The organism is Pseudundibacterium arcticum (assembly GCF_042646465.1).
In the GTDB taxonomy this organism is placed as follows: domain Bacteria; phylum Pseudomonadota; class Gammaproteobacteria; order Burkholderiales; family Burkholderiaceae_D; genus Undibacterium_A; species Undibacterium_A arcticum.
The window spans coordinates 57,672-165,288 of the sequence record NZ_JBHRTP010000040.1 but is presented as its reverse complement, the minus strand read 5'-3'; the positions used below and the strand labels follow the sequence as shown (position 1 = coordinate 165,288).

Here is a 107,617-nt window from a genome sequence, read left to right as displayed (position 1 = left end):
AGTGATTCGCGCAAACAGCCGGTTAAGCGGCAAACAGAATGCAACACTACACTAGCGATCCCTGACGCTCGTGGCAGTGGGAGCGTCGGCACTCACCGAATTAAGGCGCGCAGCGGCGGAATTAAGGGGAGTATTGCCTTAAACTTGGCATTATCCGCCTGAATTGATTGGCTCTTGAAATATACTGGGTCTAGTATATTTTCAGCCCGGCGCCCGCAATTTGCGCCAGAGCGTCGTGCGGCTGATGCCCAGATGCCGGGCCGCCGCTTCCCGGTTGCCGTCGAAACGGGCCAGTACCTGTGCCGGTGTTTCGGGCGCTGGCGCGACTGCAGGAGCAGGTGCGGGTGCGGGCGGCTCGCGTAGTGACATCGACAGTGACGGCGGCAATGACGCCGGCAGTGAGGTGGCCAGTGAGGTGGCCAGTGACGTCGGCGCGGTACCGGCCAACTCCGGTGCCAGCGCCATCACGAAACTCGGCGACAAGGCCTGCAGTGGTTCTGCCGCCAGATACAGCGCCAGCCTTTCCATCAGGTTGCGCAATTCACGCACATTGCCGGGCCAGGCATAGCTGCCCAGGAGCGGCGCGCAGGCCAGCACTTCGGCGTGCAGATTCGGATGTGGGCGGGCGCCGAGTGCGGCCAGCGCATTTTTCAGGCACCATTCGGCCAGCGGCACCAGGTCTTCGCTGCGATCGCGCAGCGGCGGCAGTGACAGGCGCAACACGCCCAGCCGGTAAAACAGGTCGGCCCGAAAACGGCGTTCGCGCACGCGGGCGTCGAGGTCGCAATGGGTGGCGCTGATGATGCGCACATCGACTGGGATCGGGCGCGTGCCGCCGACCCGCACCACTTCACGCTCTTCCAGCACCCGCAGCAGCCGGGTTTGCAGCGGCAGCGGCATTTCGCCGATTTCATCGAGAAACAGCGTGCCGCGATGGGCCGCCTCGAACAGGCCGGCGTGGCCGCCGCGGCGTGAACCGGTGAACGCGCCTTCTTCGTAGCCGAACAGTTCGGACTCCAGCAGGGACTCGGCGATGGCGCCGCAATTGACCGCGACAAAGGGCCGGTTGCCGGCCACCATGCGCGGGTTTTCGCGATGGATCGCTTGCGCCACCAGTTCTTTGCCGCTGCCGGTTTCGCCCTGGATCAGCACGGTGGCGGGGGATTTCGCATACAACACGATCGATTGCCGCAGCGACTCCATGGCCGCCGAATCGCCGCGCAAGTCGTGCAAGCCATGGCGCGCGCGCAAGGTATCGGGGACCGGCGCGCTGCGGTCACGGCGCGCTTCCAACTGCGTGATGCGCGCGATCTCCAGCGCATCGTCGAACGCTTGGCGGATCGACGCCGCGGAATAGACGAAGACGGCGGTCAGGCCGGCTTCCTCGGCCAGATCGGTAATCAGACCGGCGCCGACGATCACCTTGATGCCGGCAGCCTTGAGTTCGTTGATCTGGGCCCGTGCGTCTTCTTCGGTGGCATAGGTGCGCTGGGCGATGCGGAAGTCGAAGGTGGCGCAGAATTGCGCCAGCTCCGGCATGGTGGTCTGATAGGTGATGATGCCGATCTCGGGCGCAATCTGGCGTGCGCGCGCCAGCGCTTGCATCACGTCGAAGCCGCTGGCCTTGGCGATGACGACCGGCACCGACAGCCGGCTCTTGAGGTAGGCGCCATTCGAGCCGGCGGCGATCACCGCGTCGCAGTGCTCGGTCGCCATGCGTTCGCGGATATGGCGCGCGGCGGCGTCGAAGCCGAGATGGATCGGCTCAATCGTGGCGTGGTCGTCATATTCCAGCGTGATGTCGCGCAACAGGTCGGACAGGCGCGAGACCGAGACGGTCCAGATCACCGGCTTGTCGGCGCTGTCACGCTGAGGGAAGAGGGGTTTGCGCATGGCGTTACGGTCGTTTCATGGTGTAAGTATGAAACATACCATGAAACACATCTGCAACGAATCTGCAACATACGTGAAACGAATTTGAAACATATTTGAAACAATATGAGCCGCCACGAATTTTGCGCGATACTGATGACGACAAGGCAATATCCCAAGTGCTTGATTTTAAATAGTTAAATTATTTTCATCGTCGCTGCTGCGCCAATCGTCGCGAAAAACAGGCTGTTGGCACGCGCATTGCAATACAGGTGCGAACCCGCAATAATTTTCAAGCTTGAAACAGCTTGCAATCGATAAGGTGAACACATGAGCCAAACCTCAGCAGGCGCTGCTTTCCGCCGCGCGGTACAAGAAGAATCCCCATTGCAGGTGGTCGGCGCGATCAATGCCAACCACGCCCTGCTGGCCAAGCGCGCCGGTTTCAGGGCGATTTACCTGTCCGGCGGCGGCGTCGCGGCCGGTTCGCTCGGCTTGCCCGATCTCGGCATCTCCAATCTGGACGACGTCTTGACCGACGTGCGGCGCATCACCGACGTCTGCGACCTGCCGCTGCTGGTGGATGTCGATACCGGCTTCGGCTCGTCCGCCTTCAACGTGGCGCGCACCGTCAAGTCGATGATCAAGTTCGGCGCCGCCGCGATCCATATCGAGGATCAGGTTGGCGCCAAGCGCTGTGGCCATCGGCCCGGCAAGGAAATCGTCAGCAAGCAGGAAATGGTCGATCGCATCAAGGCCGCGGTCGATGCCCGCACCGACGACAACTTCGTGATCATGGCGCGCACCGACGCACTGGCGGTCGAAGGCCTGGAAGCCGCGCTGGAGCGCGCGCTGGCCTGCGTCGAAGCCGGCGCCGATATGATCTTCCCGGAAGCGATCACAGAATTGGCGATGTACCAGCAGTTTGCCGCCGCCGTCAAGGTGCCGGTGCTGGCGAACATCACCGAATTCGGCGCCACCCCGCTGTACACGGTGGAAGAACTGAAATCAGCCGATGTCGGCCTGGTACTGTACCCGCTGTCGGCCTTCCGCGCGATGAACAAGGCGGCCGAAAACGTCTACGGCGCGATCCGGCGCGACGGCAGCCAAAAGAATGTGATCGATACCATGCAGACCCGGATGGAGCTGTATGAACGCATCAACTACCACGAGTTTGAGCAGAAGCTCGATGCATTGTTTGCGCAGCAGAAGGGGAAGTGATTAACCGTAACGTTAGTACCGTCGTTCCTGCGAAGGCAGGAACCCAGCGTCTTTGGTTGATCAACGAACGGTGCGAGGACTCCTCGCACGGATCCCCCCCTTACCGGGCGCATCTGCGCTTGCACGCGCAGATCGTTTCGCAGGCGGACAGCGGGCTGTCCGAATTCCCTGCTACACATTGCGCGGGAATGACGGTGCTTGGTTTTACAGCGCTTGGGGCGATGTTGAAACTACATACTCCCGGCACAATTTATTAGAATTCATAAAATGCGCACGTCTTTATTGCGCCGTTAAAAAATACTGGTAACCAGTATATTAAATTTGCAACAAGGAGAACACGATGTCCGAAGTCCCAACTTTCAAACCCAAAAAGTCGGTCGCGCTATCCGGCGTCACTGCCGGCAACACGGCGCTGTGCTCGGTCGGCAAGACCGGCAACGACTTGCACTATCGCGGCTACGACATCCTGGACGTCGCCGACAGCTGCGAATTCGAAGAAATCGCCTATCTGCTGGTGCATGGCAAGCTGCCGAACGCGGCCGAGCTGTCCGCCTACAAGGCCAAGCTGAAATCGCTGCGCGGATTGCCCGCTGCAGTCAAGGCCGCGCTGGAAGCATTGCCGGCATCGGCGCATCCGATGGACGTGATGCGCACTGGCGCGTCGGTGCTTGGCTGCGTGTTGCCGGAAAAGGACGACCACAGCAGCCCCGGCGCGCGCGACATCGCCGACCGCCTGATGGCCTCGTTCGGCTCGATACTGCTGTATTGGTATCACTACAGCCACAACGGCAAGCGGATCGAAGTCGAGACCGACGACGATTCGATCGGCGGTCATTTCCTGCATCTGCTGCATGGGAAAAAACCTTCGAAGTCCTGGGAACAAGCGATGCACACCTCGCTGATCCTGTACGCCGAACACGAATTCAACGCATCGACCTTCACCGGTCGCGTGATCGCCGGCACCGGTTCTGATATTTACTCCGCCATCACCGGCGCAATCGGTGCGCTGCGCGGCCCGAAACACGGCGGCGCCAACGAAGCCGCGTTTGAAATCCAGAAGCGTTACGACAACCCGGACGAGGCAGAAGCCGACATCAACAAGCGCGTCGAAAACAAGGAAGTCGTGATCGGCTTCGGTCATCCGGTCTACACTATCTCCGATCCGCGCAACAAGGTCATCAAGGAAGTCGCGCGCAACCTGTCCAAGGAGGCCGGTTCGACCAAGATGTTCGACATTGCCGAACGTCTGGAGACCGTAATGTGGGACATCAAGAAGATGTTCCCGAATCTCGACTGGTTCTCGGCCGTGTCGTATCACATGATGGGCGTACCGACCGCGATGTTCACGCCGCTGTTCGTGATCTCGCGCACCTCCGGCTGGTCCGCGCACGTGATCGAACAACGCATCGACAACAAGATCATCCGTCCGAGCGCCAACTATGTCGGGCCGGAAGATCTGAAATTTGTCCCGTTGAATGAACGTAAATAAATGCAAATGACAGCACGCAGGTCCCAATGAGCGTAAGCGAGGATCGAACGATGACATCCCAGCTACCCCTGTCCAAACTGAGTATCAGGCGGGCATTGAAATCGGATTTGCCGCGCTTACTGGAACTGATTGCTGACGATGACCTAGGTAAAAATCGCGAGGGCGTCGGTTCAGACGACGCCTGCTATGCGCACGCCTTTGATCAGATCGACCAGGATGAGTCCCAGTTTTTGATGGTGGGGGAGCTGGATGGCAATGTCGTCGCCATGTTGCAGCTCACTTTCATCCCCGGCCTGAGCAGAAAGGGAGCGTTGCGCGCCATGATAGAAAGTGTGCGGGTCGACGGCCATCTGCGAGGGCAGGGCATAGGCCACTGGATTATCCAGCAGGCGATACAGGTGGCACGGGACCGCGGCTGCAAGTTGGTGCAGCTGACTAGCGACAAGCAACGTCTGCAAGCCCATCGCTTCTATGGAAGTCTGGGATTTTCTGCCTCGCATGAAGGATTCAAGTTGCCACTGTAAAAGCAAATCAGGACTCGTCCGTCAGACCGGAAAATCCCCACTATTCTCAATATTTGACAAGCCATGAATACCTTACACCGCAAACCCCTGCCAGGCACCAAATTGGATTACTTCGACGCGCGCGCCGCGGTCGATGCGATCCTGCCCGGCGCCTATGCCAAGCTGCCCTACACCTCGCGTGTGCACGCCGAGAATCTCGTGCGTCGCTGCGATCCTGCCACGCTGACAGCTTCGCTGAAGCAGCTGATCGAGCGCAAGCGCGATCTCGACTTTCCATGGTTCCCGGCCCGCGTAGTGTGCCACGACATTCTCGGCCAGACCGCACTGGTCGACCTCGCCGGTCTGCGCGATGCCATCGCCGACATGGGCGGCGACCCGGCCAAAGTCAATCCGGTGGTGCCGGTGCAGCTGATCGTGGATCATTCGCTGGCGGTGGAGCACGGCGGCTTTGAGAAGGATGCGTTTGCGAAGAATCGCGCGGTCGAGGATCGCCGCAACGAGGATCGCTTCCACTTCATCGACTGGACCAAGAAGGCCTTCAAGAACGTCGAGGTGATCCCGCCGGGCAACGGCATCATGCACCAGATCAATCTGGAGCGGATGTCGCCGGTGATCTTTGCTGCGGACGGCGTGGCCTATCCGGATACGCTGGTCGGCACCGACAGCCACACCCCGCACGTCGATGCGCTGGGCGTGATCGCGATCGGCGTCGGTGGTCTGGAAGCCGAAAACGTGATGCTCGGCCGCGCCTCGTGGATGCGCCTGCCGGACATCATCGGCGTGGAGCTGAGTGGCAAGCCGCAACCCGGCATCACCGCGACCGACGTGGTGCTGGCGCTGACCGAGTTCCTGCGCAAGGAAAAGGTGGTCGGCGCCTACCTCGAGTTCTACGGCGAGGGCGCCTCGGCGCTGACCCTCGGTGACCGCGCGACCATCTCCAACATGGCTCCCGAGTATGGTGCCACCGCGGCGATGTTCTTCATCGACGACAACACCCTCGACTACCTGCGCCTCACCGGCCGTGAGGACGCGCAGGTCAAGCTGGTCGAGATCTACGCAAAGGAAGCCGGCCTGTGGGCTGACTCGCTCAAGACCGCCGAATACGAGCGCGTCCTGACATTCAACCTGTCTTCTGTGGTCCGCAATATGGCGGGCCCGTCCAACCCGCACAAGCGTCTGCCGACTTCCGATCTGGCGGCGCGCGGCATCGCCGGCAAATGGGAAGAGATTCCTGGCCAGATGCCAGACGGCGCCGTGATTATCGCCGCCATCACCAGCTGCACCAACACCAGCAATCCGCGCAACGTGATTGCCGCCGGCCTGCTGGCCCGCAACGCCAATGCGCGCGGCCTGACCCGCAAGCCTTGGGTGAAGTCGTCGCTCGCGCCTGGCTCCAAGACCGTTCAGCTGTATCTGGAAGAAGCCAAGCTGCTGGCGGAGCTGGAGCAGCTGGGTTTCGGCATCGTCGCCTTTGCCTGCACTACCTGCAACGGCATGAGCGGTGCGCTGGATCCGGCGATCCAGAAGGAAGTCATCGACCGCGACCTGTACGCCACGGCGGTGCTGTCCGGCAACCGCAATTTCGACGGCCGCATCCACCCCTACGCCAAGCAGGCCTTCCTCGCCTCGCCGCCGCTGGTCGTCGCCTACGCTATCGCGGGCACCGTCCGCTTCGACATCGAGAAGGATGTTCTGGGTATCGACCAGAACGGCAAGCCGGTAACCCTGAAGGACATCTGGCCGAGCGATGAAGAGATCGACGCCATCGTCGCCTCCAGCGTGAAGCCCGAGCAGTTCCGGCAGGTCTACGACCCGATGTTCACCTTCAAGGTGCTCGGCGATGAAAAGATCAGCCCGCTGTACGACTGGCGCCCACAGAGCACCTATATCCGCCGTCCGCCGTACTGGGAAGGCGCGCTGGCCGGCGAGCGCACGCTCAAGGGCTTGCGCCCGCTCGCGGTGCTGCCCGACAACATCACCACCGACCACTTGTCGCCATCGAATGCCATCATGCTCAACAGCGCGGCCGGCGAGTACCTGCACAAGATGGGCTTGCCGGAAGAGGACTTCAACTCCTACGCGACCCATCGTGGCGATCACCTCACCGCGCAGCGCGCGACCTTCGCGAATCCGCAGTTGGTGAACGAGATGGCGGTGGTCGATGGCGAGGTCAAGAAGGGTTCGCTGACGCGCATCGAGCCGGAAGGCAAGGTGACCCGCATGTGGGAAGCCATCGAGACCTACATGGAGCGCAAGCAGCCGCTGATCATCATCGCCGGTGCCGACTACGGTCAAGGTTCGTCGCGTGACTGGGCGGCCAAGGGCGTGCGTCTGGCGGGCGTGGAAGTCATCGCGGCCGAGGGCTTCGAGCGCATCCACCGCACCAACCTGATCGGCATGGGCGTACTGCCGCTGGAGTTCAAGCCGGGCGTCAACCGGCTGACTCTGGGCATCGACGGCACTGAAACTTTCGACGTGACCGGTGAGCGCAAGCCACGCACGACGTTGACGTTGGTGATCACGCGCAAGAACGGCGAGCGTGTTGAAGTGCCGATGACCTGCCGTCTGGATACCGCCGAAGAAGTGTCGATCTACGAGGCCGGCGGCGTGTTGCAGCGTTTCGCGCAGGACTTCCTCGAATCATCCAAGGCGGCCTAGGCACTCCTCCCCCTTCAAGGGGGAGGCTGGGAGGGGGATGGGTTTCAATAGTAATGTGAATAACCCAGCCCCACCCTAACCCTCCCCTTGAAGGGGAGGGGACGTATCACCCGACTTCATCAGGAAAAATATTCTCATGGCCCACGTACCCCAGATCAAAATCCCCGCCACCTACATGCGCGGCGGCACCAGCAAGGGCGTGTTCTTCCGCCTGCAGGATTTGCCCGAGCGTTGCCAGGTGCCCGGTGCGGCGCGCGATGCGCTGCTGCTGCGCGTCATCGGTAGCCCGGATCCTTACGGCAAGCAGATCGACGGCATGGGCGGGGCGACCTCCAGTACCAGCAAGACGGTCATCCTGTCGAAGAGCGCCAAGCCCGATCACGACGTCGATTACCTGTTCGGCCAGGTGTCCATCGACCAGGCATTTGTCGACTGGAGTGGCAACTGCGGCAATCTGTCCGCCGCCGTCGGGCCCTTCGCCGTCAGCAATGGCTTGGTCGACGCCAACCGCATTCCGAAGGACGGTGTGGCGACCGTGCGCATCTGGCAGGCCAACATCGGCAAGACCATCATCGCGCAGGTGCCGATCACCGGCGGCGCCGTGCAGGAGACCGGCGACTTCGAGCTCGACGGCGTGACGTTTCCCGCCGCGGAAGTGAAGCTTGAGTTCATGGATCCGGCCGCCGAGGAAGAGGGCGGGGGCGGCGCGATGTTCCCCACCGGCCACCTGGTCGACGATCTCGAGGTGCCGGGTATCGGTACGCTGAAAGTCACGATGATCAATGCCGGCATCCCGACCATCTTCGTCAATGCGGAAGCCATTGGCTACACGGGCACCGAGTTGCAGGACGCCATCAACAGCGATGCCAAGGCCTTGGCCATGTTTGAGACCATACGCGCCCATGGCGCGCTGCGTATGGGCCTGATCAAGCACATCGATGAAGCCGCCAAACGCCAGCACACGCCGAAGGTTGCCTTCGTCGCCAAGCCGGCCGGTTACGTCTCCTCCAGCGGCAAGCAGGTCGCCGCCGGCGACATCGATCTGCTGGTGCGCGCGCTGTCCATGGGCAAGCTGCATCACGCCATGATGGGCACGGCCGCCGTGGCCATCGGCACCGCCGCAGCGATCCCGGGCACATTGGTGAATCTCGCAGCGGGCGGCGGTGCGCATAATTCACAAAAGGCGGCAGTGCGCTTCGGCCATCCGTCGGGCACCTTGCGGGTTGGCGCGGAAGCCAGCCAAAATCCGGCTAGCGGCGAATGGAGCGTGACCAAGGCTATCATGAGCCGCAGTGCGCGGATCCTGATGGAAGGGTGGGTCCGCGTGCCAGGCGATACGTGCTGAGATAGCAGGAGGCGATGTTGGTAAACGGTTGCGTCGACATGGTCAGGATCTGATCATGAGTAATCAAAAAAAGGAAACACCATGTCATCCTATACCAGCAATGCCCGCACCGAATTTGATCAAGAGATCATCGACATCGTCGATTACGTGCGCAAATTCAAAGTCGAATCCAGCATCGCCTACACCACCGCGCGCAACTGCCTGATCGACACCCTTGGTTGCGGTCTGGAAGCGCTTGAATACCCGGCGTGCAAAAAGCTGATGGGACCGATCGTGCCAGGCACCTTGGTGCCGAATGGCGCCAAGGTGCCTGGCACCCAGTTTCAGCTCGACCCTGTGCAGGCCGCGTTCAACATCGGCGCGATGATACGCTGGCTGGATTTCAACGACACCTGGCTGGCAGCCGAATGGGGACATCCGTCGGACAACCTCGGTGGCATTTTGGCCGTGGCCGACTGGCTGTCGCGCAACAACGTCGCCGCCGGGAAAAAACCTTTGCCAATGAAAGACGTGCTGACCGCAATGATCAAGGCGCACGAAATCCAGGGTTGCATCGCGCTGGAAAATTCTTTTAACAAGGTCGGTCTTGATCACGTCGTGCTGGTCAAGGTCGCTTCGACCGCCGTGGTCGCCAACATGCTTGGCCTGACGCGTGATGAGATGCTGAACGCGGTGTCGTTGGCCTGGGTCGATGGCCAAGCACTGCGCACCTACCGCCATTCGCCCAATACCGGCTCGCGTAAATCCTGGGCCGCCGGCGACGCCACCTCGCGCGCCGTGCGCCTGGCCCTGATGGCCAAGACCGGCGAGATGGGCTATCCATCGGTACTGACCGCCAAGACCTGGGGTTTCTACGACGTGCTGTTCAAGGGCCAACCGTTCAAGTTCCAGCGCAAGTACGAGTCCTATGTAATGGAAAACGTGCTGTTCAAGATTTCCTTCCCGGCCGAATTCCATTCGCAGACCGCGGTTGAGGCGGCGATGACCATGCATGCGCAATTGGTCAAAGCTGGCAAGTCGGTCGATGACATCAAGCAGATCACGATCCGCACCCATGAAGCCTGCATCCGCATCATCGACAAGAAGGGCCCGCTGAACAATCCGGCCGACCGCGACCACTGCATCCAGTACATGGTGGCGGTGCCGCTGATTTTCGGCCGCCTGACCGCCGCCGATTACGAAGACAAAGTCGCCTCCGACAAGCGCATCGACGTACTGCGCGACAAGATCGTTTGCGTCGAAGATCCGGCCTTCACCAAGGATTATCATGATCCGAAGAAGCGTTCGATCGCCAATGCGATGACGGTCGAATTCAAGGACGGCAAGAAACTGAAGGAGATCGTGGTCGAATATCCGGTCGGCCACGCACGTCGCCGCAAGGAAGGGATCCCGCTGCTGGAAGCCAAGTTCAAGACCAATCTGGCACGCCAGTTCCCGATCAAGCAACAGCAAATCATCCTCGATGTATCGCTCGATCAGGCCATGCTCGAGAAGATGGCGGTGCACGAGTATGTTGATTTGTACGTGATCTGAACGGATCAGGACTGAATCGAAAAAAGCGCGGCGCCAGTTACTGTCACCGCGCTTTTTGTTTGGTGATCTTGTTGAGCGTTGTAAATGAAGTTGTAAAACGGATGATATTCAGCGGCGTCGTCCCAGCGAACGCTGGGACCCAGCGTCTTCCGTTGCGCCTCTTTGGCCGTATTGCGAAGAAACGACTGTTATTGGTTGCGCGACGTACGCCACTGGGCCCCAGCCTTCGCTGGGGCGACTGTAATTATTTTCGTTGTGTCTTTATCATTACCAAACAGGCCGCGACAACCGTGTCACGCTTGCCGCCAGGAGATAATATGAATTACGCAGAGCTCTATCAGCAATCGATACAAGACCCCCAGACTTGCTGGGCAGAAGAAGCCAGGCGCATCGACTGGCACGAGCCGTTTTCGCAAGTGCTGGATTATTCAAAAGCCCCATTCACCAAATGGTTTGTCGGCGGCAAGACCAACCTTTGCCACAACGCGGTCGATCGCTGGGTTGCCACGCAAGGCGAGCAGCCGGCGCTGATCGCGATTTCGACCGAGACCAATAGCGAAAAGGTCTATTCATTCAGCGAGTTGCAAGCGGAAGTGACGCGTTGCGCCGCCGTCATGCAAACGCTCGGTGTGGGCAAGGGCGACCGCGTGCTGATCTACATGCCGATGATCGCCGAAGCGGCATTTGCGATGCTGGCCTGCGCCCGGCTCGGCGCGATCCATTCGGTCGTGTTCGGCGGCTTCGCTTCGCACAGCCTCGCATCGCGCATCGACGATGCGCAGCCGAAGTTAATCGTATCGAGCGACGCCGGGTCCCGCGGCGGCAAACCGATCCCGTACAAGCCCTTGCTGGATGAAGCGATCACGCTGGCAACGCACAAGCCGGCCACGGTGTTATTGGTTAACCGCAACCTGGCGCCGATGCATCTGGTGGATGGACGCGATGTCGATTACGTGGCCCTGCGCGAACGGCATATGCAGGCTCAGGTTCCGATCACCTGGCTGGAATCGAACGAGCCGTCGTACATCCTGTACACCTCCGGCACCACCGGCAAGCCTAAAGGCGTGCAGCGCGACGTCGGTGGGTATGCGGTCGCGCTGGCATCCTCGATGCAGAACATATTCTGCGGCAAGCCAGGTGAGACCTACTTTGCCACCTCCGATATCGGCTGGGTGGTCGGTCATTCCTACATCGTCTATGGCCCGCTGATTGCCGGCATGGCGACCATCATGTACGAAGGTTTGCCGACCGCACCCGACGCCGGCATCTGGTGGAGCATCGTCGAAAAATACAAGGTCGCGCGCATGTTTTCCGCGCCGACGGCAGTGCGGGTGCTGAAGAAGCAGCCGCTGGAATACATACAGAGATATGACTTGTCTTCGCTCAAGGCGCTGTATCTGGCGGGCGAGCCGCTCGATGAAACCACCTCGGCTTGGATTGCCGACGCGCTGAAGGTGTCGATCATCGACAACTACTGGCAGACCGAAACCGGCTGGCCGATTTTATCGATCGCCAAAGGTATCGAAGACATGCCGACCAGACTCGGCAGCCCCGGCGTCGCAATGCCCGGCTTTAACGTCAAGCTGTTTAACGAGGGTACCGGGGAAGAATGCGGCCCGAATGAAAAAGGCGTGCTGATGCTGGAAGGCCCGCTGCCACCTGGCTGCATGCAGACTGTGTACGGCGACGATGCGCGCTGTGTCAGTACTTACTGGTCCAAGTTGAATGGCGCACACGTCTATTCCAGCTTTGACTGGGGTATCCGCGACGCCGACGGCTATTACTTCATCCTCGGGCGCACCGATGACGTGATCAACGTCGCCGGCCATCGCCTCGGCACGCGCGAAATCGAAGAAAGCATTTCCAGACACCCTAACGTGTCCGAAGTCGCGGTGGTCGGCGTCGAAGACAAGCTCAAGGGACAGGTTGCAGTCGCCTTCGTGATCCTGAAAAATCCGGCGGCGGCGGCCAGTTCTGATGCGCAGCAGGCGCTGGAAAAGGAAATCATGGGGGTGGTCGACCGCCAGCTTGGCGCAGTAGCACGACCGGCGCGCGTGCATTTCATCGCGCAGCTGCCAAAGACGCGTTCCGGCAAACTGTTACGCCGGGCGATACAGGCAATCTGCGAAGGGCGTGATCCGGGCGATATGTCGTCGATTGAGGATCCCGGTTCCTTGCAGCTGATCCGGGGCGTACTGACCGATCGAGGCTGACTGATTCGCGCCCGCGTTACCCATCAGCGCGCGTTATTTTGGCTGGTCGGCCAGCGCTTTGAGCAGAAGTTCCGCCACCACTTCGTTCATTCCGATTGCACGTGCCTGTGCCACGGCCTGCAGCTGGGCCACCAGATCGCTGTGGAGCTTGACCGCGAATGGCACCAGACCGGCCGCCTGATCCAGCTTGCGCTGGTCGCGCCGGTCCAGGGTGACAGCGGCATCCTGGCCGAACGGTGCGCCGGTGCCAGCCGGCCTCATATTGCCGGCCAGTTTCATTGCTTTCTTCTTTTCCATATCGGATTTTTTCATGACTTCATTCCTCGTTACATTGCAAGTGGCCCATTCTACGCAGTAGCGGCGGTGGCGATGAATTTAAAATGCTGCAGCCATTCGGCGAATGCCGTTGACGACCGACCCGAAATCGTCGACCAGAAGACGCGGCTGGGTGACTGGAATGGGATACGGTGATCGGCAAAGGCCAGCAAGGCCTACTGGTCAAATTGGACGGCGCTGTCGATCCACTGTGTGCGGCCGCAAGCAGCCACACGCCGGCCCCTGCATGAGCCGTGAATACTGAGGTAACATGAATTACGCATCAGTTATTCCCACGTTCACGGTGCAAGGTGCAAATGAAGACAGGCAAGCGTGTGCTCAATATCTTGTTCGCGGCCTCTGTCGGACTGGCAGCAGTGCCATGGGCCATGGCGGACCCAGAGATTTCCAGCTTCGCTTTCGTGCAGCAGGATGGCTCACTGAAAGTGGCCGGCTATCTCATTCACCTCTACGGCATTTACATTCCCCCGACGGAGCAGGCGTGCTACACGTTCATACGGCCGGTACCATGCGGAACAAGGACAGCATTGGCACTGGACTTCAAAATCTCGGGCGATTTCGTTCACTGCATACCCAGGGCGACAAATCCTGACGGCAGCATCACGGCTAGCTGCAGGTCCGGAAACGAAGACCTGAGTGCGTGGATGCTCCAAAGGGGATGGGCAGTCACGCTGCCTGACGCACCGGTCGAATATGTCACGATGGAAAGAATCGCCCAATCAAGGGGGATTGGTATTTGGGGAATCCCCATCGATGTCATCCGGCATAAGTGATGGCCATGGGGGTGAAATTGCAGCGTACACGAGGATGCGGGGTGCCAAGCGCATGAGTTCCCAGGAAACGTTTTGTTCTTGCAAGATTAAAGTCAACCGGCACTTGGAGCTGCTTGCGCACATCAGCGTGTCGGGCCAAAATGGTCTCATTCGGGGCAACTGACAAATGGCTAGATTACGGACGCAGACTGCGCGTCGCAGCAGCGGCGCGACAAAAAGTGTGGGGCCGACGTCGCACGGTCAGGTCGTGCTGGTACTGCAAGGCGGCGGTGCGCTGGGTGCCTACCAGGCCGGCGTCTACGAGGCGCTGCATGAAGCGGGGATTGAACCCGACTGGGTGATTGGGACCTCAATCGGCGCAATCAATGGTGCACTCATTGCAGGCAATCCGCCGGACAAGCGGCTCGAGCGTCTGGGCGCATTCTGGAACGGCGTCGAGCAGAACGCCGGTGCTAATGTGCCGGAGTTCTGTCTCTCGGCGCTCGGGAATGCGGTGGTGAATTTGATGACGATGGCGGCAGGCATTCCATCGTTCTTTACGCCGAATCCCATGGCTTTGTTTGGCCAGCACGCATTACTCGGCATCGAGAATGCAGCGTATTACACGACGGCGCCCTTGCGCCACACACTCGCCAGGCTGGTGGACCTCGACTATATCAACGGTCGGCACACACGGATCTCACTCGGCGCCGTCAAAATACGTAGCGGCGAAATGAGTTACTTCGACAGCCGCAATGAAACCATCGCGATGGAACATATCATGGCGTCAGGTGCGTTGCCACCAGCGTTTCCGGCCATCCGCGTCAAGGATGATTTCTACTGGGATGGCGGGATCTACTCGAACACCCCCCTCGAAGCGGTGCTAGACGATCATCCCCGCCACGATTCCCTGATCTTTACCGTGGACGTCTGGAACCCGGAAGGCCCGGTGCCCGAAACGCTGTGGCAAGTGGCGGGCAGAGAAAAGGACATTCAATATGCCAGCCGCGCCATTAGCCACATCGCGCGTCAAAAACAGATTCACCATCTACGGCACGTCATCCTAGAATTGGTAAAGACGATCCCGGACAAGGTGCGCGATTCCCCCGAAATCAAGGAACTCGCTTCGTGGGGTTGCAAAACGACGATGCACGTCGTCAGACTCGTCGCGTCGAGTGTCGCCAGCGAGGACCATATGAAGGACATCGACTTCACTCCGGCGCGCATCCGCGCCCGCTGGCAGGCGGGTTATGCCGATACGCGGCGCATGCTTGATCTCGCGCCGTGGACCCGGCCGGTGGATCCGATCGAAGGCATCATCATCCACGATGACTTGGCGGGCGCTGCAACACCACTGGCCGAGGGCGTCGATGGCTTCGAGGGAAAGACGAAATAGCACGGCGTTCTGCACCCGCCCCACCAGCGGTTCCCGGCACCAACTGTCATTCATTTCAATTGCACGCGGTTTGCGAAGTAAACAGACCCCTCGTGCCCTGATCAATCACTGCGTGTTCAGAACACCACCACGCTGCGGATCGACTCGCCACTGTGCATCAGCTCGATGGCCCGGTTAATGTCTTCGAGCGGCATGACGTGGGTAATCAGCGGATCGATCTCGATCTTGCCCTCCATGTACCAGTCGACGATCTTAGGGATATCGGTTCGGCCGCGCGCGCCCCCGAATGCGGTGCCTTTCCAGACCCGTCCGGTGACCAGCTGGAAGGGCCGGGTGGCGATTTCCTGGCCGGCACCTGCGACGCCCACCACCACCGATACTCCCCAGCCGCGATGGCAGCACTCAAGCGCCTGCCGCATCAGTTTGGTATTGCCGACACATTCGAAGCTATAGTCCGCTCCACCGCCAGTGAGCTCCACCAGATGCGGTACCAGATCAGCTTCCGCCATGTCTTTCGGATTGACGAAGTGTGTCATGCCGAAACGCCGCGCCAGTTCGACGCGACGCGGGTTGATATCGACACCGATGATCATGTTGGCACCGGCTATCCGGGCACCTTGAATCACATTGAGCCCGATGCCACCGAGGCCGAACACCACGACGTTCGCGCCCGGCTCAACCTTTGCCGTATTGATGACTGCGCCGATGCCAGTGGTAACGCCACAACCGATATAGCAAACCTTCTCGAACGGTGCATCGGACCGTATCTTCGCGAGCGCGATGGCAGGCATCACCGTAAAATTGGCGAAGGTGGAGCAACCCATATAATGGTGAATCTTGCGGCCATTGATCGAGAAGCGGCTGGTGCCGTCGGGCATCAGACCTTGGCCCTGGGTGTTACGGATCGCGGTGCACAGGTTGGACTTCTGCGACAGGCAGGTTTTGCATTCGCGGCACTCAGGTGTGTAAAGCGGGATGACGTGATCACCCGGTTTGAGCGAGGTCACGCCAGCCCCGACCTCGACCACGACACCAGCGCCTTCATGCCCGAAGATGGCCGGAAACAATCCTTCCGGGTCGGCGCCAGAACGGGTGAACTCGTCCGTATGGCAGACGCCGGTCGCCTTGATTTCCACCAAGACTTCTCCTGCTTTCGGACCTTCCAGATCGACCATTTCGATGACTAAGGGTTGCCCCGCCTGATAGGCGACTGCGGCTCTGACTTTCATGTGTATTCCTTTGTAATTGAGCGTAATAGATAATTGCTTACAGCAGCCTCTAAAAACCTACTGCGCGGCACAATTTCGGGGCTGCGATGCTCGCGGTACTTCAGTACGGCAGCGCTTCTTACCCCGACCTTGAGCCGCTCGCTACGGTTTTTAGAGGCGGCCTTATGTCACTGTGCCGTCAGGCAGCCAGGGACTCGGCAGGCAGCGATGCCGCCAAGTCTGCACGCAACTGCGCCTCCGTTTCACGGATCCAGAGGGCTAGAGCAACGCTGTGTTCGAACAGCGAATAGCGGGCGCCGTCGCCGTAGTCCGGCAGGTCGATGATCTCGGTGGTGAGGTAGCGCAGACGGCTGTTCTGATTTTGCAGATGCGCGCGCAAGACCTTTCGTACCACTTCCTTGCTGGGCTCGAGCTTGTAGGCAAACCAGTCGGAATGCCACTCGCCTGGGCGCGGCCGCAGGAACGGGTACTGGCAGGCGCGCCCGGGTCGCCCGTCCGGATGTTGCGCCCAGGCGTTGCGGGGGCCGTTGGGTGCGACCGGACGCACCGCGTGCCACAGTGTCATGTTCTCGGCAATCCACGCATCCACGATGTTGCCGGACTCGAATGGATCGAGAATCAACCGTCCGGCTTCGACATCTTCCCGGATTCCGCAGAGATCCTGTTCGTCGGGATTTTCGAGCTTGATCAGCACATGGCTGTGGTCTAGCAGGAAGTTGAACGGCATGCCGGCCGCGCGCACCTGCTGCGCCACCGGCAGGACCCGGCGCAGGTCTTCCGACCACATATAGATGTGCACCTCGAAGGTGATGTCGATGCCGAGGCGGACCGCCTCCTCGTAGGCAAGGCGATAGAACGCCACCACTTCGGCGTCGCTTAACGCGTGGCCATCGGCATGGTCGTGGAACAGCATGATGTTGTGACATTCGCCACCGGAATCCCGGGTCAACCGCAGGTTTGCCAGCAACAAGGCTTCATCGCGCCCAGCGGTATAGGTCCACAAACCTGTCAGCATCGGAAGCTCGTGTTTTTCCGATGCGCGCAGATATTCCAATTCCTCGCCAGGCTGCGGCAGGCGATCGAAAAAATCGAAGACGCCACTGGCCTTGACCATGCGGAACTGTTCATCGATCGAAGGTGGCGCTCCGGGAATGTGCTGGGCACCCCGCCCATTACATCCAAGTAGTAGTTTGTGCATAGTGGGTCTCCTGATCACGGATGGTTGCAGACGTCGTTAGTCCGGGGCGCAGTGGCCTCGGTGCCTGCCATGCGTTCGAGCGCTCTTCGCAATCGGATCGAGGCATTGTCGATCACTAGCCGTAATGGCGTCCCGAGCATGTCGTCGCAGTTGCGCTGGATGGCACCAAGCAGCGCACGGTCTTCGTCGAACGTCTCGATGTAGGCCTGCCGCATGTCTTTCGACACTTGCTCGTCGCCCAACGCGAAGCATCGGAGCACGAACCAGAAGTAATGCGTGGTGTCCGCGGTTTCCGGTGTCAGTGCAGCGTACGACAGCGTCCGATAGCGACCGTTGCGAGAAGATTCGTCGCGTGGGGTGCCGGCATCAACCGCACCCATGTCGACCAGAGAAATGTTCGGCAGGAACACGCTGTAGTACTGCCAGCGGTCGATCAGGCCCGGAAAATTTCCATACTTGCGCATGATGGGAACCGGCTCGGACTGTTCTATCCATCGACCGACCACAAGGGTGTCGCCGTTTTGCTCGACAGTGAGCGGCACATCACTCGCATCTGCACCGCCAATGGTTTTTTTATGCACAAAGGTGGTGTGGGCCGGATCGACCAGATTGTCCAGGATGTTTTCGATACTGGCAGGGAAGTGGGTGTACGGTCCCTGCAAAACTTCCCATTCCGGCGCACCGTAATGTTCGAAGTGGAATAGCAGCGCCGCGTCGGCTGCGGCAGGATCACCCGGCCAGAACCAGACGATGCCGTAGCGCTCCAGGCAAGGAAACGCCTTGACCTTCGCCGTCGGAGGGATCGCGCTCTGGCTGGGAATGCGCACGCATTTCCCCGAGCAGTCGAACTCCAGTCCGTGATAGGGACAGGCGACGACATCGCCCTTCAGCTCACCGAGGGATAGCGGCGCCCCTTTGTGCGGGCAGCGATCCAGCAGCATCGCAACTTCCCCGTTCTCCTTGCGGTAAAGCAGCGTCTTTTCTCCAAAAAAGGATCGCGACAGCATGTGTCGGCCGACCTCCTGGCCCCAAGCGGCCGCATACCAGCGGTTCCTGATGATTTCCATATTCTTGTCTCCTGTTAGTGATCAAATATCCAGCACGAGCCGTTGCGTTTTTGCGCGAGACACGCAAATGCACATGGTGCTGTTGTCCCGCTTCTGCGATTCCGACAAAGCATAGTCACGATGCTCTGGCACGCCTTCCAGTACGGGCACTGCACAGATGCCGCATTCACCACGCCGGCAGTCGTAGAGCAGGTCGCAGCCATGCTCGAGAAGCGCGTCGAGAATCGGCTTACCTGCCGGGACCTGCACCGTCTGGTGCGAGCGAGCAAGCGTCACCTCGATGGCGCTGTCGCTCGGATCCGTGGCCGGCGGAGCAAACAGTTCGAAGTGGATACTGTCGCCGCGCCAGCCTTGTAGTTGGGCATTAGCGAGAACGCTGTCGATCATTGGCTGTGGGCCGCACACATAGACATGCGTTCCATTTTCTGGACCCGCCAATATCCGCTGCAGCGGCATTCCCATCGAAGGGTCGCCATGATCGAAATAGACTTGCACCCGGTCGTCGAAGGCGGCCGCGATCTCGTCCCGGTACGCCATGGATTCAGGCGTTCTGGCAACGTAGTGGATCTCGAACGACTGATTGGCGGCAGCCAGCGCTTTCGCCATCGAAAAGATCGGCGTGATACCGATGCCGCCAGCCAGCAGCACGTGATGCCGGCCGCCTGATGTCAGCACAAAATCATTTTTTGGCGGACGCGCTCGGAGGCGGGTGCCGACCATGACGCTTTCGCACATGAAGGACGAACCGCCTTTGCTTTGTGCCGCACGATGTACCGCGATGCGATAGATCGCGTTTTGCTCGGAAGCGTTAATCAGAGAGTAGCAACGCTCCACTGCACCGGTTTCGACCGGCAGCATAAAGCGCAAGTGCGCGCCAGCGCGGAACGCAGGAAGGGCACTTTTATCCGGCGCACGCAATTCGAATTCCTTGACCGCAGACGTCAGTTCACGGATTCCGGTGACGTCGAGATCCAGCCATTCTTCGTACATAATTTTCTCCAGAGATACATTGCCGCAGTCGTTGGCTTGGAGGCCATCGCTGCAAGGCTTGCTCGAACTATACGTAGGCTCTGGCGTGAAAGCAGCGGCATGCTGTTGATTCCGGAAATCGTGAAATCGGATAACAAGGGTGAGACCAATTTTACGAATCGGTCCCGGCCATTCTTCGTCGATTCCCGAAATTACGAAAGCTGATAATGCGCATGATTGTTGCGTTTGCACATTTGGAAGCGCCGGCAGCTATGCGGCTGAAAGTGGCTTTGTATACAGGTAGTTACCGTTTTTAATATTGCATAGATCCGCAACTTCGGTAATTTTTGCTGCGACGCACAAACGCGCCTGGGCAGTTGCCCTCCGTGTTGAATAAGCACAATATGCATTCAACCACCGGACGATCCGGATTACAAAAAAGCAGGGAGGTGAGCCCCTCCACTGTCACCAAAGGAGACATCAACATGAATCATTCACAGACCCTGCACCCGGTCGATACCTGGCTACCGCCAGGGAAAAACCTGCTGTTGGCCATGCAACACTTGCTGGTAATGTATGCGGCTGCAGTCTCGATTCCGATTGTGGTTGGCAACGCCATCGGTCTCAGCCATGCGCAGCTTGTCATGCTGATCAATGCCGACCTGTTCGCCTGCGGCATCGCCACACTGATCCAGTCGGTCGGCTTCTGGAAGTTCGGTATTCGGCTGCCGCTGATTCAGGGATGCAGTTTTGTCGCGGTGACCCCGATGATCCTGATCGGCAAGGAACATGGCATGCCCGCGGAGTACGGTGCAACGATCGCGGCCGGGTTTTTCTGCATGCTGATTGCGCCGTTCTTCGGCAAGATCCGGCGCTTCTTTCCGCCGGTTGTCATGGGTACTACGATCCTGCTGATCGGACTATCGTTGTTGCCAGTCGCAGTGCGCTGGGCTGCCGGCGGCGCGCCAAAGGCGCCGGATTTTGGATCACCCACCAATCTGCTGCTCGCTGCAGTATCGCTGGGCACGGTACTGGTGACGTATGGCTTCGGCCGCGGCCTGCTGCGTAATGCTGCCGTACTCGTCGGTCTGTTGGCAGGGACGGCGGTGGCCATGGCGTTCGGCAAGGCGGATTTTTCAAAGGTGCCAGGTGAAGACTGGATTGGCGTCATCACACCGCTGGCGTTCGGTTTCCCGGTGTTCGATCCGCTTTCGATCTTGCTGATGTGCGTTGCTATGTTGGTCATCATCACCGAGGTGACCGCGGATTTTTTTGCCGTCGGTGAAATGGTCGACAAAGAGATCGGCGATGCAGAGATCGCCAAAGGACTCAGAGCCGATGGACTGTCCACGGTGATCGGCGGCATTCTCAACACCTTCCCGTACTGCGCCTACAACGCCAACGTCGGATTGGTGGCAATGTCGGGCGTGCGCAGCCGCTGGGTAGTGGCGACGACCGGTGTACTTTTACTGGCGCTGGGCCTGGTACCGAAGATGGCGGCAATCTTTGCCTCGATGCCGCTTGCTGTGCTGGGTGGTGCCGCAATTGTCATGTTCAGCATGATCGCCACTACCGGCCTGCGCATTCTTGCCAAAGTAGATCTCGGCAACGGCAACAATACACTGATTATCGCCGCCAGCCTGGGCATCGGCTTGATTACCGTGGCGGTGCCAGGCTTCTATGAAAAGATCGACGGCACCGTCAAGATCTTCCTGCATAGCGGCATCACCACTGGATGTATGACGGCGATCGTTCTGAATGCGGTCCTGAATCGTGGCGCCAGAAAGTCGGCGCAAGCGTCCGTGCTTGTGGCGTAAGCGGATCGTCCCGGCACCGGAGGCCTCATGAAACTAACCAGCGATCAGCTCGACGGCTTTTTGCTACGCGTACTTGTTGCGGTAGCGGAAGAGGAGAGCGTTTCACGCGCCGCGGCCAAGCTGAATCTACCGCAATCGACGGTGAGTGCAGGCCTGACTCGTCTGCGTACGATTTTCAATGACCCCTTGTTCGTTCGCGGGCGCAACAGTATGGTGCCGACCGCGCGGATGGCGGAACTCTATGGCCGCATCCGCAGCGTCGCCGCTGATCTGGAAGGGCTCTGCGTGCCGGAAGCGACACCGGCGCCTGCAGATATCAATCGCGAGTTTCATATCGGTACGCTCGATTACATCAGCCCACGCTTCATCCCGGACATCATTGCGCGCTTGTTGCAGAAAATGCCGCGCGCTTCGATCCAGGTGCACGCGCTGTCGCTCGATTTCGATTATCAGGAATCACTCGAGACCGGCGCGCTCGATCTGATGGTGGGAAACTGGGGTTCGCCGCCAGAACATCTGCACCTGTATCCGCTGTTCGAGGACGAGATCATCTGTCTGGCCCGGCAGAGCAATCCAGTGCTGAAGGGCGGCTTCAGCCAGGCCGATTACCTTGCCGCCGACCACCTGGGCCTGTTCCCTGTCAATGCCAACCAGTTGGGTGTAATTGACGCCTATCTTGCGCAGATGGGCCTGAGGCGCAATGTGAAAGTTGTATTACCCTACTTTAATAACGTTCCTAATTTGCTGGTCCAGTCGGACCTGATCTTTACGACCTGCAAGCGCTTCGCAGGTGAGTACAGCAAGGATCTTCCTCTGCAAATTATTCCGTCGCCGATTTCTTTTCCGGCAATGAGGTTTTACCTGCTGTGGCATGACCGGACCCACCGGTCGCCCGCCTGCAGGGAAATGCGCGAATGCGTAGTGGATGCCATCGCGCGCTCTGATACCTAGTTTTTTTCACACTCAACACTGGAACAAGCATGAATTTCATTCAAGGGGAAACTGTTGCCGCATGGGGAAGGGCGCCGGGCTTATCCACGCAACATCGTCAGATTACAACGTCCAGATTCCTCGCTGCTCACTACGTTCTGCGGCTCTGATAACCTTCGACTGGAAATATTTTTGGTATACCATTGTTTTAATTTGGAATACCATTTATATTGACTTTCGATACATGGCAAGCCTTGCCGCAACCGGTTCAAACGTCGCTCCTTAATTCATTTTTTGATTATCAACTTCTCTTTTGGAGATCAGCATCATGGCAAAGCAAGTGGCAATAAACATGGGCAAGCTCGTATCCTGCGTACTGACAGGAGTAACTGCACTGGCCAGTATCCAGCAGGCCAGTGCAGCCGACTGGAGTGATACATCGATCGGCTATCGCTACGGCACCCACTTTGCCGAACCGTTCAACGGGCAGGACATTACGAAGAACATTTTCAACCTGACTCACGCCAGCGGATACAAATATGGCTCGAACTATTTCAACGTGGACTTGCTGCAATCCGACAGCAAGGACGACAACGCGCAGGAAGCCTATGTCGTTTATCGCCACACCCTGGATCTGGGAAAAATTTCCGGAAAAAACCTAGCCTTCGGCCCGGTTCGCGGCCTTGGCCTGACAGCCGGGTTCGACTGGAACACCAAGAACGACACCGGTTACGCATCGAAAAAGCGCATGCTGCTGTTAGGGCCAACGTTAATGATGGACGTGCCGGGCTTTCTGAATATCAGTCTGCTGTTGATGCATGAAAGCAACCGGCCGGTTGGCATATCCAGCCGCTACACCTACGACCTGCACCCGATGCTCAATGCGGCATGGGGCATCCCAATCAGTTCCACCGGCCTGGCTTTCGAAGGTTACATGAACTACATTGCCGCCAAGGGGCGGAACGAATTCGGCGGCGGTACCGCTCCGGAACTAAATATCGATGCGCAGGTGATGTACGACCTTGGCACACCTCTGGGCCTCGGCAAAAACACGCTGCGGGCCGGCCTCGAGTATCAATACTGGCGTAACAAGTTCGGCAATCCTTCGTCCGTGCCCGGCTCCCTCGCCAAAACACCGATGGCACGCGTCGAATACCACTTCTGACGCACAAGCGCACGCACCGTCATCGGCGCCATGCCGATTGCATGTTCTTTGTCCGTACCGAGGGTGCTGTAGTTTTGGTGCGAACACGAAGGCGGCGCTGCTGATTCATCCGGAGATCATGTTCGATATCGGCGCGCTCGCCGCGCATAAGGGACTTGTTCGAGTGGGATTCGAGTTGGAGTGTTGGAAAAATAACTACGGCAATAACAGCAGCAAAGTCACCAGTGCATCGCAGCGCACGCCATTCGTCGTAACGGATGGGCATTTCTGATTCACCCGCGCGCATGGTGTAGTGCGAGATGACAGATGAATCTTGGAGGTTAACGGTTTGCCGGGCGACTGCGATGCAGTGGCCCGGTTTTTTTCAATCACAATACAACTCAATCATGCTTTCTTTAGTCGAACCTTACCTAACCCGTTCCTTTTCGGACGAGAATCACGCGAGCCTTGAAGTTATCTCAACCAGCGCCTGCCATGGCGGAGTTCAGGTCTTTCTCAAGCATTCCTCAGAAAAAATCGGCCTCCCCATGCGCTTTGGAATTTATCTTCCGCCGCAGGCTGCATACCGTCGCGTGCCGGTGCTCTACTATCTCGCAGGCCTCACATGTACCGAAGAAACGTTCTTCGCAAAAGGCCAGGCTGCGGCGTTGGCCGCGACACTGGGACTGGCGCTCGTTTCGCCAGACACGAGTCCGCGGACCGCGAACATTGCGGGTGAGGCGGACGACTGGACTTTCGGTCTTGGCGCGAGTTTTTATGTGGATGCTACCGAGTTACCTTGGTCTACCCATTTCAAGATGTACAGCTACGTGACCAGGGAGTTGCCTCAACTTGTGGCGTCACACTTCCGCGTAGATCCCGCACAGCAAGGCATTTTCGGTCACTCTATGGGCGGTCATGGCGCGCTGGTCTGCGCTGTGCGCAACCCAAAGACTTTCCGCTCGGTTTCCGCCTTCGCACCGGTGGCAAATCCGATGCGGTGCCCGTGGGGCCAGAACGCGTTCAAGCGCTATTTAGGGTCCAACCAGAGCGACTGGTGCCAGTACGATGCGACCGAATTGCTGCGTCAATGGGGCTATCCAGGGAGGATACTCATTGATCAGGGCGGCGCAGACAAATTTCTGCGGGAGCAGTTGCAGCCATCCGCTTTGGTGGCCGCCGCGAGTGAATTCAACCAGGCAGTCAACTTCCGGCTGCACGCCGGCTATGACCATAGCTACTACTTTGTGAGCTCATTTATGGAAGATCATCTCCGGCACCATTACGATGCATTGTCGGACAAGACGCATGACGCGGTAGTCGCGCTGACCTGAGCTCGATATCCGCATAAAAGGGGAAACACGTCGAAAGAAAAGCCAGCCTCTCAAAACGGTTGCCATGCGTTTTTTTCGACATCCTGCTTCCGGCTTGGCCAAGGCGGTCAGATAGTTGTTAGTCATGGCTACAAAACCAAAAAGTATTAGGCCAGCCGCTGCTGCGCTTTGATATGTCCCGCTGTCTACCTTCGACCTAAGCAGCCGGTCGTGCTTCAAGAAAGCGGACGTTTGACGCTAAAAATCAACGATGTCGTAAAGCGTCCGCTGGGTTGCTTCGTTGGGTATCAGTCGGTGAACGATGCGACCCTCAAAGCACCACGATGACCATCCACGACACGCCGAAGCGGTCAGCGACCATGCCGAAGCGCGGCGAATAAAAGGTCTTGGCGAGCGGCATCTGCACCTGCCCACCGTCGGCCAGAGCAGCGAATCGCCGCTCGGCCTCGGCCTCGTCAGGCACCGTCAGTGACAGCGCAAAGCCCTGGAAGCTCGGCTTCCCCAGGCATCGGCCGTCAGAGGCCATCACCGTTGTATCGCCGATGCGAAAACTCGCATGCATCACCTTGTCGTCGGCGCCAGGTGGACACATTTCGGGGTTATGAGGTTCTGGGCTTTCCTTGAAGCGCATCAGCATCGTCACCTCGGCGCCGAGCGCGCTGCGGTAGAACTCGAGCGCCTCATCGCAGCGGCCGTCGAAGAACAGGTAGGGTTGGACTAGCATGGCGTCTCCTTTTCAGGGGTTGGGGTTTTGGTTTCAGGTTGCGAGTCGGGCTTCCGGACTCGACCGGCTGAACTCGACTCTGCTTGTACGACGCACGAAGCTTTCCAGAATCGATACGTCGAACAATCTTTTTGCGCGATGCGAAGGACTATGGCTTGAGGTCGCGCATCGCCTTACCGGCCCGCTACACTCGGGAACGGCTCGCGCCAAGCCTCGTATTCGTTAAGGCGTGCGTGCCAGCGCCGGATCTCCGGGAAATTGTCGAGGGGTATTCGCGCCTCGTCCGCGTAGGGCAGCGTTATCGCCACGGCAAAATCCGCGACGGTCAACGTATCGCCCACGAGATACCTGCGTCCGCCCAGATGATCGTCCAGCACGCGAGCGTATCGATTAAAGCCCTTGGTCGCTGTTTCGATCACGGTCGGATCGGGCTGGCCCAAGCCGATCCGGGGCTTGATAATGTGTTCGAAGTACAGCGTCCCGGCCTGCGGCAAGAATTCTTTGGCATCCCAGCTAAGCCAGCGGATGACGTCGAACTGGCGTTTATCGCGTGGCCACAGGTCTGACCCGGCCTGGTCGGCGAGATAGCACATGATCGCGTTCGACTCCCACAATGTCCTACCTGCGTGCACCAGCACCGGCACCTTGGCATTGGGGTTGAGCGCACGGAACGCAGGAGTCAAGTGTTCGCCTTTCCCCAAGTCGACGGGGATATATTCCACGGGCGAATCCAGATACTTCGCGACTGCGCAGGCCTTGCGCGGATTCAAGGTTTCCGAATAGTAGAGCTTCATGGGGCCTCCATATGTGGCGATGGGAAGTCAGAGCTGCCGGGTTTCTGCAGATGGCGAGTCCCAGTTGCCGTTCCTGCCTTGTGGCTCTCGGGCTGAGTCGTCTCTGCCATGTTCGTTTCCTGAGGTGGTTGAAATGCCTGCGCCAGAAGCTGAGTTTGTGTACACTGTCCACAATAAGTTAGTACATGAAATTGCAAATGTCAATCTAGAGATGATGGCCGACAAAACAAGCAACCCACCGGCACGCGCCACCTATCGCCACGGCGATTTGCGGAAAGCGTTGCTGGAAGCGGGCATCACGCTTGCGCGTAGCGGCGGACCCGATGCGGTCGTGCTGCGCGAAGCCACCCGGCGTGCGGGCGTGGTCCCCAATGCGGCGTACCGGCATTTCGCCAGCCGCCAGGAGCTTTTGCAGGCGGTCCGTTCTGCAGCGCTGTCAGCGCTGGCCATCGCCATGGAGACCGAGTTGGCCGCGCTGCCCCGTGCAAGACGTCCCGCCGACTTCGCCCGTGCGAGCCTGCGCGCGGTCGGCACAGGTTATCTGCGATTCGCGCAGGCAGAAACGGGATTGTTCCGCACCGCGTTCGCGGCCCCGGACAAGGTTGAGGGCGACGTCGATCCGGCCAAGGCCGGGAACAGTGGCCTGAACCCTTTCCAGTTGTTGGGCGCCGCACTGGACAGACTCGTCGAAGCGGGCGTGCTGTCGCCCGAGCGTCGTCCAGGTGCGGAATACCTAGCTTGGTCCGCAGTGCACGGTCTGGCTTTGCTCGTCATCGACGGACCGCTGCGTAACCTCGCCCGCAAGCAGACGGATGTGATCGGGCAACGTCTGTTGGACATGGTCGAAAAGGGGCTGTAGCCAGGGTAGATATCCGGCAAATTGATGGCAGCCCAATCGGCTGTTCCCGACCTGAGTTCGCATCCCGAGGGCGGCATGGCACCGTCGGACGGCTTCCGGTCGATTATGCCGTCGAACGACCGCTTTCAGCTGCGTGACCGTACACTTGACAGCGGTCGTTCTAAGAAAAATTCAACACTGTAGTCGCGCCGCTCACTCCTTGTGTTAAGCGTTACAACACTCGCGAAATGTTTGGCGCGCTCGCCTGGTGCTGCTAAGTGATCTACCGCACTGTTGGCTTGTTGTGAAGAGCGTAGTATCGTGTCAGGAAAGGGAGCATGGTCGGGGCAACCCGAACCATCACAGAAGGAGCATACGATGACCCAGCTGAGATCCGCCACCGAGCTCGCAGCAGCAAGCAAGCCCTATCCGAATGACAGCGCCGAGTACCGCGCAGCGCGTATCGCATTGCTGGCGGAAGAAATCGAGCTCAGGCGCCACATCGAGCGCGTCGCCGTGCAGCGGCGCGCGTTGCCTCCCGGAGGTGAAGCGCGCGATTACGAATTCAACGACGAGGCCGGGAAGACGGTCCGCATGACGGACCTGTTCGGTATTCACGACACCCTGGTCACCTACTTCTGGATGTATGGCCCCGAGCGCGAACGGCCGTGCCCGATGTGCACCTCGTTCCTCGGCTCGATCGACATCCCTGCTCGCGATATTTCCCAGCGGATCGCCATCGCAGTGATCGGACGCTCTCCCGTCGAGCGACAGCTGGCATTCGCTCGCGAGCGCGGCTGGACCAACTTGAAATTCTACCAGACGGTCGGTGACGACTTCGCGCGCGATTACCGCGGCCTCGCGTCCGACGGCAGTGAATGGCCTGCACTCGACATCTGGGTCAGGCGCGATGGCTTGGTGCGGCACTTCTGGGGGGCGGAACTCTTCGGTACCGAGGACCCGGGCCAAGACCCGCGTGGTGCGCCCGATCCGACGCCCTTGTGGAACATCCTGGACCTGACCCCTGCAGGGCGCGGATCTGACTGGTATCCGAAGCTCGCATACGGGAATGCAGCCTGAGCAAGCGCTGTTTCATGGCGGCTGCCATTTTGGTGCAGTGGGGCTACGAAACGGGCATCATGTTTCCGCCGTCGTGACCGGTAGCGGAAATATAGCGCTCGTTGAATACCATTTGGGGCATTCCACCCTGCCATGTTCGTTTCGATCTGGGAGGAAATTCCACAAAAAATCCCGCTGGCTTTCTTCCAGCGGGCTGCGCATTCCTTAACCGGGAACATGGAGAACGCCAGCATATTGAGCAAGGCATGTGGTCGACGCTGGTTTCTCACACTGATCGATTCCAGTTACTGGGTTTTCTTCGTGCGCGCGATCGATCCCCGGCTGGCGTCTTCCTTGTAGGCATAGACCACTTTCCCGTTGCGGATTTCGCCCATGACGACCATGTTCAGCGCGATCGCTTCATGGTCGCTCGGCGAGAAGGGCAGGTAGTAGCGCGAGACGACGGTCGACGTCGTATGCTGCCGCAAGTTCTCCAGTGCGGCCTGGACCTTCGGACCTTCGGTCGAGTTGGCCTGGAACATCGCCAGCGCAACCAGGCGCAGCGCATCATAGGTTTGGGCGGCGGCCACGGCGGACGGAATGCGGTTGACATTGTTGATCTTGCGATAGACAAGCGAGAACTGGTTGCTGACCGAACTCAGTTCGTTTTCGATGAACGTCACCGCAGTACGCGCGCCTTCCGCGCCTTGGCCGGACTTGTCGATGAATGTCTGCTGCGACAGGGTCCACGGCCCGACCAGCGGTAGTTTCAGTTTCAGCTTTTCCGCGCTTTTTACGACCATCGCCGCGTCCGGGCCGAGGCAGTACATCACGATCGCCTGAGCGCCGCTCTCCTTTGCGCGCAGCAGTTGCGCCGTCATGTCTTGGTCGCCGACCTTGAAGCTCTCTACCAGGACCGGCTTGAGCTTGCGCCGTTCCAGCTCTGTGAGCATGCTTTGCTTTCCGAACTGGCCATAGGGGCTTTCGTCATGCAGTAGTGCGATCTTGTCGATCTTGCGGCGGTCGATCACATCGTTGAGGATCACGATCGGCTGCAGCGCGTCGCTGGCGGAAGTGCGGAATACATAGCTGACCGGATAGGCCGGTGGCATGAATGACTTGGTAAGCGTGGCGCCGGTGGCGCCGGTCACGATCAGTGGAATCTTCGCGTCCTGGAACACTTTAGCCGACGGCAGCGCGACGCCGGTATTACCGAAACCCACTACTGCAACCACTTTTTCCTGTTCGACCATTTCCTTGGCCATCGCAACGCCGACCTCCGGCTTGGCCTGGTCGTCACGCTCGACGAGTTCGACCCGTCGGCCCAAGATCCCGCCCATCTGGTTAATGTCGGCAAGGAACACCCTGGCGCCGCCGACAATGCTCTGTCCCATGTCTTCCGACGATTTTCCGGTGACAGGACCGATTACACCGATCTTGATGGGCGGCAATTCGGCAAATGCGCTTCCGCTCAAGCCTAGTGCTGTCAGACAAAACATGAAGCCAATCATTCTGCGTTTGTGCATCGCGATTTCCTTGTTAAGTAGCTTTTGTGGTGAGTATTTCCCCAGGGAAATATACTTCAATGTGATGAAACACACTGGATTTTGATGAATTGAAATCAAAAATTCATCGTGATTGTCTCAAATTGGACGAGTGTCGTCGGCAATCAGGTCTGCCGGATTGGTCAGAACGACTGGGTATTCTGGGCCGAACCAAGCATTGCGCGAATGTTGCAGTCCGCCCAATCTTTTGCGTTTGCTGAAGAAATCGGTAGTAGATCCATATCCCTACGGTAGACCAAGATTCACCCAAAGTGATTCTTATTAGCACCGTTCTTGCCAGTCCAACAGTTTTGTTGGACTATCGTAGACTTAAACTAATATGCCCGTTGCGGCAATTAAGCCTTCCAATGTTGCCAGCCAAGATCCGCCATCTGCTCCTCGCGCTTATCGTCCTTATCTTGATTGCGTCCGGCCTATGGTGGTTCAGCCAACCCAAACCCGTCACCGTGGCTCTCAAGGAGATCGATCGCGGCAAGGTCGAATCGAGCATCGCCAACACGCGCGCCGGCACGGTCGAAGCCTGTCTGCGCACCAGACTGTCGACCATCTTGGGCGGCCGCATCGAGATATTGGCGGTCAAGGAAGGCGACCGCGTGAAGAAGGGGCAGTTGTTGATCAAGCTCTGGAACGACGATCAGCAGGCGCAGAGGGTGCTGGCGTTGACCCAGGTCGAATCCGCGCGCAAGCACGTGGCCGAAGCCTGCGCGCTGGCAGTCAATGCGGAAAGCGAAGCGGAACGCCAAGCGTCGTTGCGCGCCCAAGGCTTCGTCTCCAAGTCCGCGGAAGAACAAGCGCGCGCCGCAGCACAATCCAAGCGTGCCAGTTGCGACGCGGTCAAAGCCGATGTCGCGCAAACTCAAGCCAGAGTCAGCGCGGCCCGAGTCGAGCTGGGCCGGACTGTGCTGTACGCGCCGTTCGACGGCACGATCGCCAAAATCGTCGGCGAAGTGGGTGAATACTCGACCCCTTCGCCGCCCGGCGTACCGACCCCGCCGGCGATCGACCTGATCGACGACTCCTGCCTGTATGTCAGGGCGCCGATGGATGAAGTCGATGCGCCGAAGATCAAAGCCGGACAACCGGTGCGGATCAGTCTCGACGCGCTGCCGAAACAGTCGTTCCCCGGCAAGGTGAGGCGGGTGGCGCCTTATGTTTCTGCGGTCGAGAAGCAAGCGCGCACAGTGGACATCGAAGCCACACTTGACCATCCTGAAGCACCCGGCAAGCTCCTGGTAGGGTACAGCGCCGACGTTGAAGTGATTCTAGCGGTGCGTGACAACGTGTTGCGCGTTCCCACTTCCGCGTTGCAGGAAGGCGGCCGCGTGCTGGTCGCCGGCACCGACGGCAAACTGCAGGAACGCAAGGTCAAGACCGGTTTGGCCAACTGGGAATACACGGAAGTGCAGAACGGTCTGGCCGCCGGCGAGCGCGTCGTCACCTCGCTCGAGCGCGAAGGAGTGAAAGCCGGCGCCCATTTCGTGGCGGAAGAAAAGTCGAAGTGATGAGCGCCGCCCTAATCGAGCTTTCCGGAATCGAACGTGTTTTCCACGTCGGCGACAGCGAGGTGCACGCGCTGCACAGCCTCGATCTTGCCATCGCTGCCGGCGAATATGTGGCGGTGATGGGGCCTTCCGGCTCGGGGAAATCGACACTGCTCAATTTGCTCGGCTTGCTCGACCGCCCCAATGCCGGCACCTACCGCCTCGAAGGGCAGGATGTTACGACCCTGTCGCAGGAAGAACAGGCACGGGTGCGCAGCGAACGGATCGGCTTCGTGTTTCAGAGCTTTCACTTAGTGCCGCGCTTGACTGCGGCCGAAAACATCGCGCTGCCGATGATGCTGGCCGGGATCGCACCCCAGCAGCGCGCCGCACGCGTGGCGCAGGCGCTCAAGGACTATGGCCTGGAGAACCGCGCCGACCACCGCCCGGACCAGCTCTCCGGCGGGCAGCGCCAGCGTGTCGCCATCGCACGCGCCACCATCATGCAGCCGGCGGTGATCCTGGCCGACGAGCCGACCGGCAACCTCGACCGCGCTACCGGCGACGAGGTGGTGCGTCTGCTCGAAGCACTGAACCACCGCGGGGTGACGCTGATTGTCGTCAGCCACGATGCCAGCATCGGCGGCCGCGCGCGACGCCAGTTGCTGATGGAAGACGGCGCGCTTCGACACGATTCCGGCATCGCCTCATGAATCCACAATCATGCGCAGCCCCGACCTGATCCGCTTCGCACGCGACGCGGCCACCGGCAACCCGCTGCGCACCGCGCTGCTGGTGCTGGCAATGGCGATCGGCGTGGCGGCCGTGGTGGTGCTGACGGCGCTCGGCGACGGCGCGCGGCGTTATGTGATGAACGAATTCTCGTCGCTCGGCAGCAACCTGGTAATCGTCCTGCCCGGCCGTTCGCAGACCGGCGGCTTCAACCCGGGCAACGCGATCACCAGCACACCGCGCGACCTGACCATCGACGATGCCCAGGCGCTTCAGCGCGCGAGTGCGGTGCACCGTGTAGCGCCACTCGCTATCGGCACCTCGGAAATTAGCGTCGGCGGCAAACTGCGCGAAGTCATGGTGGCCGGTACCACCGCCCAGTTTCTCGAAGTGCGCCGACTGACGCTGGCGCAGGGGCGGTTTCTTCCCGAAACGGATTGGCGACGTGGTGCTGCCGAAGCAATCATCGGCGCAAGAGTGCGCGACGAGATGTTCGGCAACACGCCGGCGCTCGGCCAGTTGGTGCGCATCGGCGACCGGCGCTTCCGCATCGTCGGCGTGCTCGCGTCCAGTGGCCAAGGCCTGGGCATGAATACCGACGAACTGGTGATTGTCCCGGTCGCGCTGGCGCAGGCCATGTTCAACAGCAACACGCTGTTCCGCATCCTGGTCGAAGCCACCAGCCGCGATTCGATCGAGCCGGCCAAGGCGCAGGTGGCGGAAATCATCAAGCTGCGCCACGAGGGGGAACAAGACGTGACCGTTATCACCCAGGACGCGGTGCTCGCCACCTTCGACCGCGTGCTCGGCGCACTGACTCTCGGCGCGGCCGGTATCGCCGCCATCAGCCTGGCGGTGGCGGGGATACTGGTGATGAACGTGATGCTGGTTTCGGTAACGCAGCGTACTGCTGAAATCGGCTTGCTGAAGGCGCTCGGAGCGACCGGCACCACGATCCGCCTGGTTTTTTTGACCGAAGCGACGATGCTGTCGTTGGTCGGTGCCGTGGTCGGCTTCGGTCTCGGTCACGCGGGCGCCGCCATCATTCGTCAGTTATATCCGACCTTCCCGGCTTTCCCGCCCGGCTGGGCGGTGCTCGCAGGACTGGGCACTGCACTCGTCACCGGCATGCTGTTCGGCGTGTTACCCGCGCGCCGCGCCGCGCAGCTTGATCCGGTACAGGCGCTGTCGAAGCGGTAAGCCTCGTGCTTCTACCAGACGCCACCCGACTTGCGCTACGCGCGATCACCGCGCAAAGGCTGCGCAGCTTCCTCACATTGCTCGGGATCGCGGTCGGCATCGCCGCCGTCATTTTGCTGACCTCGATCGGCGAAGGCATCCACCGCTTTGTGCTGGCTGAATTCACGCAGTTCGGCACCAATATCGCCAGCGTCTCACCGGGTAAGGTCAAGACTTCTGGCCCAGCCCCGACCGGGATCCCGACCTCGGTGCGGCTGTTGACATTGGAAGACGCGCGAGCGCTCGGACGTCTGCCGCATGTAACGGGGATGACGGCCATGGTGTGGGGCAATACCGAGGTAAACGCCAACGGCCGCCTGCGCCGCACCACCGTCAACGGTGTAGGCGCCGACATGCTGAAGGTGTATGGCGCCAAGGTGAAAACCGGCCAGTTCCTGCCGGCCGAGGACTTGGAAAACCCTCGTGCCTTCGTCGTGCTCGGTGCCAAACTCAAAGCCGAACTATTCGGCAGCGCCAACCCGCTTGGCGCACGCGTGCGCGTCGGCAACCTGCAGTTCCGCGTCATCGGCGTGCTCGAGGCCAAGGGGCAGTTCCTCGGCATCGACCTCGACGACGCGGCCTATATTCCCACCGCGCGGGCGCTCGAGCTCTACAACCTCGAAGGCATGATGAAGATCGACGTGGCCTATCAGGAAGGCGTCCCAGCGGCGCGCATCGCCGATGCCATCAAGGCCTTGCTGACGGCGCGCCACGGCCGCGAAGATTTCACCATCACGACCCAGGAAGACATGCTGCGCACACTGTCGAAAATCCTCGATATCCTGACCATGGCAGTCGGCGCACTAGGCAGTATTTCGCTGCTGGTTGGCGGAGTCGGGATCGGCACCATCATGACCATCACAGTCAGCGAACGCACCGGTGAAATCGGCCTGCTGGTGGCGCTCGGCGCGCCGCGCCGAACCATTCTCGGGCTCTTTCTCGGCGAAGCGGTCGCTCTTTCCGCTCTCGGCGGCTTGATAGGAATGCTGCTCGGGATCGGGCTGGCGCAGGTGATTCATTATGCCGTGCCCGCACTACCGGTGCACACGCCGATCACCTTTGTCATTCTGGCGGAAACCATCGCCATCGCCATCGGCCTCCTGGCCGGCGTGCTGCCGGCGCGCCGTGCCGCACGATTGGACCCAGTGGCAGCGCTACGGGCTGAATAGCAACAAGACATTGCGCGGTCCGAGGTCAGGCAAACGAATTTTGCCTGATTACTTCTGGAAAGATTGGCCACAACTCCGCAAAATCACACCTTTTTCACAAACTCCGATTTCAGACTCATGGCCCCAAAGCCATCAATTTTGCAGTCAATATCGTGATCACTATCGACCAGGCGAATGTTCTTGACCTTGGTACCCATTTTGACGACCCCCGCGGAGCCTTTCAATTTCAAGTCCTTGATTATTGTGACTGTATCGCCGTCCTGCAACACATTGCCGGCCGAGTCGCGGTAGATCTTGTTGCCCTCTTCAGCTGACTCGGCGCCAGCGTGCACATTCCACTCATGGGCACACCCGGGGCAAATATACAGGCCGCCGTCCTCGTACGTAAATTCGGAATTGCATTTTGGGCATGGTGGTAGAGCGCTCATGATGTTGTCCTTGTGGCTAAGGCCATCGCCTTAAAAAAGAGGGAAGTATACTGCGTGCCTGATCGAAGACATTCCAATTCACGAATTTCCCCCTGCTCACCCATGAGGAAGCCCGCAAACTGATGGAAACTCGCGACGCCGACCTCAAGGCCATGCAGGCTCTTCTCAAGGAAAAGGCCCAGCTGCAGCTACGATGCATCCAGGCAATGGGGGCGTATGCATCTGGCGCTACCACAACGCTCGCGAGACCACCTTCCTGGTAGTCGACGCCGTGCCTGAGCCCTCATACCGCAATAGCGCTACACTTAAAGCGAGACGAACCCCGGAGAAACACCATGCCCGACATTGACCCTAAAAGCACCTTCCGTGGGCTTCCCTTGACCGCGGAGCAAGACGCAGAAGTCAGACACTACATAAAAAAGAAAAAGCAGCATGGCGAGCCGTGGGATACACCGGAGTTGGCGGCCATGCTTAAAGACATGCTGGAGCCGCCAAGCGACGATGACGAAGGACTCGGCGCCTCCGCTGACGAAACGAAAGCGGCCGCGGAACGCGCGGCGGCTTCCATCGACGAGGAGATGGACCCCATTGAGGCCAGTGAAGAGCTGAAAGCTGCCATGGAATCCGAAGGTATGAAGGGACCCAAGCGTTGAATCCCAGACGACGCGAGCGACTGGTGTCGAGATGCACCCAGCCTTGTATGGAACAGCGTGATGCCTCGGACGTTCAAGGGGGCGCCGACTCATTCAAGTTTGAGTCAGCGATTCGCTCAAGTTCGGACTCTTACTGGCCGGACAGCCTGCCGAATCAGGCAGAAATTTTTTCACCCAATTTCTAGTTGCCGCATTTTTCGTCACGCGCCCCGATGCGGGGTCAGCTTGTTGCTGTTGCTATTTTTGTCATGACAGGAGGCACTTATGCAGTCCGAGCATATTGAGGGCTATGAAATCGAGTATGCGGGCGTGTTATTGCCAAGTGGCGATGGCTGGGCCGCCCATGTGGCAATCTATGGTCCCTCGTCGAATCCGATGCACAGAAACTGTATTTTTGCCGATCAGGGCGTCTCTGTCGACACCGTCTTCCCAAATGAGGAGTCGGCTGAAGCCGAGGCGCATAAGGTCGCACTGTCGATGTTGGCGTCAGTAACTCACCACGGCACTGACGATACGAAATAGGGCCGGGTCATTTCAGACGTCGATCGGCTGCTTGGAGGCTGATCGACTGACCGCTCTGGGCCCCAAGGATCGGCCAATCGCGACCGGCAGATTTCGGCCAATAGCTGACCTTGGGCCGACGAAGCTGCCTGACCACTTTCAGGGGCTTTGCGGACGTTCATCGTTTTCATTTCTGCGCTAAGGCCTCGGCGCGGCAGGCAAACCCAATACTCAGCTCTGCTTGCAGTGCTAATTGGAAAGATGCTGCAGACAGCCATGCCGCTCTAAAACTTTAAGGCATGGCTGAGTGTATGGTTAATTAGTGCTCTGAACCAGGTTCCATTTACCGTTCGCAATCTCCAGCAAGCGGAATGCAGACAGGTCCAAGCCCATATGGTCGCTCGCTGACATATTGAAAATGCCGGCAGTCCCGACATATCCCTTCGTACCCTCGATGGCGGACCGAATCTTTTCCTTGTCGGTGCTTCCAGCCTTCTTTATCGAATTCACCGCGATCATCAAAGCGTCATACCCGTGGCCGCCAAAAGTCGACACATCGCTTTTGTATCGGTCCTTGTACGTTCTTTCATACTCAGTGACGACCGGCTTCTGTGCGTCGTTTGCTGGCAGCTCATGGGCAATAACGAGTGCAGCGGCAGGCAGCCGGACCTTGTCTGCCGCCGGACCCGACAACTTAATGTACTCCTGCGAAGCCACGCCGTGCGACTGGTACAACGGCAGGTCAATCGAAAGCTGCCGGTAGTTCTTAGTCGCAACCGCGGGACCTTGTCCTGCGCCGAATACGAATACTGCCTGAATGCCCGGCGCGCCCTTAATCTTGGTCAGCTGCGCCGTAGTGTCAGTATCTTTTGGACCGTACGTCTCGGAAGCCACGATGGTAATCCCATATTTCGCGGCGACAGCATTCGTTTCCTTGGCTCCTGACTGCCCAAAGCCGCTGGTTTCGGCCAGCAGCCCAATCTTCGAGATACCTCGCTTCTTCATGTCTGCAAAGACTTTTTCCGCGGCCATTCGGTCGGTCGGCGCTACCTTGAATACCCATTTTTTTGCAGGCTCTATGATTGGTACGCCTGCTGCCATTGAAATAAACGGCACGCCTGCTTTTTCGACCAGCGGAATCATCGCCATGCTTCCGCCAGTCGTCGTTCCACCTATGATCAGGTCCACCTTATCGGACTCAATCAGCCGCTTGGTAAAACCATTCGCCTTGTTTGCCTCGCTGCCGTCATCGTAGTGAATCAGCTCGATCTTGCGGCCCAGAACACCGCCTTCGGCATTGATTTTTTCTATATAGAGCTGCAGCGTCTTCAATTCGGGATCGCCAAGATAGGCAGCCGGACCTGTTATGGATACCACTGAACCAATTTTAATTGGCTCTGCGGCACTAACGCCCACATGCATTACCGCCAGGACGCTGCACAGGATGGTTGGTTTGAGATACGAAAAGCTAAACATGGTTGTCTCCTCAATGTAACTGCTTAAAAAATGCGTCCACGGGTGGAGCTGGGAATCGCTGCCGGTTAATGCACGCCGGGGGCACTCGATTTAGAACGCCCCGCAGGCTCAATGCTTTTTACTCAAACTCAGGCGTCAATGCAGGCAGAATCGAGCCGCTCACCTCGCCGAATCCCACGCGGTACCCGTCGCCCTGGCACCATCCGGTCATGACGACCGTATCGCCATCCTCCAGAAACGTGCGTTCTTCTCCGGAGGGCAGTCGTACTGGCTCCTTGCCGTTCCAAGTTAGTTCAAGCAGACTGCCAAACTCATCCTTCGCTGGGCCGCTGATGGTACCGGACCCCATGAGATCGCCCACCCTCACGTTGCAGCCGGATACGGTGTGATGAGCCAGCTGCTGCTGCATGCTCCAGTACATGTATCGGAAGTTTGTACGGCAGATCGTGGCAGATGCAAGCGACGTTTCTGGCTGTATCGACACTTCCAGCCTTATGTCGTAGGTGTCGTTGCCGCCTTTGGCCAGATATGGCAGCGGCGCCGGTTCTTGCGGCGGCCCTGGCACCCGAAATGGCACCATCGCCTCCATGGTGACCACCCACGGCGATATGGAGCTTGCAAATGTCTTGCTATTGAACGGCCCCAGAGGCACGTATTCCCACTGCTGGATGTCCCGTGCCGACCAGTCGTTTAGCAGGACCATGCCGAAAATATGCTCGTCAGCCTCTTCTCCGGAGATGGGTGTACCAAGAGTGCTGGGCTTCCCGATAACGAATGCTGTCTCGAGTTCATAATCGAGTTTGCGACATGCTGCGAAGACAGGGCGTGGCGCATCGGGCAGTTTCAGCTGCCCGTTAGGACGTCGCACCGGGGTGCCACTTACAACTACTGAACTCGCCCGGCCGTTGTATGCAATCGGGATTTCAGCCCAGTTGGGTAGCAACGCATTAGCCGGGTCACGAAACATGCAGCCCACATTGGTCGCATGCTCCTTCGACGAATAGAAATCGGTATAGCCCGGCGGGTCTACCGGCAGATGCATCGTCGCGTCGTTCACGGGTACGAATACCCTGTCCCGGACTTCCTGATCAGCCTGCAGCGTCTGATTTCCTTCTGCAAGAAGTTCTTTGATGGCGACGCGAGTCTCGCGCCATACATCCTTGCCGAGCGCAATGAAGCGATTCAGGCTTGAAGAGCTGAAGACATCGACCGGAGCACTGGCCGGCAACAACCCCATATCCGCAATTTTCGCGAGGTCAAGAACGAATTCACCGATTGCGACACCAATCCGCGGATTTCGGTCCTGCACCGTGCTGAACACGCCATATGGCAGGTTTTGGATAGAAAAGTGCGACTCAGGATGTACCGGAATGAACGATGCGATGCTGGAGTTTTGTGTATGTATCGAAGCCATTCTGGTTACCTTTTCGCCGGATCAAACATGTTGTGCAAGCCCTGCCAACACTGGAAATATTCCGCCTGCAATGTCGAGGATTGCAGTGCATGCGGCGTTGGATGCAGCACGCAACGGGTCTCGAACATGAACGCCATGGTGTCGGATACCCGCTGCGGCTTGGAGGTGTCACTAGCTACTGCTTTTTCATAGGTGTCAGCATCAGGCCCATGACCGCTCATGCAGTTATGTAGGCTGCTGCCGCCCGGCAGGAAGCCTTCCGCTTTCGCATCGTACTCGCCATGGATCAGGCCCATGAACTCACTGGCCACGTTGCGGTGGAACCACGGCGGGCGGAAAGTATTTTCCGCGGCCAGCCATCGGGGCGGGAAGATCACGAAGTCAATAGTATCTATCCCCGGCGTATCGCTGGGTGACTGCAGAACCAGGAAAATGGACGGGTCCGGATGGTCGAAACTGATGGATCCTATGGTGTTGAAGCGTCTTAAATCATATTTGTAGGGCGCAAAGTTGCCATGCCAGGCGACGACGTCCAAAGGCGAATGATCAATCTCGGCTGACCACAGGTTACCCATGAACTTGGCCGTCAACTCAAACGTTCCACGGCGATCTTCATACCAGGCGTTGGGTACCAGGAAATCCCTGGGATTGGCTAGGCCATTGGAACCGATGGGTCCAAGGTCAGGCAGCCTGAAAGCGGCGCCATAGTTTTCGCATATATAGCCATGCGCAACTTCGTCCAGCAATTCGACGCGAAAGCGTACGCCACGGGGAATGACGGCAATTTCCTGGGGCTCGATCTCGATGATGCCCATCTCGGTCAGGAATCGAAGCCGGCCGCGCTGCGGCACAATCAACATCTCGCCGTCAGCGTTATAAAAGAAACGCTCTTGCATTGAGCGGTTCGCAGCGTACAAGTGTACGGCACAGCCGCTTTGCGCTGCTGGTTCGCCATTTCCCGCCATGGTAACCAGGCCATCGATGAAATCCACTTCCCCGACCGGGTCGGCCAGAGGACTCCAGCGCAACTGATCCGGCGGCGTTGGCTGTTCACCAAAGCGGCTGACAATGCGATGGTTTTGTATCAGCTTGAACGGCGAGTGCGCTGCCGCAGGGCGCATGCGATACAGCCAGGAGCGCCGATTGGCGCTGCGCGGTGCGGTGAAAGCAGTACCGGACAGCTGCTCCGCGTAAAGGCCATAAGGCGCCTGTTGCGGTGAATTCTGTCCAACTGGCAAAGCGCCAGGCAGCGCCTCGGTAGCGAATTCATTTCCAAAGCCGGTCTGGTATCCCGTTCCGTTAATGGGAAGTGCGTCCGGAGTGGCCGTCGTCCGTTCCAATGTCGTTTCGACTTGCATCGTTTGCATCCTTTCATTCATTCAGTGCGGCGCGCTCATGCCACTACAACTAAATACGCCGATGTGGCACAACTTCAGGCGACCTGCATGGCATCGTCTCTGGCGATTTCCATGGCCTGCTCCAATACATCCAGGCGGCCAATGTGATTCGCCAGTAAAAGAATGAGGGCTGCATTTGCCGTATTGCTTTGAGCAGGCGAGAGATCACGGTGCATATCGATCAATCGCTCATAGAAGTCGTCCGGAGCTGCAATATTGGCTGCGGTGTTCAGTTCTAGGCTGCGCATGTTGCCCTCGCTAATGTAGAAGATGTGTCAATGCGATTCTGCGTTGCGCGCATGAGCGCGTCCCGGACAGCAGCCGGGTTGAAGGTGCGCCAGCGTCCGCATACATGCTGATCGGGCCGGACCAGGTAAAAGGTACCGGGCTGCATGTCATAGCGCTGCGCCAGCAATCCCCCGCTGTCTTGAATGACAGTAAACCCGGCCAGGTTGGCAGGCACGGGGTCTGGCGGTACGACGACCAGTGGCTTGACCGGTATGGCGCCGTTCATGAGCGCCTGAAGGTCTTTCAGGGTTTCGTCGGCGACCCGGCCGGCGTCATGATAGTAAATGCCAGTGAAGATGTTTCCCGTTAGGGGGATCAGCCAGCAAGCCTTGCCGTTCAGTGCCACCGGCGCATCCTCGACTGGCGCACCGGGAACCATGGCCCCGCTGAACTGGTCCTGGTCTGGCGTATTAAGCAGGCTATTCACCAGCGTGGCAGGCCGGGAAAGCCGTCCACTGTTGACCAGGCGGCGGGCAAACTCGTAGTTTTTTGAGAGACGCAACGTGGCATTTCTGAAACACCGGCTCACTTCGCTTTTTGGCGTAATAAAATCAGTCGCGCGGGTCGAATTCAGCAGGTTCTCGTCCGCGGCGTATTCGCGCTCCTGTCCATATGAGTCGAGCAAGGCATCCGGCGCCTTACCGTCGACAACCAGCTTGAGTTTCCATGCCAGGTTCTCGGCATCCTGCACACCGCTGTTGGCGCCACGCGCACCGAATGGCGATACGCCGTGCGCCGAGTCACCAGCAAAAAAGATTCGTCCATACCGGAATTTCTCCATGCGCAGGCAGGAAAACGTGTAGATGCTGACCCACTCCAGTTCAAATTCAGCATCCTCACCCAGCAATGCCTTGATTCTGGGGATAACTTTTTCCGGCTGCTTTTCAGCAACGGGATCGGCATCCCAACCAAGTTGGAAATCGATACGCCAGACATTATCCGGCTGGCGATGCAGCAGCACCGACTGGTTCGGATGAAATGGTGGATCAAACCAGAACCACCGCTCCGATGGAAACTCGGCCTTCATCTTGACATCCGCAATCAGGAAACGGTCACGGAACGTCTGGCCTTTACTTTCGAGGCCGCAGAAATTGCGTATCGGGCTGCGCGCGCCATCGGCAGCGACCAGGTAATCGCATTGCAGCTTGTATTGTCCCTCCGGCGTATCAATCGTCAGCTCGACAAAGTCATCGCCTTGCGAAATCCCGGTAACCTGGTTCTTCCAACGCACGTCAATACGTGGCATTTCAGCAGCGCGGTCGAACAGATAGCCTTCCACGTAATACTGCTGGAGATTAATGAAGGCTGGCCTGCGGTGTCCGGCTTCCGGTAACAGGTTGAACTCGTACACCATTTGATCGTGGAAGAAGATTTTTCCAACGTTCCAGGAGACGCCTTTGTCTACTGCACGCTCACCACAACCCAACCTGTCCAGAATTTCCAGAGTGCGCTTGGCAAAGCAAATCGCGCGCGAGCCGGTGGACAGAGTACAGTCGTCGTCCAGAAGAACAACGGGTATGTCTTGCTGCGCGAGGTCAATCGCCGTCGCGAGGCCGACTGGCCCTGCGCCTACTACAATAACCGGCCGGCGAACCGGTATTGTGGAATCCTGGTCAGGCGAGCGCTTGTACTCATACACTGCCTGCTGATAATCCTTATCCATTGCGCTACCCCATATTGAAGGAGGTCTTGATCGTGATCTCCTGCGCCGGCTGTGCCATGCCCAGCTTGTCTCCAAATTCGGCCTGCAATCGGCCGGTCTCACCACAGGGTCGCCGGGATCGCTGCTTAACAAACCCGGCGAGACACTGCAGTTCTAGTTCTGCAGAGAAAACCACATTTCCTTATCGCGCTCTGCGGTCCATATGCGTGGATGCTTGATGCCGCTTGCTTCATCGACGGCGCGCGTGACATCAAACGGCAGGCAGTGCTCGTAAATAAACACATGGCCGAACTTGGAATCCATCTTGCTGCGGGTATGCGTCATTGCATCCTTCAATGAGTTCCCGGCAGCGACGGCCTCTTTAGCACATTGCAGGAGCGTGGTGACAAAGTCCTTGGTGTAGTCAATGCCGGCATTGACTTCCGTAGGGTTCATTAGTGCGGGGCCACGGCCTGGGACCAGTTTTTCCGCGCCCAGCGAGCGCAGCGCTTCCAGTGTAGTCGGCCATTCTTCGAGCTGGGCGTCGCCCGTATAGGCAGCGGCGTCATATTCGACCAGGTCCCCGGAGAAGCAGATTTTCTGTGATGGAATCCACGCAATCGTGTCGCCCTTGGTATGGCCCATGCCGATATGCATCAGCTTGACTTCGAGCTTGCCCATATAGATCGTGAGTTCGCTGTCGAACACCATGGTTGGCCAAGACAGCCCCGGGACCGACTCGACGCCTGCAAACAGGCGTGGGAAGCGTTCGATCTCTGACTTCATGTCCTGCTCGCCACGCTCCACAATCATTTCATACGTGCCGCGCGAGGCGATGATCTGCTGGGCACCTTCCTTGAAGTAGGCAGATGCACCGAGTACGCGAACGGCGTGGTAATGGGTCAGAACCACATACTTGATCGGCAGGTCTGTAACTGAGCGAATATGTTTGATCAGGGCTTGCGCCATGATCGGAGTAGCGGTGGTGTCGATGACCATCACGCTATCGTCACCAATGATGACGCCGGAGTTCGGGTCGCCTTCGGCGGTATAGGCGTAAGCGTTATCCGAAAGCTTGATAAAGCTGGTTTTCTTTTCTTCGAGATCAGCCTGCGAAGCAAATTTCTTATCCGACATGATTCTTCCTTTCGATGGTTACTTCTATAAGGGAGCCGGGCAACGTCGGCGGTGTCGCATCAAGGGGTTGAATGAGAGACCCAGGTTGCTCGGCAAACGTACATATAATTTCAAGAGGTATTTTTGGCTCCCCTTTACAAGCCCAGATAGGCGCGCTTGACTTCATCGTTTTCCAGCAGCTCGGGGCCTGGGCCACTCAATGTGATCTTCCCGGTCTCAATGACATAGCCAACATCTGCAATGGCCAGCGCTGCATGAGCATTTTGTTCAACGAGCAGGATCGTGATGCCCTGTTCCTTCAGTGATTGGACGATCCTGAATGTCTCTTGGATCAGCAGCGGTGCGAGGCCCATGCTGGGCTCGTCCAGCAACAGAAGCCGTGGCCGTCCCATGAGCGCCCTGGCAATGGCTAGCATCTGCTGCTGGCCGCCCGACAGCGTTCCGGCCGGTAGCTTGCGTTTCTCGGAAAGGACCGGGAACAGCTGATACATGCGCTCGACGTCGGCCTCCGCCTGGCTTTTCGGGCGGGTATAGCCGCCGAGCCGGATATTGTCTTCAATAGACATCGGTCCGAACACCTGGCGCCCTTCAGGCACCTGGCAGATGCCGGCAACAACGCGCTGGTTGGGGCGCAGCTTTCTGATACTTTCGCCGAGAAATCTGATTTCGCCGTCGCTGATTGGCTGCACCCCTGAAATTGCGCGCAGCAGTGTAGTCTTGCCAGCGCCATTCGCACCTACCAGCGCGACCAGCTGGCCGTCGCCCACCTGGAGATTAATGCCGTGTAAAGCCTGGATGCGGCCATAGTGGCTGGTCAACCCGTTAATCTCCAGGACTGGCCTTGCCGCGCCCCCGGCCAACGAGCTGGAGTCGCCGGGCAGGGTTATCGCCTGCGTCGACGATTCCCAAGACTTTGAAGATGAGGTAAGTGAAATTGCTGTTGACTTCGGGGTGCTCATTGCATGACTCCTGCCGGTACGGAGGCGCCGAGGTAAGCGGCAATGACCTCCGGATTAGCGCAAACTTCCTGGGGCGTGCCGTCTGCAAGTTTGCTGCCGTGGTCCATCACGAGGATGTGATCGGAAATGCTGGTGACAAGCTTCATATCGTGCTCGACTAGCAGCACGGTGACACCGCTGTCCGCAATCTTCCTGATCAGCTTTTCAATTTCCCTGGTCTCGGTATTATTCAGCCCCGCCGCCGGCTCATCGAGGAGAAGCATGGATGGGCTGGAGGCCAGCGCCCGCGCTATTTCCAGCCGCTTCAATGCGCCGTAGGGCATCTGACTGGCATGGGCATCAACGTAACTGCCAACGCCAACGAAGTCCATCAACCCAGCGGCTTCCTGACGACAGGCGGCATCACGGCGTCGCAAGCCAGGCAAGCGGCACATCGCCTGAAACAGGCTTTGATTCAGTTTCAAATGCGCGCCGACCATGACGTTCTCGATGGCGCTCATGTTCATGCAGACCTGGAGGTTCTGGAAAGTCCGGCTCATACCGCGGCGTGCCAGTTGTTCTGGCGGCATGGATGCCACGTTCTCGCCCCGGAAGAGAATTTCTCCGGCACTTGGAATATAGACACCGGATATGAGGTTGAACATCGTCGTCTTGCCGGCGCCGTTCGGTCCGATGACAGCATGCACCTTGCCCTCGCCGACGCTAAACGAAACGTCCTGTACCGCTTTGACCCCGCCAAACGAGATCGACAGATGGTTTACGGTCAGCATGTTAGTGCCCTCCCTTGGCAAAACGTAGTCGCAGCGTGGGTACCAGACCGGCTGGTAGGAAAATCATCGTGGCCATCAGAATGGCGCCGAACACAACGGTCTCCCATCCCTCGAAGGCCGACAGCACCTGGGGCAGCAAGGTCAGGAGCGCAGCGCCGACGATAGAGCCGAACACAGATGCCATGCCACCCACCACGACCATCGTCATTAATTCGATCGAGTGGAAAAACCCTGCCTGGCCGGGCGTCAGGAAACCGACGTAGTGCGCAGTAAGGCTGCCCATCAGGCTCGCAAGAATGGCGGAGACGACGAAGATCTTTACCTTAGCCCCTGCCACATCGATGCCGGCTACGCGGGCTGCAACTTCCGAGCCGTGTATGGCCTGCAATGCCCGTCCGGCCGGGGCATCGATCAGGTTCTGCGCGGCCCAGGTGATGACAATGAGAAGCACGGCAACCAACGTGTACCAGGTAGCATCGCCGGTAACGTCCCATCCTAAAATCGTCAGGGCCGGGACCGACATGCCATCCGGTCCGCCGGTGTATTTGGCTTCATTGGTAATCACGATCGAGATGATAATCCCCAGCCCTAGCGTCGCCATTGCAAGATAGTGTCCTTTAAGCTTGAGGATGGGTCGCGCGACAAGGAACGCCAGTAATGCGACAGCGGCAGCGCCGGTAAGCATGGCGAGCAACGGCGGAAAGCCGAAATGCGTCGTCAGGACTGCGCTGGAATACGCGCCTATCCCTAGAAACCCGGCATGACCAAGGCTGATCTGTCCGGCGTAGCCGATCAAGAGGTTTAGTCCGATCGCCACAATGGCATTGATTGCTATTTTGATAGCGAGGTCGAGATAGAAGGCATTACTGGTCAGCAGCGGCAATGCGAGCAGAATGACTGCCAGGATGATCAATCCCGTATTGCGGCTAAAAAGGGTCTTCATACACGCTCCGTGACGTTGGAACCAAGCAGACCGCGCGGCATAAAGAACAGCACGAAGAGGATCAGCACAAAGGGCATTGCGTCCTTATATGCCGAAGAGATATAGCCGGCAGTCATTGCTTCGGCAATACCCAACAGCAGCCCCCCGAGAACCGCGCCAGTGCTGCTTCCGAGGCCGCCAAGCACCGCGGCGACAAAGCCTTTCAGTCCGAACATCACTCCGATGTCGTACGAGGTGTACGTAATTGGGGCCACCATGATTCCGGCAAAGGAGCCAAGCGCGGCGGCCAAGCCAAACGCCAGGAGCAGGATGTTGCGGGTATTTATACCGATCAGGTTCGCGGCAAGGCGATTATGTGAGGTGGCAAGCATTGCCTTGCCGGTCAGCGTCTTGCCGAAGAACCAGGTCAGGCCCGTTACGACTGCTGCCGACAAGGCGACTACCCACAGGCTTTGCGGCAGTAGCGTCGCTCCCAAAAGGCTTAACGGCGTGTCGCCCGAGAAAGACTTCAGCGCATGACTGTCTTTGCCGAGCGCAACCTGAACCAAGCCTCGAATAACCAACGAAGCGCCGATGGTAATGATGATCAAGCTCACCACCGACGCATTGCGTGCACGTTCGATGGCCAGCTTTTGGACAAGAAGCCCGGCTGATACAGCGACACAGACAGCGAGTGCGATCGCCACTGGCAGCGGCAAGCCCATAGAGACCAAGGCCACCGTTGCCATTCCTCCAAGCATGATGAATTCGCCCTGCGCGAAGTTAATAACGCCGCTTGAGTTGTAGATGATGGAAAACCCTAGGGCAGCTAGGACGTAAGTCAGGCCCATCGTGATTCCCGAGAATAGGAACTGCAGAAACTGCGCAAGCATGATGTCTCCTTTGCTAAAGCTACCTTCGCTGCTACTTCGAAAAGGCGCCGTTCGCTGGTTGGTCGAATCGTTCTCCCTGAGAACATATCGTTCGTTATTATCTAACGCTATTGTTAGTTACGAAGTTTGGTTTAGACTAAAGCATATGTCAACAACTAAATCGATGAATCTTCAAGTTTATTTATTGTTATCATTAGAGAAGATTGTGAATGCTTAGAAAGAGTAGCCAGAGATTGTTGCAGCCACGCAAAAGATGTGTAGACGTCAAGTTCGACACCCATTGACCGCTGCAAGGAGCGACGGCTAGCGCAGCAAATGGCTCACTGCTCAAGTGCGGTGAACAAATAGTGCGTATGAATGGTTATGTCATCGCGGGATAACGGGTGATCCGGGATCCGATCTACTTTGGTAGTAGGATGCCCGGATATGCAAACGGGAACGTGGCGTTCCAACTTAGCCTTCGGAAGAATGCAATGAAAATAGAGATATTCGACGCTCAGCCGAGCGAAATGAAAAAGGAACGGCGGGGTATCCAGTCAGTCGAGGTCGGTGGCCAGCTGCTGGTGGCCTTGGTTGACGAAGGTGCCCCAATGCTGCTGCGCGACCTCGCCCTGAAAGCAGGGATGACGTCTGCAAAGGCTCATCCCTATCTTGTCAGCTTTGGGAACATCGGTCTGATACAGCAAGATCCCGTATCAGGCCGCTACGAACTCGGGCCGTTTGCCTTGCAAATGGGATTAATCAGTCTTCAGTTGCTGGACCCGGTCAAAATTGCCATTCCTGAGATCACCAGGCTGAGTGAGCAGATTGAACACACTGTCGCGCTCGCCGTATTAGGAAACAATGGCCCCACCATCGTCCACCTGAATGAGTCGCGCCAAGCAGTCCATGTAAAAATGCGCACTGGGACCGTGGTGTCGACACTTAGCACTGCTACAGGGCGTGTGTTTTCCGCATTCCTTCCACCGAAGCTTGTCGAGAAATTGACGGCGCGTGAATTGGGCAGCGCTGCCGGCAGCGGGCAAGACAACAGCAAGACAACGGCCAAAGATCTGGAGCAGCTCCTTGGCGAAGTACGACGGCGCGGCGTGGCACGTTCCGTTGGAGAACCTACTGCGGGAATCAATGCACTAAGCGCTCCCGTATTCGATCATGCTGGAAATATCGTGCTGGCGGTTACGGTGATCGGCGCGTCTGGTGCACTGGATCCGAGCTGGACCGGCGACGCTGCAATTAAGCTGAAGGAATGTGCTACCCAGATATCCGAAAAAATGGGTTACCGCCGCTAGGGCGCTTTCATCTTAACTGGGCAAGAAGCCGGCAGAATCAGTGTGACCGAATCTGAATCTGATTCCTATCATGCAGTAGCAAGGTGGGCAATTGGTCGTGGCGGCGTGCGCAAGCTTGCGTGCAGAATTTGCGGGACTGGGTGCCGGCCATGACCGGCACAATCCACGAGGTCGCTGTACGCTTTGCGAGGAGGGAGTCGGATGTTGCTCCTTCCCGTTCTCGTCGCAATCGTGCGCCGCGAAATTGATTAAACCAGGTGATCCGCCCTATCAGGAACGTCTTCTTTGCAGTTTATAGCGGACGTCCACAGAATGCTGCTTACCGGCTGGTTTGGGTCGGTAACGGATGTACGTGCATGACCGGTATGAACCCGCAGCGGCCAGTAGATACTCTCTAAGACGGACGTTCAAGTTCAAAATAAGCAGCTGACACCGACTTGCCGCGTCGCACTCGGCGGACGAGGCTGGAACCCTATTTCCCATACAGAACCATTTGGGTGCAGCGGAACAGCGCGATGGTCTTGCCTGACTCCCTGTGTGTGACCACCGCGTCCCATACCTGAGTTGTCTTGCCAAGGTGCACTGCCTTGGCTGTGCACTCGATGGTTCCGTCTCGGGCGGTGCCGAGATGATTGGACTTCAGCTCGATCGTGGTGAAGCCGGTTGCACCTTCCGGGAGGTTGGCGACACAGCCATAGCCTGCGGACGTATCGGCCAGCGTAACGATGCTTCCGGCGTGCAGGAAGCCGTTTGGTGCCATCAGCGACTTCGTGACAGGCAGCTCTGACCGTACCTCTGACGCGCTTACGTGCGTTATGACGATCCCTAGATGACCTGGCAGGTTCTCTGCGCCGCGCTGGTTAAAGTGATCTGGGGTAAGCATGTGGGGCTCCAAAGTAATTTGAATTCTGATTCGATGATTAATTCAGGCGAGCCGGGCGACATGAATCCGGCATTTAAGCGGGTTTCAGCCACTTGCTAAAACGTGAGGTCCCGTTTGGCCGTGGCTTAACCCTTGTCCTTATCGGTAATCGGCACGTGCGGCCAATACCGAAGCCGCTGGATATATTCTTTCTTTTTTCGCGAGCGGTACACAAGCGTCGTGGTTCCAGCGCCTTGACAATGCCGTTGGCAGCAGAGCCGGCGGCCATACTGCTTCACTCCCCGCCAAATGCCTCGTCCAACGACAGGATTTTTCCTGTGTCTGCGGCATCATATCCGATCATGTCATTGACCGCGTGATGGTAAGCGGGCGACTGCAAGATCGCGATGAGCTGCCGCATCAGCGGCTCGTCAACCGACGCGATGGGCAGCGCAAAGAAATAACGCTCGCGCACCAATGGGATGAAATCCAATCCGAAACGCTGGGCCGCCGTCTGCACGCCGATGCCGACATCCGCCATGCCGCTGGCGATATAAGCCGCCACGGCCGAATGGGTGAATTCGGCGCTGTGAAAGCCGTTGATGTGCTGCGGCGACAGCCCCGCGCCACTTAGCATCAGTTCGAGCAGCATGCGTGTGCCGGAGCCGACCTGGCGATTGACGAAACGCACATTGTTGCGCGTCAGGTCGGCAAGTTCGTGAATGCCCATCGGATTACCGGGTGCGACGAACAATCCCTGATGGCGCATTGCAAGATGAATCAGGCAGTGCTGCGTCGGATCGAGCCAGCGTGCATACCACTGCATGGCCGATTGCTGAAGCCCGCCCGTCGGTACATGGAACCCAGCCAAATCGCATTCCCGCCGCGACAGCGCGGCGACGGCATCGGTGCTGTTGCGGTAGCGTAGTTCGACCGGTAGTCCGACCTTGTTCAGGTGTTCCATCAGGGCGGCGACCGCAAAACCGTGGCTGGCATCCATCCGTATCATGCGCAGCGCGTCGGCCGCCATCTTGCCCAGTTCGCTTTCCAGCTCAGACGCGAGGCTTTCCAGTGTTGGTGACAGGCGCGCCGCGATGCGGCGGTCGGCCCAGACCAGTTTTTGCGCCAGCGGCGTCAGCTGGGTGCCGCGTCCGCGCCTGGTGTCGAGCAAAGCGCCGCCAAACAGGCGCTCCGTTTTTCGCAGCAGACCCCATGAATAACGATAGGACAGGCGGACCGCTTTGGCCGCTTGCGCAATCGAGCCCGTTTCCTGGATTGCCAACAGCAATCCGAGCAGCGCGGCAGTGTCCAGTGGGGGCTCCGAGTCGACGCTAATCTCCCAGTGAGGGCGAATGTTTACTCTAAACATATGCTTAAAATAGCCTATTTTTTTTAGATTTATATGATGGTACCCTAGAAAAAACAAGTATTTCTAGTCAAATATGCTTTCAAAAGCATATTTTCCTGTGGCAACGGCAGCGCGGCGATTGGCACCAACCGCGTCACCAGCCGGGCAGCGAGCGCGTTTGCGCGGGCAGCGGTGGGTATTCGGCTTGCAATCGGCATCTGGATCACGTTGCAACAAGGGGTGGTTTTGTTTGAGTAGGAAGTCGGCCGGGGCCGCGTATCGCTTTCTTCCCCGCCGCCAAGTATCAGGTTTGAATCAGGATCACAGATGAACCACACAATTATTCCGATTGCAGTGCAGGGCAGTACCAAGCAACGCAAGCGGGAGGCGCCGAAAGGGCGTCGCGTCGATCCGCAGGCGCTGGCCGACGTGCAAACGCTGCTAGGCGACGCCTCGCGCCAGCCTGATTTGCTGATCGAGCATTTACACAAGATCCAGGACCACTTTGCCTGCCTGTCCGCAGCCCATCTGGCGGCTCTGGCGCAGGAGATGCGGCTGGCGCAAGCGGAAGTATATGAAGTCGCGACTTTCTACCATCACTTTGACGTGGTCAAGGAAGGCGAAGACGCGCCCGCGGCGTTGACGGTGCGCGTGTGCGATGGTTTGTCATGCGAAATGGCCGGCGCCCAAGATCTGCTGGCGCGTCTGCCTGGCATGCTGGGCAGGGAAGTGCGCGTGCTTGCCACGCCGTGTATCGGCCGTTGCGAACAGGCGCCCGCGGCGCTGGTCGGACAAAATCCGGTACCGAACGCAAGCTGCGAGGCGATCGCCGAAAAGGTGGAGGCCAAGTCGGTCAGGCATGTGCCCGACGGTTTCATTGACTACGCCGTCTATCGGTCGCAGGGAGGGTATGCGCTGCTGCGCGACTGCATCTCTGGCGCGCGCGACGCCGAATCAATCATCAAAATAATGGAAGACTCCGGCCTGCGCGGCTTGGGTGGCGCCGGTTTTCCGGCCGGGCGCAAATGGCGCATCGTGCGCGCCGAAGCCGGGCCGCGTCTGATGGCGGTCAACATTGACGAAGGCGAACCTGGCACATTCAAGGACCGCGTGTATCTGGAACGCGACCCGCACCGGTTTCTGGAAGGCATGTTGATAGCGGCTTGGGTGGTCGGCATCGAAACGATTTATATTTATTTGCGCGACGAATACCATGGCTGCCGCACCATGCTGGAAGCGGAGCTTGAAAAACTGCGGGCCAATCCGCCGATGCAGGCGATGCCAAAAATTGTGCTGCGGCGCGGCGCCGGCGCCTATATCTGCGGTGAAGAGTCCGCCATGATCGAATCGATCGAAGGCAAGCGCGGCATGCCGCGACTGCGTCCGCCGTATGTGGCGCAAGTGGGCCTGTTCGGCCGGCCTACGCTGGAACACAATTTTGAAACGCTGCACTGGGTGCGCGATATTGTTGAAAAGGGCAGTGGCTGGTTTAGCGGTCACGGCCGCAATGGAAGGAAAGGTTTGCGTTCGTTCTCCGTTTCCGGCCGCGTCAAGGAACCGGGGGTCAAGCTGGCTCCGGCCGGCGTCACGATCCAGGAACTGATCGATGAACACTGCGGCGGCATGCTGGACGGACATCAGTTTTATGGATATCTGCCAGGCGGAGCATCGGGCGGTATTTTGCCAGCTTCGATGAACGCGATCCCGCTCGATTTCGACACCTTGCAACCATACGGCTGTTTCATCGGTTCGGCGGCGGTGGTGGTGCTGTCGGATCGGGACACGGCCACCAACGCCGCGCGCAATACGATGAATTTTTTCAAGCACGAATCATGCGGCCAATGCACGCCGTGCCGGGTCGGCACAGCCAAGGCGGTGACATTGATCGAGCAGCCAAAATGGGACGTCGGCCTGCTGGCCGAGCTGTCGCAGGTGATGCGCGATGCGTCGATCTGCGGCCTGGGACAGGCGGCGCCGAATCCGATCGATTGTGTCATCAAGTACTTTCCACATGAGCTGGTGTAATTCATGAACGCGACAACTCAAAATGACAGGGCGGCGTTGCAGGGCACCGTGGTGAATTTCCAGATCAACGGTCGCGATGTCGAGGGGCATGCCCACGAGACGCTGATCGAAATCGCCAAACGTGAAGGTATCGAGATCCCGCACCTCTGCTACAAGGAAGGCATGGGCACCGCCGGCAACTGCCGCTCCTGCATGGTGGAGATCGATGGCGAGCGCGTGCTGGCGCCATCGTGCTGCCGTCATCCGAGCAACGGCATGAAGGTCACCACCGATAGCGAACGGGCAGTGTCAGCCCAAAAGATGGTGCTCGAATTGCTGCTGTCCGATATACCGGAAACCGAATACACCCGTCACAACGAAGTCGATCAGTGGGCCAAAAAGCTCGCGGTCGGCAAGCCGCGTTTCGCGGCACGTCATCAGCCGAAACAAGACGCATCGCATGCCGCCATCACCGTCAACCTCGACGCGTGCATCCAGTGCACCCGCTGCGTGCGCGCGTGCCGTGACGAACAGGTGAACGACGTGATCGGTTTGGCCTTCCGCGGCGACCACGCCAAGATCGTGTTCGACATGGACGATCCGATGGGCAACTCCACCTGCGTAGGCTGCGGTGAATGTGTGCAGGCCTGCCCGACCGGCGCTTTGATGCCGGCGCGCGAGGTCGCACTGACGGTGCCGGACAAAAAGGTCGATTCGGTCTGCCCGTATTGCGGCGTCGGCTGTCAGCTGACTTACAACATCAAAGACAACAAGATCATGTACGTGGAAGGGCGCGACGGCCCGGCCAACCACGAGCGGCTATGCGTCAAGGGCCGCTACGGTTTTGACTATGCGCACCATCCGCACCGCCTGACCAAGCCGTTGATCCGCCGTGCCGATGCGCCCAAGCGCGGCGACTTCACGATGGACCCGGACCGCGTGATGGACGTGTTCCGCGAAGCGACCTGGGAAGAGGCGCTGGCATTCGCCGGCGACACGCTGGCGCAGATCCGCGACCAGCATGGCAAAAAATCGCTGGCCGGTTTCGGCTCGGCCAAAGGCAGCAACGAGGAAGCCTACCTGTTCCAGAAACTGGTGCGTACCGGCTTTGGCAGCAATAACGTCGACCATTGCACGCGCCTGTGCCACGCGTCCTCAGTCGCGGCACTGCTGGAAGGGATCGGTTCGGGCGCGGTGTCCAATCCGGTGATGGATGTGATGAAGGCCGAAGTGGTCATCATCATCGGTGCCAACCCGACCGTGAACCATCCGGTCGCAGCGACCTGGATCAAGAACGCCATGAAGAACGGCACCAAGCTGATCGTGTGCGATCCACGCCGCTCCGAACTGGCGCGCACCGCGCACCGCTACCTGCAATTCAAACCGGACACCGACGTCGCGCTGCTCAACGCGATGATGCACGTGATCGTCAGCGAAGGCCTGGTCGACCAGCACTTCATCGCCAGCCGCACCATTGGTTTCGAAGAGCTGGAAAGGAACGTCGCCGGCTACAGCCCTGAATTGATGGCACCAATTTGCGGCGTCGATGCCGACACGATCCGCTACGTTGCGCGCCTGTACGCGACTTCAAAAGCATCGATGATCTTGTGGGGCATGGGCATTTCCCAGCACATCCATGGCACCGACAACGCGCGCTGCCTGATCGCGCTGGCGCTGATGACGGGCCAGATCGGCCGTCCCGGCACCGGCCTGCATCCGCTGCGCGGCCAGAACAATGTGCAGGGCGCCTCCGACGCCGGCCTGATTCCGATGATGTTCCCGGATTATCAGCACGTCACCGATCCGGCCGTGCAAGAGCGTTTCGCCAAGGCCTGGAACCTGGCGCCCGGCGTGCTGGACGACAAACCCGGGCTGACCGTGGTCGAAATCATGCACGCCATCAAAGAGGGCAAGATCCGCGGCATGTACATCATGGGCGAAAACCCGGCCATGTCGGACCCGGACGCCAATCATGCGCGTGAAGCGCTGGCCGCACTGGATCATCTGGTGGTGCAGGATATCTTCCTGACCGAGACGGCGTATCTGGCCGACGTAATCCTGCCGGCCAGCGCCTTCCCGGAAAAAACCGGCAGCTTCACCAACACCGACCGCCTGGTGCAAATGGGCCGCCAGGCAATCGACCCGCCGGGCGACGCCAAGCAGGACCTGTGGATCATCCAACAGATCGCAACCCGGCTTGGCCTGGATTGGTCATACAACCACGTATCCGAGGTATTCGACGAGATGCGCCACACGATGCCCAGCATCGGCGGCATCACCTGGGAGCGGCTGGAGCGTGAACACGCGGTCACTTACCCGTGCCTGAATGAAGGCGATCCCGGCGACCCGGTCGTCTTCACTGACACATTCCCTCGCGAATCGGGCCGGGCGCGTTTTGTCCCAGCCGACATCATCCCAGCCGACGAGCGTCCCGACGACGAATACCCGATGGTGCTGATTACCGGCCGACAGCTGGAGCACTGGCACACCGGCAGCATGACGCGTCGCACCGCGGTGCTCGATGCGATCGAGCCCGATCCGGTCGCGCTGGTGCACCCGCTTGATCTGGCGGCGATGAAAGGCAAACCGGGCGACGTGGTGACGATCGAATCGCGCCGCGGCAAGGTCACGCTGTATGCACGGGCCGACGACAGCTCGCCGCGCGGCGCGATATTCGTACCATTTTGCTACTACGAAGCGGCGATCAACAAGCTGACTAATTCGGCGCTCGACCCGTTCGGGAAAATCCCTGAGTTCAAATACTGCGCGATCCGCGTCGCGCTCGGCGGTCAAGTGGCGGCGCAGGGCAGCTACGGCGGTGGCCAGGCGCTGGAGGCGATGACGCAACAATGATTGTGACGTCGCCCGACAGACTGAGATACCGCCCGCTGTTGTCCGAAGCGAGCGCAAGCTTCACTCACGACGTGGAAGTGGTCGATGAGCGCGGCCGGCGTTCGACCATCGCCATCCCGGCGGAGCGGCCGTTAACGGTCTACGTCGACAAGCGCGAACTGGTCACCTTGATGACTCTGGGCGGCTCGCCGGAGGCACTGACCCTGGGTTATTTGCGTAACCAGCGGCTGGTCGGAACGATCGAGGACATCGCCTCGGTGCAGGTTGACTGGGCAGTCGATGCGGTTGCGGTCACTACCCATAACGGCATCGCCGACGTGGAACAACGCACCTCGAAAAAAGTGGTCACCACCGGCTGTGGCCAAGGTTCGGTGTTCGGCGGTTTGATGGACGAAGTCGATCAGATTAGCTTGCCGCCGGATGCGCGCTTGTGCCAATCGACGGTATATAAAATCGTCGAGACCATCCGCACGCAGCAATCGATTTACAAACAGGCGGGCTCGGTGCACGGCTGCGCGCTGTTTTCCGGCGACGGCGAGCTGCTGTATTTTATAGAGGACGTCGGCCGCCACAATGCGGTCGACGCCATCGCCGGAAAGATGTGGCTCGACGACATGCGCGGCGCCGACAAGGTGTTCTACACGACCGGCCGCCTGACCTCCGAAATGGTGATCAAGGGCGCGCAGATGGGCATCCCCTTCCTGCTGTCGCGCTCCGGCACCACACAGATGGGGCACATGGTGGCCGAACGTGTCGGCATGTCGCTGCTGGCACGCTGCACCGGCAAGCACTTCCTGCTACTGACCGCCCATCACCGGCTGGAGTTCGAGCCGCATCTGCTCGACGCAGCTTTAAAACAAGTCTGATGCCGCTGCTCGAGCCATACCGAGCCTTGACACCTGTAACCCATGAATGTGGGCACGCTGTTGTGTCCAGGCGAATCTAGTCCAGCGTCGCAATGACAGGCGTATGGTCCGACGGCTGTTCCCATTTGCGTGGAACGCGGTCGATGATGCAGGCAGTGCAGCGTTGCGCCAGCTCGGCGCTCAGCAGGATATGGTCGATGCGTAGGCCCTTGTTGAGGCGGAAGCCTAGCTGACGGTAGTCCCACCAGCTGAAGCATTTCGGCTCCTGCGGGAACATGCGAAACGCGTCTTTCAGGCCGAGATTGATCAGTCGGTCGAACGCGGCGCGCTCGGCGTCGCTGCACAGCACTTGTCCTTCCCACAGTGCAGGGTCGTGCACATCGGCGTCTTCCGGAGCGATGTTGTAGTCGCCCAGCAACGCGATCTTGGGATGAATTGTGTGCTGCTGCTCCAGCCACGTACGCAAGGCCTCGAGCCACTTCAACTTGTACTGGTATTTATCCGAATCGACCGCCTGCCCGTTCGGGATATAGGCACAGACGATCCGTATGCCGTCGATGGTGGCGCTGATAATGCGCTGCTGCTCGTCGTCGAACAACGGATTGTTCTTGACCACATCGGTCATCGGCAGACGCGACAGAATGGCGACGCCGTTATAGGTCTTCTGCCCGGTAAATGCGACCTGGTAGCCGGCCGCCTCGAGTTCCGCTGCCGGGAATTTATCATCGGTCAGTTTGGTCTCTTGCAGGCACAGCACATCGACCGGATTGTCGGCCAGCCATTGCAACACCTGTGGCAGGCGGACCTTCAGCGAATTGACATTCCAGGTAGAAATTTTCATGAAATATCTATATCGTTTGTTTGCTAGGATTAATGCGGTATTTGTATTGAGCTAATCAATTTAGCTGCAATTATAGCTACAAATTTATAGTGCGACGGATAGCGCCAAGCCATGTCGCGACGCTAGCATGCTGTTGCGGCAGTCGAGAAGGGACCCAGATGCCGAAACTGGACTGACCCATGTCAAATGCTAACAACCCCAATGCAGCCAACGGTTCACAAGCCTGATGCTTGAGTCAGCGAAATCCCGGCACATGGGTCAAAATTGGATCGGCGGCAATCTAAGATTGCCGGAAACAAGAAGACATTGATTGCCGTCTCCTTGGTCCCAGCCATGGTGCTCCTGGCGTCCTTACGGGGCCGGTTGTGTGACAGCGTTCATTTGGAGAGTGACCGCAGTTTGTGCCAACAGTCTGCCGTTCGCCGATGCGCCAGTCTTCACGGCGACCAGCGTTTTAGCCAGCACGACGCCCTCAAAGTGAGCGGTCGTTCCAATGGACACGTTGTCAGCGACCTGCCAGAAGATGTTCTTGGCCAGTGCGCCGCCGGCCAGGGTCACCCGCGTAGCGTTGGCCTGGTTCAGCTGTCCCGCCACCTGGAAGATCCAGACGTCGTTCGGACCACCCGAAAGAGTGACGTCCGTGCTAATCAAGAGATCGGTACCCCATTTGTAGAGACCAGGAGCAAGGGTGAGCCCACCAATCTCACCGGCGCCCAGTTCAGTAAAATCGGGGGATGTTCGTCCCTCAGCGTCGAGGTACGCGGTTCCCATGTCGCCCACCGCCGCGGTCAGGGAGGTGGCATCATTCACCGCGCAGGGAAGGGGGCCAGCCGCATCGACGACGTAAATTTTTCCCGTCACTTCCCCGCACGTGAGAAGGAGAGCGGCACCGGTGATGGGGCTCGTTCCAACATCCCCAATAATGGCAGATGCATAAACGTCGGTGATCCCGGTTTTGCTCAGAATCGCGAAAGTACCGGCTGTACCAAGGTTTACCGGGGCTTGGACGGTAGACGCGACGGCCTTGGTTGTAAAGCTCCATACAACGGGAATCGCCATTTGAGTGCCACCGGCGTTCTTGGCCGCAGTGGTCACCGTAGCGGTATAGCTGGTCTTCGGGGTCAGAGCGGACGCGGTTGGCGTAAAGGTGGCCACCGTGTTTGCGGCATTCATGCTGACGGTACCGGGTACGTTGTTTCCGGTTGTTTCCTTGAGCGTGAACGTGAGCAGCGTTCCGGCCGGGGACGAGTTCAGTGTTGCCGGATCCATCGGCTGGCTGAAGGTGGCGCTCACTACGGTGGCGGTCACCAGGTTATTGCTGCTATTGGTGCTGGTCGGTACATTGATGCTGCCGTTACTTGGGCTCGCGAAACCCACCGACGGATCGGTGGTTGAGGCGCCTGGAATGCCGGGCACGCCTGCGACAACGGTAGTACGCGCCAATAAGCTTGCGCTGGTGCTTGTGCCGGCAGTTGTAGTCCCGCCATCGCCGTTAGCGCCGCATCCGGCCACAAAAGCGGCCAGCAATAATGCCATAAACCACGTCAGTGGTTTGACTAAGCATTCGAATCTGTTCATTTGCTTCCCTTTTCATTTGAGCCCGCAAGGCACTGGTGGTCGGCCGATCCCTTGCGGGTGCGGCCGCTGATGCGCTGTATCAAGGGTTCACCCTTGACATGTTTCACGACGATGGCGAATCCCGGTCTGGTTTTTCCAGGTCAAAATCGGATCAACCGGTGCTGAGGTCATTCGTCGCTGGCCCCTTATCCGCCTTTCGATAACGATGGTCTGTTCGCTACCGTACATACAGCGGGTGAATGTCGCATCTGGCTTCGACTCGGGCGCTTCCCGCATCAAAACGATCACCACGGAGAGGCACGGAGGAAAACCAAAGACGAGAAAAACCAGGTAGGAGTTAACAGCAGGCTGGCGCGGTCAAGGCAGCAGGTGAAACCCACAATGGTGGCTTGGGATAGCGCACGGCGTTGTTGCACGGATATTCAGAAGACGAGTTGAGGTGTTGCCGCCGATCCAATTTTGACCCATGTGCCGGAATTTCGTTGCTCAAGTATCAGGCTCGTAAATCGTTGGCTGCATTGGGGTTGTTAGCATTTGATATTGATCAGTCCTGCTTCGGCATCTGGGTCACTTCTCGACGGCCGCAATAAGAGGGCCTTGAAAGACGCGGGTCTCAGGCAAGAAATGCGCTGAAACCCGCATCGGTGCAGCGGGTATGAATTAAAGCCGAATTAGTTGGCTGCTGCTGCGCGATTCATCAGGAACGTCGTCAACAACGGCACTGGACGTCCGGTGGAACCTTTAGCGCCGCCGGATTTCCATGCGGTGCCGGCGATATCCAGGTGAGCCCAGGTATATTTCTTGGTGAAGCGTTCCAGGAAGCAGGCGGCGGTGACGCTGCCGCCGCCGGGGCTGCCGATGTTGGCCAGATCCGCAAAGTTCGACTTCAGTTGCTCGTGATAATTGTCTTCAATCGGCATGCGCCATGCAGTATCGCCGGAAGCCTTGCCGGCACTGAGCAGCTCGTGGGCGAGCTTGTCATGGGCAGCGTCGTGGCGCGTGAACAGGCCGGAATTGTGATGGCCGAGCGCGACTATGCAAGCACCGGTCAGGGTGGCGATATCGACTACGGCGGCCGGCTTGAAGCGCTCGACATAGGTCAGCGCATCGCACAGCACGAGACGGCCTTCGGCGTCGGTATTCAATACTTCGATGGTCAGACCGGACATCGACGTCACGATGTCGCCCGGCTTGGTGGCGCGGCCGGATGGCATGTTCTCGCAGCTCGCGATGACGCCGATCACGTTCATCTTCAGATTCATTTCACCGATCGCGCGGAAGGTACCGAGTACCGATGCGGCGCCGCCCATGTCGTACTTCATCTCGTCCATATTGGCACCTGGCTTCAGCGAAATGCCGCCGGAGTCAAACGTGATGCCCTTGCCGACCAGCACGGTCGGAGCGTCCTTCGCCTTGCCGCCCATATGCTTGAGCACGATGAACTTCGGTGGTTCGTCGCTGCCGTTGGTAACCGACAGGAAGCTGCCCATCTTCAGCGCTTCCATTTGCTTGCGGTCGAGGATTTCGACGCCGAATTTATATTCCTTGGCGAGCTTTTTCGCGGTATTGGCAAGATGAGTCGGCGTGCAGAAATTGCCGGGCAGGTTGCCTAGGTCTTTTGCCAGATCCATGCCGTTGGCGATCGCGAGGTTCTGCGCGATGGTAAGTTTTGCGGCGGTTGCGTTGGCTGCCGGCACCGCAAACGCGATCTTCTTGACACCAGTCGGGGCTGCATCTTTCTTGCTTTTCAGGCTGTCGCTGCGGTACGCGCCGTCATGCGCGACGATCACGCAGTTGCCGATGGCCCAATGCAGGTCACGATCCTTGATACTATCGAACGGCAGTGCAATCACTCCATCGTTGGCGCCGAGCGAACTGAAGGCGCGCAAAATGGCTTGCGCCGCCGACAGAAAATTCTTGTCGCTGACCGAATCCTCGCTACCGAGTCCCACCAGCAATACGCGTTCGGCAGCAACGCCGTCCAGATTGCGCAGCAACAGCGTCGAACCGGGCTTGCCGTTGATGTCGCCGGATTTGACCGCCGCGCTGATCGCACCTTTGTGGTCAAGTGCTTTGGCTGATGCAGTCAATTTTTTGTTTTCAAACACGCCGACCGCGATACAGCCAGCTTTGACCGAGGTGATTGCGCTTTTGGCGTCGAATGATTTTATGCTAAAGTCCATCTGTTCCCCCTTGTTGGTATGCAACGCATTTTACCTAATAATTTCCTCGCATGATTTTTCAGCGCGCGCTACGCCGCGAACTACTTAGCACCGCCGGCGCCGTTTTCACGACGCTATTCACGATTACCATCACCTGGATGCTGATCAAAATCCTGGGACAGGCCGCAGGCGGGAAGGTCGCGTCGGCCGATGTCGTTGCGCTGATTGGTTTTTCCGCCCTGAATTATCTTCCCATCATCCTGATTTTGACCGGTTTTATTTCTGTCTTGCTAGTGGTAAGCAGAAGTTATCAGGATTCCGAAATGGTGGTCTGGTTCGCGTCGGGGCTCAGCCTGTCGAGCTGGATCCGGCCGGTGCTGACTTTCGGCTTGCCGATCATCGTATTGACCGGCTTGCTCAGTTTCATGGTGACGCCATGGGCCAACCAGCAAAGCGCGGAATTCCGCGAGCGTTTCGAGAAGCGTGAAGACATCGCGCGGGTCGCCCCCGGTAAATTCCAGGAATCATCCTCGTCGAACCGCATCTTCTTTGTCGAGGGAATTTCCGGCGATTCGACCAAGGTTCAGAATGTATTCGTTAACACGATGAAAAATGGCAAAACCAGCGTGATTGTTGCCAAAGAGGGTGCGCTGGAGACCGATAGCCACGGGGATAAATTCCTGGTGATGCAAAAAGGACGGCGTTATGACGGCGTGCCGAATCAATCCGATTTCGAGATGATGGAATTCGATCGCTACGGTGTGCTGGTCAGCACGCAATCGAAGGAACTGATCGGCGACAAATCGGCACGCTCGATGCCGATGAAGGCCCTGCTGACCCACAAAAGCGCCTACAACATGAGCGAACTGCTATGGCGCATCGCATTGCCGTTGATGGCGATGGCGCTGATGCTGCTCGCAATCCCGCTGGGTTTTGTCAATCCGCGCTCGGGTCGTTCCGCCAACCTGATCATCGCTCTATTGCTGTTTGTCACTTACATTAATATGGTCAGCATTTTCCAGGCCTGGGTGAAGCAGGGGCGTTTCTCCTTTGGGGTTGCGTGGTGGCCGATCCACCTGATCGGTTTGCTGACTGTGGCGGCATTTTTCCTGTGGCGACTGAAGGTCAATAGCCGTTATCACCCGTTAGTACTGTGGGCTGCCATCAAGCGCACGGATTCATCCGGTGCCAAGACCCGTCAGGCGGTATGACATGACAGTCCTGCAACGATATTTTGCCTCCGAAATCATACGTGCTGTCATGTTCGTACTGGCCGCGTTTCTGGGGCTGTTTGCGTTCTTCGGGCTAATGGACGAGCTCGAATCGGTCGGGCAGGGCGGCTACAAATTACAGCACGCGTTCCTGTACATCCTGCTTGGTCTGCCCAACTATGTCTATGAGCTGATGCCGATCGCAGCATTGATCGGTACCATCTTCGCATTGGCGCAGTTCGCTTCGCATTCCGAATTCACGATCATGCGTGCCTCCAGCATGTCCACCTTTACGGCGGGCATGATGTTGGCCAAGATCGGCATCGTGTTCGCGATCATCACGATTGTGTTCGGTGAATTAGTTGCGCCGGTGACGACCCAGTTGGCGTCCAAGTTGAAATTCAGCCTGCAAGGCGCAGCGATGTCGCAGCAGTTCCGGTCCGGTCTGTGGACCAAGGACATCATCAAGACCAATGGGGTCACTGGTGCAGTGGTCGGTTCTCGTTTCGTGAACGTAGCGGAAGTCAAGCCGAACGGACAGCTTAACGATGTCAGGCTGTACGAATTCGACAAGGATTTTAGGCTGGCCGCGTTGATTACGGCCAAGAAGGCAGACTATCAGAAGGCCAATATCTGGCAGTTGTCTGACGTAACGGAAACAAGATTTTCCGGCGCCGCAGCGGCAGGTTCGACTCAAGACATAACAGCCGCGATTTCGACGGTCAGCGCGCCCACCAAGCCGCTGGTGTCGGATATTACGCCCAAAATCCTGTCTGTATTGTTCGCCGATCCGGATCGCATGTCGACCTACGACCTTGCCCTGTACACGCGGCATCTGACTGACAACAAGCAGGACAGCGAACGCTACGAAATCGCATTCTGGAAAAAACTGATTTATCCATTTGTCGTGTTCGTGATGATGGCGTTGGCCTTGCCATTTGCGTATCTGCATTTTCGCAGTGGCGGCGTCAGCCTGAAAATATTCACCGGGATCATGATCGGCGTTTCGTTCAAGCTGATCAATGACCTGTTTTCCCATCTCGGGCTGCTCAATACCTGGCCACCGCTGATCACCGCAATCCTGCCGAGCGCGGTGTTCATGACGGCGGCGATCATGGCCTTGCGCCGAATGGACAGGCGTTGATGGCGACCCGTTTGCCGCGACGGGCGTTGGTGCTGTTTGCGCATGGCGCGCGCGACCCGCAATGGGCGACACCGTTCCATCGCCTGCGGCAGATCATCCAGACGCAATTGCCTGACACAGTAGTGGAGCTGGCATTTCTGGAACTGATGACACCCAAATTGCCCGAATTGACCGCGCAGTTGCAGCAGTGCGGCTGTGATGAAATCACGGTGGTGCCGGTATTTCTGGGGCAGGGTGGTCACGTGTCACGCGACTTGCCGCTCATCGTCGCCCAATTGCAGCAGGATTACCCGGCTATGGCGTTCAGGGTTGCGGCAGCTGCCGGCGAAGACGCCGATGTGTTGGCGGCGATCGCGCAATACTGTATCGGGAGTTTGGTGAAAAACTGAGTCGGCGCGACCTGCGTCGCGTTACAACTTCAGTCAGGCCGCGTGTTTGATACCGGCGCCCCTACTTGCCGTCGCGAGGTGGTGCCTGTGTTCCCCGTCCACGTGCGCGCTGGCGGCGTCCGTTGTAGAGCCCTGGTGCACTCGCTCCGCCATCGCCTCGCCGATCATCACCAGCACCGGTCCAGTGCCCTGCGCCAGACCCCGTTCCAGCGCGCCCAGGTTCAGCTGCACGATGCGCTGGTTCGGGCGACTGCAATTTTCGACGACGATTACCGGCAGCTCCGGTGAACGGCCCTGAGCCAGCAAATTGCGCGCGGTCGCTGCCGCCTCGCGTCCGCCCATGTATTGCACCAGTGTGTCGCAGTTGGGCAGGGTGGTTTGTTGCTGATGATACGGAGCGGTACTGGATGTGAAGAAGGCGACGCTGCGAGCAACGCCGCGCCGGGTCAGCGGTTGCTTGGTGACGGCCGCGGCCGCCAGCGCGGTGGTGATGCCGGGCACCACTTCGACCGCGATACCGGCCAGTTCCAGCGCGCGTAATTCCTCGTCTGCGCGGCCGAACAGCATCGGATCGCCACCTTTCAGTCGCACCACCAATGCGTATTTTTTTGCGCAGTCAACCAACTGCTTATTGATGAACAGTTGCGCAGTCGACAATTTGCCGCAGCGCTTGCCTACCGGGATCTTCAGTGCCTGCGGGCATAGTTCCAGCATTTCGTCGGTCACCAGTGCGTCGTGCAGCACCACATCGGCTTGCGCCAACAGGCGGGCGCCGCGTAGGGTGATCAGGTCTGCCGCACCGGGTCCGGCGCCAATCAGATAGACCTTGCCGCGCGCTGCATTTGCGCCGCCGGCCTCAGACTTGATTCTTTTGCTCTGCCTTAAAGACATGCCGAATTTCCTTCGAATGCACTATTGAGGCGCGTCGCCGAGGCGGATCATGCCGGCAGCGACTGTCTGGTGCGTGACTTCGTCGATCAGGATGAAGGCACCCGTGGCGCGGATGATGTCATAGGCATCGGCGGCCAGCGGTTGCTGGACATTGATCGACACCCGTGCAATGTCATTCAGTTTCAGGCCATCCGCTGGGCGTCGTTGTTGGGTATTGATGTCGAGCAGTGTATCAATCCGCGTTACACGTGCCGCGACCTGCTTGGTGGTGTGCTTGAGCCAGTATTTGCGGCGCAGGTCGAGCGGTTCTTCCGACAGCCAGCAAACGTCAGCGGTAACCGTTTTCAGCAAGGTCGGCGCGCGCTCGCTTGAGGCCAGCATGTCGCCGCGTGAGATGTCCAGGTGTTCGTCCAGCAACAGGGTTACCGATTGGCCCGCGACAGCAGAAGGCAGTGAACCGTCGAGCGTCAGGATGTCCTTCACGGTGGCGGAATGGCCGCCGGGTTGGACCACCAGTTTGTCGCCCTGGCTGACCTTGCCGGCCTCGATGCGACCCATGTAGCCGCGGAAGTCGTTGGCTTCATGGCCATTGTGACGTGCCACCAGCTGCACCGGGAAGCGGAACGGCTCGTCATGCGCCTCGTCATAAACCGACAGCGATTCCAGCAACTCGATCAGGGTCGGGCCCTGGTACCAGGACAGATTCTCGCCCAGTGTGACTACGTTGTCGCCGGCCAGTGCCGATAGGGGAATCGGGCGAATGTCCTTCAGGCCGAGCTGCTGCGCGAACTCGCTGTAGGCGCGCACGATGCGGTCATAGACGGTTTGATCGTAGTCGACCAGGTCCATCTTGTTGACGGCGACGATCACATGCTCGATCTGCAGCAGATGGGCGATGGTCGAGTGGCGTTTGGTCTGAGTCAGCAGTTCCACGCTGCCGTCATCGCCCAGTTTCACCTTGGAGACGTCGATCAGAATGATCACCGCATCGGCAGTCGAGGCACCGGTCACCATATTGCGGGTGTATTGCTCATGGCCAGGGGTGTCGGCGATGATGAATTTACGCTTCGGTGTCGCGAAATAACGATACGCCACGTCAATCGTGATGCCTTGTTCGCGTTCGGCTTCCAGCCCGTCGGTCAGCAGAGACAGATCGATGGTGTCGCCGACGGTGCGTTTGTTCTTGGCGCGCGACATCGCGTCGAGCTGGTCGGCGAAGATCCCCTTGCTGTCGAACAGCAGGCGCCCGATCAGCGTGCTCTTGCCATCGTCAACCGACCCGGCGGTGATGAAGCGCAGCAGGCCGCGCTCTTGCTCGGCGGTTTGCAGAAATTGTTGTGATACTTGTGCGTTCATCAGAAATACCCTGCTTTCTTACGTTTTTCCATCGAAGCTTCCGAGGTCTGGTCATCCATCCGCGTCGCGCCGCGCTCGGTGATCTGGGTGATGGCGGTCTCAGCGATGATCGCTTCGACTGTCGCAGCGTCGGACGCCACCGGGCAGGTGCAGGAGATATCGCCGACGGTGCGGAAGCGCACGACACGGGTTTCGACCGTCTCGCCTTCGCGCGCCGGGGTCAGATTGGTCAATGGCACCAGCAATCCGTTGCGCGGAATCACCTGGCGCTCGTGGGCGAAATAAATGGGCGGCAATGCCAGCTTTTCGCGTTCGATGTATTGCCAGATGTCGAGTTCTGTCCAGTTCGAAATCGGGAACACGCGCATGTTTTCGCCAGCGTGGACGCGGGTGTTGTACAGGTCCCACAACTCGGGGCGCTGCGCTTTTGGATCCCATTGGCCGAATTCGTCGCGGAACGAGAAGATGCGTTCCTTGGCGCGGGCCTTCTCTTCATCCCGACGGGCGCCGCCGATGCAGGCGTCGAATTTGAATTCGGCAATGGTCTCCAGCAACGTCACCGCTTGCGCCGCATTGCGTGAATCGGTCGCCGGATTGCGCAGGCGCACGGTGCCGCGCTTGATCGAGTCCTCGACCGAGCGCACGATCAGCCTTTCGCCCAATTCTGCCGCACGGCGATCGCGGAATTCGATGACTTCCGGGAAGTTATGGTCGGTGTCGATGTGCACCAGCGGGAACGGGAATTTGCCGGGGCGAAAGGCTTTTTCGGCGATGCGAAGCAGCACCACCGAATCCTTGCCGCCAGAGAACAGCAGCGCCGGATTCGCGCATTCGGCCGCGACCTCGCGCATGATGTGGATCGCTTCCGATTCCAGCCAATCGAGATGGCGCTGATTCAGGCCGCCGTTGGCAAGGTCCAGGATGGGGGTTTCGACTGCAGTATTCATAGTTTGCTCATGCCGACTGATGTTGATTGTTATGCTGCTTATGCTTGCTTAATTCTGCTTATGCCGACATCTGTTTGATTCTGATGAGCTTGCCATCGACCAGATGCAAGCCGCATTCCTTGGTATCGGGATTTTCCCACCACCAACGGCCGGCGCGCACATCCTCGCCCGGCTGAATCGCTCGGGTGCAGGGTTCGCAGCCGATCGACGGGTAGCCTTTGTCGTGCAGCGGGTTGTACGGTACGGCATTGCTGCGGATGTAGTGCCACACATCGTCCTCTGACCAGTCGGCCAGCGGATTGAATTTGGTCATGCCATGCGCCGCGTCATGCTCCTCGATCGCGAGCTCGGCCCGGGTGCTGGACTGGGCGCGCCTTTGCCCGGTTACCCAGGCCTGGTTGCCGGCGAGGGCGCGCTTCAGCGGTTCCACCTTGCGAATCCGGCAGCATTCCTTGCGCATGTCGACGCTGTCGTAGAACGCGTTGAGGCCATGTTGCTGTACATAGGCGTCGACTGCCGCCGGCTCTGGGCGGTGTAGCGCAATGTCGTAGCCGTAGACCTGCTTGATGCGCTCGATCATGCCCAGCGTCTCCGCATGCAGGCGTCCGGTTTCCAGTGAAAAAATGCCGATCGGAAGCTTGTTGCGCAGGATCAGGTCGGTCAAAACCATGTCCTCGGCCGCCAGGCTGGACGCAAATACGGCGGGTGTGAATTCGCTGGAAATCCGCGTCAGGGTCGCCCTGGTGGATGCCAGCAGAGCATCGAAATCATGATGTCCGTCGCTCATCGCGCGACTCCAGCGCGCTGGACGCGGCGGAACAGCGGTGATTTCTGGTCCCATGAGGTCTGATATTCTTCCGAGAAATCGCTCAGGCCTTTCAGCGCATCGTGGATATTGCGGTCGGCGCGCGGCTCGAAGGCATCGAAACCAACGCGCTGCATATAAAACATCTGGTCGCGCAGCACGTCGCCGATCGCCCGCAACTCGCCAGTGTAGCCGAGTCGGGCGCGCAGATTGTAGGCGATCGAATAACCTCGGCCGTCGGAGAATTTCGGAAAATCGACCGCGATCACGGCGAATTTCGCCACTTCACCGGTCAGTACTTCCGGCCGCTCGTCGCTGGCGAACCATAGCCCCAGTTCACCGGCCGCGATGCGACCCTGCAGGGCCGCCGCCTGCGCCTGCCATACCGTCAGCGGCACGATCACCTTGCCTGCCGGGATCGCGACGCTCTCGGCGCTATCGCCTTCGGCCAGCCGCAATAGGGTCCAGTCGTCGCCGACGACAGCCTTGTTCTTGATGATTTGCTTTTGCATTTGGTTAGGCATCTGGTTGGGTAGTTTGGTCACTATTTGGTCACTGAATCAGGCATATGCATCCTCACCCCTGAGCGCGTCAGACTTGATGGACGTCGCGTACACCGCATCCTTGAATGGCGTGATGCCGAGGCGGCGGGTCGTGTCGATGAAGCGCTCGCCCTCGATCCGGTCGCGCAGATAGACTTTGACGATGCGCTCGACGACTTCCGGCATCTGGGTGGCCGAGAACGACGGCCCGATGATCTTGCCGACGCTCGATTCATTGCCTTGCGCGCCGCCGATCGACACCTGATACCACTCGCTACCGTCCTTGTCGACGCCGAGCACGCCGATATTGCCGACGTGGTGATGGCCGCAGGCGTTGATGCAGCCGGAGATATTCAGTTCCATCTCGCCAATGTCGTGCTGATAGTCGAGGTCATCGAACCGCTCGGCAATCGCCTGCGCGATCGGGATCGATTTAGCGTTGGCCAGCGAGCAAAAGTCGCCGCCCGGGCAGCAGATGATGTCCGTGATCAGACCGATGTTTGGTGTGGCCAGCCCCTGTGCCTTGGCTTCCTGCCATACCGCAAACAGGTCCGATTGCCTGATGTCGGCCAGTACCAGGTTCTGTTCGTGCGTCACGCGCAACTGGCCGAAGCTGTAGCGGTCGGCCAGATCGGCGACGAAATCGATTTGCTCGGCGGTGGCATCACCGGGAGCGACGCCGACCTTCTTGAGCGACAACACGACGATTGCGTAGCCTGGCACCTTGTGTGGTTTGACATTGCGCTTGAGCCAGTTAGTGAATGCCTTGTTCTCGGCCTTGTGCGCTTCAAACGCAGCGTCAACGGCGGGCAGGGTCTCATAGGCATGCGGCGTGAAGTAGTCGGCGACCCGATTCAATTCCTCGGCCGTCAGGGTGCTGGGGCTGTCCTTCAGGTCCAGCCATTCCTGTTCAACCTGGCGCGCGAATTCCTCGGCGCCGATCGCCTTCACCAAGATCTTGATGCGTGCCTTGTATTTGTTGTCGCGACGGCCGTACTGGTTGTAGACGCGCATGATGGCTTCGATATAGGTCATCATGTGCTGCCATGGCAGGAACTCGCGGATCACGCTGCCCAGAATCGGCGTACGCCCCATGCCGCCGCCGACCATGACGCGAAATCCCACTTCGCCGCTGGCGTTATGCACCACGGTCAGGCCGATGTCATGCACGGCGATCGCTGCACGATCTTCCACTGAACCATTGATCGCAATCTTGAATTTGCGTGGCAGGTAGGCGAATTCGGGATGGAAGGTGCTCCATTGGCGCAGGATTTCAGCGTACGGACGCGGATCGATGATCTCGTCCACCGCGACGCCGGCAAATTCATCGGAGGTGATATTGCGGATGCAATTACCAGAGGTCTGGTTGGCGTGCATTTCGACCGATGCCAGATGCTGCAAAATGTCCGGCGTCTGTTCCAGATCAATCCAGTTGAACTGGATGTTCTGGCGTGTCGTGAAGTGGCCGTAGCCACGGTCGTAGTTGCGCGCGATGTAAGCAAACATGCGCATCTGTTTGGTCGACAGCAGGCCGTAGGGCACTGCGATGCGCAGCATATAGGCGTGGCGCTGCAGGTACAGGCCATTTTGCAGACGCAGCGGCAGGAATTCCTCTTCGGTCAATTCGTTGCTCAGACGGCGGCGCACCTGGTCGCGATATTGCGCGATGCGCTCCTTGGCAATCAAATGGTCGTATTGATCGTATTGGTACATTATTAGTCCTTAATAAATCAATTTCGCTGCCACGCCGGTGAGTGTCATTGCCAACAGGCCGCGTAGAAATTTTTCCGGTACCGCGCGCGCGGCCCATGAGCCGATCGTGATGCCCGGTACCGAACCCAGCAGCAGGGTAGCGAGCAACGCCCAGTTAATAGATCCAAGCCACCAGTGGCCGAAAGCCGCGATTGCGGTCAGCGGGACCGCATAGGCGATATCGGTGCCCGCAACTTCGGCGGAAGTCAGTTTTGGATACAGCATTACCAGCAGGGTCGCGCCGATCGCGCCGGCGCCGATGGAGGAAATGGTTACCAGCGTACCGAGCAATGCACCGGCCACGACTGTGGCATACACTAATGCGTTGCCCTGCAATTGGCGGCTGGGATGGGCATTGATCCAGGCCAGCATTTTAGCCTTGAACAGCAAGGCGATCACTGTCAGTAATACCGAGCCAGCGATCGAGTAACGGATGATCTGGCCAATTTCCTTGTCGAGTGCGCCATACGATTTCAGCGCCAGAGTGGCCAGCACGGCTGCCGGCAATGCGCCGACGCAGAGGCGTCGCACGATTTGCCAATTGACGGTGCCGCGCACCCGGTGGGTAAAGGTGCCTACGCCCTTGGTGATCGATGCGAATGCGAGATCGGTACCGACCGCAGTGGTGGGGGCGACGCCGAATAGCAGCGTCAGCATCGGCGTCATCAACGAACCGCCACCCACGCCGGTCAATCCGACCAGGAGTCCGACCGCAAAACCGGACGCTATATAAGAAAGTGTCATATGACCTCACACAAAGTAAGGTGAATCGTAATAAACTTAACGCTTATTACAAACTACAGAGTATCTATTTGCTTATATGCATATTTGATATATGTGCAATTTCACATACTCCTGCGCATACCATTCAGATGGCTGGATAAGTAGTGGCATATTTTGTAATACCCCATGTTGATTAAGATGTGTTTAGTTTTTTGCATCGATGTGCACAGGCATTATTGGCATTTCGGCCCATTTTGGACTTCGGTCTGACTAATGCTGCACAAGCAGTCAATCAAGGCAATCATGAATCTCCATCAATTGCGCTTCGTACGCGAGGCCGTTCGGCAGAATTACAATCTGACCGACGCCGCCAAGGCTTTGTTCACTTCGCAGCCGGGTGTATCGAAAGCCATCATCGAGCTGGAAGAGGAGTTGGGCGTCGATATCTTCAAGCGCCATGGCAAACGGATCCGCGGCCTGACCGAGCCCGGACGTGCCGTATTGCAGTCGGTAGAACTGATCATGCAAGAAATCGACGGCCTGAAGCGGATCGGCAAGGAATTCGCCGCCCAGGACAGCGGCAGCTTCACCATCGCCACCACCCATACCCAGGCACGCTATGCATTGCCGAAGGTGGTGCAGGCCTTCATGCAAAAGTTCCCCAAGGTCAGATTGTCGCTGCTGCAAGGCAACCCGAAGCAAATTGCGGACATGGTGTTAAAGGATCAGGCCGACCTCGTGATCGCGACCGAATCGATTGCCGAGATCGCCGGCCTGGTGTCGTTGCCGTGCTACCAATGGGAGCATGTGGTGGTGGTGCCGGTCGATCACCCCTTGCTGCAGTCGAAAGCGCTGACGCTGGAAGAGATCGCGGTGTACCCACTGATCACCTATGACAGCGCCTTCGCCGGCCGCAACAAGATCGACCATGCATTCCAACTGCGCAATCTGAAGCCGGATGTGCTGCTGGAAGCGATCGACGCCGACGTGATCAAGACCTATGTGGAGCTGGGCATGGGCGTCGGCATCATCGCCGGCATGGCATTCGATCCCGAGCGCGACAAGGGGCTGCGTGCGATCTCGGTCGGCCATCTGTTCGGCATGAACGTCTCGCGCGTCGCGGTCAAGCAGGGCGCCTATCTGCGCAGTTATATCTATTCTTTCATCGAATTGCTGACACCGACGCTCAATCGTAAGCTGATCGAGCAAGTAATGCATGGCGAGAAAGACAGTTACGAGCTGTAATTCGCAGTTGAATCTGCCACTACTACATCAGACGTACGTGTACTTTGTTGCCGGCTCTTGCCCTACTAAAGTAATGCCTGCGAGCCGCCGTCGCGTTCACTTTGATCTGGAAATGGAATGACACCGCGGCCGGCGCCGCGACGAAGGAATTTTTAAATAGCGATGAATTGACGATGACTACACCCGAACAAGCCGATCTGGCCCATTACTACGCCCAACGCGCCCAGAGTTACGAATCCGTATACGACAAACCGGAACGGCAAGCCGATCTCGCGCAGTTGCGCCAGCAGGTTGCCGAAACAATGCGTGGACATGATGTCCTGGAACTCGCCTGCGGTACGGGTTACTGGACCGCACAGTTTGCCGCGAGCGCGAACTCGGTGCTGGCGACCGATATCAGTCCTGAACTACTCGATATTGCCAAAGCCAAACACCTGCCGGCCGACAAGGTGCAATTTGCACTGGCCGATGTCTTCCATTTGCCGTCCGACTTCTCGCAGCGCGGCTTTAGCGCCTGTTTTGCCGGATTCTGGTGGTCGCATCTGAAGCGCCAGGATCAGGCTGGCTTTCTGGCCGATTTACGTGCCAAGCTGGGCGCGGGCAGCTTGCTGGTAATGATCGACAATTGTTACGTAGAAGGCAGCAGCAGCCCGATCGCGCGCACCGACCTGGAGGGCAATACCTACCAGCTGCGCAGCCTGCAGGATGGCAGGCGTATCGAAGTGGTGAAGAATTTCCCGAGCGACAGTACCTTGCGCAAGAAGCTGGGGCCGGCGGTGCGCGACATCCGCATCTTGCGGATGGAGTATTTCTGGATGCTGAGCTGCCGCTTGAAATGAGTGCCCGCGGGTGGGCGGTCGCCTTCACATCGTCTGCCCAGGTTCCAATTCTGCCCAGTCGATCCCTGAATTGGCGCCGCCCAACGGAGGATGCGCATTGCCATCAGGTAACGGGCAGTACCAACGGGTAGCACACAACCCGAGTCATTTCCGAGCGATTTATTTTTTGCCGGGGATTTTTCTACCTTGCAAACGCGGCTGGCTGGAGCGCGCAGGCAGTTTGGCGGCCTGCGCTGCGGCGGCGGTCTTGCCGGCAGCGGCTTCGTCCCCTTGCTTGGCATGTATCGCCTTGCTTGCCAGCTTCTTGCTGCTGGCGGCCGGACCGGCGGTCGTCACCGCCGCTTCCATTACCGTGGTCTTGGCCGCCAGCTGGTCCGGCGCGACGGAAGCGGTAGCTAATTGGCCGGAATCGGACGCGAGGACATCCGGTGTAACGCTCTCGGCAACCGCGTGCGCTAGCGGCTTGGCGGCCACATCGGCGGCAGCGTTGGCGGTCGGCATTGCAGAACCACTGCTCTGTCCTGAATCGGTGGCCACTGTCGGGTGGGCGGGCATTTGGCTGGTTTTGATGAATAATTCACGCTGCGTGGTGTGCGATGCATTTGCCAGATCGCGGCCGTAAGCCTGGAGCGTATCGAGATTCGGCCCCTGCGCGGTCAGCGCAAAGAACCCCTGGGGCATAGCCGCGCACAATTGCAGCGCGGTGCAGGCCGATGCGCCGAACGAGCTTCTGGCCAGCGCCAGATTCAGTGCCACTAGTTGCTCGACGCCGTCGAGGGTGCTGACTGCCAGGGAGCTGAACATCGACAGCTGGGCGTCAAGATTGGCCCAGGTTGCTCTCTGCGCGTCTGTAAATCGTTCGGTGATTGAAAACATGGCTTTCCTTCGGCAGGTGGACAGACGGTAACCACCGGCGGACTCGTTGGCGCGCCATTGCTGCGTTGCAATAAATCAGCCGGGGAATTTACATATTAAACGCTGATTTAAAGCTTTACAAACTATTTTGCATCGCAGCATTATCCGTTCATCGCCACACCTTGGTGGCGCCATGTTTTCACCGATCCGCAGCTCGCACCGCCTGACCACGATCAGTTCAAGTTGCGCTTGCTGGAGTCCGGCTGGTTTTTGGTCAGCTCCGGTACCGACTTGGCACGGTTTTCCGCATGCGTCGGGGTCGGCGCCGATTGCACGTTGGCAGTCGATTCGTAGATATCGGCCAGCGGGCCACGACGGATTTCGCCATTTGCGATGGCCTGCTGCAGCTCGGCGACGACTTGCGCCCGGGTCTTGGCGGCGCCGGCGGCGGATGGGCCGGGATTGACGTCGGCGGCAAACACCGATGATGCAAACAGCAAGGCTGATACTGAGAGGGTGAGGCTTGAGCTTTTCATTGCGGACTCCATGATGACTGATAAAAAAGCGCGGCGAACTTGTGATGCCGCTGACCAAACTTGCCGTTTGACGACTTAATGGACGCTTGCTTGGCATATGTCCCGTAGCGAATCGGGTCGTATGCATCGATTCGTCCGCTAAGTAGGTTGCAAATTGCAAGTAACGCTCTCATCATAGAATGTATACTTTCGTTTTGCAAGTTAGTAGAATGAAAAATATGAAAACGACCGAATTCATGTCTTGTCCGATCGCGCGCTCAGCCCAGTTGATTGGCGACGAATGGGTACTGCTGGTGTTGCGGGCGCTATTTCGGGGCCCGCAACGATTTGACGACCTGCAAAAGCAGACCACGGCGGCGACCAATATCCTGACCAGCCGGCTGAAGCGGCTGATCGATGCCGGCATCGTTTCCAAAGTGCCGTACCAGGAGCACCCGCCCAGGTTCAACTACCGCCTGACCAAGGCTGGCCTGGGTTTGTTTCCGTTGCTGATCGAAATGATGCGGTACGGTGATGAATGGCTGGCAACGCCCGAGCCGAGTGCGCTCAGGCTGCGCCATCTGGACTGCGGCAAGATTACGCGCGCGGGCCAGATCTGCTCCGAGTGCGGCAAGCCAGTGACGTTGAAGAACGTGACCATGGAAACGCTGGGCGGCTTGCCGGCATAGTGCAATCTTGCTCGCACGATGAACTGTGGAAAACGGCGCCATCGGCGCCGTTTTTGTGTGCGCTGGGCAATCCGGTGCTGTCGCGCCATAAAAAATGGCAATACACCCGATCTGCGCAGATGCCCCTATATCGGGCTAGTCAAGGCAGTCCCTTGATGATGCCCTCCATTTCGGATTCGCCGAACGCGCGCATCGTGATGGTGCGGACGTTGCCTTGCATTGCCAGCATCAATCCCAGCCGGGTGGCGGTTTCGTCATCCGGCGCATTCAATGTACACACGAGGTCATATGGGCCGAGAACCCAGCTAATGTCGGTGACTTCCACGCCAACGGTCTTGGCCAGCTGCCGGAAATCCTTGGACCGCTTGATGGTGTCCTTTGCATTCTTCACACCTTGCTCTGTCCAATTAACCAATACGATATGTTTTGCCATGTCATTCTCCTTGTCGGATATGAAACAAATGAGTGGCGCAATGCGCCCATGCCGGTCTCATCACCTCCCGTCATGGATATGTCTTTTCTGATGGCGGCGCTTTGAGCATAGTCAAGGACCAGCGGCGGCGATTGAGCTAACACAAGTGGCGTGAAACCCCCGCCGGCTTCTGGTAAAGTGCCGCGCATGAGCAAATTAACCCTTGACCGTATCCTGCAATCGCAGGGTTTCGGCACCCGCAAATATTGCCGCAGCCTGATCGACGATGGCGAAGTCACGATCAACGGCGCGGTCGTGACCGACTACAAGATCGCGCTCGACACCGATGGGCTGGTGTTCACATTATTCGGTGAAGACTGGACTTACCGCGAGCATCTCTACATTGCGCTGCACAAGCCGGCCAATTTCGAATGTTCGCGCAAACCGAGCCAGCATCGTGGCGTGCTGTCGATCCTGCCGGAACAATTTAGCTGGCGCGAGTTGCAGCCGGTGGGACGGCTTGATCACGATACGACCGGGCTGTTGCTGATGTCGGACGACGGCGCCTTCAACCACGCGCAATCGTCGAGCAAGCGCCATATCCCGAAACTGTACCTGGCCAGCACCCAGGATCCGGTCACGCCGGCACTGATCGCGTACTTGCTGGCCGGCGTCAAATTGCCGGACGAGCCGGCACCGCTGCTGGCGCTGGTTTGCCGCCAGACCGGTGAGCGCCAGCTGGAGATCGTGCTGGAGCAGGGCAAGTATCACCAAGTCAAGCGCGTGCTTGAAGCACTCGGCAATCCTTGTATCGCCCTGCAGCGCAGCGCGATCGGCGGCCTGAGTCTGGCCGCGCTGGAACTGGACGAAGGCGAATGGTGCTATCTGGAGCCGGCGCAACTGGCTTTGCTGGTGCCGGACTGAATTTGCGTTGAAAATATACTGGCAGGTGTATTTTTTAAGGCGCAATTAATTCGGGCTGATTAGCATCGATTTGTGCCTATACTCCCCGTAATATCGATGAATTGCAAGGTATCAAAGCGCCGGCATACCAATGTGCTGGCATATATCGACGCATCAAAATTACTGCTGTCGTCCCAGCGAACGCTGGGACCCAGTGGCGTTCGTTGTGCACGCAGGTGCAATTTCGTGCTCATCATGCGTGAATGGATGCCAATAATTGCGCCCGATAACCTCTGTAATGGAGGGGTCAGCATGCGGCAGAAGACACTGGGTCCCAGCGTTCGCTGGGGCGACAGGCGGCGTGCGGCGCTTGTCGCTAGCGTCGCTCAGCGTTGTTACTGCAAACCATCACACCCAGGCCACTTCAGCCCACCTCGGGACGATACCCCAGCCGCCGCGACAATTGCTCGGCCTGTGCCCGGGTGGCGTTGGCGATCGGCCCGTCCCATTGTTCGCTGACGTGGACCGCAGCCCCGACGAGTGTCAGCGCAAACTGCATCTGGCCCAGATGGTTGAATACCGGCGCGGCAAACGCATTGAAACCGGCCAGCAGGCGTTCGGCGATGCGGTTGGTGAATTGGTCGCGCGCGTGGGATGGGTCGAGCCGGCCAATCATGCGCGCCAGTCCATGCGCGCGGGTCTGCGCCAATAATGGCAACAACTCGGCAGCATCTTGCGGTGCGTCGCTCTGCTGCTGCCGGTTGTGCGTCAATTCGGCCTGCAGAATCTCTGCGGTCTCGCTGTCCGGCAGGTAGGCCGCGAAGCACAAGCCGGTAGCGGTGTAGGTTAGCGGCAGCACGTTACCGATCTGCAGATTGATCGTCAGCGCGCGCCGCGATGGCAGCAGCCGTACATAGGTCGGCCCCATGTTGCCCCAAGTCGCGAGCGCCACGGTTTCGCCGGTGGCGTCGCGCAGTTCGGCCAGCGCCTGATCGGCCAGCCTGATCGCATCGAGCCGCCCCAGTGACACCAATCCCAGTTCCAGCGCCAGCGTGCCGAGATCGTAATGGCCGCTGGCGCCATCCTGTTGCACCAGCCCGACCCGGATCAGGCTGACCAGGTAGCGATGGGCCTTGGCGGCCGGCATGCCCGCTGCTTTGGCCAGCAACGACAGCGCGATCGGACCGGGCGCATTGGCCAGCGCGCGCAACAACGGGCCGGCGACTTCGACTGACTGAATACCTTGACGAGATTCCATTGTTATTGGTTGATTTGGCAACTATTGTGGGAAATGAGAACAAACGACGGTTGATTCCATTCGAGTTTAGCATTACGATACATAAAATCAATTGCAGTAATCGTAAATTCTTGTTCACCATCAATTATTGCTTCAGCCTTATCAACTCACTTCATCCGGATTCCCATGAAACTCGCCACCATCAAAGACGGCAGTCGCGACGGCCAGCTCGCCGTCGTTTCCCGCGATCTGAAAACGGCCCAGCTGGCCGATGCGATTGCGCCGACCATGCAGGCCGCGCTGGATGACTGGAACTTCATCGCGCCGCAACTGCAGGAGATCTACGAGCAGCTGAATAGCGGCAAGGCATATCGCGCGTTCGACTTCGACCAGAAGAACTGCATGGCGCCGCTGCCGCGTGCGTTTCAGTGGGCCGACGGTTCGGCCTATGTCAATCACGTCGAGCTGGTGCGCACGGCGCGCAACGCCGAAATGCCGGAATCGTTCTGGCACGATCCGCTGATGTACCAGGGCGGCAGCGACGACTTCACCGGGCCGAACGACGACATCGTGCTCGGTTCGGAAGAGTGGGGCATCGATTTCGAGAGCGAGATCGCGGTGATCACCGATGACGTGCCGATGGGCTGCACGCCGTTTGACGCGGCGTCGCATATCAAGCTGCTGATGCTGGTCAACGATGTGTCGCTGCGTAACCTGATCCCGGCCGAGCTGGCCAAGGGGTTCGGCTTCTTCCAGTCAAAGCCGGCGTCGAGTTTTTCGCCGGTCGCAGTCACCCCGGACGAACTGGCGACCGCCTGGATGGACGGCAAGGTGCATCTGCCGCTGCGCTCGAGCTGGAACGGCAAGCTGGTCGGCCAGCCGAATGCCGGCGTCGATATGGTGTTTAGCTTCCCGCAGCTGATCGCGCACCTGACCAAGACCCGCAACGCGCGCGCCGGCACCATCATCGGTTCCGGCACCGTATCCAACAAGGATGCCAGCAAGGGCTACAGCTGCATCGCCGAACAGCGCTGCCTGGAGACGATTGCGAATGGCGCGGCAGCGACGCCATTCATGCAGTTCGGCGACACGATCCACATTGAAATGCTCGACGTACGCGGCAAATCGATCTTCGGCGCGATTGATCAGACCGTGAAGCAAGGCCCCGGCAAGAAAGCATAGACCGGAATCTGAAACGATCCGTATTCAACACGTCACGACGATGAATCTCTAGCAACAGGAGGCTATCTTGAGTACCCGCACCAGCAGCACCATCGGAAGTACCGCCGTCGGCCAACGCGTCGCACCTGCCGCGGCAACGTCGGCAACCGCGTCCACGGCCCCGGCGGCGATCCCGATCAACGGCCTGCACCACTTCGCCTATCGCTGCCGCGACGCCGAAGAAACCCGCCATTTTTACGAAGACATCCTCGGACTGCCGCTGTTTCATTACATCCGCGCCGACATCGTGCCATCGACCGGCGAATACTGCCCGTACGTGCATATCTTCTTCCGCATGACCGACGGTTCCTGCCTCGCGTTCTTCGATCTCGGCGACAACGTGTTGCCGCAGCCGTCGCCCAACACGCCGGAGTGGGTCAACCACATCGCGTTGCGGGTCGACACCGCGGCGCAGCTGGAGAGCATGAAGCAACGGCTCGAAGCGCATGGCATCGCGGTGCTGGGCGTGACCGATCATCGGGTGTTTCAGTCGATCTATTTTTTCGATCCGAACGGCATCCGGCTGGAATTGTGTGCGCAACTGGCGTCGGACGCGCAGATGAACAGCGAGAAGCAGGGCATCCACGAAAAAATCGCCGCCTGGTCGAAAGAGAAGGCCGAACGGCTGGCGCTGCTACCGGCAGGCTAATCCGCCGGCAGCGGCGCGCTGGCCGTGCGCGGGGAGCGTCGACTCCCCCTGGCTGGATCAACGCTGAAAAAAATGTTGGGACAGGCCAAGCTGTTATACAGTGGGCAGGCATCCACTTTCGGCCCTGAACTACGTGGCGTTAAACAATCTCCTGAGGCGTCTCGACCTCACCACCTTGCAGCTGTTCCTGTCGATTCACGAGGAAGGCACGCTCACCCGCGCCGCAGTGCGTGAAGCGATCGCCGTTTCGGCCGCCAGCAAACGGCTGGCTGAGCTGGAGCAGGCGATCGGCGTCACGCTGTTTGTGCGCACGGCCAGAGGCATGGATCTCACGCCCGCGGGCGAGACGCTGCTGACGCATGCCAGGCGCATGTTGCTCAGTGTCGAAAAAATCGGCCAGGAGCTGGCCGAACATGCGCAGGGCGTCAGGGGCTATGTGCGGATGGTCGCCAATCTGTCGGCCATCGTGGAATTTTTGCCCGAGGATTTAAGGGCGTTTATACAATTGCATGAACAGGTCAAGCTCGACCTCGAAGAGCGGCCCAGCGGTAGCGTGGTCAAGGGTGTCGAGGACAGCTGGGCCGACATCGGCATCTGCTCGGGCGACGTCGATACCCGCGATTTGCACACTGCGCTGTACCGGCGCGACCAGTTAGTCCTGGTCATGCGCGACGATCACCCGCTGGCCCATCGCAGCCGCGTTGAATTTGCCGAAACTCTGGACAGTGACCATGTCGGTTTGCATGCCGACAGCTCGATTAATGCCCGCACCCACCTGGCCTCGCATGCAGCGGGCAAATCGTTAAAGATGCGGATCCACGTGCCGGGATTCGACGCCGTGTGCCGCATGGCGCAGGTGGGGATGGGGCTGGGCGTGATCCCATACGACGTGTATCTGGCGATCGGGCGTCCGCTCGGTCTGGTATCGGTGGCACTGGACGACGACTGGGCGCAGCGGGAGCTCAAAATTGTGGTGCGCGACGTCAAGGGCCTATCACCAGTGACCCAAGCCTTGTTTGACCATTTGCGGTCAGCGGAAACGCGCGCCGCGCAGCCAGGCAATTAGTATCAGCAGCCTTGCTTGTCTGATAACGTTCTGATTTGGCGAACGCTCCTTGAAAATTTACGGTTGGACGTGAGTCCCGGTCTTTCTCTATCCTGTCAAAAAACGATAGAAGGAGATTGTAATGAGTGGACCTCTCGAAGGTATTCGTGTCATTGAAATCGGCACCTTGATCGCCGCACCGTTCGCGGCGCGCATGCTGGCCGAATTCGGCGCCGAAGTGATCAAGATCGAAGCGCCCGTTGACGGCGATCCGATTCGAAAATGGAGAAAGCTGCACGAAGGGACATCACTTTGGTGGTATCTGCAATCGCGCAACAAAAAATCCATTTCGATCAATCTGAAGTCGCCGCAAGGCATAGCGATCATCAAGCGCCTCGCCAGCAAGGCGGACGTCCTGATCGAAAATCTCAAGCCGGGTGCGCTGGAGAAGTTGGGCCTGGGCTGGGACGTCCTGCACGCCCTGAATCCCAAGCTGACCATGGTGCGTATCTCGGGCTACGGTCAAACCGGGCCGTACAAGGACCGCCCTGGCTTTGGCGCCATCGGCGAGGCCATGGGCGGCATCCGTTACACCACCGGCGAGCCCGATGGCGCGCCGGCCCGCGTCGGCGTCAGCCTGGGCGACTCGCTGGCGTCCCTGCATGCGGTGATGGGCGCCTTGATGTCGGTGCTGCGCGTCAAGACCGGCCAGGGCCTGGGCCAAGTGGTGGACGTGTCGCTGGTGGAGAGCGTCTTCAACCTGATGGAAAGCCTGGTGCCGGAATACGATCTGCTCGGCCACGTGCGCGAACGCAGTGGTGGCGCTTTGCCCGGCATCGCTCCCTCCAATACCTACCCGACCCGCGACGGCGCCTACGTGGTCATCGCCGGCAACAGCAATCCGATCTTCAAGCGCCTGATGCTGGCGATTGGCCGCGCCGATCTGGCCGAGGACCCCAATTTCGCGCACAACGATGGGCGCGTTCGCCAGGTGGCCTTGCTGGATGCGGCGATTGCCGGCTGGACCTCGGCGCAGCCGATTGAGAGCGTGTTAGCCACGCTGGAGCAGGCCGGCGTGCCTGCCGGCCGCATCTACTCGGTCGCCGATATCGTCGCCGACCCCCACTATCAGGCGCGCGACATGATCCTGTCGGCAGAATTGCCCGGCGGGGTCAAGGTCAAGATGCCGGGCATCGTGCCCAAGCTGTCGGAAACACCGGGCCAGGTCAACTGGCAGGGACCGGCGCTCGGCGCACATACGTCTGAGGTGCTGGCCGAGCTCGGCCTTGGCGACAGCGAAATTCAACGCTTAAGAGATGAGGGCGTAATCCAATGATTCCAATGATCAGGAATTTTTCCGAACGACTTATCGTGCAGGAGGTCGCGCCGCGCGACGGCTTGCAGATCGAGCCGACCTGGGTCCCGACCGACGCCAAGGTGGCGCTCATCGATCAGCTGTCCAGCGCCGGTTTTACGCGTATCGAAGCGGGCTCTTTCGTCTCGCCCAAAGCGATTCCGGCGCTGCGTGACGGCGCAGAAGTGTTCGCGCGCATTCGGCGCCAGCCGGGCGTGGTGTATGTTGCGCTGATTCCCAACATGAGGGGTGCGCAACGCGCGTTCCAGGCTGGCGCCGACGAGCTGAACCTGGTGATGTCGGCCAGCCAGACGCACAACCGTGCCAACATGCGGATGCGTTGCGAGGACTCGCTGGCGGCATTTGCCGACATCGTGCCGCTGACCGCCGGTACTGCGGTGACGCTCAACGGCACCGTCGCCACCGCCTTTGGCTGTCCGTTCGAGGGCGCGATCGATGAAGACCGCGTTCTGGCCATCGTCGACCACTATCTGGCGATCGGAATCGGAGCAATCACGCTGGCCGATACCACCGGCATGGCCAATCCGCGTCAGGTGGCCCGCCTCGTGGAACGGGTGCTCGGCCGCTTGCCGGCGTCGGCCCTGACCCTGCATTTTCATAACACCCGCGGACTCGGTCTGGCCAACGTGCTGGCCGCGTATGAGGCGGGCGCACGCAGGTTTGATGCAGCACTGGGCGGCCTTGGCGGCTGCCCGTTCGCGCCCGGCGCATCGGGCAATATCTGCACCGAAGACCTGGTCAATCTGTGCCAGGAGATCGGGATCGAGACCGGCATCGATTTGCCGAAACTGATCGCCATGTCGCGGCGCTTGCCGGCGCTGCTCGGCCATGAGGTTCCCGGTCAGGTGGCCAAGGCCGGCCGCAACTGCGACTTGCATCCCGCGCCATGGGAACGGGAGAGTGCTGCGGCTTAGATGCCGTGTTTCGGTACAAAGCAATATTAATAGGACTTACGAAAACATAACCAGCTAAAAATCCGTTCGTGCTGAGTAGCCCTTTAGGGTGTATCGAAGCATACACAGACTTCGGCGAGCCTTCGATACGGTGCTGCGCAGCCACGTCCTGAGCAGGTCCGTTCGCCCTGAGTAGCGAAGCGTATCGAAGGGAGCGTATCGAAGGGTACTCAGGGCGAACGGATAGGCGATATTTTTCTTGTTTGCGTAAGTTTTACTTAAATAATCGGCGCCACGATGCGCCGGACATGGAGACAAGATGAACACTCAAAGTACTTTTGCCGCAGACCAGGCTGCCCCGCTGGCCGAGGCGGATGAAACCACCATCGTGCGCAAGGTGGCGTGGCGCATCATGCCGCTGATCATGATCTGCTATCTGTTCGCCTTTTTCGATCGCATCAACATCAGCTTCGCCAAGTTTCAGCTGCAGGGCGATCTGGGACTGAGCGACACGGCCTACGGCCTGGGTGCCAGCCTGTTCGTGGTCGGTTATGTGCTGTTCGAAGTACCCAGCAATATGTTCCTCTACAAGGTCGGTGCGCGACGCTGGATCGCCCGCATCATGATTTCATGGGGGCTGGCCACGACGGCGATGATTTTCGTCTCCACCGAATGGCAATTTTATTCCCTGCGGTTTGTGATCGGCGCGATGGAAGCGGGCTTCGCTCCCGGCGTGCTGTATTACCTCACGCTGTGGTTTCCCGCCACGTTCCGCGGACGCACGACTTCCCTGCTGTTTCTGGCTTCGGCTTTCGCAGGCCTGATTGGTGCGCCTGTTTCCGGGCTGATACTTGGCCATCTGGAGGGCGTGCTGGGAATCCGCGGCTGGCACTGGTTGTTCATGCTGGGCGGCTTGCCGTGCGTGCTGCTCGGTCTGGTGGTGCTGAGTCAGCTCAAGGACCGGATTGAAGATGCCGGCTGGCTGTCCACGCCGGAGAAGGACTTGCTGCGTAGCCGCATTGCGCAACACAGTCCGAAAGGTGGCGGACATTCGCTGCTTGGCGCGATCAAAACGCCGGGATTCTTGACCTTGGGCCTGGTATATTTCCTGATCCAGGTCGGCTCCTACGGCCTCAATTTCTGGGCGCCGCACCTGATCCGGAGCGCCGGAACCCAGAACCCTACCATTATCGGTCTGCTGACCGCCGTGCCTTACGTATGCGGCGCAATCTGCATGGTGCTGGTTGGCCGCATGTCCGATGCCAGCGGCGAGCGGCGCAAGTTTGTGATCGGCTTGATGGTGCTGGCGTCGGTCGGTTTCTTTGCTGCCGGCTTGTTTGACAAGCAGACTGTCCTGCTGATCGTTGCCCTGGGCGTCATGGGCGCTGGCGTGGTCGCGGCCATCCCCGCATTCTGGGCCTTGCCTCCCAAGCTGGTCACGGGTGCCGGCGCGGCCGGTGGCATCGCCTTGATCAACACGCTGGGCCAACTTGGCGGCATTGTCAGCCCGGTGATGGTGGGGCGCATCAAGGATCTCACGGGCAGCACTACGCCGGCACTGTATGCGATCGGCGGCATGACCCTGTTATGTGCGCTGATTCTGATGTACGCCTTGCCGGAAAAATTGCGGCAAAAAGAGTAGTGTACAAAACGCCTGATTGAACACTGCCGACCCCGTTGGGGCCGGTGCCCATGATGCAAAGCGAGTTACTGCGCAGGTGATCGCGCAAGGCTCACTTTCTCGGCCTGTAAATTATTAACTTGTGATGTTAACGCGGGCCGGGTTTGGTTCATGACGGCGCAATCGCAAGGCGATTTCCGCTATGCTTGGTGACTGTCGTTTTTAACCTGATTCAATCAAAGGAAAAGAGATGCCATCCAAGACCATGCGCTCCGCCGCCCGCCTGTCCGCTATCTCGTGTGCGCTACTGGCGGTTGTTGCCTCGGCCTCCGCGTCGGCCCAGATCAAGATTGGAGTCAGTATTTCCACGACCGGCCCGGCCGCCGCGATCGGTACCCCGTCGAAAAACGCGATCCTGCTGTGGCCGAAAGAGATCGCCGGACAGACGGTGCAGTACATCATCCTTGACGATGCGACCGACACCACCAATGCGGTGCGCAATGTCCGCAAGCTGATCAGCGAAGAACATGTCGACGTGATCGTCGGACCCAACACCACACCCAATGCGCTGGCCATGGTCGATGTCGCGGCCGAGGCGGAGACCCCGCTGGTGACACTGGCGGCGTCGTCGTCGATCGTGGAGCCGATGGATGCCAAGCGCGCCTGGGTCTTCAAGATGCCGCAGAATGACTCGCACATGGCGACCATCCTGACCCAGCACATGGCGGAAAATGGCGTCAAGACGGTTGGCTTCATCGGTTTTGCCGATGCCTATGGTGAAGGCTGGTGGCGCGAATTTTCCAAGCTGGCCGAGCTGCGCAAGATCAAGGTGGTCGCCAGCGAGCGCTACGCGCGCAACGACACCAGCGTGACCGGCCAGATCCTGAAGATCATGTCGGCCAATCCGGATGCGGTGCTGGTCGCCGGCTCCGCCACGCCGGCGGTGCTGCCGCAAAAGACCCTGGTCGAGCGCGGTTACAAGGGCCGGATTTATCAGACCCACGGCATCGGCACGCTCGATTTCCTGCGCGTCGGCGGCAAGGATGTGGAAGGCACGTTCTTCCCGACCGGCCCGGGCGTGGTCGCGCGTCAGCTGCCGGACAGCAATCCGGTCAAGAAGGTCGGCGTCGACTTTACCAGGCGCTATGAAGCGGCTTATGGGGCGAATACGATGACCCAGTTCTCCGCCGATGCCTGGGGCGCCTACCTGTTGATCGCCAATGCGGCGCCACAGGCGCTGAAGGCCGGTCAGCCCGGCACCAAGCAGTTCCGCAGCGCGCTGCGCGCCGCGATCGAGAACACCAAGAACCTCACGGTGCCGCAAGGCGTTATCAACATGAATCCAAAAGACCACGTCGGTCTGGACCAGCGTTCGCGCGTGATGGGGCGGATTCAGGGCAATAAATTTACCTATGCGTATGGCGGTTAATGTGCATTTGCTTGGCGTCAGTCCGTATCGTATCGCAGGGATGTCGCCAGCCGACGGCTCGCGAGGCGCCTCGTTCGGTACGGACGGATCGATGGAATTGTCGGGACCCGAGCAGGTTGCCCGCCACTGAAAACGCACTGATCATCGCGGTTTCCGCCTCGTCATCCAAGTGGTTGAACCTGAATCAGCCATAGCACCAGTAGTCCTTCCCGCGCGCCCGAACCCTGTGCCAACTGCCTCGATCCGGTGGGGCAAATATTGCCCGGCCTGCGCGCAGAAAATCCATATTGAAACCACCGTCGCGCTGCGAATTCATCCTAATACATGTATTTAATTTGCATCTTTTAATATATGCATATAGAATGCATCTTTAGTGGCGTTTGATGTAACCACGCGTCAGCTCGCATTTCAACACCACCAATAAGGAATCCTTGCCATGCACGCTACGCGCAAACTCTGGACCTGGCTCGCAGTCATCTGCGTCCTGTCCTTCGCCGTTTTAGGCTGGGTCGGAACAGAGATTTATCTGACCGCACCGCCCATTCCAAAACAAGTCATCAGTACCAAGGGCACTGTGCTGTTTTCAGAAGGACAGGTCCAACGCGGTCAGGAAGCATGGCTTTCCGCCGGTGGTCAGCAGTTGGGATCGGTATGGGGTCATGGCAGTTATGTCGCGCCGGATTGGTCGGCCGATTGGCTGCATCGTGAAGCATTGGCATTGCGTGAGCTGTGGTCGCAACGTGATTTCGACAAGCCATTTGAACAACTCGGCGTCGGTCAGCAAGGCGAATTGAACGGCCGCCTCAAGAGCGAGATGCGACGCAACACCTACGATGCCAAGACCGGCACCATTACGCTGTCGCCGGAACGCGCCGAGGCCGTCGCGCAAGTCGCACGGCACTATATCAGCCTGTTTGGCACTGACCCGTCACTGGACAAACTACGCGAACAATATGCGATGAATGCCGGATCGTTGCCCGATCCGGTTGATCTGCAAGCGCTACCGGCATTCATGTTCTGGTCCGCATGGTCGGCAGCAACCGATCGTCCAGGTGAATCCGATCTCAGCTACACCAGCAACTGGCCACACGAACCGCTGGTCGACAACACCCCGACCGCCGGTGCCGGCATCTGGTCGATCGCCAGTATCATTTTCATGATCGCCGCCATTGCGGGCATGATTTTCTACCACTCTACAGCCACGGAAGAAGGCGATCCTACGCCGCCCAAAGCCGACCCCTTGTTCGATCTGAAGCCGACACCGTCCATGCAGGCGACCAGGAAATACTTCTATGTGGTGATCGGTCTGATCCTGGCGCAAGTCGGCATGGGTGTGATCACCGCCCACTATGCGGTCGAGGGCCAGAGCTTCTTCGGCTTCCCGCTGGCGCAGATCCTGCCCTTTACGGTGAGCCGTACCATCCATACCCAGTTCGCGGTCTTGTGGATTGCGACCGCGTGGCTTGCTACCGGTCTGTATATCGCGCCTGCGATCTCGGGACATGAACCGAAGTTCCAGAAACTTGGTGTCGACGTACTGTTCTATGCCTTGCTATTCATCGTGGTCGGGTCCACCGCATTCGGCTGGCTCGGTTCGCTGCAGCACCTGGGAAACAATTTCAGCTTCTGGATCGGCAATCAAGGCCTGGAATACACCAGCATGGGCCGCATTTGGCAAGTGCTGCTGTTTATCGGCCTGCTGTTCTGGGTCACGCTGTTGGGGCGCGGACTGCTGCCTGCATTGAAAAAACCGTCCGAAAGCCGCGGCCTGATTGCGATGGTATTCCTGGCAGCGCTGTGCATCGGCGCCTTTTATGCGACGTCGTTGACCTGGGGTCCGCATACGCATTACTCGATGATCGAGTACTGGCGCTGGTGGTTGGTGCATCTGTGGGTGGAAGGCTTCTTTGAAGTATTCGCCACGGCCGTCATTGCACTGTTGTTCACGCGTCTGGGCTTGATCCGCGCCACCACCGCCAACAGCGCGATCGTGTTGGAAACCATCGTGTTCCTGTTCGGCGGCATTCTGGGCACCTTGCATCACCTGTATTTCACCGGCACGCCGACCTTCGTGATCGCGATCGGCGCCATGTTCTCGGCGCTGGAAGTGGTGCCGTTGGCAATGATCGGGGTCGAAGCCTATCGCAACTACCAACGCTCCAAGGCGGCGCCCTGGGTGCAGACATACAAGTGGTCGATTCTGTGTTTCATCGCGGTCGGCTTCTGGAACGTCGTCGGTGCAGGTTTGCTGGGTTTCTCGGTCAATACGCCGATCGCGCTGTATTACATGCAAGGTCTCAACTTGACGGCAGCCCACGGCCATGCGGCGCTGTTCGGTGTGTATGGCATGCTGGGTATCGGCCTGCTGCTGTTTTGCCTGCGCGGCATGTCCGATCGTGCGGCCTGGTCTGACAGGCTATTACAGCCAATGTTTTGGTCGCTCAATATAGGGCTTGGAATGATGGTGTTCATCTCACTGGTGCCGGCCGGTATCTACCAGGCCTGGGCCAGCATTACCAAGGGCATGTGGTTTGCTCGTTCACCGGAAGTGGTGCATTCGCATCTGATGGAAACCTTGGTGTGGATGCGGGTGCCGGGCGATGTGGTGTTCGCAATCGGCACCCTGTTTCTGACCTTGTTCGCGTTACGTTTGTTGACGCGAGGCCAACGCAAACAGCCGGCAATGGCGCCTGTGGCAGGAGCCAAAAGAGCGTGATCAGAATTTGATCAACCGTCGCTTGAAGGGGCCAGTCAAGGCTGGCCTCGTCGGTTCACTAGCACAATGAGGAGTTTTACCATGGCACACAATTGTTCCCTTCCTGTAATAGCCGAAGGCATCCACCCATTCGACGCACGCGGCGTCGCCAAGCGATTCCGGCACGCCGCGATTTTTGGTGCGCTCGACGCGCTGCAAGCCGGCGAGACCATGCGCTTTTGCAACGATCATGATCCATTACCATTGCTGTCGCAGATTAATGCTCACTTTGGCTCACGCATCGAGATTGCATATGTATCGCGCGCACCGGGAGAAATCGTTATCGATTTTGTGGTGACGGGCTGAGTTATTCTGGCCATGGATTACCTCGCGATCAAGCATCTCCATATCGCTTGTGCCACGTTGAGCGGTAGCCTGTTCTTGCTGCGCGGGGTCTGGATGCTGCGTGACTCGACAATGCTGCAGCGGCGCTGGGTCAGAATCGCGCCGCACATGGTCGATGCCTTACTCCTCACTAGCGCAATGATCATGGTGATCTGGAGCGGGCAGTATCCCTTCGTGCAAAACTGGCTCACCGCCAAGGTCCTCGCGTTGATCGCCTACATTGCACTGGGCAGCATCGCGTTAAAACGTGGCAGGAGCAAGCCTGTGCGCGTTTGCGCATTCATCGCGGCGGTGGCGACATTTGCTTATATCGGATCGGTAGCGACGACGAAACAGGTGCTGGTGTTTGCGTAGCCCATTATCTGCAAATGAGCTTGCATTTATCAGCCACGGCTCTCATTCCATGGCTGTGGGCTCGCGATAATTGCAAACGAAATGCCAGGCTCTAGACCATCCACAATTGACGCAATGCAGCGAGTTTCTGGATACAAGCCGACTGTCCGCTTTCGACCCTGCGGTCAAACGATGTGACGAACATCAGTTGACCAGTCCCGCTCTGAAGCGGTCGTAGATCACAACAGCGGTCGGCCGTCTGTCCCGGGGGGCAAGAAACAACCAATGAAAACAGTTTGGGCTATCAGGCCTTTGATCGAGCAAACACCTCAAACTGGTCGGCCGGCAGTGGCTTGCTATAGTAATAGCCCTGCATCTCCTCGCAACCCTGTGCACGCAGGAACGCCAGTTGCTCCGCCGTTTCCACGCCCTCGGCAATGACCCGCAGCTTGAGGCTTCTCCCCATGCTAATGATGGCGCTGACGATGGCTGCATCGCCAGCATCCGTGCTGATGTCGCGCACGAACGACTGGTCGATTTTCAGTGCGTCGACCGGAAACCGCCTGAGATAGCTCAGGCTGGAATAGCCGGTGCCGAAGTCATCGATGGCAAGCCGCACGCCCATGTCATGGAGTGCACGGAGCACGGAGCCCGTGGACTCGATATTTTGCATGAGGACGCCTTCGGTGATTTCAAGTTCGAGGTAGTGCGGCTCCAGCTGAGTTTCGTGCAGCACTGCGCGAATGCCTTCGAGGAAGCCCTTGTTCCGGAACTCCAGGGGGGAGATGTTGACCGCCATGGACAGCGGTGGCAGATCGGCATCCCGCCAAGCCCGGGCCTGCCGGCACGCTTCGCGCAGCACCCACTGGCTGATCGGCACGATCAGGCCACTGTCCTCGGCAATGGGGATGAACTGAGCGGGGGAGACAAATCCTCGATCCGGGCGCCACCAGCGGATGAGCGCCTCGGCGCCGGTAATCGCCCCGGTCTCAAGATTCAGCTTCGGCTGGTAATGCAAGACAAACTCGTGCTGCTCCAGAGCATGGCGCAATCCATCTTCGATTGATTGCTGCTCGCGGGCGCGGAGGTTCATGTCCGTTAAAAAAAACCGGAAATCATCGCGCCCATTTTCTTTGGCATTGTGCATCGCGGCTTCCGCTTTTTTGATCAAGGTGTCCGCATCCTCGCCATCACTCGGGTAGATGCTGATACCCAGACTCGCGGTGATGCTGATATCGTGCCCCGCGATGCATTGCGGCATTCTGAGTGCAGCGAGCAGCTTTTCCGCAATGCCGATGGTTTGTTGCGGGTGCGTCACATCCGTCAGCAGAAGCACGAATTCATCCGCGCCGTGGCGGAAAACGGAGTCCGATTTGCGCACAGTCGCCACCAGGCGTCCTGCAACCGACTTGAGCAATGCATCGCCGATCGGGTGTCCCATGCCATTGTTGATGCGTTTGAAACGATCCAGACCGAGGAATATCACAGCTAGCTGTGTCCGATGACGGCAGGAGATGGACATCGCCTGCGTCAGCCGATCCTGGAGCAGGGTGCCATTGGGTAGGTCCGTGAGAGCGTCATACTGAAGCAAGTGGGACATTTTCAGAAGCTCAAGCGCTCTTTCCTCGATGGTTTTCTCCAGGCAGCTCATTTTCAAGGCCGCGTCTTGCGTCATCTGCCACTTCACGGTCAGCGCGTTGGCCATTTGACGGATCTCGATGTTGTCGAACGGCTTCTTCAGGATGAGCAGCCGATCACCCAGCTCGAGGCGCTCCGACATCGTCTCCCAGGAATAATCGGAATAGGCAGTGCAGAGGGCGATCTGCAGCTGTGGATCGACCTGCCAGAGGCGCTCGATGGTCTCGACACCGTCCCATCCGGGCGGCATGCGCATGTCGATGAACGCCATGGCATAGGGTCTATTCTCCGCCAGCGCGCATATGACCATGGCCAGGGCTTCCTGCCCCTGATACGCGGAATCGAGTTCGAAGGCCTGGCGCACCGTCGGGGCATCGCCGAACAGGGCCGCCTCGGACGAGGCCAGTGCGGCTTCGCTGTCCCGATCCGAGCCGAGAATCTTCTGGAAATCCTGGTGAATCGATGGGGTGTCGTCGATCACCAGGATGCGTCGGTTGCCGGTGTTGGGCGGCCAGCTCATGCGAAAACTTCCGGAGGGGGAAGCGGTAGTTCGAGGGTGAAGGTCGCACCAAGGCCGATGCCGTCACTCTGCGCCAGCAGCGATCCGCCCAGTTCCTTAGCTGCCAGTGCGCCGCTGTGCAGGCCAAAGCCGTGTCCGTCCTTGCGGGTGGTGAAACCGTGATTGAAGATCCGCGTCAGGTTCTCCGCTGGAATCCCGGCTCCGTTGTCAGTGACCGAAAGCCTGACTCGGCCATCACCGCTGGTCAGGCGCAACGTCAAGCGCTTGTCAGTGCGCCCAGAGTCGTCGCACGCGTGCCTGGCGTTGCTCACCAAGTTCACCAGGATCTGCAGGGTCTTGTGCTTGTCTAGCATGATTAGGGGCACCTCGTCGATTTCGTGGATGACCTCCACGCCGTGACGGATCAAAGAGCTCATATCCATGCGCAGACTGTCTTCCAGCAACTCCCTGACATTGACGCGTTCCTCGACGCCGGACGCTGTGGCGAAGGTTTGTTGCATCGCCACGATCACCTTGATGTGGTCGATATTCTGGCGCAGGAAATTCAGTTCCTTGACGCTCGCTTCCTGATCGGCCTGCAGGTGTTCGGAGAGTTGGAGCAGATAGGCCGGCAGAAGCTTGCCGCGGAGATCACTACTGAGGTAAGCCCCTAGGTCGAGTTCGTGTTCTTGCAGCAGGGCGGCGGCTCTGCTCAAACCCGAAACCTTGGACTTGCTGATGCGCTCCGCCACCAGCGTGGCGGAGACGTTGACGCTGTTGAGCACGTTACCGACGTTATGCAGCACCCCTGTGGCCACCTCCGCCATGCCCGCCTTGCGCGAAGCCTCGAGTAACTGCTTGTGCACTTGCTCCAGTTGCTCGGTGCGTTCCTTTACGCGTTTCTCCAAATCGTCGTTGGCAATCTGAAGCGCCCCTTCCGCCTTTGCGAGCGCGGCGAAGTTGGTCGCTTGGTCTGCGCGCCACCGGTGCAGCTTGCTCCAGACCAATAGCCACGTGACGCATAAAAAGACGATGGAAAACATTGCAGCGGTGACGAAAAAAAGCGCCTGGTTGCGCTTGTCGCGCTGGCTCGCGGCGAGGTCTTCCTGAATATGCTGCACGAGCCGGACGATCCCCTCGGCATAGATTTTTTTCTGCGCCTCATACGCTTCGCTAAACAAAATCAGCTTCGCTTGGCCGGGCTGTCCGGCCCGGACCAGCGCGAAGGCCTGATTCTCCATGTCCACTAATTTTAGATTGGCTGCGTCCGTCTGTTTGGTCGCCTCGGCGCTTTCGGACAGGATCGTGAGCTGCAGCGTTTCCTTGATGACGGCATCCAGTTGGGACTCGAACTGGCGGTAGCGCCGCTCCCACTGCAAGTCGCCTGTGGTTGCCGCCATGCGGGCGGACATGGTTAGCACCTCGTCCAGGTGGACGACGCGTCCGCTCAGTTCCTGGAGGCGCAAATTGCGCAGTTGCACCGTTGTCACATTCCGAAACAAATCGAACGTGGACCAAAGCATGGTGAGCAATACCACGGTCGTGAGCACCAATCCGATGGCCAGCCATCTGACCGGAAATGGAGTCCCTGTGCCGGTTTCCGGGATTGTCGTGTTGTTCAATGCATGGAGAATTTCGTTCAGGCCAGCCGGGGCAGATGGCAATTCTTGCTGGCTGTTTTCTCCCTCGGGAGGTAGGCGCATGCTAATTCCTTTCCGGCTGGCATGGTAGTAGGTGGACAACGGTGGAGCCGTTGTGCAGTCCTTAACCGAGTGTAGGCGTCCTGCGTCTTGATGTACAGAAACATCAGGAGCGAGGTGAATACCACGCTCAGCCCGGTCACGGGGAAGCCAGCTCAGTGGTCGCTGAAACAGGCTTGTTATGCTTCCGGGTCAACGCCATGAGGCAACCTAGCAGCCGATTGTCAGTCTCGCTGGTCGCAGGCGGCAAGGCCCAGAACTCGGCGTTGTTTATGGCAACGGCATCGCTCGGCTGTATTGTCGGGGAGTCCCCGAACATTAGTTGGTATATAGCAACAAGACCATCGTTAACCTAAATGCATTGATACAGCGGAACTGCGCGACAAGAGGTTGCGGGGGGATTACCCTAGATTGCCGATATGAATGCCGTCATTTGCAATTAATGTGAGACCGCGACAATGGAAGGTGGAATAGTCCTGATCGGAATTGTCGCCCTTGAATTCCTTGACCATGTTCAACTCGGCAAAACCGTAGATGTGCAGCGAAGTGTCGGAGTTCGGCAGGCGGAAAGAATTGGGAATATCGCCCAGCACCACCGCATCCTTGCTGCGCAGTTCGACCTGTTCCACGCGGTCGGCCAGCGCCGCGTCTGGCGCTGCCTGCTTGGCGTTTTTCAATTGATTCAATTCGTCGCGCAATTGCTTGATTTCGGCGCGCATCTGCGCAAGTTCTTGCGACGATTGAGCATACGACGGCAGCGCTGTCATGGCGAACATCAAGACGATGGATGCGCTCAAGCTTGTACGTTGTAAATTCATGTGTCTTTTCCCCCTGTGGATTATCAAATTTGTTGTTATGGTATTCACTAATACGCTTATGGCTACAGGCAACGGATGTCGCCTTTGAAGTATTTTTCCGAGAGGTTCTTGTACGTGCCATCGGTCATCAGTTCCGCCAGCGCTTTGTCATATGCGGCAGTTAGCGTCGGATTGCCTTTCTTGATAGCGGCCGCAATCCTTTCAACGAAAAGGAATCTGCCCATTTTCAAGCCTGCACCCGGATTGGTTTCGAGCGCGATCTTGACCGCAAACAGATCACTTACCCACGCATCTACACGGCCGTTGATCAATGCCGAGCGCGCGTCTATATCCTGCGGAAAATTTTTCACCTCTTTAACGCCAGGCAATTTTTTTACGCTCTCAAAATACGTGGAACCGGTTTGCACAGCGACGACTTTGTCCCGTAATGACTCGGCCGTTCTGATTGCCGGATCCTTGGACACAATCACGCCGCCGCTGCAATAGTGCGGACTGGTGAACCCTACTGCCTTGGACCGCTCCTCGGTAATGCCAAACGATGCCATCACCACATCCCAGCGGTCTTGGCGCAGACCAGCCAACAACGCGTCGAATGTCAATGATTTCCACTCAACCGCCAGCCCCATTTTTTTGGCGACTGCGTCGCCCAATTCCACTTCAAAGCCCGTGAGTTTGGAACCTTGAAAATAGTTAAATGGGGGATATGCGCCTTCGGTTGCTATGATGATCTTTCCGTCTTTTTTGATTTCATCCAAGGTGCGTGATTGTGCGGTCAGAGCGGCGATGCACAACAATATGGTGATGAATGCGTGGAACAATTTCATTGAAGTAGTCTCCGTTCGAACAGGTTGTGAGTGCGCATTGCCAAAAACGATCGCCGCGCATTCCTGCTGCGCCGGTCGAAAAATCAGCCGTCCAAAATTAACATTCACCAAGCAAACGGCTCATCCATCCATGCGACCTGATGTTTCAGTTTTGTGTCGGGGTATTCTTTTTTTTTGCAATGGGTGTTGTAGAGCACGAGCAAATTCATGATTGTGTTAATGCCAATAATGGCGTTACTGCCCTGTCATTCCGGGAAATCCTCATTCCCGAGGAGTGTGTGCCCGTTCAATTGAAAACCGAGATTACTACCCACGGTCTTGTGGCGGAAATGAATGTTTTTTGCGTGATGATCGAATTAATTCATACACTCGACGTTGATTCCGATGCAACTACGCACCAGGGGCGGCGGTGGCGGGCCAGATGAACGGCTTGGGATTGGCGTTGTGATGGACGATGTAGTCATCGATGGCTGCGATCAATTCCGGCACGCTGTTGACCGCCCCGCGACGAAGGCGGTTCTGCGAGATGTCGCGGAAGAATCGGTCCACCATGTTCAACCACGACGCCGAGGTAGGCGTGAGGTATGCTGAACCGCGGATGCTTGTGCAGATGACCTGACCACCGAGCACGTTGAGTGCGGCGAACCACGTGGTCGTGCCGTTGGCCGCCTCGGCTGCGCTCTCAGTGGTCAACGTCACCAAGCGAGCCACGTTCGCCGGCTATCCATGAAAAGCCTGCGCTACCCCATCAATTGCTCTTACAATACTGCTCCGCAGTGACCAGCAACCACTTCTCAAACGCCATCAACAAGGGCGAGCACTGCTTGCACTCCGGATAAACCAGGTAATACCCCTTGTCATTGCGCAGCGGCAAATCGCAAGGAATCAACAACTCGCCCACCGCCAATTCATTCAACACAAAAAACCGCGGCACCAGCGCGATCCCCAATCCGGCACGCGCCGCTTCCACCAGCATCGAGAACAATTCATAGCGTTGCCCTTTCATGCAATTGGCTTCGCGCACGCCCGCCTGCACCAGCCACTGACGCCAGGCATCGGGCCGTGCCGATTGATGCAGCAGCGTGAAATTTTCCAGATCCTCAGGCTTCAAGCTCGCGCGGCCGTTCAATAGGCGCGGACTGCAAACCGGCGTCATTTCTTCGCCGAACAAATGATGCGCGACGGCGCCCGGCCAGACCGGATTGCCGAAGTGGATCGCCGCATCGAAGGGCGTATCGGTGAACATGAAAGGCACGGCGCGCGTCGTCAAATTGAGCGTGATGTGCTCATGCTGCGCATAGAACTTCGGCAGACGCGGGATCAGCCAGCGCGTCGCAAAAGTCGGGATCACCGCCAACTCCAGTATCCCGCCCGCGCCTTGATGGGCCATTGCCGCCAGTGTGTCTCGTTCGATTTTTTCAAGGCTCTCTCGCACCTGCCGCGCATACATCTGGCCGACGTCAGTCAGACTGATGCGCTTTTTGATTCGATTGAAAAGCGGGACGCCGAGGTACTCTTCCAAGATCGCAATCTGTCGTCCGACCGCGCTTTGCGTCAGCGCCAGTTCATCGGCACTGCGCGTGAAACTTTGATGGCGCGCCGCCGCTTCAAACGCGATCAGCGCTTCGATGCTCGGGATTTTTCTTCTCATGAATCATTCCTGGAAAAAACTTTTAATCATTCCTCAAACGCACAAGGTCGCTATTTTAAATCGTTTGTGCGATCCGGATTATGGCGCAAAAATCCACCATGTGATTCGATCAATCCACCTTGGAAGGAAGCGCCATGAGCAATGAACCATTACCAGTCAAGTTTAAGCCCTACACCCGTCAGTCGATCAACCAGGCCCCGCAGTGGGAACTGCTCTCGAAAGATTTGCAGGAGGCCGTGCTGGTCGTATCGCGCGTATTGCCCTTCCGCACCAACCAGTATGTGATGAACGAATTGATCGATTGGAACAACATTCCAGACGATCCGATTTACCGCCTGACCTTTCCGCACCGCGACATGCTGGAGCCGGAAGAATACAAAGTCCTGCGTGATCTGGTGCTGGTCCAGAAAGATGAAATCGCGATTGAAAAACTGGTGCGCAGCATCCGCATGCGCATGAATCCGCACCCGGCGGGGCAGATGACGCACAACGTGCCGACCATGAATGAGGAGCCGGTGCGCGGCCTGCAGCATAAATACAAGCAGACGGTGTTGTTCTTCCCCAGTTCCGGCCAGACTTGTCATGCCTACTGCACTTTCTGTTTCCGCTGGCCGCAATTTGTCGGCATGGACGACCTGAAATTCGATGCCAGGGAATCGAACGAACTGGTGTCCTACCTGAAGCTGCATCCCGAAGTCACCGACGTCCTGATCACCGGCGGCGACCCGCTGATCATGAACACGCGTTCGCTGGCCGGCTATCTCGAACCGCTGCTGGCGCCCGAGCTGTCGCATATCCAGAACATCCGCATCGGCACCAAATCGGTCGCCTACTGGCCGCAGCGCTTCGTCACCGACAAGGATGCGGACGACTTGATCGAACTCTTCAAAAAAGTCGTCGCCGCCGGCAAAAATCTGGCGATCATGGGCCACTACAATCATCCGGTCGAGTTGCGCCAGGAAATCGCGCAGCAGGCCGTCAAGCGCATCGTCTCGTCCGGCGCGACGCTGCGCATGCAGGCGCCGCTGATCCGCCACATCAATGAAGACCCCAAGGGCTGGGCCGAGTTGTGGACCACCGGCGTGCGCCTGGGTGCGATTCCGTACTACATGTTCGTCGAGCGCGACACCGGGCCGAGCCATTATTTCCAGTTGCCGCTGGCGAAAGCATACGAGGTATTCCAACAGGCCTATCAACTGGTATCGGGTCTGTCGCGCACGGTGCGCGGACCTTCGATGAGCGCGTTTCCCGGCAAGGTGGTGATCGACGGTATCGTCACCATCGGCGGCGAAAAAGTGTTTGCGCTGCAGTTCCTGCAGGCCCGCAATCCGGACTGGGTACGCCGGCCGTTCTATGCGAAGTTCGATCCCGAGGCGACCTGGCTGGACGATCTGGTCCCGGCATTTGGCGAGAAGAAGTTTTTCTTCGAGACGGAGCAAGACCCGCCGCGCGCGACCATTCATATTCTGGCGCGCCATGATAAGGTGGTGCGTACCGCCGCAAATGCCGATCTGCAGCCGGCCGTATCCATCGCTAACGAGGTTTGAGCAACATGAGCCATCTCTTGCACAGGCAAATTCATCACGACTACCCGGTCGGCGTCTCCGGCCAGGGCGTGTACCTGTTCGACGCCGCCGGCAAGGCCTATCTCGACGCGAGCGGTGGCGCCGCCGTGTCTTGCCTCGGCCATCAACATCCGGAGGTGCTGGCCGCGATGCATGCGCAGCTCGACAAGCTGGCCTATGCGCACACCAGTTTTTTCACGAGCGAAGCGGCCGAAGCGCTGGGCGACGAACTGATTGCGCACGCACCGGCCAACATTTCGCATGTGTACCTGGTGTCGGGCGGATCGGAAGCGGTCGAGGCCGCGCTCAAAATGGCGCGGCAGTATTTCGTCGAGCGCGGCGAAACCGGACGCAAGCATTTCATCGCGCGCCGCCAGAGCTATCACGGCAATACCCTGGGCGCGCTGGCGGTCGGCGGCAATGCCTGGCGGCGTCAGCAGTTTGCGCCGATCCTGATCGACAGCGATTACATCGATCCCTGCTATGAATATCGCTATCGGCAGGCCGATGAAACGGCGGAAGCTTACGGCAGGCGCGCTGCCGATGCGCTCGAAGCAAAGCTGCTGGAACTCGGCCCTGAAACTGTCATCGCCTTCGTTGCGGAAACCGTGGTGGGCGCGACGCTGGGCGCGGTGCCGGCGGCGCCGGGCTATTTGCGGCGGGTGCGCGAGATCTGCGATCGCCACGGCATCCTGCTGATTCTCGATGAAGTGATGTGCGGCATGGGGCGTACTGGGACCTTGCATGCCTGCGAACAGGACGGCGTTGCGCCCGATCTGATGACGGTGGCAAAAGGTTTGGGCGGCGGTTATGCGCCGATCGGCGCAACGTTTGTCGGCAAGCAGATTTACGATGCATTCGCACAGGGCTCGGGTCTGTTCCAGCATGGCCATACCTATGTCGGCCATCCGCTGGCTTGCGCTGCGGCGCTTGCAGTGCAGCACGTGATCCGGCGCGACGGCTTGCTCGACAACGTGGAAACCCGCGGGCGGCAATTGGAGCAAGCGCTGCGCGAGCGCTTCGATGAGCATCCGTTCGTCGGCGATATCAGGGGCCGGGGCTTGTTCTGGGGTGTCGAGCTGGTTGCGGATCGCGAGACCAAAGCGCCGTTCGATGCGAAGCTGCGGCTCCATGCACGCATCAAGTCCGAGGCGCTGGCCAGAGGTTTGATGGTGTATCCGATGGGCGGCACGATCGATGGCCGTTCGGGGGATCACGTGTTGCTTGCGCCGCCGTTTATTTCGACCGCGGATAACGTCGAGGTCATCGTCGAACGGCTCGGTGAAGCAATCGAGGCAGCTACCGCTGGCATGAAAGTAGCCATGCCGGCTTGATTGGAAATTGGGCTGGTGGACATACTAAAATGACCAAGTACGTACGCAGATGATTGATGCAGCCTGCGCATATTTGCTTGAACCCCCATGTTTGAAAGAATTTGATGCCCCGTATTCCTTACCAGCCCGCCGATCTGGCGGAACCCAAAGAACTGGTCGATGCAATCCGCAAACGGCGCGGCGGAAATTTGCTGAACCTGGATCGCATGCTGTTGCAAAGCGCGCCATTTGCAAGAGGCTGGAATGCGTTTCTGGGAGAAGTCAGGACCGGCCTCGAACTGTCGCCCAAACTGCGTGAGCTGGCGATGTGCGTGGTCGCCGTGCTGAACGGTGCGGCCTACGAGTTCCAGCATCACGCGCCGGAATTCATCAAGGCCGGCGGCACGGCACAGCAAGTCGAAGCAATGCAGCGTTCGGACACACTCGGCCATGATTTTTCATTGTTCGACAGCATCGAGCGTACCGCGATTTTGCTGACGATCGAGATGACACGCAAGATCGAAGTAAGCGACGCGACCTTCGCCGCAGTCCGGGCCGCATTGCCCAATGAACAGCAGGTGGTGGAACTGGTGGGCGTGATCGCCACCTACAACATGGTGTCGCGCTTTCTGGTTGCGCTCGGCGTCGAGCCGGAATAAGGCAAGAGGCAGTTCAGCGATGCCGTTTCTCTGATTCGTTGCATATTCTTCACGTCATTCGCGGTCGTCGCGAGCGCAATCGCTATCGCTATCGCTATCGCGCTCCTCTCTGGCGCGCTACTCAAAGCATTTGCGTTTTCGCAATCCCCGGGGTGGAATGCTTGGTTACAGTACGGAGATATCGGCATTCTGCTTTGGGCCACTCTCGCCAAGGCTGGCCCTGCCATTCGTACTTGGGACGGTGTCACGTTATCCTCAACCTGCGAACTCGAGAGCAGGGTGCAGTTTGGTGCGAGTGGGTGCGAGTGATTTAACCTGCAGCCGACACCTTGGCGCGAGCGGCTGAGTGTGCGTTAGCTGTTATAGGAACGGTGACCGCTTGATGGCAGCCGGTTTCGGTGACGATGCGAATATACATAATGTACATAATAGTTGGCTTCCGAATGGTCATCATGGATGACAAGATGTTCAGCACTGACGCGCACGCGCGCCGGTTAACGCGGCGTTAGGCCTTTTCCAGCAGAGGAGACGAAGTAGTGGAGCAAGCTTATGGCTTGGAGATCCCACAGAGCCTTGAGGAAGCCTGCGATCCGATCCGCACGGCGCTTCTTGTCTATGACATGCAAGTCGGCATCATCGGACAACTCAAGGACGGGGGCGAGATAGTTGCCAGGGTCAAGACCGTGCTGGATGCGGCGCGTGCCGCGGGATTGCGTGTGTTCTACATGCGCCACATGTCACTGCCTAAAGAGGCGACAGGTGTGTTTCAACTACGGATGGCGATGGCGTGGCAAAGAGTCAAGACAGTGGCGCAAGTAAAGCCGTGGTTCCTGCGCGACTCTCCAGGGTTTCAGCTGGTGCCGGAACTTAGCCCACTACCGAGCGAAGTCGTCTTCGACAAGATCACGATGTCGGCGTTTGAGGGCACACCGTTGGACATCGCGCTGCGCGATTGCGGCATCAACTCCTTCATCATCGTTGGAGTCGCCACGGAGATTGGCATTGAGCCAACGATCCGACATGGAGCCGACCTTGGTTACATCCCGATTGTGGTGACGGACGCCTGTGGCGCTGGTCAGGCGGAGGCTGGGCAGCGCGCTCTGGAGAGCATTAAGTTTGTCGGCGATGCGATATTGACCGACCTAGAAACGATCCAACAAGTTCTCCGCCGGAGGAATCCGATCTAGCAAGCGGTTCAACCGGACGCACTACCAGCGGCGCCTCGCTTGCTGTTTGGTGCGCACGGCGCACCCTAGCGCTGAAAACGTCAACGCTGAAAACGTCAAAACTATGCGCGAATTAGCGATGGAGCTGGAATAGGTATGAAGCAGCCCAAAGGCCTAACCATGATCCAGTTAATGGTTATCCTCATCATCGCCGGTATTGCGGGGTCAGTTATCGTTGAAATCATCATAGACAAGCTATGTGAGGCCGCTCCCACTAAACAGATTTGTACCAACAGGTAAAAGGAAAAGCACAGCCCGCGTACCGCGTAGGGCGCAATAGCGAAACGTATTGCGCCGGATGGCTTCAGTCTCGCCAAGCCAACCCATCAGCCCATCTACCCATCAGCCTAGACGCTACTCGCTCAAAAAAAGAGGGGCGAACCGATCGCATAAGCGTCTCGCTTCGCCCCTCAAGACCCCAGTTTCTCAATCGATCGTCAGGCTGCGCCGCCGTCGTTGCGCTCGCTATCGAGCATCGCCATCTGATGCGCGTCGTAACGCTCGCCGGCGGCTGATCCGGCCGGAATTGCACGCTCGATGTTCGCCAGCTCGCCTCTGGTCAACACCATGTCGGCGGCCGCCAAGGCCTCCGTCAGTCGCTCGCGCCGACGTGCGCCAACCAAGGGCACAATGTCTGCGCCGCGCGACAACGCCCAACCGATGGCGATTTGTGCAACGGTCACGCCCTTGTCGCGCGCCACCGCACGAAGTGCTTCGACCAGCGCCAGATTACGGTCCAGATTATCGCCGCTGAAGCGGGGCGTATGAGCGCGGTAGTCTCCTTCGGCGGTTCGCTGCTTCGACCAATGCCCGCTGAGAAGGCCGCGCGAGAGGACACCTACGCGGTCACGCCAATTCCGAGTTCGCGGCAGGTTGGCAAGATTTCTTTATTATTAAAGGATCGAAGAATAAACTGGCTAATTTTTAACACACTGTTATTCACAGGCAAACAATAAACCGCCACCTTTCCGCCAAGGTGCGCGCCTTCGCAGATTGGTCCGTTGTGCTATTTGCAGAAGAGTTCGCGGCACAATAGTGGTGGCAGCTCAACATCGCGCGCGTGGTGATCAGTCGCTATTCGCGACCGGCAACACTGCCGTGCGCTGTTGCACGGCAGCGTTGCCGGCAGCATGATTTAAATCATGGCATTCACGTTGACGAGCTAGTTCAAATGTTCTAAGTTTATTGGACACCGTGGAAATCTCTGGGTTATGGCCAGGACAACACTTCCCGATCCGATCAGCCGTTTCGTCGACGCCGTCAATCGCGGCGATACCAAATCTTTCCTGGCCTTTTTTCCGCAGGACGGCGTGTTGGACGACTCAGGACGGCGCTTCGTCGGGCACGACGCGATCCACGGCTGGAGCGATCGCGAGTTCATCGGTGCCAATGGGAAGATGACCGTGAAAGCCGTTGCGCAGAAGACAAACGGCGTCCGTGTCACCGCCGATTGGATCAGCAACGTCTACACTGGCCGCGCGCTATTCATGTTCGTGCTGGACGGGAATCATATACGGGAGCTGCGCATCACCGGCGAGTAATTCCAATTCACATTCGACACGATCACTGCGTTGCAGCGCCTGCCCGGTGTCGCGCAATGTCAGCGGTCATGCGCGTTGTTCTCCTTTCTAATATCAGCCGGCTTCCGGTTGGGCATTACGTTCAACGAACCTACAGCGGAGTGGACGATGATTAGTCTCAACATCAACGGCAAGAAGCATCAGGTCGATGCACCGGACGACAAACCCCTGCTCTGGGTACTGCGCGACGACTTGCACATGACTGGCACCAAGTTCGGTTGCGGCGCCGCACTGTGCGGTGCGTGTACCGTGCACATCGACGGCAACCCGGTGCGATCCTGCGTGATGCCGATAAAGGCTGTGGCCGGACGCAAGGTGACCACGATCGAAGGCATCGGCGCGACACCGCTCGGCCAGAAGGTGCAGCGGACCTGGGTCGAATTGAACGTCCCGCAATGCGGGTACTGCCAGTCCGGGCAGGTGATGGCGGCCGTCGCCTTGCTGTCGAAGATCCCCAAGCCGACCGACACCGATATCGATCAGGCGATGTCGGGCAACATCTGTCGCTGCGGCATGTATCCACGCATCCGGCGTGCACTGCACCAACTTGCGGACCAGCCGGCCTAGCCGGGAGGGGGAGTCATGACTGAGGCATCCATAATCTCGCGCAGAGCGTTCCTCCAGGTCGCAGCCGGTACCGGCGGCGGGCTCGTCGCAGCCTTCTGTCTGCCGATGGTGTTCACGCGGGGGGCGATGGCCGCGCCGGCGGCGTCGACCGCGTCGGGGTTGCAGCCAAATGCATTCGTCCGCATCACGCCCGACAACTGGGTGACCGTCACCGTCGGTCATTCGGAGCTGGGGCAGGGCGCGCTGACCGCGATATCCATGATGGTCGCGGAGGAGTTGGACGCAGATTGGAAACGCGTGCGCTGGGAACAGGCCCCGGCCGACCCGGCCTATAACCAGCCAATCTTCCACACCCAGATCACTGGCGGGAGCATGTCGACTGGTTCGCGGTACGACCAACAGCGTCAGGCCGGCGCAGCCGTGCGCGCGATCCTCGTCGCCGCCGCCGCCAAGCGCTGGGGCGTCGATGCGGCGTCGTTACGGACCGAGTCGAGCAAGGTCATCCATCCGGCCAGCAAACGTAGCGCGACATACGGCGAGCTCGCGTCCGAGGCGGTCGGGATGCCGGTTCCCGACAAACCGAAACTGAAGGACCCCAAGGATTTCAAGATCATCGGCAAGCCGCAGATCCGGCTCGACGCCATGACGAAAGTGGACGGTACGGCCAAGTTCGGGATGGATGTCTACCTGCCTGGCATGCTCACCGCGGTCCGTTTGCACCCGCCGGTGTTCGGGGGCAAGGCGCGCAGCTTCGATGCGGCCAAGGCGAAGGCCGTGCCGGGCGTGGTCGGTGTGTTTGAAATCCCGACCGGGATCGCGGTCGTGGCGAAGGATTTCTGGTCGGCGAAGAAGGGCCGCGATGCCCTGGTGGTGGACTGGAACCCCGTCGCGGGCGAACGGGTCTCATCGGAGGACCAGCGGGCCGCCTACGTGAAGCTGATGGACACTCCCGGCGCAACGGTCATGCGCAATGATGGCGATGTCGCGGCGGCGGAGCAACGCGCGAAGCGCCGGCTGAGCGCAGATTTCCCGTTCCCCTACCTGGCCCACGTGCCGATGGAGCCATACAACGCGGTGGTCGATTTGCGCGACGACCGCTGCGAGATCTGGATCGGCACCCAATGGCAAAGCAGTGATCAATTGACGGCGGCACAAATCACCGGCCTGAAACCGGAGCAGATTAAGCTCAATACGATGTTCGTGGGGGGCGGTTTCGGCCGGCGCAGTCATCCGGGTATCGCCGGCGAAGCCGTAGAGGTCGCCAAGGCCGCCAGGACTAACGGAATCAAGGTGCCCGTCAAGCTTGTCTGGACGCGCGAGGATGATGTCAAGGGTGGTTATTACCGTCCTTTTGTATATGCACGTCTCTCGGCGACGCTGGATGACGCGGGACGTGTGACCTCGTGGAGCGATCGACATGCCGCGCAGTCTGTCGTGGCCGGCACGGTATTCGAAGCGCAACTATTCAAGAATGGTATCGACACGCAAAGTATCGAGGGTGCAGAGGACATGCCCTATGCGGTCCCCAATATGCACTTCGACATCCATCAGCCGACGTACGGCATTCCGGCTTGGTTTTGGCGCTCGGTCGGCCACTCCTTCAACGCCTTCATCGTGGAGACCTTCATCGACGAACTGGCGCATGCGGCGGGCAAGGACCCGTACCAGTTCCGCCGCGATCTGCTGGCGGGCAAGGCGCGCCACCTCGGGGTGCTGGATACCGTTGCGAAGGCGTCCGGCTGGTCCACGAAACCGCCCGCCGGCATTTACCGCGGCATCGCGGTGCACGAGTCGTATGGCAGCTTTGTCGCGCAGGTGATCGAAGTCAGCGTCAGTGCGCAGAAGGAATTGACCATCCATCGCGTGGTCATGGCGCTCGATTGCGGTACCGTGATCAACCCCGATCTCGTCAAAGCGCAGATGGAGTCAACCGTTGTCTTTGGCCTCTCGGGTGCGCTGTTCCAGGAAATCACGCTGGACAAGGGCGTCGTCATGCAGAACAACTTCGACGACTATCCGGTGCTGCGCATGTATCAGACGCCGAAGATCGAACTTCATCTGGTGGCGAGCCACGAGCCGCCCAGCGGGTGTGGCGAGCCTGGTGTCGAATGTGTCGCGCCGGCCCTCGTCAATGCGATCTTCGCCGCTACCGGCGAGCGCATCCGTTCGCTGCCGCTGAAAAATCACAACCTGAAGATCGCGTGAGGGCAACCCCATGAGACACCTGAGAAACCTTGTCGTCCTGTTGGCGGTCTTTTGGGGGTCTGGTGCGAGCATGATAGCGCTGGCCCAGCAGCCTGCTCCGACGGGTGCGCAGTTGTTCGAGCCGATCGCCGGCGTGTTGCAGGGGCCGCGGTGCATGAACTGCCATACGGTCAAGGCGCCGCATCAAAAGGACGTCGGTATTCCGCATGCCCAGCTTGTCGTTCGCGGCGCCGACGGCCACGGTGCGGCCACACTGCAGTGTGCGGCATGCCATCAGATAGCGAATTCTGCTGATGGCAAGGTTCCTGGTGCACCGAACTGGCACCTCGCGCCGCTTAGCATGAAATGGGAAGGATTGACGCAGGCGCAGATCTGCGAGCAAATCAAGGATCCGGCCAGGAACGGCAATCGCCGCACGCTGCACGAGGCGATCGACCACATGAAAGTCGATCCGCTCGTGCTGTGGGCCTGGAACCCGGGCGCGGGGCGAACGACCCCCGTCATTTCGCACGCGGAGTTTGTGCGGTATCTGGAGATTTGGGCTGCTGCCGACGGCCCCTGTCCGAAGTGATGTAGCGCAATCGGTCACGTCGTGCAGCGGTGGGCATACGCATTGCCCGTCGCGCATAGATCGAGTGGCACTCAATCGGTTCGCGATGCTGGCGGTAGTGTCCAGCGGGTCAGTCAACCCGCCGCGGCTGCGGCGGTACGATGAAAAACAGCGGTGTGAGCATATAGAACAAGAAGGCTGCATGCACGCTGAACCAGGCAGCAGAAGCACCGATCAGGTACGACACCACACCGATAAAGGATTTCCGAATAACGTGTGGATCCTGACTGCTTGCAAGCTCAGGCTTGATCAGGTGCCGCAGGATGTAGGCGTGCATTGCGATGAACAGCAGCGTGTTGAACGCCATGACCGCGCCGAACATGCACACGGCCAAAGGATTGGTCGGGTATTCCCCCAATAGCGCGGTGGGAAACGGCACGAATGACTGGAACATCAGGAAGATCGCGTTCAACCATACCAAACTGTAGTTGGCATGACGGGCAAGCCCGAGGACATGGTGGTGATTCAACCAGAACTTGCAGACAATGATGAAGCTGATGAGCCAACTCAGGAATTTCGGCAACAGGTCCAGCAGCTGATGACCCAGTTCACTCACGCTGCCGTGATCGTGCAGCGACGGAACCTTGAGTTCGAGAACAAGCAGCGTGACGACGATCGCGAAGACCGCGTCGCTGAATGCCTCAATCCGGGTCAGGCGCAACTCGCCTTGTGCAAACCGCTTAAAAAATCGCATCAGGTAGGTCTCCCTTCAACCTAAAAACGGCGACAGATCGTGCCCTGCTAGGGGGGCAACGCAGCCATGCGGCGGGCTGGTCGTGCAATCGGGTGCGTAACCTTGTCGCTGCTCAGGTCAGCATATAAACAGCTGCAACGGCTAGTGTTCATGCACCTTTCCAAAAACCAGGTCCCGCCGGGATGCCAGGCACGCCAATAATCGAGCATGGGTGAAGTATGATGCAGAGTAACCATTCGGCGCAATACGCGTCACTATTGCGCCCTGCGCGGGCTGTCGTACTTATATCGGATCGAAACATAAACTTGGACGGAAAAAACAGGTGAACTTGCAAATCAAAACAGCCAACCCGAACGATGCGTTGGTAGTGGCATCGCTGGTGATGGATCTAACGACCGAAATCTGCTTCAGATGTAACGACCAGAAACAATTTCACCGAGATACGGCGCTGACGTCTGATCTCTGCGCCCTCTGGATCTCGGATAACTGCTACACGGCCCTGATCGCATATGCGCATGAGAAGCCGATCGGGGTTGCAACGATTGCAGAAAGCTATGCACTATATGCTGGCGGAAAGATCGGAATCATCCAGGAATTTTATGTAGCGCCCGATCATCGGGAGCAAGGGGTGGGAAACAAGCTAATTGATGTCGCGCTGTCACTTGCCGCAGAAAGAGACTGGGCATGCATGGAACTTTGCACTCCGCCGCTCCCCGAATTCAAGCAAACAATCGATTTCTATCAAAAGTACGATTTCATATCTGTTGGTGGCCGGAAAATGCGCCGCCAATGCAAGCCCGCGTAGGGCGTAATAAGGCCGTAAGCCGCACACCGTAGGGCGTCAATAAGCGAAGCGCATTGCGCCGCATGTTGCGTGATAAATTCCGACAATGCCTAATTACCGACGCGCCTGGCATCCGGACGGCACTTACTTCTTTGGTTGTTCAGACTTCTCTGTGGGTTCAGAGGTACGCTATCGCGCAGGTTTAGCCAAGGAGGAGCGCGATGGAAAGCAAAGATTTGTACCGCCACTTGC

95 protein-coding genes and 2 pseudogenes (1 of these 97 running past the window's edge) are annotated in these 107,617 nt (G+C 58.7%); 53 read left to right on the top strand and 44 right to left on the bottom strand.

Going from position 1 to position 107,617, the window contains the following annotated elements; genetic code table 11:
• Window positions 1-201: 201 nt before the first annotated feature.
• Window positions 202-1,893, bottom strand: a complete 1,692-nt coding sequence (gene prpR, locus ACFOFO_RS14015) for a propionate catabolism operon regulatory protein PrpR (protein WP_390331823.1) — start codon at window positions 1,891-1,893, stop codon at window positions 202-204.
• Window positions 1,894-2,202: 309 nt separating this feature from the next.
• Here prpR and prpB point away from each other — a divergent pair, with 309 nt between their 5' ends.
• From prpB to ACFOFO_RS13980, 7 genes are all read left to right on the top strand, one after another.
• A complete protein-coding gene (gene prpB, locus ACFOFO_RS14010; protein WP_390323386.1) occupies window positions 2,203-3,093 on the top strand; it encodes a methylisocitrate lyase in 891 nt (296 codons plus the stop codon).
• Between the two features lie 340 nt (window positions 3,094-3,433).
• On the top strand, window positions 3,434-4,582 hold the full coding sequence (gene prpC, locus ACFOFO_RS14005) for a bifunctional 2-methylcitrate synthase/citrate synthase (RefSeq protein ID WP_390323388.1): 1,149 nt from the start codon (window positions 3,434-3,436) through the stop codon (window positions 4,580-4,582).
• Window positions 4,583-4,632: 50 nt separating this feature from the next.
• Complete coding sequence (locus ACFOFO_RS14000) at window positions 4,633-5,106, top strand: GNAT family N-acetyltransferase (RefSeq protein WP_390331822.1); 474 nt, start codon at window positions 4,633-4,635, stop codon at window positions 5,104-5,106.
• A 63-nt stretch (window positions 5,107-5,169) separates the two neighbouring features.
• Complete coding sequence (gene acnD / locus ACFOFO_RS13995; RefSeq protein WP_390323390.1) at window positions 5,170-7,764, top strand: Fe/S-dependent 2-methylisocitrate dehydratase AcnD; 2,595 nt, start codon at window positions 5,170-5,172, stop codon at window positions 7,762-7,764.
• Between the two features lie 136 nt (window positions 7,765-7,900).
• Window positions 7,901-9,109 (top strand): 2-methylaconitate cis-trans isomerase PrpF, encoded by a 1,209-nt coding sequence (gene prpF, locus ACFOFO_RS13990; protein ID WP_390323392.1) that lies wholly within the window; start codon window positions 7,901-7,903, stop codon window positions 9,107-9,109.
• A gap of 81 nt (window positions 9,110-9,190) precedes the next feature.
• The gene (locus ACFOFO_RS13985; RefSeq protein ID WP_390323394.1) at window positions 9,191-10,642 is read left to right on the top strand and encodes a bifunctional 2-methylcitrate dehydratase/aconitate hydratase; all 1,452 of its coding nucleotides are present in this window, start codon (window positions 9,191-9,193) and stop codon (window positions 10,640-10,642) included.
• Between the two features lie 317 nt (window positions 10,643-10,959).
• Window positions 10,960-12,855: a propionate--CoA ligase gene (locus ACFOFO_RS13980; protein WP_390331821.1), complete on the top strand. Its 1,896-nt coding sequence runs from the start codon at window positions 10,960-10,962 to the stop codon at window positions 12,853-12,855.
• 33 nt (window positions 12,856-12,888) lie between these two features.
• On the opposite strand, the gene ACFOFO_RS13975 is transcribed toward ACFOFO_RS13980, so the two are convergent.
• Window positions 12,889-13,167 (bottom strand): hypothetical protein, encoded by a 279-nt coding sequence (locus tag ACFOFO_RS13975; RefSeq protein ID WP_390323397.1) that lies wholly within the window; start codon window positions 13,165-13,167, stop codon window positions 12,889-12,891.
• A 320-nt stretch (window positions 13,168-13,487) separates the two neighbouring features.
• Here ACFOFO_RS13975 and ACFOFO_RS13970 point away from each other — a divergent pair, with 320 nt between their 5' ends.
• Window positions 13,488-13,964, top strand: coding sequence for a thermonuclease family protein (locus ACFOFO_RS13970; RefSeq protein ID WP_390331819.1), 477 nt, complete (start codon window positions 13,488-13,490; stop codon window positions 13,962-13,964).
• A gap of 166 nt (window positions 13,965-14,130) precedes the next feature.
• Window positions 14,131-15,339, top strand: a complete 1,209-nt coding sequence (locus ACFOFO_RS13965) for a patatin-like phospholipase family protein (protein ID WP_390331817.1) — start codon at window positions 14,131-14,133, stop codon at window positions 15,337-15,339.
• 116 nt (window positions 15,340-15,455) lie between these two features.
• Here the strand turns inward: ACFOFO_RS13965 and ACFOFO_RS13960 are convergent, their stop codons facing one another.
• From ACFOFO_RS13960 to ACFOFO_RS13945, 4 genes are all read right to left on the bottom strand, one after another.
• Window positions 15,456-16,568 (bottom strand): S-(hydroxymethyl)glutathione dehydrogenase/class III alcohol dehydrogenase, encoded by a 1,113-nt coding sequence (locus tag ACFOFO_RS13960; RefSeq protein WP_390323401.1) that lies wholly within the window; start codon window positions 16,566-16,568, stop codon window positions 15,456-15,458.
• Between the two features lie 178 nt (window positions 16,569-16,746).
• Window positions 16,747-17,766, bottom strand: coding sequence for a xylose isomerase (locus ACFOFO_RS13955; RefSeq protein WP_390331815.1), 1,020 nt, complete (start codon window positions 17,764-17,766; stop codon window positions 16,747-16,749).
• A gap of 14 nt (window positions 17,767-17,780) precedes the next feature.
• Window positions 17,781-18,833, bottom strand: a complete 1,053-nt coding sequence (locus ACFOFO_RS13950) for an aromatic ring-hydroxylating dioxygenase subunit alpha (protein ID WP_390323405.1) — start codon at window positions 18,831-18,833, stop codon at window positions 17,781-17,783.
• A gap of 21 nt (window positions 18,834-18,854) precedes the next feature.
• Complete coding sequence (locus ACFOFO_RS13945) at window positions 18,855-19,823, bottom strand: PDR/VanB family oxidoreductase (protein WP_390323407.1); 969 nt, start codon at window positions 19,821-19,823, stop codon at window positions 18,855-18,857.
• Between the two features lie 464 nt (window positions 19,824-20,287).
• On the opposite strand from ACFOFO_RS13945, the gene ACFOFO_RS13940 reads away from it, so the two are divergent.
• The 5 genes from ACFOFO_RS13940 to fghA all read left to right on the top strand — a co-directional run bounded on the left by ACFOFO_RS13940 (window position 20,288) and on the right by fghA (window position 25,027).
• Entirely contained in the window at window positions 20,288-21,619 is a 1,332-nt protein-coding gene (locus tag ACFOFO_RS13940) for a nucleobase:cation symporter-2 family protein (RefSeq protein WP_390331814.1), read from the top strand.
• A gap of 27 nt (window positions 21,620-21,646) precedes the next feature.
• Entirely contained in the window at window positions 21,647-22,570 is a 924-nt protein-coding gene (locus tag ACFOFO_RS13935; protein WP_390331813.1) for a LysR family transcriptional regulator, read from the top strand.
• A 331-nt stretch (window positions 22,571-22,901) separates the two neighbouring features.
• Complete coding sequence (locus ACFOFO_RS13930) at window positions 22,902-23,714, top strand: outer envelope protein (RefSeq protein WP_390331830.1); 813 nt, start codon at window positions 22,902-22,904, stop codon at window positions 23,712-23,714.
• Window positions 23,715-23,832: 118 nt separating this feature from the next.
• The gene (locus ACFOFO_RS13925) at window positions 23,833-23,985 is read left to right on the top strand and encodes a hypothetical protein (RefSeq protein ID WP_390323411.1); all 153 of its coding nucleotides are present in this window, start codon (window positions 23,833-23,835) and stop codon (window positions 23,983-23,985) included.
• A 115-nt stretch (window positions 23,986-24,100) separates the two neighbouring features.
• Window positions 24,101-25,027 (top strand): S-formylglutathione hydrolase, encoded by a 927-nt coding sequence (fghA, locus tag ACFOFO_RS13920; protein ID WP_390323413.1) that lies wholly within the window; start codon window positions 24,101-24,103, stop codon window positions 25,025-25,027.
• Between the two features lie 310 nt (window positions 25,028-25,337).
• Here the strand turns inward: fghA and ACFOFO_RS13915 are convergent, their stop codons facing one another.
• Together ACFOFO_RS13915 and ACFOFO_RS13910 are read right to left on the bottom strand one after the other, a co-directional pair.
• Complete coding sequence (locus tag ACFOFO_RS13915) at window positions 25,338-25,751, bottom strand: VOC family protein (RefSeq protein WP_390323414.1); 414 nt, start codon at window positions 25,749-25,751, stop codon at window positions 25,338-25,340.
• Between the two features lie 173 nt (window positions 25,752-25,924).
• On the bottom strand, window positions 25,925-26,545 hold the full coding sequence (locus tag ACFOFO_RS13910) for a glutathione S-transferase family protein (RefSeq protein ID WP_390323415.1): 621 nt from the start codon (window positions 26,543-26,545) through the stop codon (window positions 25,925-25,927).
• Window positions 26,546-26,759: 214 nt separating this feature from the next.
• Between ACFOFO_RS13910 and ACFOFO_RS13905 the strand changes: the two genes are divergently transcribed.
• Together ACFOFO_RS13905 and ACFOFO_RS13900 are read left to right on the top strand one after the other, a co-directional pair.
• Window positions 26,760-27,404, top strand: a complete 645-nt coding sequence (locus ACFOFO_RS13905; RefSeq protein WP_390331829.1) for a TetR/AcrR family transcriptional regulator — start codon at window positions 26,760-26,762, stop codon at window positions 27,402-27,404.
• Between the two features lie 357 nt (window positions 27,405-27,761).
• Window positions 27,762-28,463 carry a DUF899 family protein gene (locus tag ACFOFO_RS13900; RefSeq protein WP_390323417.1) on the top strand — a complete coding sequence of 234 codons (702 nt, stop codon included), beginning with the start codon at window positions 27,762-27,764 and terminating at the stop codon, window positions 28,461-28,463.
• A 284-nt stretch (window positions 28,464-28,747) separates the two neighbouring features.
• On the opposite strand, the gene ACFOFO_RS13895 is transcribed toward ACFOFO_RS13900, so the two are convergent.
• Entirely contained in the window at window positions 28,748-29,968 is a 1,221-nt protein-coding gene (locus ACFOFO_RS13895; protein ID WP_390331812.1) for an ABC transporter substrate-binding protein, read from the bottom strand.
• 386 nt (window positions 29,969-30,354) lie between these two features.
• Here ACFOFO_RS13895 and ACFOFO_RS13890 point away from each other — a divergent pair, with 386 nt between their 5' ends.
• The 4 genes from ACFOFO_RS13890 to ACFOFO_RS13875 are packed head-to-tail and all read left to right on the top strand — an operon-like array spanning window position 30,355 to window position 34,628.
• Complete coding sequence (locus ACFOFO_RS13890) at window positions 30,355-31,509, top strand: efflux RND transporter periplasmic adaptor subunit (RefSeq protein ID WP_390323422.1); 1,155 nt, start codon at window positions 30,355-30,357, stop codon at window positions 31,507-31,509.
• Complete coding sequence (locus ACFOFO_RS13885) at window positions 31,509-32,201, top strand: ABC transporter ATP-binding protein (protein WP_390323425.1); 693 nt, start codon at window positions 31,509-31,511, stop codon at window positions 32,199-32,201. The genes ACFOFO_RS13890 and ACFOFO_RS13885 overlap by 1 nt, the downstream gene beginning before the upstream one ends.
• Before the next feature lie 10 nt (window positions 32,202-32,211).
• The gene (locus tag ACFOFO_RS13880; protein ID WP_390323426.1) at window positions 32,212-33,420 is read left to right on the top strand and encodes an ABC transporter permease; all 1,209 of its coding nucleotides are present in this window, start codon (window positions 32,212-32,214) and stop codon (window positions 33,418-33,420) included.
• Between the two features lie 5 nt (window positions 33,421-33,425).
• Window positions 33,426-34,628: an ABC transporter permease gene (locus ACFOFO_RS13875; RefSeq protein ID WP_390323428.1), complete on the top strand. Its 1,203-nt coding sequence runs from the start codon at window positions 33,426-33,428 to the stop codon at window positions 34,626-34,628.
• Window positions 34,629-34,711: 83 nt separating this feature from the next.
• Here ACFOFO_RS13875 and ACFOFO_RS13870 read toward each other — a convergent pair whose 3' ends face one another.
• Entirely contained in the window at window positions 34,712-35,056 is a 345-nt protein-coding gene (locus ACFOFO_RS13870; protein ID WP_390323430.1) for a zinc ribbon domain-containing protein YjdM, read from the bottom strand.
• A gap of 335 nt (window positions 35,057-35,391) precedes the next feature.
• Here ACFOFO_RS13870 and ACFOFO_RS13865 point away from each other — a divergent pair, with 335 nt between their 5' ends.
• Together ACFOFO_RS13865 and ACFOFO_RS13860 are read left to right on the top strand one after the other, a co-directional pair.
• A complete protein-coding gene (locus ACFOFO_RS13865; RefSeq protein WP_390323432.1) occupies window positions 35,392-35,709 on the top strand; it encodes a hypothetical protein in 318 nt (105 codons plus the stop codon).
• 264 nt (window positions 35,710-35,973) lie between these two features.
• Window positions 35,974-36,231 carry a hypothetical protein gene (locus ACFOFO_RS13860; RefSeq protein ID WP_390323434.1) on the top strand — a complete coding sequence of 86 codons (258 nt, stop codon included), beginning with the start codon at window positions 35,974-35,976 and terminating at the stop codon, window positions 36,229-36,231.
• Window positions 36,232-36,525: 294 nt separating this feature from the next.
• Here ACFOFO_RS13860 and ACFOFO_RS13855 read toward each other — a convergent pair whose 3' ends face one another.
• The 10 genes from ACFOFO_RS13855 to ACFOFO_RS13810 form a co-directional block, all read right to left on the bottom strand.
• Window positions 36,526-37,686, bottom strand: coding sequence for an ABC transporter substrate-binding protein (locus ACFOFO_RS13855; RefSeq protein ID WP_390323436.1), 1,161 nt, complete (start codon window positions 37,684-37,686; stop codon window positions 36,526-36,528).
• 118 nt (window positions 37,687-37,804) lie between these two features.
• Window positions 37,805-39,100, bottom strand: a complete 1,296-nt coding sequence (fahA, locus tag ACFOFO_RS13850) for a fumarylacetoacetase (protein WP_390331810.1) — start codon at window positions 39,098-39,100, stop codon at window positions 37,805-37,807.
• A gap of 5 nt (window positions 39,101-39,105) precedes the next feature.
• A complete protein-coding gene (gene hmgA, locus ACFOFO_RS13845) occupies window positions 39,106-40,458 on the bottom strand; it encodes a homogentisate 1,2-dioxygenase (protein ID WP_390323437.1) in 1,353 nt (450 codons plus the stop codon).
• Window positions 40,459-40,532: 74 nt separating this feature from the next.
• A complete protein-coding gene (locus ACFOFO_RS13840) occupies window positions 40,533-40,745 on the bottom strand; it encodes a DUF2783 domain-containing protein (RefSeq protein ID WP_390323439.1) in 213 nt (70 codons plus the stop codon).
• A complete protein-coding gene (locus ACFOFO_RS13835; protein WP_390331808.1) occupies window positions 40,733-42,448 on the bottom strand; it encodes an FAD-dependent oxidoreductase in 1,716 nt (571 codons plus the stop codon). The genes ACFOFO_RS13840 and ACFOFO_RS13835 overlap by 13 nt, the downstream gene beginning before the upstream one ends.
• A 153-nt stretch (window positions 42,449-42,601) precedes the next feature.
• The gene (locus tag ACFOFO_RS13830) at window positions 42,602-43,564 is read right to left on the bottom strand and encodes an MBL fold metallo-hydrolase (RefSeq protein WP_390331806.1); all 963 of its coding nucleotides are present in this window, start codon (window positions 43,562-43,564) and stop codon (window positions 42,602-42,604) included.
• A 134-nt stretch (window positions 43,565-43,698) separates the two neighbouring features.
• Window positions 43,699-44,523: an ABC transporter ATP-binding protein gene (locus ACFOFO_RS13825; protein ID WP_390323440.1), complete on the bottom strand. Its 825-nt coding sequence runs from the start codon at window positions 44,521-44,523 to the stop codon at window positions 43,699-43,701.
• Window positions 44,520-45,293 (bottom strand): ABC transporter ATP-binding protein, encoded by a 774-nt coding sequence (locus ACFOFO_RS13820; RefSeq protein WP_390331804.1) that lies wholly within the window; start codon window positions 45,291-45,293, stop codon window positions 44,520-44,522. Before ACFOFO_RS13820 ends, ACFOFO_RS13825 begins: the two co-directional genes overlap by 4 nt.
• Window position 45,294: 1 nt before the next feature.
• Complete coding sequence (locus ACFOFO_RS13815) at window positions 45,295-46,236, bottom strand: branched-chain amino acid ABC transporter permease (protein WP_390331803.1); 942 nt, start codon at window positions 46,234-46,236, stop codon at window positions 45,295-45,297.
• Window positions 46,233-47,108: a branched-chain amino acid ABC transporter permease gene (locus ACFOFO_RS13810; RefSeq protein ID WP_390323443.1), complete on the bottom strand. Its 876-nt coding sequence runs from the start codon at window positions 47,106-47,108 to the stop codon at window positions 46,233-46,235. The genes ACFOFO_RS13815 and ACFOFO_RS13810 overlap by 4 nt, the downstream gene beginning before the upstream one ends.
• A 473-nt stretch (window positions 47,109-47,581) precedes the next feature.
• Here ACFOFO_RS13810 and ACFOFO_RS13805 point away from each other — a divergent pair, with 473 nt between their 5' ends.
• The gene (locus ACFOFO_RS13805; protein WP_390323444.1) at window positions 47,582-48,397 is read left to right on the top strand and encodes an IclR family transcriptional regulator; all 816 of its coding nucleotides are present in this window, start codon (window positions 47,582-47,584) and stop codon (window positions 48,395-48,397) included.
• A 472-nt stretch (window positions 48,398-48,869) separates the two neighbouring features.
• Here ACFOFO_RS13805 and ACFOFO_RS13800 read toward each other — a convergent pair whose 3' ends face one another.
• Complete coding sequence (locus ACFOFO_RS13800; RefSeq protein WP_390323446.1) at window positions 48,870-49,280, bottom strand: PaaI family thioesterase; 411 nt, start codon at window positions 49,278-49,280, stop codon at window positions 48,870-48,872.
• 274 nt (window positions 49,281-49,554) lie between these two features.
• Window positions 49,555-50,628 (bottom strand): substrate-binding domain-containing protein, encoded by a 1,074-nt coding sequence (locus ACFOFO_RS13795; protein WP_390331801.1) that lies wholly within the window; start codon window positions 50,626-50,628, stop codon window positions 49,555-49,557.
• A gap of 306 nt (window positions 50,629-50,934) precedes the next feature.
• Between ACFOFO_RS13795 and ACFOFO_RS13790 the strand changes: the two genes are divergently transcribed.
• Genes ACFOFO_RS13790 through ACFOFO_RS13780 form a run of 3 tightly spaced genes read left to right on the top strand, consistent with a single transcriptional unit; the run spans window position 50,935 to window position 56,330 of the window.
• Window positions 50,935-52,632, top strand: coding sequence for an NADH-ubiquinone oxidoreductase-F iron-sulfur binding region domain-containing protein (locus tag ACFOFO_RS13790; RefSeq protein WP_390323447.1), 1,698 nt, complete (start codon window positions 50,935-50,937; stop codon window positions 52,630-52,632).
• 3 nt (window positions 52,633-52,635) lie between these two features.
• Complete coding sequence (fdhF, locus tag ACFOFO_RS13785; RefSeq protein WP_390323449.1) at window positions 52,636-55,464, top strand: formate dehydrogenase subunit alpha; 2,829 nt, start codon at window positions 52,636-52,638, stop codon at window positions 55,462-55,464.
• Window positions 55,465-55,484: 20 nt separating this feature from the next.
• A complete protein-coding gene (locus tag ACFOFO_RS13780; protein WP_390331828.1) occupies window positions 55,485-56,330 on the top strand; it encodes a formate dehydrogenase accessory sulfurtransferase FdhD in 846 nt (281 codons plus the stop codon).
• 76 nt (window positions 56,331-56,406) lie between these two features.
• Here the strand turns inward: ACFOFO_RS13780 and xth are convergent, their stop codons facing one another.
• From xth to ACFOFO_RS13765, 3 genes are all read right to left on the bottom strand, one after another.
• Entirely contained in the window at window positions 56,407-57,171 is a 765-nt protein-coding gene (gene xth / locus ACFOFO_RS13775) for an exodeoxyribonuclease III (protein WP_390323450.1), read from the bottom strand.
• Between the two features lie 351 nt (window positions 57,172-57,522).
• Window positions 57,523-58,749 (bottom strand): ice-binding family protein, encoded by a 1,227-nt coding sequence (locus ACFOFO_RS13770; RefSeq protein WP_390331799.1) that lies wholly within the window; start codon window positions 58,747-58,749, stop codon window positions 57,523-57,525.
• A gap of 671 nt (window positions 58,750-59,420) precedes the next feature.
• Entirely contained in the window at window positions 59,421-60,932 is a 1,512-nt protein-coding gene (locus tag ACFOFO_RS13765; protein ID WP_390323452.1) for a leucyl aminopeptidase, read from the bottom strand.
• Window positions 60,933-60,982: 50 nt separating this feature from the next.
• On the opposite strand from ACFOFO_RS13765, the gene lptF reads away from it, so the two are divergent.
• Genes lptF through ACFOFO_RS13750 form a run of 3 tightly spaced genes read left to right on the top strand, consistent with a single transcriptional unit; the run spans window position 60,983 to window position 63,655 of the window.
• Window positions 60,983-62,122, top strand: coding sequence for an LPS export ABC transporter permease LptF (gene lptF, locus ACFOFO_RS13760; RefSeq protein WP_390331797.1), 1,140 nt, complete (start codon window positions 60,983-60,985; stop codon window positions 62,120-62,122).
• Between the two features lies 1 nt (window position 62,123).
• A complete protein-coding gene (lptG, locus tag ACFOFO_RS13755; protein WP_390323453.1) occupies window positions 62,124-63,266 on the top strand; it encodes an LPS export ABC transporter permease LptG in 1,143 nt (380 codons plus the stop codon).
• Window positions 63,266-63,655 carry a sirohydrochlorin chelatase gene (locus ACFOFO_RS13750; protein ID WP_390323454.1) on the top strand — a complete coding sequence of 130 codons (390 nt, stop codon included), beginning with the start codon at window positions 63,266-63,268 and terminating at the stop codon, window positions 63,653-63,655. Before lptG ends, ACFOFO_RS13750 begins: the two co-directional genes overlap by 1 nt.
• A 33-nt stretch (window positions 63,656-63,688) precedes the next feature.
• Here ACFOFO_RS13750 and cobA read toward each other — a convergent pair whose 3' ends face one another.
• The 7 genes from cobA to ACFOFO_RS13715 are packed head-to-tail and all read right to left on the bottom strand — an operon-like array spanning window position 63,689 to window position 70,692.
• The gene (cobA, locus tag ACFOFO_RS13745; protein ID WP_390323455.1) at window positions 63,689-64,546 is read right to left on the bottom strand and encodes a uroporphyrinogen-III C-methyltransferase; all 858 of its coding nucleotides are present in this window, start codon (window positions 64,544-64,546) and stop codon (window positions 63,689-63,691) included.
• A gap of 21 nt (window positions 64,547-64,567) precedes the next feature.
• Window positions 64,568-65,902: a sulfate adenylyltransferase subunit 1 gene (locus ACFOFO_RS13740; RefSeq protein ID WP_390323456.1), complete on the bottom strand. Its 1,335-nt coding sequence runs from the start codon at window positions 65,900-65,902 to the stop codon at window positions 64,568-64,570.
• A complete protein-coding gene (cysD, locus tag ACFOFO_RS13735) occupies window positions 65,902-66,849 on the bottom strand; it encodes a sulfate adenylyltransferase subunit CysD (RefSeq protein ID WP_390323457.1) in 948 nt (315 codons plus the stop codon). Before cysD ends, ACFOFO_RS13740 begins: the two co-directional genes overlap by 1 nt.
• A gap of 58 nt (window positions 66,850-66,907) precedes the next feature.
• A complete protein-coding gene (locus ACFOFO_RS13730; RefSeq protein ID WP_390323458.1) occupies window positions 66,908-67,636 on the bottom strand; it encodes a phosphoadenylyl-sulfate reductase in 729 nt (242 codons plus the stop codon).
• Window positions 67,633-68,166 carry a DUF934 domain-containing protein gene (locus ACFOFO_RS13725; RefSeq protein WP_390323459.1) on the bottom strand — a complete coding sequence of 178 codons (534 nt, stop codon included), beginning with the start codon at window positions 68,164-68,166 and terminating at the stop codon, window positions 67,633-67,635. The genes ACFOFO_RS13730 and ACFOFO_RS13725 overlap by 4 nt, the downstream gene beginning before the upstream one ends.
• A 48-nt stretch (window positions 68,167-68,214) precedes the next feature.
• On the bottom strand, window positions 68,215-69,909 hold the full coding sequence (locus ACFOFO_RS13720; RefSeq protein WP_390323460.1) for a nitrite/sulfite reductase: 1,695 nt from the start codon (window positions 69,907-69,909) through the stop codon (window positions 68,215-68,217).
• A 9-nt stretch (window positions 69,910-69,918) separates the two neighbouring features.
• On the bottom strand, window positions 69,919-70,692 hold the full coding sequence (locus ACFOFO_RS13715; RefSeq protein WP_390331796.1) for a sulfite exporter TauE/SafE family protein: 774 nt from the start codon (window positions 70,690-70,692) through the stop codon (window positions 69,919-69,921).
• A gap of 282 nt (window positions 70,693-70,974) precedes the next feature.
• On the opposite strand from ACFOFO_RS13715, the gene ACFOFO_RS13710 reads away from it, so the two are divergent.
• Entirely contained in the window at window positions 70,975-71,916 is a 942-nt protein-coding gene (locus ACFOFO_RS13710) for a CysB family HTH-type transcriptional regulator (RefSeq protein WP_390323462.1), read from the top strand.
• A gap of 173 nt (window positions 71,917-72,089) precedes the next feature.
• On the top strand, window positions 72,090-72,755 hold the full coding sequence (locus ACFOFO_RS13705) for a class I SAM-dependent methyltransferase (RefSeq protein ID WP_390323464.1): 666 nt from the start codon (window positions 72,090-72,092) through the stop codon (window positions 72,753-72,755).
• A gap of 159 nt (window positions 72,756-72,914) precedes the next feature.
• Here the strand turns inward: ACFOFO_RS13705 and ACFOFO_RS13700 are convergent, their stop codons facing one another.
• Both ACFOFO_RS13700 and ACFOFO_RS13695 read right to left on the bottom strand, forming a co-directional pair.
• Window positions 72,915-73,631 carry a phasin family protein gene (locus ACFOFO_RS13700; protein WP_390323466.1) on the bottom strand — a complete coding sequence of 239 codons (717 nt, stop codon included), beginning with the start codon at window positions 73,629-73,631 and terminating at the stop codon, window positions 72,915-72,917.
• 212 nt (window positions 73,632-73,843) lie between these two features.
• Window positions 73,844-74,146, bottom strand: a complete 303-nt coding sequence (locus ACFOFO_RS13695; protein WP_390331795.1) for a DUF4148 domain-containing protein — start codon at window positions 74,144-74,146, stop codon at window positions 73,844-73,846.
• A gap of 218 nt (window positions 74,147-74,364) precedes the next feature.
• Here ACFOFO_RS13695 and ACFOFO_RS13690 point away from each other — a divergent pair, with 218 nt between their 5' ends.
• Complete coding sequence (locus ACFOFO_RS13690) at window positions 74,365-74,814, top strand: winged helix-turn-helix transcriptional regulator (protein WP_390323469.1); 450 nt, start codon at window positions 74,365-74,367, stop codon at window positions 74,812-74,814.
• Window positions 74,815-74,953: 139 nt separating this feature from the next.
• Here the strand turns inward: ACFOFO_RS13690 and ACFOFO_RS13685 are convergent, their stop codons facing one another.
• On the bottom strand, window positions 74,954-75,247 hold the full coding sequence (locus tag ACFOFO_RS13685; RefSeq protein WP_390323471.1) for a GYD domain-containing protein: 294 nt from the start codon (window positions 75,245-75,247) through the stop codon (window positions 74,954-74,956).
• Window positions 75,248-75,433: 186 nt separating this feature from the next.
• On the opposite strand from ACFOFO_RS13685, the gene ACFOFO_RS13680 reads away from it, so the two are divergent.
• Complete coding sequence (locus ACFOFO_RS13680) at window positions 75,434-76,150, top strand: pseudouridine synthase (protein WP_390323473.1); 717 nt, start codon at window positions 75,434-75,436, stop codon at window positions 76,148-76,150.
• Window positions 76,151-76,553: 403 nt separating this feature from the next.
• Here the strand turns inward: ACFOFO_RS13680 and ACFOFO_RS13675 are convergent, their stop codons facing one another.
• The gene (locus ACFOFO_RS13675; protein WP_390323475.1) at window positions 76,554-77,387 is read right to left on the bottom strand and encodes an IclR family transcriptional regulator; all 834 of its coding nucleotides are present in this window, start codon (window positions 77,385-77,387) and stop codon (window positions 76,554-76,556) included.
• A gap of 165 nt (window positions 77,388-77,552) precedes the next feature.
• Between ACFOFO_RS13675 and ACFOFO_RS13670 the strand changes: the two genes are divergently transcribed.
• The 10 genes from ACFOFO_RS13670 to ACFOFO_RS13625 all read left to right on the top strand — a co-directional run bounded on the left by ACFOFO_RS13670 (window position 77,553) and on the right by ACFOFO_RS13625 (window position 89,053).
• Window positions 77,553-78,548: a fumarylacetoacetate hydrolase family protein gene (locus tag ACFOFO_RS13670; protein ID WP_390323476.1), complete on the top strand. Its 996-nt coding sequence runs from the start codon at window positions 77,553-77,555 to the stop codon at window positions 78,546-78,548.
• Between the two features lie 169 nt (window positions 78,549-78,717).
• Complete coding sequence (locus ACFOFO_RS13665; protein ID WP_390327991.1) at window positions 78,718-79,236, top strand: VOC family protein; 519 nt, start codon at window positions 78,718-78,720, stop codon at window positions 79,234-79,236.
• 133 nt (window positions 79,237-79,369) lie between these two features.
• A complete protein-coding gene (locus ACFOFO_RS13660) occupies window positions 79,370-80,302 on the top strand; it encodes a LysR family transcriptional regulator (RefSeq protein WP_390323478.1) in 933 nt (310 codons plus the stop codon).
• A 121-nt stretch (window positions 80,303-80,423) separates the two neighbouring features.
• Window positions 80,424-81,617, top strand: a complete 1,194-nt coding sequence (locus tag ACFOFO_RS13655) for a CaiB/BaiF CoA transferase family protein (protein ID WP_390323481.1) — start codon at window positions 80,424-80,426, stop codon at window positions 81,615-81,617.
• Window positions 81,614-82,570 (top strand): hydroxymethylglutaryl-CoA lyase, encoded by a 957-nt coding sequence (locus ACFOFO_RS13650; RefSeq protein ID WP_390331794.1) that lies wholly within the window; start codon window positions 81,614-81,616, stop codon window positions 82,568-82,570. Before ACFOFO_RS13655 ends, ACFOFO_RS13650 begins: the two co-directional genes overlap by 4 nt.
• A 298-nt stretch (window positions 82,571-82,868) precedes the next feature.
• Window positions 82,869-84,191: an MFS transporter gene (locus ACFOFO_RS13645; protein WP_390323485.1), complete on the top strand. Its 1,323-nt coding sequence runs from the start codon at window positions 82,869-82,871 to the stop codon at window positions 84,189-84,191.
• Window positions 84,192-84,435: 244 nt separating this feature from the next.
• On the top strand, window positions 84,436-85,599 hold the full coding sequence (locus tag ACFOFO_RS13640; RefSeq protein ID WP_390327992.1) for an ABC transporter substrate-binding protein: 1,164 nt from the start codon (window positions 84,436-84,438) through the stop codon (window positions 85,597-85,599).
• Window positions 85,600-86,035: 436 nt separating this feature from the next.
• Window positions 86,036-88,315 carry a nitric-oxide reductase large subunit gene (locus ACFOFO_RS13635; protein ID WP_390331792.1) on the top strand — a complete coding sequence of 760 codons (2,280 nt, stop codon included), beginning with the start codon at window positions 86,036-86,038 and terminating at the stop codon, window positions 88,313-88,315.
• Window positions 88,316-88,396: 81 nt separating this feature from the next.
• Window positions 88,397-88,660 (top strand): DUF2249 domain-containing protein, encoded by a 264-nt coding sequence (locus ACFOFO_RS13630; RefSeq protein WP_390323488.1) that lies wholly within the window; start codon window positions 88,397-88,399, stop codon window positions 88,658-88,660.
• 12 nt (window positions 88,661-88,672) lie between these two features.
• The gene (locus ACFOFO_RS13625; RefSeq protein ID WP_390323490.1) at window positions 88,673-89,053 is read left to right on the top strand and encodes a SirB2 family protein; all 381 of its coding nucleotides are present in this window, start codon (window positions 88,673-88,675) and stop codon (window positions 89,051-89,053) included.
• A 283-nt stretch (window positions 89,054-89,336) separates the two neighbouring features.
• Here the strand turns inward: ACFOFO_RS13625 and ACFOFO_RS13620 are convergent, their stop codons facing one another.
• From ACFOFO_RS13620 to ACFOFO_RS13595, 6 genes and pseudogenes are all read right to left on the bottom strand, one after another.
• Complete coding sequence (locus tag ACFOFO_RS13620) at window positions 89,337-91,190, bottom strand: putative bifunctional diguanylate cyclase/phosphodiesterase (RefSeq protein WP_390323492.1); 1,854 nt, start codon at window positions 91,188-91,190, stop codon at window positions 89,337-89,339.
• Window positions 91,187-92,872: a sensor histidine kinase gene (locus tag ACFOFO_RS13615; RefSeq protein ID WP_390331790.1), complete on the bottom strand. Its 1,686-nt coding sequence runs from the start codon at window positions 92,870-92,872 to the stop codon at window positions 91,187-91,189. Before ACFOFO_RS13615 ends, ACFOFO_RS13620 begins: the two co-directional genes overlap by 4 nt.
• A gap of 398 nt (window positions 92,873-93,270) precedes the next feature.
• Window positions 93,271-93,687, bottom strand: coding sequence for a hypothetical protein (locus ACFOFO_RS13610; protein WP_390331789.1), 417 nt, complete (start codon window positions 93,685-93,687; stop codon window positions 93,271-93,273).
• 62 nt (window positions 93,688-93,749) lie between these two features.
• A complete protein-coding gene (locus ACFOFO_RS13605; protein ID WP_390331787.1) occupies window positions 93,750-94,511 on the bottom strand; it encodes an ABC transporter substrate-binding protein in 762 nt (253 codons plus the stop codon).
• A gap of 390 nt (window positions 94,512-94,901) precedes the next feature.
• Window positions 94,902-95,121, bottom strand: a pseudogene (locus ACFOFO_RS13600) (IS630 family transposase); the annotation flags it as partial.
• A gap of 138 nt (window positions 95,122-95,259) precedes the next feature.
• Window positions 95,260-96,162 carry a LysR substrate-binding domain-containing protein gene (locus ACFOFO_RS13595; RefSeq protein ID WP_390323497.1) on the bottom strand — a complete coding sequence of 301 codons (903 nt, stop codon included), beginning with the start codon at window positions 96,160-96,162 and terminating at the stop codon, window positions 95,260-95,262.
• Window positions 96,163-96,296: 134 nt separating this feature from the next.
• Between ACFOFO_RS13595 and ACFOFO_RS13590 the strand changes: the two genes are divergently transcribed.
• The 4 genes from ACFOFO_RS13590 to ACFOFO_RS13575 all read left to right on the top strand — a co-directional run bounded on the left by ACFOFO_RS13590 (window position 96,297) and on the right by ACFOFO_RS13575 (window position 100,886).
• On the top strand, window positions 96,297-97,709 hold the full coding sequence (locus tag ACFOFO_RS13590) for a KamA family radical SAM protein (RefSeq protein ID WP_390323499.1): 1,413 nt from the start codon (window positions 96,297-96,299) through the stop codon (window positions 97,707-97,709).
• 5 nt (window positions 97,710-97,714) lie between these two features.
• Window positions 97,715-99,061, top strand: a complete 1,347-nt coding sequence (locus ACFOFO_RS13585; RefSeq protein ID WP_390323501.1) for an aspartate aminotransferase family protein — start codon at window positions 97,715-97,717, stop codon at window positions 99,059-99,061.
• Window positions 99,062-99,165: 104 nt separating this feature from the next.
• Window positions 99,166-99,699 (top strand): carboxymuconolactone decarboxylase family protein, encoded by a 534-nt coding sequence (locus ACFOFO_RS13580; RefSeq protein ID WP_390331785.1) that lies wholly within the window; start codon window positions 99,166-99,168, stop codon window positions 99,697-99,699.
• 536 nt (window positions 99,700-100,235) lie between these two features.
• The gene (locus ACFOFO_RS13575; RefSeq protein WP_390323503.1) at window positions 100,236-100,886 is read left to right on the top strand and encodes a cysteine hydrolase family protein; all 651 of its coding nucleotides are present in this window, start codon (window positions 100,236-100,238) and stop codon (window positions 100,884-100,886) included.
• Window positions 100,887-101,362: 476 nt separating this feature from the next.
• On the opposite strand, the pseudogene ACFOFO_RS13570 reads toward ACFOFO_RS13575, so the two are convergent.
• Window positions 101,363-101,811, bottom strand: a pseudogene (locus tag ACFOFO_RS13570) (aldo/keto reductase); the annotation flags it as partial.
• A 325-nt stretch (window positions 101,812-102,136) separates the two neighbouring features.
• Here ACFOFO_RS13570 and ACFOFO_RS13565 point away from each other — a divergent pair.
• The 4 genes from ACFOFO_RS13565 (at window position 102,137) to ACFOFO_RS13550 (ending at window position 105,848) form a co-directional block, all read left to right on the top strand.
• On the top strand, window positions 102,137-102,466 hold the full coding sequence (locus ACFOFO_RS13565) for a nuclear transport factor 2 family protein (RefSeq protein ID WP_390323505.1): 330 nt from the start codon (window positions 102,137-102,139) through the stop codon (window positions 102,464-102,466).
• A 147-nt stretch (window positions 102,467-102,613) separates the two neighbouring features.
• A complete protein-coding gene (locus ACFOFO_RS13560) occupies window positions 102,614-103,072 on the top strand; it encodes a (2Fe-2S)-binding protein (protein ID WP_390323507.1) in 459 nt (152 codons plus the stop codon).
• A gap of 15 nt (window positions 103,073-103,087) precedes the next feature.
• Window positions 103,088-105,277: a xanthine dehydrogenase family protein molybdopterin-binding subunit gene (locus tag ACFOFO_RS13555; RefSeq protein WP_390331784.1), complete on the top strand. Its 2,190-nt coding sequence runs from the start codon at window positions 103,088-103,090 to the stop codon at window positions 105,275-105,277.
• Window positions 105,278-105,347: 70 nt separating this feature from the next.
• A complete protein-coding gene (locus tag ACFOFO_RS13550; protein ID WP_390331782.1) occupies window positions 105,348-105,848 on the top strand; it encodes a hypothetical protein in 501 nt (166 codons plus the stop codon).
• A gap of 109 nt (window positions 105,849-105,957) precedes the next feature.
• Here ACFOFO_RS13550 and ACFOFO_RS13545 read toward each other — a convergent pair whose 3' ends face one another.
• Complete coding sequence (locus ACFOFO_RS13545) at window positions 105,958-106,581, bottom strand: TMEM175 family protein (protein WP_390331781.1); 624 nt, start codon at window positions 106,579-106,581, stop codon at window positions 105,958-105,960.
• Window positions 106,582-106,903: 322 nt separating this feature from the next.
• Between ACFOFO_RS13545 and ACFOFO_RS13540 the strand changes: the two genes are divergently transcribed.
• Window positions 106,904-107,386, top strand: a complete 483-nt coding sequence (locus tag ACFOFO_RS13540; protein ID WP_390331779.1) for a GNAT family N-acetyltransferase — start codon at window positions 106,904-106,906, stop codon at window positions 107,384-107,386.
• 200 nt (window positions 107,387-107,586) lie between these two features.
• Window positions 107,587-107,617, top strand: the 5' portion of a protein-coding gene (locus tag ACFOFO_RS13535; protein WP_390323514.1) for a helix-turn-helix domain-containing protein. Its footprint extends 509 nt past the window's final position; only the first 31 of its 540 coding nucleotides appear in the window; its start codon is at window positions 107,587-107,589; the stop codon falls past the right edge of the window.

What these genes read in the sequence shown, in the direction of transcription:
- prpR (WP_390331823.1), bottom strand. Translation starts at nt 1,893, where the DNA reads ATGCGCAAACCCCTCTTCCCTCAGCGTGACAGCGCCGACAAGCCGGTG.
- prpB (WP_390323386.1), top strand. Translation starts at nt 2,203, where the DNA reads ATGAGCCAAACCTCAGCAGGCGCTGCTTTCCGCCGCGCGGTACAAGAA.
- prpC (WP_390323388.1), top strand. Translation starts at nt 3,434, where the DNA reads ATGTCCGAAGTCCCAACTTTCAAACCCAAAAAGTCGGTCGCGCTATCC.
- ACFOFO_RS14000 (WP_390331822.1), top strand. Translation starts at nt 4,633, where the DNA reads ATGACATCCCAGCTACCCCTGTCCAAACTGAGTATCAGGCGGGCATTG.
- acnD (WP_390323390.1), top strand. Translation starts at nt 5,170, where the DNA reads ATGAATACCTTACACCGCAAACCCCTGCCAGGCACCAAATTGGATTAC.
- prpF (WP_390323392.1), top strand. Translation starts at nt 7,901, where the DNA reads ATGGCCCACGTACCCCAGATCAAAATCCCCGCCACCTACATGCGCGGC.
- ACFOFO_RS13985 (WP_390323394.1), top strand. Translation starts at nt 9,191, where the DNA reads ATGTCATCCTATACCAGCAATGCCCGCACCGAATTTGATCAAGAGATC.
- ACFOFO_RS13980 (WP_390331821.1), top strand. Translation starts at nt 10,960, where the DNA reads ATGAATTACGCAGAGCTCTATCAGCAATCGATACAAGACCCCCAGACT.
- ACFOFO_RS13975 (WP_390323397.1), bottom strand. Translation starts at nt 13,167, where the DNA reads ATGAAAAAATCCGATATGGAAAAGAAGAAAGCAATGAAACTGGCCGGC.
- ACFOFO_RS13970 (WP_390331819.1), top strand. Translation starts at nt 13,488, where the DNA reads ATGAAGACAGGCAAGCGTGTGCTCAATATCTTGTTCGCGGCCTCTGTC.
- ACFOFO_RS13965 (WP_390331817.1), top strand. Translation starts at nt 14,131, where the DNA reads ATGGCTAGATTACGGACGCAGACTGCGCGTCGCAGCAGCGGCGCGACA.
- ACFOFO_RS13960 (WP_390323401.1), bottom strand. Translation starts at nt 16,568, where the DNA reads ATGAAAGTCAGAGCCGCAGTCGCCTATCAGGCGGGGCAACCCTTAGTC.
- ACFOFO_RS13955 (WP_390331815.1), bottom strand. Translation starts at nt 17,766, where the DNA reads ATGCACAAACTACTACTTGGATGTAATGGGCGGGGTGCCCAGCACATT.
- ACFOFO_RS13950 (WP_390323405.1), bottom strand. Translation starts at nt 18,833, where the DNA reads ATGGAAATCATCAGGAACCGCTGGTATGCGGCCGCTTGGGGCCAGGAG.
- ACFOFO_RS13945 (WP_390323407.1), bottom strand. Translation starts at nt 19,823, where the DNA reads ATGTACGAAGAATGGCTGGATCTCGACGTCACCGGAATCCGTGAACTG.
- ACFOFO_RS13940 (WP_390331814.1), top strand. Translation starts at nt 20,288, where the DNA reads ATGAATCATTCACAGACCCTGCACCCGGTCGATACCTGGCTACCGCCA.
- ACFOFO_RS13935 (WP_390331813.1), top strand. Translation starts at nt 21,647, where the DNA reads ATGAAACTAACCAGCGATCAGCTCGACGGCTTTTTGCTACGCGTACTT.
- ACFOFO_RS13930 (WP_390331830.1), top strand. Translation starts at nt 22,902, where the DNA reads ATGGGCAAGCTCGTATCCTGCGTACTGACAGGAGTAACTGCACTGGCC.
- ACFOFO_RS13925 (WP_390323411.1), top strand. Translation starts at nt 23,833, where the DNA reads ATGTTCGATATCGGCGCGCTCGCCGCGCATAAGGGACTTGTTCGAGTG.
- fghA (WP_390323413.1), top strand. Translation starts at nt 24,101, where the DNA reads ATGCTTTCTTTAGTCGAACCTTACCTAACCCGTTCCTTTTCGGACGAG.
- ACFOFO_RS13915 (WP_390323414.1), bottom strand. Translation starts at nt 25,751, where the DNA reads ATGCTAGTCCAACCCTACCTGTTCTTCGACGGCCGCTGCGATGAGGCG.
- ACFOFO_RS13910 (WP_390323415.1), bottom strand. Translation starts at nt 26,545, where the DNA reads ATGAAGCTCTACTATTCGGAAACCTTGAATCCGCGCAAGGCCTGCGCA.
- ACFOFO_RS13905 (WP_390331829.1), top strand. Translation starts at nt 26,760, where the DNA reads ATGGCCGACAAAACAAGCAACCCACCGGCACGCGCCACCTATCGCCAC.
- ACFOFO_RS13900 (WP_390323417.1), top strand. Translation starts at nt 27,762, where the DNA reads ATGACCCAGCTGAGATCCGCCACCGAGCTCGCAGCAGCAAGCAAGCCC.
- ACFOFO_RS13895 (WP_390331812.1), bottom strand. Translation starts at nt 29,968, where the DNA reads ATGCACAAACGCAGAATGATTGGCTTCATGTTTTGTCTGACAGCACTA.
- ACFOFO_RS13890 (WP_390323422.1), top strand. Translation starts at nt 30,355, where the DNA reads ATGTTGCCAGCCAAGATCCGCCATCTGCTCCTCGCGCTTATCGTCCTT.
- ACFOFO_RS13885 (WP_390323425.1), top strand. Translation starts at nt 31,509, where the DNA reads ATGAGCGCCGCCCTAATCGAGCTTTCCGGAATCGAACGTGTTTTCCAC.
- ACFOFO_RS13880 (WP_390323426.1), top strand. Translation starts at nt 32,212, where the DNA reads ATGCGCAGCCCCGACCTGATCCGCTTCGCACGCGACGCGGCCACCGGC.
- ACFOFO_RS13870 (WP_390323430.1), bottom strand. Translation starts at nt 35,056, where the DNA reads ATGAGCGCTCTACCACCATGCCCAAAATGCAATTCCGAATTTACGTAC.
- ACFOFO_RS13865 (WP_390323432.1), top strand. Translation starts at nt 35,392, where the DNA reads ATGCCCGACATTGACCCTAAAAGCACCTTCCGTGGGCTTCCCTTGACC.
- ACFOFO_RS13860 (WP_390323434.1), top strand. Translation starts at nt 35,974, where the DNA reads ATGCAGTCCGAGCATATTGAGGGCTATGAAATCGAGTATGCGGGCGTG.
- ACFOFO_RS13855 (WP_390323436.1), bottom strand. Translation starts at nt 37,686, where the DNA reads ATGTTTAGCTTTTCGTATCTCAAACCAACCATCCTGTGCAGCGTCCTG.
- fahA (WP_390331810.1), bottom strand. Translation starts at nt 39,100, where the DNA reads ATGGCTTCGATACATACACAAAACTCCAGCATCGCATCGTTCATTCCG.
- hmgA (WP_390323437.1), bottom strand. Translation starts at nt 40,458, where the DNA reads ATGCAAGTCGAAACGACATTGGAACGGACGACGGCCACTCCGGACGCA.
- ACFOFO_RS13840 (WP_390323439.1), bottom strand. Translation starts at nt 40,745, where the DNA reads ATGCGCAGCCTAGAACTGAACACCGCAGCCAATATTGCAGCTCCGGAC.
- ACFOFO_RS13835 (WP_390331808.1), bottom strand. Translation starts at nt 42,448, where the DNA reads ATGGATAAGGATTATCAGCAGGCAGTGTATGAGTACAAGCGCTCGCCT.
- ACFOFO_RS13830 (WP_390331806.1), bottom strand. Translation starts at nt 43,564, where the DNA reads ATGTCGGATAAGAAATTTGCTTCGCAGGCTGATCTCGAAGAAAAGAAA.
- ACFOFO_RS13825 (WP_390323440.1), bottom strand. Translation starts at nt 44,523, where the DNA reads ATGAGCACCCCGAAGTCAACAGCAATTTCACTTACCTCATCTTCAAAG.
- ACFOFO_RS13820 (WP_390331804.1), bottom strand. Translation starts at nt 45,293, where the DNA reads ATGCTGACCGTAAACCATCTGTCGATCTCGTTTGGCGGGGTCAAAGCG.
- ACFOFO_RS13815 (WP_390331803.1), bottom strand. Translation starts at nt 46,236, where the DNA reads ATGAAGACCCTTTTTAGCCGCAATACGGGATTGATCATCCTGGCAGTC.
- ACFOFO_RS13810 (WP_390323443.1), bottom strand. Translation starts at nt 47,108, where the DNA reads ATGCTTGCGCAGTTTCTGCAGTTCCTATTCTCGGGAATCACGATGGGC.
- ACFOFO_RS13805 (WP_390323444.1), top strand. Translation starts at nt 47,582, where the DNA reads ATGAAAATAGAGATATTCGACGCTCAGCCGAGCGAAATGAAAAAGGAA.
- ACFOFO_RS13800 (WP_390323446.1), bottom strand. Translation starts at nt 49,280, where the DNA reads ATGCTTACCCCAGATCACTTTAACCAGCGCGGCGCAGAGAACCTGCCA.
- ACFOFO_RS13795 (WP_390331801.1), bottom strand. Translation starts at nt 50,628, where the DNA reads ATGTTTAGAGTAAACATTCGCCCTCACTGGGAGATTAGCGTCGACTCG.
- ACFOFO_RS13790 (WP_390323447.1), top strand. Translation starts at nt 50,935, where the DNA reads ATGAACCACACAATTATTCCGATTGCAGTGCAGGGCAGTACCAAGCAA.
- fdhF (WP_390323449.1), top strand. Translation starts at nt 52,636, where the DNA reads ATGAACGCGACAACTCAAAATGACAGGGCGGCGTTGCAGGGCACCGTG.
- xth (WP_390323450.1), bottom strand. Translation starts at nt 57,171, where the DNA reads ATGAAAATTTCTACCTGGAATGTCAATTCGCTGAAGGTCCGCCTGCCA.
- ACFOFO_RS13770 (WP_390331799.1), bottom strand. Translation starts at nt 58,749, where the DNA reads ATGAACAGATTCGAATGCTTAGTCAAACCACTGACGTGGTTTATGGCA.
- ACFOFO_RS13765 (WP_390323452.1), bottom strand. Translation starts at nt 60,932, where the DNA reads ATGGACTTTAGCATAAAATCATTCGACGCCAAAAGCGCAATCACCTCG.
- lptF (WP_390331797.1), top strand. Translation starts at nt 60,983, where the DNA reads ATGATTTTTCAGCGCGCGCTACGCCGCGAACTACTTAGCACCGCCGGC.
- lptG (WP_390323453.1), top strand. Translation starts at nt 62,124, where the DNA reads ATGACAGTCCTGCAACGATATTTTGCCTCCGAAATCATACGTGCTGTC.
- ACFOFO_RS13750 (WP_390323454.1), top strand. Translation starts at nt 63,266, where the DNA reads ATGGCGACCCGTTTGCCGCGACGGGCGTTGGTGCTGTTTGCGCATGGC.
- cobA (WP_390323455.1), bottom strand. Translation starts at nt 64,546, where the DNA reads ATGTCTTTAAGGCAGAGCAAAAGAATCAAGTCTGAGGCCGGCGGCGCA.
- ACFOFO_RS13740 (WP_390323456.1), bottom strand. Translation starts at nt 65,902, where the DNA reads ATGAACGCACAAGTATCACAACAATTTCTGCAAACCGCCGAGCAAGAG.
- cysD (WP_390323457.1), bottom strand. Translation starts at nt 66,849, where the DNA reads ATGAATACTGCAGTCGAAACCCCCATCCTGGACCTTGCCAACGGCGGC.
- ACFOFO_RS13730 (WP_390323458.1), bottom strand. Translation starts at nt 67,636, where the DNA reads ATGAGCGACGGACATCATGATTTCGATGCTCTGCTGGCATCCACCAGG.
- ACFOFO_RS13725 (WP_390323459.1), bottom strand. Translation starts at nt 68,166, where the DNA reads ATGCAAAAGCAAATCATCAAGAACAAGGCTGTCGTCGGCGACGACTGG.
- ACFOFO_RS13720 (WP_390323460.1), bottom strand. Translation starts at nt 69,909, where the DNA reads ATGTACCAATACGATCAATACGACCATTTGATTGCCAAGGAGCGCATC.
- ACFOFO_RS13715 (WP_390331796.1), bottom strand. Translation starts at nt 70,692, where the DNA reads ATGACACTTTCTTATATAGCGTCCGGTTTTGCGGTCGGACTCCTGGTC.
- ACFOFO_RS13710 (WP_390323462.1), top strand. Translation starts at nt 70,975, where the DNA reads ATGAATCTCCATCAATTGCGCTTCGTACGCGAGGCCGTTCGGCAGAAT.
- ACFOFO_RS13705 (WP_390323464.1), top strand. Translation starts at nt 72,090, where the DNA reads ATGACTACACCCGAACAAGCCGATCTGGCCCATTACTACGCCCAACGC.
- ACFOFO_RS13700 (WP_390323466.1), bottom strand. Translation starts at nt 73,631, where the DNA reads ATGTTTTCAATCACCGAACGATTTACAGACGCGCAGAGAGCAACCTGG.
- ACFOFO_RS13695 (WP_390331795.1), bottom strand. Translation starts at nt 74,146, where the DNA reads ATGAAAAGCTCAAGCCTCACCCTCTCAGTATCAGCCTTGCTGTTTGCA.
- ACFOFO_RS13690 (WP_390323469.1), top strand. Translation starts at nt 74,365, where the DNA reads ATGAAAACGACCGAATTCATGTCTTGTCCGATCGCGCGCTCAGCCCAG.
- ACFOFO_RS13685 (WP_390323471.1), bottom strand. Translation starts at nt 75,247, where the DNA reads ATGGCAAAACATATCGTATTGGTTAATTGGACAGAGCAAGGTGTGAAG.
- ACFOFO_RS13680 (WP_390323473.1), top strand. Translation starts at nt 75,434, where the DNA reads ATGAGCAAATTAACCCTTGACCGTATCCTGCAATCGCAGGGTTTCGGC.
- ACFOFO_RS13675 (WP_390323475.1), bottom strand. Translation starts at nt 77,387, where the DNA reads ATGGAATCTCGTCAAGGTATTCAGTCAGTCGAAGTCGCCGGCCCGTTG.
- ACFOFO_RS13670 (WP_390323476.1), top strand. Translation starts at nt 77,553, where the DNA reads ATGAAACTCGCCACCATCAAAGACGGCAGTCGCGACGGCCAGCTCGCC.
- ACFOFO_RS13655 (WP_390323481.1), top strand. Translation starts at nt 80,424, where the DNA reads ATGAGTGGACCTCTCGAAGGTATTCGTGTCATTGAAATCGGCACCTTG.
- ACFOFO_RS13650 (WP_390331794.1), top strand. Translation starts at nt 81,614, where the DNA reads ATGATTCCAATGATCAGGAATTTTTCCGAACGACTTATCGTGCAGGAG.
- ACFOFO_RS13645 (WP_390323485.1), top strand. Translation starts at nt 82,869, where the DNA reads ATGAACACTCAAAGTACTTTTGCCGCAGACCAGGCTGCCCCGCTGGCC.
- ACFOFO_RS13640 (WP_390327992.1), top strand. Translation starts at nt 84,436, where the DNA reads ATGCGCTCCGCCGCCCGCCTGTCCGCTATCTCGTGTGCGCTACTGGCG.
- ACFOFO_RS13635 (WP_390331792.1), top strand. Translation starts at nt 86,036, where the DNA reads ATGCACGCTACGCGCAAACTCTGGACCTGGCTCGCAGTCATCTGCGTC.
- ACFOFO_RS13630 (WP_390323488.1), top strand. Translation starts at nt 88,397, where the DNA reads ATGGCACACAATTGTTCCCTTCCTGTAATAGCCGAAGGCATCCACCCA.
- ACFOFO_RS13625 (WP_390323490.1), top strand. Translation starts at nt 88,673, where the DNA reads ATGGATTACCTCGCGATCAAGCATCTCCATATCGCTTGTGCCACGTTG.
- ACFOFO_RS13620 (WP_390323492.1), bottom strand. Translation starts at nt 91,190, where the DNA reads ATGAGCTGGCCGCCCAACACCGGCAACCGACGCATCCTGGTGATCGAC.
- ACFOFO_RS13615 (WP_390331790.1), bottom strand. Translation starts at nt 92,872, where the DNA reads ATGCGCCTACCTCCCGAGGGAGAAAACAGCCAGCAAGAATTGCCATCT.
- ACFOFO_RS13610 (WP_390331789.1), bottom strand. Translation starts at nt 93,687, where the DNA reads ATGAATTTACAACGTACAAGCTTGAGCGCATCCATCGTCTTGATGTTC.
- ACFOFO_RS13605 (WP_390331787.1), bottom strand. Translation starts at nt 94,511, where the DNA reads ATGAAATTGTTCCACGCATTCATCACCATATTGTTGTGCATCGCCGCT.
- ACFOFO_RS13595 (WP_390323497.1), bottom strand. Translation starts at nt 96,162, where the DNA reads ATGAGAAGAAAAATCCCGAGCATCGAAGCGCTGATCGCGTTTGAAGCG.
- ACFOFO_RS13590 (WP_390323499.1), top strand. Translation starts at nt 96,297, where the DNA reads ATGAGCAATGAACCATTACCAGTCAAGTTTAAGCCCTACACCCGTCAG.
- ACFOFO_RS13585 (WP_390323501.1), top strand. Translation starts at nt 97,715, where the DNA reads ATGAGCCATCTCTTGCACAGGCAAATTCATCACGACTACCCGGTCGGC.
- ACFOFO_RS13580 (WP_390331785.1), top strand. Translation starts at nt 99,166, where the DNA reads ATGCCCCGTATTCCTTACCAGCCCGCCGATCTGGCGGAACCCAAAGAA.
- ACFOFO_RS13565 (WP_390323505.1), top strand. Translation starts at nt 102,137, where the DNA reads ATGGCCAGGACAACACTTCCCGATCCGATCAGCCGTTTCGTCGACGCC.
- ACFOFO_RS13560 (WP_390323507.1), top strand. Translation starts at nt 102,614, where the DNA reads ATGATTAGTCTCAACATCAACGGCAAGAAGCATCAGGTCGATGCACCG.
- ACFOFO_RS13555 (WP_390331784.1), top strand. Translation starts at nt 103,088, where the DNA reads ATGACTGAGGCATCCATAATCTCGCGCAGAGCGTTCCTCCAGGTCGCA.
- ACFOFO_RS13550 (WP_390331782.1), top strand. Translation starts at nt 105,348, where the DNA reads ATGATAGCGCTGGCCCAGCAGCCTGCTCCGACGGGTGCGCAGTTGTTC.
- ACFOFO_RS13545 (WP_390331781.1), bottom strand. Translation starts at nt 106,581, where the DNA reads ATGCGATTTTTTAAGCGGTTTGCACAAGGCGAGTTGCGCCTGACCCGG.